Origin of the sequence: Robertkochia aurantiaca (assembly GCF_020166495.1) — a bacterium.
Lineage (GTDB): Bacteria > Bacteroidota > Bacteroidia > Flavobacteriales > Flavobacteriaceae > Robertkochia > Robertkochia aurantiaca.
On record NZ_JAINZS010000004.1, the window covers coordinates 56,681 to 172,023 of the forward strand.

98 protein-coding genes and 2 tRNA genes (2 of these 100 running past the window's edge) are annotated in these 115,343 nt (G+C 45.2%); 32 read left to right on the top strand and 68 right to left on the bottom strand.

Annotated elements, in window-relative coordinates; translation table 11 throughout:
* The 4 genes in view from rpsJ to rpsL are tightly spaced (at most 23 nt apart) and all read right to left on the bottom strand, a layout consistent with a single transcriptional unit that may run on beyond the window.
* Positions 1-146, bottom strand: partial view of a 30S ribosomal protein S10 gene (gene rpsJ, locus K7R10_RS06020; protein ID WP_013073266.1) — the 5' portion only. Its footprint begins 160 nt before the window's first position; only the first 146 of its 306 coding nucleotides appear in the window; its start codon is at positions 144-146; its stop codon lies beyond the left edge, outside the window.
* An 11-nt stretch (positions 147-157) separates the two neighbouring features.
* The gene (gene fusA / locus K7R10_RS06025; RefSeq protein WP_224483785.1) at positions 158-2,287 is read right to left on the bottom strand and encodes an elongation factor G; all 2,130 of its coding nucleotides are present in this window, start codon (positions 2,285-2,287) and stop codon (positions 158-160) included.
* Positions 2,288-2,310: 23 nt separating this feature from the next.
* Complete coding sequence (gene rpsG, locus K7R10_RS06030; RefSeq protein WP_224483786.1) at positions 2,311-2,787, bottom strand: 30S ribosomal protein S7; 477 nt, start codon at positions 2,785-2,787, stop codon at positions 2,311-2,313.
* A 21-nt stretch (positions 2,788-2,808) separates the two neighbouring features.
* Positions 2,809-3,183: a 30S ribosomal protein S12 gene (gene rpsL, locus K7R10_RS06035; RefSeq protein WP_143954394.1), complete on the bottom strand. Its 375-nt coding sequence runs from the start codon at positions 3,181-3,183 to the stop codon at positions 2,809-2,811.
* A gap of 1,071 nt (positions 3,184-4,254) precedes the next feature.
* Here rpsL and K7R10_RS06040 point away from each other — a divergent pair.
* The 6 genes from K7R10_RS06040 to rlmB all read left to right on the top strand — a co-directional run bounded on the left by K7R10_RS06040 (position 4,255) and on the right by rlmB (position 15,179).
* Entirely contained in the window at positions 4,255-7,476 is a 3,222-nt protein-coding gene (locus tag K7R10_RS06040) for a SusC/RagA family TonB-linked outer membrane protein (RefSeq protein WP_224483787.1), read from the top strand.
* Between the two features lie 24 nt (positions 7,477-7,500).
* Positions 7,501-9,171: a SusD/RagB family nutrient-binding outer membrane lipoprotein gene (locus K7R10_RS06045; protein ID WP_224483788.1), complete on the top strand. Its 1,671-nt coding sequence runs from the start codon at positions 7,501-7,503 to the stop codon at positions 9,169-9,171.
* Between the two features lie 57 nt (positions 9,172-9,228).
* Entirely contained in the window at positions 9,229-10,101 is an 873-nt protein-coding gene (locus tag K7R10_RS06050) for a hypothetical protein (RefSeq protein ID WP_224483789.1), read from the top strand.
* 176 nt (positions 10,102-10,277) lie between these two features.
* Complete coding sequence (locus K7R10_RS06055; RefSeq protein WP_224483790.1) at positions 10,278-13,586, top strand: VCBS repeat-containing protein; 3,309 nt, start codon at positions 10,278-10,280, stop codon at positions 13,584-13,586.
* A 28-nt stretch (positions 13,587-13,614) separates the two neighbouring features.
* A complete protein-coding gene (locus K7R10_RS06060; RefSeq protein ID WP_224483791.1) occupies positions 13,615-14,367 on the top strand; it encodes a hypothetical protein in 753 nt (250 codons plus the stop codon).
* Between the two features lie 65 nt (positions 14,368-14,432).
* On the top strand, positions 14,433-15,179 hold the full coding sequence (gene rlmB / locus K7R10_RS06065) for a 23S rRNA (guanosine(2251)-2'-O)-methyltransferase RlmB (protein WP_224483792.1): 747 nt from the start codon (positions 14,433-14,435) through the stop codon (positions 15,177-15,179).
* Between the two features lie 22 nt (positions 15,180-15,201).
* Here the strand turns inward: rlmB and K7R10_RS06070 are convergent, their stop codons facing one another.
* The gene (locus K7R10_RS06070) at positions 15,202-15,951 is read right to left on the bottom strand and encodes a rhomboid family intramembrane serine protease (RefSeq protein ID WP_224483793.1); all 750 of its coding nucleotides are present in this window, start codon (positions 15,949-15,951) and stop codon (positions 15,202-15,204) included.
* A 104-nt stretch (positions 15,952-16,055) separates the two neighbouring features.
* Between K7R10_RS06070 and K7R10_RS06075 the strand changes: the two genes are divergently transcribed.
* Positions 16,056-17,333, top strand: coding sequence for a replication-associated recombination protein A (locus tag K7R10_RS06075; RefSeq protein ID WP_224483794.1), 1,278 nt, complete (start codon positions 16,056-16,058; stop codon positions 17,331-17,333).
* On the opposite strand, the gene K7R10_RS06080 is transcribed toward K7R10_RS06075, so the two are convergent.
* The 6 genes from K7R10_RS06080 to radC are packed head-to-tail and all read right to left on the bottom strand — an operon-like array spanning position 17,330 to position 22,825.
* Positions 17,330-18,130 carry a hypothetical protein gene (locus K7R10_RS06080; protein WP_224483795.1) on the bottom strand — a complete coding sequence of 267 codons (801 nt, stop codon included), beginning with the start codon at positions 18,128-18,130 and terminating at the stop codon, positions 17,330-17,332. The two genes, K7R10_RS06075 and K7R10_RS06080, sit on opposite strands and share 4 nt — an antisense overlap.
* Before the next feature lie 4 nt (positions 18,131-18,134).
* A complete protein-coding gene (locus tag K7R10_RS06085) occupies positions 18,135-19,550 on the bottom strand; it encodes a DUF5723 family protein (protein WP_224483796.1) in 1,416 nt (471 codons plus the stop codon).
* Positions 19,543-20,097 (bottom strand): hypothetical protein, encoded by a 555-nt coding sequence (locus tag K7R10_RS06090; RefSeq protein ID WP_224483797.1) that lies wholly within the window; start codon positions 20,095-20,097, stop codon positions 19,543-19,545. Before K7R10_RS06090 ends, K7R10_RS06085 begins: the two co-directional genes overlap by 8 nt.
* A gap of 43 nt (positions 20,098-20,140) precedes the next feature.
* The gene (locus K7R10_RS06095; RefSeq protein ID WP_224483798.1) at positions 20,141-20,836 is read right to left on the bottom strand and encodes a YjjG family noncanonical pyrimidine nucleotidase; all 696 of its coding nucleotides are present in this window, start codon (positions 20,834-20,836) and stop codon (positions 20,141-20,143) included.
* Positions 20,833-22,125: a DUF7033 domain-containing protein gene (locus tag K7R10_RS06100; RefSeq protein ID WP_224483799.1), complete on the bottom strand. Its 1,293-nt coding sequence runs from the start codon at positions 22,123-22,125 to the stop codon at positions 20,833-20,835. Before K7R10_RS06100 ends, K7R10_RS06095 begins: the two co-directional genes overlap by 4 nt.
* A gap of 1 nt (position 22,126) precedes the next feature.
* Positions 22,127-22,825, bottom strand: coding sequence for a RadC family protein (gene radC / locus K7R10_RS06105; RefSeq protein WP_224483800.1), 699 nt, complete (start codon positions 22,823-22,825; stop codon positions 22,127-22,129).
* Between the two features lie 62 nt (positions 22,826-22,887).
* On the opposite strand from radC, the gene K7R10_RS06110 reads away from it, so the two are divergent.
* Complete coding sequence (locus K7R10_RS06110) at positions 22,888-23,337, top strand: DUF1569 domain-containing protein (protein ID WP_224483801.1); 450 nt, start codon at positions 22,888-22,890, stop codon at positions 23,335-23,337.
* A gap of 12 nt (positions 23,338-23,349) precedes the next feature.
* Here K7R10_RS06110 and K7R10_RS06115 read toward each other — a convergent pair whose 3' ends face one another.
* The 5 genes from K7R10_RS06115 to K7R10_RS06135 form a co-directional block, all read right to left on the bottom strand.
* Positions 23,350-24,705 (bottom strand): UDP-N-acetylmuramate--L-alanine ligase, encoded by a 1,356-nt coding sequence (locus K7R10_RS06115; protein WP_224483802.1) that lies wholly within the window; start codon positions 24,703-24,705, stop codon positions 23,350-23,352.
* Positions 24,706-24,747: 42 nt separating this feature from the next.
* Positions 24,748-25,635, bottom strand: coding sequence for a tetratricopeptide repeat protein (locus tag K7R10_RS06120; RefSeq protein ID WP_224483803.1), 888 nt, complete (start codon positions 25,633-25,635; stop codon positions 24,748-24,750).
* A gap of 83 nt (positions 25,636-25,718) precedes the next feature.
* On the bottom strand, positions 25,719-26,243 hold the full coding sequence (locus K7R10_RS06125) for a DUF4136 domain-containing protein (RefSeq protein ID WP_224483804.1): 525 nt from the start codon (positions 26,241-26,243) through the stop codon (positions 25,719-25,721).
* Between the two features lie 43 nt (positions 26,244-26,286).
* Positions 26,287-27,327 carry a GTPase ObgE gene (obgE, locus tag K7R10_RS06130; RefSeq protein WP_224483805.1) on the bottom strand — a complete coding sequence of 347 codons (1,041 nt, stop codon included), beginning with the start codon at positions 27,325-27,327 and terminating at the stop codon, positions 26,287-26,289.
* Between the two features lie 36 nt (positions 27,328-27,363).
* Positions 27,364-28,488 (bottom strand): adenylate kinase, encoded by a 1,125-nt coding sequence (locus tag K7R10_RS06135; protein ID WP_224483806.1) that lies wholly within the window; start codon positions 28,486-28,488, stop codon positions 27,364-27,366.
* 145 nt (positions 28,489-28,633) lie between these two features.
* Here K7R10_RS06135 and K7R10_RS06140 point away from each other — a divergent pair, with 145 nt between their 5' ends.
* From K7R10_RS06140 to K7R10_RS06150, 3 genes are all read left to right on the top strand, one after another.
* On the top strand, positions 28,634-29,803 hold the full coding sequence (locus K7R10_RS06140; protein ID WP_224483807.1) for a 5-(carboxyamino)imidazole ribonucleotide synthase: 1,170 nt from the start codon (positions 28,634-28,636) through the stop codon (positions 29,801-29,803).
* Between the two features lie 4 nt (positions 29,804-29,807).
* Positions 29,808-30,296: a 5-(carboxyamino)imidazole ribonucleotide mutase gene (gene purE / locus K7R10_RS06145; RefSeq protein ID WP_224483808.1), complete on the top strand. Its 489-nt coding sequence runs from the start codon at positions 29,808-29,810 to the stop codon at positions 30,294-30,296.
* A 65-nt stretch (positions 30,297-30,361) separates the two neighbouring features.
* The gene (locus K7R10_RS06150; RefSeq protein ID WP_224483809.1) at positions 30,362-32,395 is read left to right on the top strand and encodes a M3 family metallopeptidase; all 2,034 of its coding nucleotides are present in this window, start codon (positions 30,362-30,364) and stop codon (positions 32,393-32,395) included.
* A gap of 50 nt (positions 32,396-32,445) precedes the next feature.
* Here K7R10_RS06150 and K7R10_RS06155 read toward each other — a convergent pair whose 3' ends face one another.
* Positions 32,446-32,823 (bottom strand): rhodanese-like domain-containing protein, encoded by a 378-nt coding sequence (locus K7R10_RS06155; RefSeq protein ID WP_224483810.1) that lies wholly within the window; start codon positions 32,821-32,823, stop codon positions 32,446-32,448.
* A gap of 77 nt (positions 32,824-32,900) precedes the next feature.
* On the opposite strand from K7R10_RS06155, the gene K7R10_RS06160 reads away from it, so the two are divergent.
* Together K7R10_RS06160 and K7R10_RS06165 are read left to right on the top strand one after the other, a co-directional pair.
* Positions 32,901-33,458 (top strand): sigma-70 family RNA polymerase sigma factor, encoded by a 558-nt coding sequence (locus K7R10_RS06160; RefSeq protein ID WP_224483811.1) that lies wholly within the window; start codon positions 32,901-32,903, stop codon positions 33,456-33,458.
* Positions 33,459-33,471: 13 nt separating this feature from the next.
* Entirely contained in the window at positions 33,472-33,723 is a 252-nt protein-coding gene (locus K7R10_RS06165) for a hypothetical protein (protein WP_224483812.1), read from the top strand.
* On the opposite strand, the gene K7R10_RS06170 is transcribed toward K7R10_RS06165, so the two are convergent.
* Positions 33,700-34,515: a hypothetical protein gene (locus K7R10_RS06170; protein ID WP_224483813.1), complete on the bottom strand. Its 816-nt coding sequence runs from the start codon at positions 34,513-34,515 to the stop codon at positions 33,700-33,702. The two genes, K7R10_RS06165 and K7R10_RS06170, sit on opposite strands and share 24 nt — an antisense overlap.
* A 147-nt stretch (positions 34,516-34,662) precedes the next feature.
* Here K7R10_RS06170 and gcvP point away from each other — a divergent pair, with 147 nt between their 5' ends.
* The 4 genes from gcvP to K7R10_RS06190 all read left to right on the top strand — a co-directional run bounded on the left by gcvP (position 34,663) and on the right by K7R10_RS06190 (position 40,193).
* Positions 34,663-37,512, top strand: coding sequence for an aminomethyl-transferring glycine dehydrogenase (gene gcvP / locus K7R10_RS06175; protein ID WP_224483814.1), 2,850 nt, complete (start codon positions 34,663-34,665; stop codon positions 37,510-37,512).
* A 160-nt stretch (positions 37,513-37,672) separates the two neighbouring features.
* Positions 37,673-38,737, top strand: coding sequence for a 3-oxoacyl-ACP synthase III family protein (locus tag K7R10_RS06180; protein ID WP_224483815.1), 1,065 nt, complete (start codon positions 37,673-37,675; stop codon positions 38,735-38,737).
* Between the two features lie 63 nt (positions 38,738-38,800).
* Positions 38,801-39,322, top strand: coding sequence for a class I SAM-dependent methyltransferase (locus K7R10_RS06185; RefSeq protein WP_224483816.1), 522 nt, complete (start codon positions 38,801-38,803; stop codon positions 39,320-39,322).
* Complete coding sequence (locus K7R10_RS06190) at positions 39,306-40,193, top strand: glycosyltransferase family 2 protein (RefSeq protein WP_370631299.1); 888 nt, start codon at positions 39,306-39,308, stop codon at positions 40,191-40,193. The genes K7R10_RS06185 and K7R10_RS06190 overlap by 17 nt, the downstream gene beginning before the upstream one ends.
* Here the strand turns inward: K7R10_RS06190 and pafA are convergent.
* The gene (pafA, locus tag K7R10_RS06195) at positions 40,183-41,841 is read right to left on the bottom strand and encodes an alkaline phosphatase PafA (protein WP_224483817.1); all 1,659 of its coding nucleotides are present in this window, start codon (positions 41,839-41,841) and stop codon (positions 40,183-40,185) included. The genes K7R10_RS06190 and pafA overlap by 11 nt on opposite strands.
* Before the next feature lie 112 nt (positions 41,842-41,953).
* Between pafA and K7R10_RS06200 the strand changes: the two genes are divergently transcribed.
* Together K7R10_RS06200 and K7R10_RS06205 are read left to right on the top strand one after the other, a co-directional pair.
* On the top strand, positions 41,954-42,691 hold the full coding sequence (locus K7R10_RS06200; RefSeq protein WP_224483818.1) for an MlaE family ABC transporter permease: 738 nt from the start codon (positions 41,954-41,956) through the stop codon (positions 42,689-42,691).
* A complete protein-coding gene (locus K7R10_RS06205; protein WP_224483819.1) occupies positions 42,691-43,458 on the top strand; it encodes an ABC transporter ATP-binding protein in 768 nt (255 codons plus the stop codon). The genes K7R10_RS06200 and K7R10_RS06205 overlap by 1 nt, the downstream gene beginning before the upstream one ends.
* A 2-nt stretch (positions 43,459-43,460) precedes the next feature.
* Here the strand turns inward: K7R10_RS06205 and K7R10_RS06210 are convergent, their stop codons facing one another.
* From K7R10_RS06210 to porV, 9 genes are all read right to left on the bottom strand, one after another.
* Positions 43,461-44,942: a DUF389 domain-containing protein gene (locus K7R10_RS06210; RefSeq protein ID WP_224483820.1), complete on the bottom strand. Its 1,482-nt coding sequence runs from the start codon at positions 44,940-44,942 to the stop codon at positions 43,461-43,463.
* 9 nt (positions 44,943-44,951) lie between these two features.
* The gene (locus K7R10_RS06215) at positions 44,952-46,019 is read right to left on the bottom strand and encodes a mannose-1-phosphate guanylyltransferase (RefSeq protein ID WP_224483821.1); all 1,068 of its coding nucleotides are present in this window, start codon (positions 46,017-46,019) and stop codon (positions 44,952-44,954) included.
* Between the two features lie 11 nt (positions 46,020-46,030).
* On the bottom strand, positions 46,031-46,630 hold the full coding sequence (locus K7R10_RS06220; RefSeq protein WP_224483822.1) for a SprT-like domain-containing protein: 600 nt from the start codon (positions 46,628-46,630) through the stop codon (positions 46,031-46,033).
* Positions 46,631-46,642: 12 nt separating this feature from the next.
* Positions 46,643-47,323, bottom strand: coding sequence for an SDR family NAD(P)-dependent oxidoreductase (locus K7R10_RS06225; RefSeq protein WP_224483823.1), 681 nt, complete (start codon positions 47,321-47,323; stop codon positions 46,643-46,645).
* A 27-nt stretch (positions 47,324-47,350) separates the two neighbouring features.
* Positions 47,351-48,346, bottom strand: coding sequence for a M28 family peptidase (locus tag K7R10_RS06230; RefSeq protein WP_224483824.1), 996 nt, complete (start codon positions 48,344-48,346; stop codon positions 47,351-47,353).
* 73 nt (positions 48,347-48,419) lie between these two features.
* Positions 48,420-50,099, bottom strand: a complete 1,680-nt coding sequence (locus K7R10_RS06235) for a pyruvate dehydrogenase complex dihydrolipoamide acetyltransferase (protein WP_224483825.1) — start codon at positions 50,097-50,099, stop codon at positions 48,420-48,422.
* Positions 50,100-50,105: 6 nt separating this feature from the next.
* Positions 50,106-51,104: a pyruvate dehydrogenase (acetyl-transferring) E1 component subunit alpha gene (pdhA, locus tag K7R10_RS06240; protein ID WP_224483826.1), complete on the bottom strand. Its 999-nt coding sequence runs from the start codon at positions 51,102-51,104 to the stop codon at positions 50,106-50,108.
* A gap of 156 nt (positions 51,105-51,260) precedes the next feature.
* On the bottom strand, positions 51,261-51,752 hold the full coding sequence (locus K7R10_RS06245) for a cytidine deaminase (protein WP_224483827.1): 492 nt from the start codon (positions 51,750-51,752) through the stop codon (positions 51,261-51,263).
* Positions 51,753-51,855: 103 nt separating this feature from the next.
* Positions 51,856-53,010, bottom strand: coding sequence for a type IX secretion system outer membrane channel protein PorV (gene porV, locus K7R10_RS06250; RefSeq protein ID WP_224483828.1), 1,155 nt, complete (start codon positions 53,008-53,010; stop codon positions 51,856-51,858).
* Positions 53,011-53,413: 403 nt separating this feature from the next.
* Between porV and gldJ the strand changes: the two genes are divergently transcribed.
* Both gldJ and K7R10_RS06260 read left to right on the top strand, forming a co-directional pair.
* Positions 53,414-55,063: a gliding motility lipoprotein GldJ gene (gldJ, locus tag K7R10_RS06255; RefSeq protein ID WP_224483829.1), complete on the top strand. Its 1,650-nt coding sequence runs from the start codon at positions 53,414-53,416 to the stop codon at positions 55,061-55,063.
* Between the two features lie 64 nt (positions 55,064-55,127).
* Positions 55,128-56,405: a UDP-N-acetylmuramoyl-tripeptide--D-alanyl-D-alanine ligase gene (locus tag K7R10_RS06260; protein ID WP_224483830.1), complete on the top strand. Its 1,278-nt coding sequence runs from the start codon at positions 55,128-55,130 to the stop codon at positions 56,403-56,405.
* A gap of 74 nt (positions 56,406-56,479) precedes the next feature.
* Here K7R10_RS06260 and K7R10_RS06265 read toward each other — a convergent pair whose 3' ends face one another.
* Genes K7R10_RS06265 through K7R10_RS06275 form a run of 3 tightly spaced genes read right to left on the bottom strand, consistent with a single transcriptional unit; the run spans position 56,480 to position 58,154 of the window.
* Positions 56,480-57,082: an OmpW family outer membrane protein gene (locus K7R10_RS06265; protein ID WP_224483831.1), complete on the bottom strand. Its 603-nt coding sequence runs from the start codon at positions 57,080-57,082 to the stop codon at positions 56,480-56,482.
* The gene (locus K7R10_RS06270; protein WP_224483832.1) at positions 57,079-57,717 is read right to left on the bottom strand and encodes a DUF4136 domain-containing protein; all 639 of its coding nucleotides are present in this window, start codon (positions 57,715-57,717) and stop codon (positions 57,079-57,081) included. The genes K7R10_RS06265 and K7R10_RS06270 overlap by 4 nt, the downstream gene beginning before the upstream one ends.
* A gap of 20 nt (positions 57,718-57,737) precedes the next feature.
* The gene (locus K7R10_RS06275) at positions 57,738-58,154 is read right to left on the bottom strand and encodes a hypothetical protein (protein ID WP_224483833.1); all 417 of its coding nucleotides are present in this window, start codon (positions 58,152-58,154) and stop codon (positions 57,738-57,740) included.
* A 260-nt stretch (positions 58,155-58,414) separates the two neighbouring features.
* On the opposite strand from K7R10_RS06275, the gene K7R10_RS06280 reads away from it, so the two are divergent.
* On the top strand, positions 58,415-59,614 hold the full coding sequence (locus tag K7R10_RS06280) for a glycoside hydrolase family 53 protein (RefSeq protein WP_224483834.1): 1,200 nt from the start codon (positions 58,415-58,417) through the stop codon (positions 59,612-59,614).
* Here the strand turns inward: K7R10_RS06280 and K7R10_RS06285 are convergent.
* Together K7R10_RS06285 and K7R10_RS06290 are read right to left on the bottom strand one after the other, a co-directional pair.
* Positions 59,611-60,378: a LytR/AlgR family response regulator transcription factor gene (locus K7R10_RS06285; RefSeq protein WP_224483835.1), complete on the bottom strand. Its 768-nt coding sequence runs from the start codon at positions 60,376-60,378 to the stop codon at positions 59,611-59,613. The two genes, K7R10_RS06280 and K7R10_RS06285, sit on opposite strands and share 4 nt — an antisense overlap.
* A gap of 2 nt (positions 60,379-60,380) precedes the next feature.
* On the bottom strand, positions 60,381-61,463 hold the full coding sequence (locus tag K7R10_RS06290; RefSeq protein WP_224483836.1) for a sensor histidine kinase: 1,083 nt from the start codon (positions 61,461-61,463) through the stop codon (positions 60,381-60,383).
* Between the two features lie 219 nt (positions 61,464-61,682).
* On the opposite strand from K7R10_RS06290, the gene K7R10_RS06295 reads away from it, so the two are divergent.
* Positions 61,683-64,109: a TonB-dependent receptor domain-containing protein gene (locus tag K7R10_RS06295; protein ID WP_224483837.1), complete on the top strand. Its 2,427-nt coding sequence runs from the start codon at positions 61,683-61,685 to the stop codon at positions 64,107-64,109.
* An 89-nt stretch (positions 64,110-64,198) separates the two neighbouring features.
* Here K7R10_RS06295 and K7R10_RS06300 read toward each other — a convergent pair whose 3' ends face one another.
* From K7R10_RS06300 to K7R10_RS06310, 3 genes are all read right to left on the bottom strand, one after another.
* Positions 64,199-65,404, bottom strand: coding sequence for an OprO/OprP family phosphate-selective porin (locus K7R10_RS06300; RefSeq protein WP_224484310.1), 1,206 nt, complete (start codon positions 65,402-65,404; stop codon positions 64,199-64,201).
* 62 nt (positions 65,405-65,466) lie between these two features.
* Entirely contained in the window at positions 65,467-66,291 is an 825-nt protein-coding gene (locus K7R10_RS06305; protein WP_224483838.1) for a formate/nitrite transporter family protein, read from the bottom strand.
* A gap of 226 nt (positions 66,292-66,517) precedes the next feature.
* Positions 66,518-68,260 carry an amidohydrolase gene (locus K7R10_RS06310; protein ID WP_224483839.1) on the bottom strand — a complete coding sequence of 581 codons (1,743 nt, stop codon included), beginning with the start codon at positions 68,258-68,260 and terminating at the stop codon, positions 66,518-66,520.
* A 382-nt stretch (positions 68,261-68,642) separates the two neighbouring features.
* On the opposite strand from K7R10_RS06310, the gene K7R10_RS06315 reads away from it, so the two are divergent.
* Positions 68,643-69,977: an aminotransferase class V-fold PLP-dependent enzyme gene (locus tag K7R10_RS06315; RefSeq protein WP_224483840.1), complete on the top strand. Its 1,335-nt coding sequence runs from the start codon at positions 68,643-68,645 to the stop codon at positions 69,975-69,977.
* Between the two features lie 715 nt (positions 69,978-70,692).
* Here the strand turns inward: K7R10_RS06315 and K7R10_RS06320 are convergent.
* From K7R10_RS06320 to K7R10_RS06355, 8 genes are all read right to left on the bottom strand, one after another.
* Positions 70,693-70,770 (bottom strand) — tRNA-Val (locus K7R10_RS06320).
* 82 nt (positions 70,771-70,852) lie between these two features.
* Positions 70,853-72,061: a bifunctional folylpolyglutamate synthase/dihydrofolate synthase gene (locus K7R10_RS06325; RefSeq protein ID WP_224483841.1), complete on the bottom strand. Its 1,209-nt coding sequence runs from the start codon at positions 72,059-72,061 to the stop codon at positions 70,853-70,855.
* Positions 72,062-72,066: 5 nt separating this feature from the next.
* Positions 72,067-72,987, bottom strand: coding sequence for an energy transducer TonB family protein (locus K7R10_RS06330; protein ID WP_224483842.1), 921 nt, complete (start codon positions 72,985-72,987; stop codon positions 72,067-72,069).
* A 3-nt stretch (positions 72,988-72,990) separates the two neighbouring features.
* On the bottom strand, positions 72,991-73,377 hold the full coding sequence (locus tag K7R10_RS06335; RefSeq protein ID WP_224483843.1) for an ExbD/TolR family protein: 387 nt from the start codon (positions 73,375-73,377) through the stop codon (positions 72,991-72,993).
* Position 73,378: 1 nt separating this feature from the next.
* Positions 73,379-74,068 carry a MotA/TolQ/ExbB proton channel family protein gene (locus K7R10_RS06340; protein ID WP_224483844.1) on the bottom strand — a complete coding sequence of 230 codons (690 nt, stop codon included), beginning with the start codon at positions 74,066-74,068 and terminating at the stop codon, positions 73,379-73,381.
* A 46-nt stretch (positions 74,069-74,114) separates the two neighbouring features.
* On the bottom strand, positions 74,115-75,488 hold the full coding sequence (gene nhaD, locus K7R10_RS06345) for a sodium:proton antiporter NhaD (RefSeq protein ID WP_224483845.1): 1,374 nt from the start codon (positions 75,486-75,488) through the stop codon (positions 74,115-74,117).
* Between the two features lie 22 nt (positions 75,489-75,510).
* Positions 75,511-76,737, bottom strand: coding sequence for a Glu/Leu/Phe/Val dehydrogenase dimerization domain-containing protein (locus tag K7R10_RS06350; RefSeq protein WP_224483846.1), 1,227 nt, complete (start codon positions 76,735-76,737; stop codon positions 75,511-75,513).
* 240 nt (positions 76,738-76,977) lie between these two features.
* On the bottom strand, positions 76,978-78,042 hold the full coding sequence (locus K7R10_RS06355; protein WP_224483847.1) for an anhydro-N-acetylmuramic acid kinase: 1,065 nt from the start codon (positions 78,040-78,042) through the stop codon (positions 76,978-76,980).
* A gap of 83 nt (positions 78,043-78,125) precedes the next feature.
* Between K7R10_RS06355 and K7R10_RS06360 the strand changes: the two genes are divergently transcribed.
* Entirely contained in the window at positions 78,126-79,268 is a 1,143-nt protein-coding gene (locus tag K7R10_RS06360) for an acyl-CoA dehydrogenase (protein ID WP_224483848.1), read from the top strand.
* A 43-nt stretch (positions 79,269-79,311) separates the two neighbouring features.
* Here the strand turns inward: K7R10_RS06360 and K7R10_RS06365 are convergent, their stop codons facing one another.
* The 3 genes from K7R10_RS06365 to K7R10_RS06375 are packed head-to-tail and all read right to left on the bottom strand — an operon-like array spanning position 79,312 to position 82,610.
* Complete coding sequence (locus K7R10_RS06365) at positions 79,312-80,178, bottom strand: sugar phosphate nucleotidyltransferase (protein WP_224483849.1); 867 nt, start codon at positions 80,176-80,178, stop codon at positions 79,312-79,314.
* Positions 80,165-81,244, bottom strand: a complete 1,080-nt coding sequence (locus K7R10_RS06370) for a mevalonate kinase family protein (RefSeq protein WP_224483850.1) — start codon at positions 81,242-81,244, stop codon at positions 80,165-80,167. The genes K7R10_RS06365 and K7R10_RS06370 overlap by 14 nt, the downstream gene beginning before the upstream one ends.
* A gap of 4 nt (positions 81,245-81,248) precedes the next feature.
* Positions 81,249-82,610 (bottom strand): Gfo/Idh/MocA family protein, encoded by a 1,362-nt coding sequence (locus K7R10_RS06375; protein WP_224483851.1) that lies wholly within the window; start codon positions 82,608-82,610, stop codon positions 81,249-81,251.
* A 313-nt stretch (positions 82,611-82,923) separates the two neighbouring features.
* Here K7R10_RS06375 and gltB point away from each other — a divergent pair, with 313 nt between their 5' ends.
* The 7 genes from gltB to K7R10_RS06410 all read left to right on the top strand — a co-directional run bounded on the left by gltB (position 82,924) and on the right by K7R10_RS06410 (position 92,971).
* A complete protein-coding gene (gene gltB, locus K7R10_RS06380) occupies positions 82,924-87,432 on the top strand; it encodes a glutamate synthase large subunit (protein WP_502587498.1) in 4,509 nt (1,502 codons plus the stop codon).
* Positions 87,433-87,434: 2 nt separating this feature from the next.
* The gene (locus K7R10_RS06385; protein WP_224483853.1) at positions 87,435-88,892 is read left to right on the top strand and encodes a glutamate synthase subunit beta; all 1,458 of its coding nucleotides are present in this window, start codon (positions 87,435-87,437) and stop codon (positions 88,890-88,892) included.
* Positions 88,893-88,945: 53 nt separating this feature from the next.
* Positions 88,946-89,434 carry an OsmC family protein gene (locus K7R10_RS06390; RefSeq protein WP_224483854.1) on the top strand — a complete coding sequence of 163 codons (489 nt, stop codon included), beginning with the start codon at positions 88,946-88,948 and terminating at the stop codon, positions 89,432-89,434.
* 85 nt (positions 89,435-89,519) lie between these two features.
* Positions 89,520-90,089: a PepSY domain-containing protein gene (locus K7R10_RS06395; RefSeq protein ID WP_224483855.1), complete on the top strand. Its 570-nt coding sequence runs from the start codon at positions 89,520-89,522 to the stop codon at positions 90,087-90,089.
* Between the two features lie 135 nt (positions 90,090-90,224).
* Positions 90,225-91,088, top strand: coding sequence for a sigma-70 family RNA polymerase sigma factor (locus K7R10_RS06400; RefSeq protein ID WP_224483856.1), 864 nt, complete (start codon positions 90,225-90,227; stop codon positions 91,086-91,088).
* A gap of 234 nt (positions 91,089-91,322) precedes the next feature.
* Entirely contained in the window at positions 91,323-91,982 is a 660-nt protein-coding gene (gene rpe, locus K7R10_RS06405; RefSeq protein WP_224483857.1) for a ribulose-phosphate 3-epimerase, read from the top strand.
* Positions 91,982-92,971, top strand: a complete 990-nt coding sequence (locus K7R10_RS06410; protein WP_224484311.1) for a YpdA family putative bacillithiol disulfide reductase — start codon at positions 91,982-91,984, stop codon at positions 92,969-92,971. The genes rpe and K7R10_RS06410 overlap by 1 nt, the downstream gene beginning before the upstream one ends.
* On the opposite strand, the gene K7R10_RS06415 is transcribed toward K7R10_RS06410, so the two are convergent.
* The 21 genes from K7R10_RS06415 to rsmH form a co-directional block, all read right to left on the bottom strand.
* Positions 92,962-93,387: a CBS domain-containing protein gene (locus K7R10_RS06415; protein ID WP_224483858.1), complete on the bottom strand. Its 426-nt coding sequence runs from the start codon at positions 93,385-93,387 to the stop codon at positions 92,962-92,964. The genes K7R10_RS06410 and K7R10_RS06415 overlap by 10 nt on opposite strands.
* Positions 93,388-93,405: 18 nt before the next feature.
* Entirely contained in the window at positions 93,406-93,828 is a 423-nt protein-coding gene (locus K7R10_RS06420) for a hypothetical protein (protein WP_224483859.1), read from the bottom strand.
* Positions 93,829-93,911: 83 nt separating this feature from the next.
* Positions 93,912-95,492 (bottom strand): beta-N-acetylhexosaminidase, encoded by a 1,581-nt coding sequence (locus tag K7R10_RS06425; RefSeq protein ID WP_224483860.1) that lies wholly within the window; start codon positions 95,490-95,492, stop codon positions 93,912-93,914.
* Positions 95,493-95,583: 91 nt separating this feature from the next.
* Complete coding sequence (locus tag K7R10_RS06430) at positions 95,584-96,567, bottom strand: DUF6624 domain-containing protein (RefSeq protein ID WP_224483861.1); 984 nt, start codon at positions 96,565-96,567, stop codon at positions 95,584-95,586.
* A 273-nt stretch (positions 96,568-96,840) separates the two neighbouring features.
* Complete coding sequence (locus K7R10_RS06435) at positions 96,841-97,512, bottom strand: M23 family metallopeptidase (RefSeq protein WP_224483862.1); 672 nt, start codon at positions 97,510-97,512, stop codon at positions 96,841-96,843.
* A gap of 76 nt (positions 97,513-97,588) precedes the next feature.
* On the bottom strand, positions 97,589-98,566 hold the full coding sequence (locus K7R10_RS06440; RefSeq protein WP_224483863.1) for a WD40 repeat domain-containing protein: 978 nt from the start codon (positions 98,564-98,566) through the stop codon (positions 97,589-97,591).
* A gap of 17 nt (positions 98,567-98,583) precedes the next feature.
* Positions 98,584-99,075 carry a hypothetical protein gene (locus tag K7R10_RS06445; protein ID WP_224483864.1) on the bottom strand — a complete coding sequence of 164 codons (492 nt, stop codon included), beginning with the start codon at positions 99,073-99,075 and terminating at the stop codon, positions 98,584-98,586.
* Positions 99,076-99,982: 907 nt separating this feature from the next.
* Positions 99,983-100,056, bottom strand: a tRNA-Arg gene (locus K7R10_RS06450).
* Between the two features lie 22 nt (positions 100,057-100,078).
* Positions 100,079-100,528, bottom strand: coding sequence for a GatB/YqeY domain-containing protein (locus K7R10_RS06455; RefSeq protein WP_224483865.1), 450 nt, complete (start codon positions 100,526-100,528; stop codon positions 100,079-100,081).
* A gap of 115 nt (positions 100,529-100,643) precedes the next feature.
* A complete protein-coding gene (gene ftsZ, locus K7R10_RS06460; RefSeq protein WP_224483866.1) occupies positions 100,644-102,581 on the bottom strand; it encodes a cell division protein FtsZ in 1,938 nt (645 codons plus the stop codon).
* Positions 102,582-102,618: 37 nt separating this feature from the next.
* The gene (gene ftsA / locus K7R10_RS06465) at positions 102,619-103,956 is read right to left on the bottom strand and encodes a cell division protein FtsA (RefSeq protein ID WP_224483867.1); all 1,338 of its coding nucleotides are present in this window, start codon (positions 103,954-103,956) and stop codon (positions 102,619-102,621) included.
* Between the two features lie 3 nt (positions 103,957-103,959).
* On the bottom strand, positions 103,960-104,679 hold the full coding sequence (locus K7R10_RS06470) for a cell division protein FtsQ/DivIB (RefSeq protein ID WP_224483868.1): 720 nt from the start codon (positions 104,677-104,679) through the stop codon (positions 103,960-103,962).
* Complete coding sequence (gene murC, locus K7R10_RS06475) at positions 104,676-106,028, bottom strand: UDP-N-acetylmuramate--L-alanine ligase (RefSeq protein ID WP_224483869.1); 1,353 nt, start codon at positions 106,026-106,028, stop codon at positions 104,676-104,678. Before murC ends, K7R10_RS06470 begins: the two co-directional genes overlap by 4 nt.
* A complete protein-coding gene (gene murG / locus K7R10_RS06480; protein WP_224483870.1) occupies positions 106,021-107,124 on the bottom strand; it encodes an undecaprenyldiphospho-muramoylpentapeptide beta-N-acetylglucosaminyltransferase in 1,104 nt (367 codons plus the stop codon). The genes murC and murG overlap by 8 nt, the downstream gene beginning before the upstream one ends.
* The gene (locus K7R10_RS06485; RefSeq protein WP_224483871.1) at positions 107,111-108,313 is read right to left on the bottom strand and encodes an FtsW/RodA/SpoVE family cell cycle protein; all 1,203 of its coding nucleotides are present in this window, start codon (positions 108,311-108,313) and stop codon (positions 107,111-107,113) included. Before K7R10_RS06485 ends, murG begins: the two co-directional genes overlap by 14 nt.
* Positions 108,314-108,334: 21 nt before the next feature.
* Complete coding sequence (murD, locus tag K7R10_RS06490; RefSeq protein WP_224483872.1) at positions 108,335-109,669, bottom strand: UDP-N-acetylmuramoyl-L-alanine--D-glutamate ligase; 1,335 nt, start codon at positions 109,667-109,669, stop codon at positions 108,335-108,337.
* Positions 109,669-110,898: a phospho-N-acetylmuramoyl-pentapeptide-transferase gene (gene mraY, locus K7R10_RS06495; protein ID WP_224483873.1), complete on the bottom strand. Its 1,230-nt coding sequence runs from the start codon at positions 110,896-110,898 to the stop codon at positions 109,669-109,671. The genes murD and mraY overlap by 1 nt, the downstream gene beginning before the upstream one ends.
* Positions 110,899-110,937: 39 nt before the next feature.
* The gene (locus K7R10_RS06500) at positions 110,938-112,401 is read right to left on the bottom strand and encodes a UDP-N-acetylmuramoyl-L-alanyl-D-glutamate--2,6-diaminopimelate ligase (protein WP_224483874.1); all 1,464 of its coding nucleotides are present in this window, start codon (positions 112,399-112,401) and stop codon (positions 110,938-110,940) included.
* Positions 112,398-114,401 (bottom strand): PASTA domain-containing penicillin-binding protein, encoded by a 2,004-nt coding sequence (locus tag K7R10_RS06505; RefSeq protein ID WP_224483875.1) that lies wholly within the window; start codon positions 114,399-114,401, stop codon positions 112,398-112,400. Before K7R10_RS06505 ends, K7R10_RS06500 begins: the two co-directional genes overlap by 4 nt.
* A gap of 14 nt (positions 114,402-114,415) precedes the next feature.
* Positions 114,416-114,733: an FtsL-like putative cell division protein gene (locus K7R10_RS06510; RefSeq protein WP_255610466.1), complete on the bottom strand. Its 318-nt coding sequence runs from the start codon at positions 114,731-114,733 to the stop codon at positions 114,416-114,418.
* Between the two features lie 33 nt (positions 114,734-114,766).
* Positions 114,767-115,343 carry the 3' portion of a 16S rRNA (cytosine(1402)-N(4))-methyltransferase RsmH gene (gene rsmH / locus K7R10_RS06515; RefSeq protein WP_224483876.1) on the bottom strand. 320 nt of this gene lie beyond the right edge of the window, so the window shows 577 of its 897 coding nt (coding positions 321-897); its start codon lies beyond the right edge, outside the window; its stop codon occupies positions 114,767-114,769.

The following is a 115,343-nucleotide window of genomic DNA, read 5'->3' on the forward strand; positions in this document are numbered from 1 at the left end:
GTAAAAATCTTCTTGTGCGTGGGAAGCGGAATTGGTCCGGTCACCACTGCACCGGTAGTCTTTACAGTTTTTACGATCTTCTCAGCCGACTTATCTACCAGATTATGATCGTATGACTTAAGCTTTATTCTGATCTTTTGACTCATTTCCTTTAAATTTAAGCGTTAACTCCTTTAGCTGCCTTAATTACCTCTTCAGCGATGTTCGAAGGAGTTTCTGCATAGTGAGAGAATTCCATAGTTGATGTAGCACGACCTGAAGAAAGCGTTCTCAGAGAGGTTACATATCCAAACATTTCTGAAAGCGGCACCTCTGCCTTGATCACTTTCGAACCGGCACGGTCACCCATGCTGTTCACCTGACCACGACGACGGTTAAGGTCACCTACGATATCACCCATGTTTTCTTCAGGAGTCAATACCTCCAGCTTCATGATGGGCTCCATAATAACAGCCTTGGCTTTCTTGGCCGCTTCTTTATATCCAAGCTTGGCAGCCAGTTCAAAAGACAGCTGATCTGAATCCACAGGGTGGAATGAACCGTCTTTCAGGGTAACTTTCATGGCATCCATTTCGAATCCGGCCATCGGCCCGTTCTTCATGGCTTCCCTGAATCCTTTCTCTACTGAAGGAACAAATTCCTTAGGAATGTTACCACCTTTGATCTCATTGACGAACTCAAGTCCAGTCTTACCTTCTTCAGCAGGCTGCAGGGTAAACACGATATCCGCGAATTTACCACGACCACCTGTCTGCTTCTTGTACACCTCACGGTGATCAGCAGAAGCCGTAATAGCTTCCTTGTACTCAACCTGAGGCTGACCCTGGGTAACATCTACTTTAAATTCACGCTTCAGACGGTCACAGATAATATCAAGGTGAAGCTCTCCCATTCCAGAGATGATCGTTTGCCCTGAGGCTTCATCAGTCTTAACCTGGAAGGTTGGATCTTCTTCAGCCAGCTTGGCAAGAGCCATACCCAGCTTATCAACATCTGCCTTGGTCTTAGGCTCAACTGCGATACCGATTACCGGATCAGGGAAGTCCATACTTTCCAGCACAATCGGGTTTTTCTCATCACAGAGAGTATCACCGGTCTTGATATCTTTGAAACCTACTGCAGCTCCGATATCTCCGGCTTCGATATATTCAATAGCATTCTGCTTGTTAGAGTGCATTTGGTAAATACGGGAAATACGCTCTTTCTTACCAGAACGGGTATTCAACACATATGAACCTGCATCAAGTCTACCTGAATAAGCGCGGAAGAATGCCAGACGACCTACAAACGGGTCGGTGGCAATTTTAAATGCCAGCGCTGAGAAAGGTGCATCTACAAGTGGTTTTCTTGAGATCTCCTCTCCACTGTCAGGATCTGTCCCTATGATAGCCTCCTTATCTATAGGAGAAGGAAGGTAACGACAAACACAGTCAAGCAGGAATTGAACTCCTTTGTTCTTGAAAGACGAACCACAAACCATTGGCACGAAGCTCAGGTCCATTACAGCCGCACGAAGGGCCGCATGAATCTCATCTTCAGTAATAGAATCCTCATCTTCGAAGAATTTTTCCATAAGTTCTTCATCGTACTCAGCTACAGCCTCGATCAGCTGCGCACGGTACATATCAACTTCCTCCTGCATCTCTTCCGGAATATCCACTTCATCAAAAGTAGAACCGAAATTCTCTTCATGCCAGATGATCGCTCTGTTCTTAACCAGGTCAACGATGCCTTTAAAGTCTGCCTCATCACCTATAGGAAGTACAATCGGAACTGCTTTAGACCCTAACATCTCCTTTACCTGCTTACATACAGCCAGGAAGTTAGAACCTTGTCTGTCCATCTTGTTCACGAACCCGATACGGGGAACGCTGTAGTTATCAGCCAGACGCCAGTTGGTCTCCGACTGAGGCTCAACCCCGTCAACTGCACTGAAAAGGAAAACCAATCCGTCGAGAACTCGAAGCGAACGGTTCACCTCTACGGTAAAGTCAACGTGCCCGGGAGTATCGATAATATTGAAGTGATAATCCTTGGCATCAGGAAGGGGCTGACCTTTTTCCATCGGGAATTTCCAGGTACAGGTGGTAGCTGCTGAAGTAATGGTAATACCACGCTCCTGCTCTTGCTCCATCCAGTCCATGGTTGCTGCACCATCGTGTACCTCACCGATCTTGTGACTCATACCGGTATAAAAGAGGATACGCTCGGTAGTCGTTGTTTTACCGGCGTCGATGTGCGCTGCAATTCCTATGTTTCTTGTATATTTTAAATCTCTTTGTGCCATTTTTAAACTGTGTCTTTTATAGGTTAAAATCTAAAATGAGAGAATGCTTTATTAGCCTCAGCCATCTTATGTGTATCCACTCGTTTTTTAACGGCAGCACCTTCTTCTTTGGCAGCAGCAAGTACTTCAGCAGCCAAACGTTGTGCCATTGATTTTTCGTTACGCTTACGAGCGAATCCTATTAACCATTTCATAGCCATAGACACCTTTCTGTCAGGGCGAATCTGCATAGGAATTTGAAAAGTAGCTCCTCCAACACGACGGCTTCTCACTTCTACGTGAGGCATCACATTTGAAAGGGCATCTTTCCATATTTCCAAAGCGGTCTTCTCTTCGTCCTGCTTTTTCTCATCTACGATGTCAATCGCATCGTAAAAAACCTTAAAAGCGACCGATTTCTTACCATCCCACATCATCATGTTTACGAAGCGGGTCACCAACTGATCGTTAAACCGTGGATCTGGTAAAAGAGGTCTTTTTTTAGCCTGTCTTTTTCTCATGTCTTCTCTTTAAAGTTTTAATTACTTTTTAGGGCGTTTTGCTCCGTACTTAGATCGTCGCTGTGTTCTTCCCTGAACACCCGCTGTATCCAGCGCACCGCGAACGATGTGGTACCTAACACCAGGCAAGTCTTTTACCCTTCCGCCTCTTACCAATACTATCGAGTGCTCTTGAAGGTTGTGCCCCTCTCCGGGAATGTAAGCGTTCACCTCTTTACCGTTTGTAAGACGAACCCTGGCTACTTTACGCATAGCCGAGTTAGGCTTCTTAGGTGTTGTGGTGTAAACACGCGTACAAACTCCTCGACGTTGAGGGCACGAATCCAAAGCAGCCGATTTACTCTTCTTGGTAATCGTGGCTCTTCCTTTTCGTACTAACTGTGAAATTGTTGGCATAATTTACTTAACAATAAAAATTTCTGTTTTTATATAATCCTCAGCCGATATTATACGGCAGCATAAACCCCTTATAAATGAGACACATGCCTTTTTGAGGTCGGCAAAGGTAGAAATAATTAATTATAATTCAAACGGTAAGAGATTAATTTTCATGCAAATGGGAAACATCAGGAATAACAGCGATTGCCTCTCCTAACAATAATGAGTAGGAATTCAAGTAAGACATGATGAATTCAACCTACAAAACAAAAAGAGCAAAAAGCCACCTTCAAGCAATTTTTCTTTCGAAAAAAGCAAATACACCATACACCTATATAATTTTCATACAACCCATTTCATGCCCAGCTTGGCACATTTGTTTTAAACAGGCAGCAACTTCATTTTTATAGAGGTACCCGGGAAAATTATTACTGACTACACAATACGTCAGAGACCCTTATCAATACTTCTGCCATCTTCTGTCTCCTTCAGACAAATACATGGTCCGACTTCTTTGCGAAGAATAACAACAGGAACCACCACATAAGTCAACAGCTACAAACTTGAAAAGCGTCTGACCCTGAGAGCATCATTAATAAGGAAAGAAACATGCAAAGAGAATTATCACATCTCATGACTTTGCACCGAAATCGAAGTCTCCGGCAGAAACCTATTCCCGAAATTCAACTGACAAATAGCCGCCCTTTTTTGGAGAAAGTGCAAACTGAAACACCTACAGGATTAAAAACACCCCGGAAAGACCCCGTTTTTAAAATAAAGTTGTTAACACTCCAAAATTAGAACTTATTTTCTATAAAACCCGGGTCGAACTGATAAACAGGAGCTTATTCCAAGACCCTCTAAAACTTCACAACTCCTGTATTAACAAGGCTTCCTGTTAATTTTTAGTTAAGCATTATTAAAACTTTAATAAAGAAACTTTTAAATACGCTTTTGATCAAAACACAAGCGATTTATTAAAAATTTAGCATTTGTGATGTCCAATACCATTATTGTTAGGATTTTGTTTTGTGTTTTTAACAAATTTTTATCAAATTGCAAGCCGCTAATTCAAATTAATTAAACAGTATGAAGACAAAATCTTATGGATTTTTAACACTGTTAATGGTGTTAATTGCGCAACTATCGTTTGCGCAAGAAAAGACGATCACCGGGGTGGTGACCGACCAGAACGGTCTCCCGCTCCCTGGGGCAAACGTCGTCGTTAAGGGTACCGCAACGGGTACACAAACAGATTTTGATGGTAATTACTCTATTCAAGCTGAGGTTGGAGATATTCTGGTTTACTCCTTTATCGGTCAAAAATCTGAAGAAAGAGAAGTTGGTCAGTCAAATGTGATCAACGTACAATTAGTAGAAGATGCCCAGGCTCTTGAAGAAGTAGTTGTTACGGCTCAGGGTATCCGAAGAGAAAAGAAGGCACTGGGTTATGCGGTTTCTTCTGTAGATTCTGATCAGCTGGAATCACGTACTGAAGGTGATGTGGCTCGTGTTCTTACCGGAAAGGCTTCCGGGGTGAACATTACCGCTGCCGGTGGTATGTCAGGTTCTGGTACAAACGTGGTGATTCGTGGTTTGAGTTCCTTCAGTGGAAGTAACCAGGCTCTTTTCATCGTTGATGGTGTTCCATTCTCGAATGACACCAACGCCGCCGGTAACTTCCTTGACGGAAACACCGGTTCTTCGCGTTTCCTGGATCTGGATCCAAACAACATTGCAAAAGTAGAAGTATTAAAAGGTCTTGCAGCTGCCACACTATATGGTACTCAAGGTAAGAACGGGGTAATCCTGATTACTACCAAGTCACGTGCCCAGGAAGGTGCTGTTAAGAAGACCGAGATCACCGTTAACCAATCGTACTTTGTGAACCAAATGGCTTCAATGCCTGACTATCAGGATCAGTACGGTAACGGTTTCGACCAGTCTTTCGGATGGTTCTTCTCTAACTGGGGACCAAGTTTCGACAGAGAAGGGGTTTCAGGATGGGGTAACCAGCCTGCCATCGATGACAACGGAACTCTTGAGCACCCTTACTCAACTACCGCGGTAGCTTCTACCAGAGAAGCATTCCCGGAACTACAGGGAGCCCGTTATGACTGGAGACCTTATGATTCTGTAGAGAATTTCTTCTCTGATGGATCTGTAACCAATACATCGGTTAACGTAACCGGATCTTCAGAAGACGGAAGAACCAATTACAACGTAAACTTCGGTTACCTGAACGACGATAGTTTCGTTCCCGGTAACTCACTCACAAGAACTAACATCTCTATCGGTGGTAGCTCGAGATTATCGAACAAGTTTACAGTAAGCGGTTCCATGAACTACTCAAGAACTGACTACCGCACACCTCCGGTTGCTGCTTCACGTGGTAACGGTACCTTAGGTCTGTCATTGTTCGCGAACGTATTCTTTACTCCGCGTTCAGTTGACCTGATGGGTCTTCCTTTCCAGAACCCGATCGATGGTTCATCTGTTTACTATCGTAATGGTAACGACATTATCAACCCACGCTGGATTGCTGAAAACGTTACTTATTCACAGTTGACAAACCGTGTATTCTGGAACGCAGCCATGACTTACGAGTTCAATGATAATCTGAACATCACCTATCGAGGTGGTTTAGACTTCTATAACGAGCGTAATGAGAACGGTTCAAACAAAGGTGGAGTTGAGTTTTCACAGGCGATCTTCGGTTTTTACGAAACCTATGACAACAACAACACTATCTGGGATCACTACCTTGCCTTAAATGGTGATTATGATCTTTCTGAAAAGATTGGTATGACCTTTAACGTTGGTGCTACCTCAAGATCAACTATCTATGATCGTCAGGGTGCCAGAAGTAATGGTCAGATCGTTTTTGGTGTGAAAAGACACTTCAACTATGAGAACCAGTTACCAATCCAATTCACGCAAAAGCAAAATATTGCGGGTCTTTTAGGACAGGTAACCGTTGATTTCGACAACATGTTATTCCTTACAGCTTCGACCCGTACAGACTGGGTTTCGAACCTGACCACTGAGAACAACAGTAGAACCTATCCTTCAGTGAGTGCGTCTTTCCTTCCTACTGAGGCCTTCAAAGGCATTCAGTCTCAGGGTGGTCTGAACTACCTGAAGTTAAGAGCCGGTCTTGGATCTTCTGCATCATTCCCTACTGGTTATCCAACTGTAGCCATTGTTGAGCAGAACACCCAGGTATATGGAGATGGAGGTCAATACACAACCAACCAGGTTGCCGGTTTCCGTCCGAATCCTAACCTGAAGCCTGAGCTTCTTACTGAGTACGAATTAGGTTTCGAATCAAGATTCCTGAACAACAGGGTGTCACTTGATTTCACGTATTTCGACAGAACGACTACTGACCTGATCGTAAATGAGCCTTTATCTCCTTCAACCGGATTTACTTTTACACAAAGTAACGTTGGTAAGATCGAAGGTGACGGGGTTGAGATTGATATGGGAATTGACTGGTTCCGCAGTGACTCTAACGGGTTTGCATGGAACACCAGAGCTAACTTCTCTACTTACCGACCTGTAGTTACTGAGCAAGAGCAGGATATCATTATCTATGCCGGTAGTTCAACCCTATTCGTAGGTGGTAACGCCGCTATCGAGGGACAACCTCTTGGTGCAATGGTAGGTACTGCTTTCGGACGTGATGAGAATGGAAACCTGTTGGTTAACGACGGAGGTGACTACGTTATCGTTGAGCAGGATCTTGACGGAAATGTTCCGGTAATTGGTAATCCGAACCCTGACTACACTATGAACTTCATCAACACGATGTCGTTCAAGAACTTCAACTTCGGTTTCCAGATCAACCATATCAAAGGTGGTGACATCATGTCAAGTACAGTTGCTACGCTACTTGGTCGTGGTCTGATCGTTGAAACCTTGAACCGTGAGGATACTTACATCCTTCCTGGTGTAAGACAATCTACCGGTGAACCAAACAACCTGCAGATCAACAACTCTACGTATTACTTTAACAACATTTTGTTCGGTCCTGCAGAGGCCAAAGTATACGATGCGTCTGTAATTCGTTTACAAGAGATCTCATTGGGGTACAATGTTCCTAAGAAGTGGCTTGACAATACACCTTTCGGAGCCTTGTCTTTTACCGCTCAAGGGTTTAACTTGTGGTACGATGCCTATAACACTCCTGAAGGTGCTAATTTCGACCCTAACGTACAGGGTGCCGGTATTGGTAACGCACAAGGATTTGACTTCCTGAACGGACCTAGTTCAAGAAGATTTGGATTGAGTGTAAAAGCGTCGTTTTAATCGAAAAAATATATCATATATATTATGAAGAAACTATATAAATATTTAACCGTTGTTTTAGCAGCAGGCGGCCTTTTGACAGCCTGTGAAACAACAGAAATGGAGCTCCTTGTGAGTCCGAATGACCTGGCAGCAGATCAGGCAGACCCCAACCTCCTGCTGAACTCGATTCAGCTGGCATACGTCTCGAATCTCGAAGAGATCAGTGACATAGGTGCAGAGGTTACCCGTATCGATTATATGTTCGGTCGGAACTACTTTAACAACTATCCCGGCCAGACGTTCAGCAACTCCTGGGCGAGAACATACAGTAGTGAGTTCAACATTCCGGGTTCAGGTGTTGATGTCGGAATCTATTCGAACGTTTCGGCTCTTGAAGCCATTAACGAAGAGTCTGATGTGGATTATTCCTTCCACATTGCAGTAGGTGAAACCCTGAAGGCGCATATGCTGTTGCTTTTGGTAGATTACCTTGGTGAGGCGGTTTTCACCCAGGCCAACATGGCAGATGAATTCCCAGCCCCAATGCTCGACGACGGAGCCACCGTTTACGAAGGTGCTCTTGGGCTTCTTGACAAAGCAGAAGCGCTGTTTGCAGCTTCTCCTGCTACTCAGGGTGCTGAAGACTTTTTCTACGGCGGAGATACCGATAAGTGGATCAAACTGGTGAACACCATCAGACTGAAAGCTTACGTTACCACCGGTAATTCAGCAGCTTTCAACTCTATTATAGCCGGCGGAGAGTACATTGACACTGCTGCAGATGATTTCCAGTTCAACTACGGAAGCAGTGCGTTACAGCCTGATACCCGTCACCCTGACTATGCAGATGATTACACTCCTTCAGGAGCGAACATCTATCAGTCAAACTGGTTGATGGAGACCATGCTGGAGAAAGATGATCCAAGACGTCGTTATTATTTCTACCGTCAGGTGTCAGCTACGCCAGGTGCAGATGCTGAGCCGAACGAAGAGACCCTTGCCTGTTCACTGGCAACGCCACCTCAACACTATATTGATGGCAACTTCACTTACTGTGCTGTTGGTGAAGGTTACTGGGGTCGTTCACATGGAAACAACGAAGGAACACCTCCTGATAACTTCCTGAGAACTGCCGTTGGGGTTTATCCCGCTGCCGGTAAGTTTGATGACAGTGACTTCGGTACTGTTGGACTTGGAGAAGGTGGCGGTGGTGCCGGAATTCATCCGATCATCCTTTCATCTTACGTAGAGTTCTGGAAAGGCCGTATGGCAGGTTCAGATGCTGAAAAAGCCGGATTCCTGAGAGCAGGTCTGGAAGAGTCTATTGCGAAAGTTCAGACATTCGGGTCATTAGATCCAGATGCAGATCTTTCTGTTGCTCCTACCGAGGCTGATGTAACTGCATACATTGATGGTGTTGTTGCTGATTATACCGCTGCTGCCGGGGATGCTAAAATGAACATCTTCGCAGAGCAGTATTTCATCACCCTCTACGGTGGTGCGCAGGATGCCTACAACTATTACAGGCAAACGGGATTCCCGACTACCTTGTTACCTAACTGGGAGGCTAATCCGGGACCATTCCCAAGATCGTTCCTGTACCCACAAAACGAGGTGATCACCAACCCGAACCTTACACAGAAGCAAGACCTTACGCAACAGGTATTCTGGGACAACAACCCGGCCAGCCCGGCTTTCCCTCCTGCTAACTAAGGAAGAACGAGAATGCAAATGCATCTAAGTAAGAATTAAAACTCTAAAAAATAGTACATGAGAACAAAATATAAAATTTTAGCAGCACTGGCCGGTCTTCCGTTGTTGTTCACCAGTTGTGATGACGGGGATGCTGTGGTAGATTTCGTTACCGAAAATACCACCCGGGGAGCTGTTTTAAGAACCATTGAGATCACTGAAAATGTGATCCTGACCGACAATCCTGACGGGGCGTTTTCTGCCACTTTCGAAGTTCAGGATCAACAAGACGGAGACCTCGTTGAAGAGGTTGAAGTTTATGCTCGCTATGTAGACCAAACATCATCTGATGGTCCTGGCAACAGCGAAGAAGCCTTCGTTGAAACCATTTCCAGTGATTCGTTTGAAACAGGACCCTTTGGCTTGCCAAGGTTCAGCTACGATATTACTCTTGGACAGATGTTATCGGCAACCGGAGTATCTCAGGATGCTATTAACGGTACCGACGAATTCAGAATCCGCTTTGAATTGGTATTGTCTGACGGAAGAAGATTCTCTTTTGAAGATAACACCAATACCATCACAGGATCTTTCTTTAGTTCTCCTTTCCAGTACACCGCACTGTTGGCTTGCCCTCCAAGCACACCAACTCCCGGAACCTGGACTATCGAACTTCAGGATTCATACGGAGACGGATGGAACGGAGCTTCACTTGATGTAACCATCGATGGTGAAACGACCTCTTACACCCTTGCCGACGGAGATGCTGCCACAGAAACCTTTACCGTTCCTGACGGAGCTGCAGTTATCGCTATCGTTTACCGTTCAGGTGCATGGGATTCAGAGGTAACCTTCCAGGTGATCTCTGCCAATGGAAATGAAGTACTTGATCTCGGACCTAATCCGCCAGCAGATATACAGCTTCTGGACTACTGTCCTGACAACTTGTAATCTCAATTTGATTAAGCTTGGAAAGGCCCGGTCTATGACCGGGCTTTTCTTTTATAATCCTGTTTCGATTTTGCATTTTAAGCTTTCAACTCAGGCCTATCTTTTTTATATTGAAGCCGTTTAAGAACCCTACATTCTTCACTATGTATAAAACGCTTAAATCAACTTTACCGCTGTTGGCAATTCTCTTGATTTCCTGCAATAACAAGGAAGCCGCTACCGTAAATAAACCTGAATACGATCCGGTAATTACCGATGAAAAAATATATGACCGTTTAACACCCGAAGAGACCGGTATCGATTTCTCCAATGAAATCACTGCCAATCTTTCCACCCTTGAAAACCTGTTTAACTACGACTATTTTTATAACGGTGCAGGCGTGGGGATGGCAGATATCAATAATGACGGCTTACCAGACCTTTTCTTCGCAGGCAACCAGGTTAAAAACCGCCTTTATTTGAATAAAGGCAATATGGTTTTTGAAGACATCACTGAAAAAGCAGGTATAAATACCGGAAAGATATGGTCAAACGGGGTCACCTTTGCCGATATCAACCAGGACGGCTATATCGACATCTATGTAACTCAGGGTGGCCCTCACAAACGTCTGCAGCGTAAAAACCTGCTCTTCATCAATAACAAAGACAACACTTTTACAGAAATGGCCGAATCCTACGGTCTTGCAGATATGGGAATCAGCACCCAGGCAGTCTTCTTTGATCACGACAAAGACGGCGATCTCGACTGTTTCATTCTAAACGAAAATGAATTATACGGACTCGATCCCCTCGGCCTCTACAGTGTCCTGAAAGAACAGCCGGAAGCACTTCAATTTAACACCTGCCGCTTCTATGTAAATAACAACGGCAAGTTTGTGGATTCTACAGAAGAAGCCGGATTATTGCGGCCATTTTTCGGTCTTGGCCTTACCGTTTCAGACATCAATAATGACAGCTGGCCCGATATCTATGCCGCCAGTGACTATTACCTGCCGGATGCCTTATACATCAACAACCAGAAAGGAGGCTTTACCGATGAAATAAAGAACTATACCAATCAGATTTCCTTTTATGGCATGGGTATCGATATCGCAGACATCAATAACGATGCCCGGGAAGACATCTATGTACTTGATATGGCGGCCAACGACCATGTAAGATCAAAAACCCTGATGGCTTCGATGAGCACCGACCGCTTTGACTTTCTGGTTAATACAGCAGATTTTCAGTATCAGTACATGTACAATTCCCTCCAGCTGAACCAGGGCAATAACCGGTTTGATAATATAGCCCAGGTGACCAAGACCGCAAGTACTGACTGGAGCTGGTCTGTATTGATGTCTGACCTCGATAACAATACCCTCAAAGATATATTCGTCACTAATGGTTACCGTCGTTATGCCCTCGATAACGATACCCAGCGCCGGGTATTTGAAACCCAGAAAAAGTACAATGGCAATGTGCCCCTGGAGGTAAAACAGCAACTTTATGAAAGTATCCCCTCTGAGAAACTGCCGAATTTGATTTTCAGAAATGAAAAAGACCTGCATTTCGAAAACGTGAACGAGGTATGGGGACTGGAAGAAGCCACCTTCAGTAACGGAGCCGTGGTAGGTGACCTCGATAATGATGGTGACCTTGACATTGTCATTAACAATATGGACGAAGAAGCCTTTGTCTACCGCAATAATACATCGGAAAAGAAAAGGGCCAATTTCATTCGCGTCAAGCCGGAAGGCAAAATATCTGAATCTTTCCCAAAGGTCAGTCTCTATGCCGGCGGCCAACATCAGTATAATGAGGTAAAACGGGTAAGAGGCTACCGTTCTGCCCAGGAACCGGTTGCCCACTTTGGCTTGGGAAATATCTCCCAAATAGATTCTATCGTTGTAGAATGGCCATCGGGTATGAAAAACCTGATTTCAGAACCCCAAATCAATACGGTGGTGAATGTCTCTGAAAAAGATGCAACTAAGCCCGCAGCTCCTGAATTAACAGAAGAAGCCTATTTTGAAAACATTCCGGCTACATCGTTGGGCCTGGTATATACCCATAAGGAAAACGATTATGACGATTTCGAACAAGAAATTCTACTTCCTTACAAACAGTCCAATATCGGACCTGTCATCAGCCGACATGACGTCGATGGAGACGGAGACGAAGACCTGTTTATAGGAGGTGCCTCAGGACAGGCAGCAAGTCTTTTTATCAGGGAAGATGACACCTATATTAAAACAGATCAGCCCGCCTTTGATGATGACCGGAATTACGAAGACATGGAAGCTGCATTTTTTGACCTTGAAGGAGACGGAGATCTCGATATCTACATAGTCTCAGGAGGAAATGAATTTGAAGAAAATTCTGAATGGTACGCAGATCGTATATACCTGAATGACGGCAACCAAAAATACACCCGTTGGGTCAGCCAGGAATTGAACGAACGCAGACACAGCGGAAAAGCTGTACTGGCTACAGATATTGACAACGACGGAGACAGCGACCTGATAGTGGGTAATCGCATCAGGCCAAGACATTATCCGCAGCCCTCCCCTGCCATCGTATATCAAAATAACAACGGTGTTCTGGAGGAGGTTACAGAAAGCATTGCTCCCGAATTGTTGAATTTTGGTATTATCAACGATCTTCAATTGACCGATTTCAACAATGATGGAACAACCGACTTTATTGCCGTTGGTGAATGGACTGAAATAGGCTTCTTTGAAAACCGGGGAGGTACCTTTAAAAAAGTTCAGAAAGAAGGAATTCCAAAAGAACGAGGCTGGTGGTACTCGGTTCAGGAAACCGATGTTAATAATGACGGAATGCCCGATTACCTGGTTGGTAATGTGGGAATGAATATCAAATTCAAGGCATCTGAAGAAAAGCCTTTCAAAGTTTTTGCAACAGATTTTGATGATAACGGAAGTAATGACATCGTATTGAGCAAAAAATACAAAGATGAGTATGTCCCGGTCAGGGGCAGAGAGTGTTCTTCGCAACAAATGCCTTTTATCAAAGAAAAATTTGAGACCTATAACGAATTTGCCAATGCGAAGCTTATCGATATCTACGGTGATAAACTGGAGTCTTCCTACAAGGCCGAGGTAACAGAATTCCATTCGGTATTATTGCTGAACAATGGGGATGGAACATTTAAAAAAGTGGAACTACCGGTCGAGGCGCAATTAATACCCATTATGGCAGCTGTATTCACAGATCTCAACGGCGATGGCTTTGAAGATGCTATCCTGGGAGGTAATATTTATGAAACCGAAGTGGAAACCCCCCGACTGGATGCCTTATCAGGAATTGTACTGTTATCGAATGGAAAAGATGGGTACCAGGCGATATCACATGCGGAGTCGGGATTGTACCTCAACGGAAATATAAAATCAATGACCCTGTTTTCGGTCAATAACGACGACTACCTGCTGGCGGCCCAGAATAACGGCCCGATATTTGCCCATAAAATAAAAAAACCTTAATATTTGTAAATCAAAAACATAGCAATCAATGAGAACATTTTTAACAACCTTATTTATAACCCTTTTAACAGGAGGAGTCGCCAACGCACAATACGCCGGTCAGGCACTTGCAACCGGAGGTTCCGGTGCCGGGGGACAGTCTAATGCCAGTGCTGCAGCCATAGCCACCCTCGTGAGAGATTCAGATCCTACAGCTAAAAAGTTTGATTATAAGTCTGACGATTTTGCAGGCTCACCCTATACCAACAATAATTTCATACCTACCGAGATTTATTACGAAGATGAGAAAATGGGAGATTTCTTCTACAGATATAACGCCCTTAACCAGGAAGTGGAATTAAAAAAGACCGGGAGCGAAGAAGAGCCTGTTCAGGCACTTCAGACCGACAAGAAGATCACTATCAAAGTTGAGGGAAAGGATATGTCTTTTAAAACCTTCACAGATCAAAAAGACAATACCCTAAACGGATATCTAATCAAGCTTTATGACGGAGATACCTATGATCTGTATAAGAGAATCAAGGTAAAGTTTTCTGAAGGTTCGCCTGCCCAGAACTCTTTTGTAGCAGCCACACCCAACCGATTCACGCATTTCACAGAATATTATTTTCAGAAAGACGGCGTAAATCGTATTGATGAGATCCCTTCCAGAGACAGAAAGTTTCTGAAAATGCTAAGCGAAGAAGAAAAACAGGAGGTAAAAACCATCCTGAAAGAAAAAGGATATAGCTTAAAAGAAGAGCAAGAACTGATCGGATTGTTCCGAAACATGAACATGTAACCGATAAGTTCATATTGATTACAAGACCACCTCTTCCAGAGGTGGTTTTTTTATACTTTTGTCATATGAAAGATACCACTCAGATATTCGGCATCAGAACCGTTATAGAAGCCATCGATGCAGGCAAAACCATTGATAAGATCTTTATTCAAAAAGGGCTCCAGGGAAATCTGATCGATGAATTGAGAGACAAGATCAGAGAAAATGAAATCCAGGCAGCTGTGGTTCCCGTGGAAAAGTTAAACCGTTTCACCAAGAAGAATCACCAGGGCGTCATTGCCTCATTATCTCCGGTAGACTTTCATTCTCTTGAAGATCTGGTGCTTTCGGTGACCGAATCGGGTGAAACACCCTTGTTCCTATTGCTCGATCAACTCTCTGATGTCAGAAACCTGGGCGCTATTATCCGTACTGCGGCTTGTACAGGGGTACATGGAATTATTATTCCAAAGAAAGGCAGCGCTCCCATTACAGCAGATACCGTCAAGACTTCAGCCGGAGCGATCTTCAAGGTTCCAATCGTGAAGGTCGATCACATCAAAGATGCTATGTTCTATTTACAGGGTTCCGGTATACAGGTGGTGGCTGCTACAGAAAAGACAGAGAAGACGCTGTATGAATGCGATCTCAGCATCCCCACAGCCATAATCATGGGCTCTGAAGAGAAAGGTGTTTCTGCTTCAGTATTGAAACTTGTTGATCAGAAATTGCAACTACCCATGAGCGGAAGTATCGGCTCATTGAATGTATCTGTTGCCTGTGGGGCATTTCTCTATGAATGTATCAGACAACGGAGGTACAGCGACTCATAACAGACACTTATAATACCGGAATTCAATCCTCTTTTTCCCGGTAATGATATTTGATGCGTAAATGGCCTTTGGGTTTGGCAATATTGTCATCGTCTGACTTTTCTCCTTCACCGGTTCCTATGAAATTCCCGTCTTCATCGAATTGCTGCAGAAAGGGATCTGATTCTTCGTTATAATCTTCCCGTTCCCATTGGTATCTGTAAGGTTGAAGCACCTGCGTGCGGTAAACAAAGGCCAGAAATAAGCCGGCAAGGGCTCCGCTTAAATGCCCCTCCCAGGATATCTCATCATTGACTGGAATTACGTACCAAATCATACTTCCGTATAAGAACACTACCAGTAAGGAAAGTGCTATAAGGCGATAATTCCCCGCCATGATACCCTTAAAGAAAATAAAACTCACCAGGGTGTAGATCATTCCACTTGCTCCAATATGATAGGCCTGCCTCCCGATAAGCCAGGTTAACATCCCGCTTATAAGCAACCCATAGATCAGCACCTTCCAGCTGATTTTGCGATAAAAATAAAAAAGCGCGCTGCTCAAAATGATAAGTGGCAGCGTATTATTCCATAAATGCTCGAGGGAACTATGAATAAAAGGGCTCAATATAATCCCCGGGACACCCGATAGCTTTCGCGGCATGATTCCCAAACGTGTAAGATCTTCTCCGGTCAGCAATTCCATCCAGTATACCGACCATATGATTATGGCGAAAAACAGTGGATAAATAACCACCAGCAGGCTGAATTCCAACTCCCTTTCCTGTTTCATCTCCCGGATATTGATAATCAATTCCTAAAATAACCGTTTTCCTGATCCCTGCAAAACACCCGGGATATAAAAACGTATTCGCTGAGAGTTCGTATTTTTGAATCATGAGCAAACCTTTAGCAGAGCGTGTACGCCCTAAAATACTCGAAGACTATCTAAGTCAGCAACACCTGGTCGGACCGGAAGGCAGTCTGACCCGGCAGATCAAGAAAGGAATAATTCCTTCTCTGATCCTATGGGGCCCACCGGGAACAGGAAAAACCACCCTGGCACAGATCATCGCCGAAGAAAGCGGAAGACCATTTTTCGTGCTAAGCGCTATTAACAGTGGAGTTAAAGATGTGCGAGAGGTCATCGAAAAAGCCAAAAAAAGCGAGGGACTTTTTACCACCAAAAATCCTATTTTATTTATAGACGAGATTCATCGTTTCAGTAAATCACAACAAGACTCTCTTTTAGGTGCCGTAGAAAAAGGGTGGGTCACCCTTATTGGAGCGACGACTGAAAACCCCAGTTTTGAGGTCATCCCTGCTTTACTCTCCCGATGCCAGGTCTACACGCTGGAGCCTTTCGGCAAGGAAGAACTGCTCCAATTACTGGAACGCGCCATAAAGGTCGACCCCGAACTTGCTAAAAAACAGATCGTACTAAAGGAAACAGAAGCCCTCATGCGATTTTCAGGAGGAGATGCCCGCAAACTCCTTAATATATTTGAATTACTGGTTAACGCCTCAGAGACCGAGAATATAGAGATTACCAATGCCATGGTAATGTCGCAGGTACAGGAATTCACTACACGTTATGATAAAACCGGCGAACAACACTACGATATCATTTCGGCTTTTATAAAATCGATCAGGGGCAGTGATCCCAATGCAGCGGTGTATTGGCTGGCCAGAATGATCGAAGGTGGTGAAGATGTGAAATTTATCGCCCGCAGGATGTTGATACTGGCATCTGAAGATATCGGTAATGCTAATCCTACCGCCCTGGTAATCGCCAATAATGCCTTTCAGGCGGTAACAACAATTGGTTATCCGGAAGCCCGCATCATTCTCAGCCAGTGTGCAGTGTATCTCGCAACATCACCCAAAAGCAATGCCAGTTACATGGCCATCAACAAAGCGATCAGTATGGTCAGGCAGCAAGGTGACCTTCCGGTTCCCTTACACCTGAGAAATGCTCCTACAAAATTGATGAAAGACCTTGGGTACGGAGACTCTTACAAGTACTCCCATGATTACGAGATGAATTTTGCAGATCAGGAGTACCTTCCCGAATCCATTTCAGGAACACGCTTTTTTGATCCGGGCGCCAACAGCAGAGAACAGTCACAGCGGGAATTTCTGAAAAAAAGGTGGAAGGACAAGTACGGGTATTAAAACTCCACCTTCCATGTTTCTTTGACTAATTGTCCATCTTTATAATATTCAGCCACCCAGTATTCACCTTCCTTATAAAACATCCCACTGTAATTGGTAATAATAAAACGTTCGGGATCTGAGGTCTTCCTGAGCTTGAATACCAATTTCGGTCTGGTATCTACCAATTGATACCCGTCGGCTAATTTCTGGGCATACAAGATATCCGGATCGGGCAACTCAGTATCTTTCATGATCTGTTCACCGGTTTTCGTTGACATGATCTCTACAGTAGCCTGTTCCTTCATGATCTCTGCCGACCCTTGTGGGGTAGACAATTCTTCTCCCCTTTTCTGACCGGAACTCAATTCGAGTGCCAAATCAGGATCATATTGGTAGTTAAGCTTTTTTATATCTTTAAAAGCCTTATCGAAAGCCTCCCGGTATGCCGGTTCATATTCTTTTATCTTGGTGCTGCCTTCCTCAGAGATAAAAACCATTTGATTTTTACAATTGATAAGACGCAATAAAAGCTTGGTGGTCAACATCCCTGAAACATTTTCAACCTCAGCACGCAGACCCATACAAGGGTTTTCTATCAGTTCGTCAGGCCGCGTATCACTGTAGTAAACATCAAATCCTGCATTTTCAAACTTATACTTCACATAGGTATTAAAGCGGTATTGGTTCGCGTCTTTCTGCCATTCGTACTTTACGGGCACAACGACATAACGATAAGCGTTCAGTGGCTTAGTTTCCTGGGCGTTTATAAGATTGACAAACAAGAATAAAAGAAGTAAATGCGTATATTTTTTCATAACATTATCGATAAGACCGGTCAGGTAAAATGAAATTTAGTCCCAATTGAACCGAAGCGTAATTGGCGTCTGAAATATTTCCATACTCCAAGAAATTATCGGCCAGCAAGTAGAAGTTAAAATTAGAAAAATGTGTGGAAACCCCAAGGCCTAAATTCGTCTTTGTATACTTATCGGCTGTATAACTCAGTTTCATTCTCAAAAAATCGAAAACCCGTCTGTAATAAAAAGCCGTAAGGGCCGTATTGATACCTCTTGGTCTCTTTATCGCATATAATTGTACTCCAACTGAATTCTCATAACCCGTATCCTCTATTTTACAGCCGCATTTCTTCTTTCGATAGAGCATATTGCCGAAATTATGCATCATGGCAGCATTAAATTTAACAGGTCTCCAGCTGACATAGTTTTGTGATATGGTGTCTAATGGCAATTGTTCCTCCAGGTCCTCTTTGATCTGCTCCCAATAATCATCCAGAAAATCATCGTCTGTCGCTTCACCGAACTCGAATTCGATTCCCTCTAACTGATAGGCACCGTTCAATCGGTAAGATTCAATATCTGTTGTGTGCAAAATCATCCCGATATCCTGTATACTGGCTGTATAGGTCCAGGCCTCTGTTGGCGTATAGGTCAAACCCAGATCAAGTCCAAGTCCGTAATTCCCGCTGAAAAGAGCCCTGGAAAGCAACCGCCCGGTACCGGGAGAATCATCTCTGATTGAGGCATAGCCCGAGGTTCTTAGCGCCATGTCGGCAACCACATTATGCGAATAAATATTGTTTTCACCCGGTACACTCACAAAATCACCCTTGTTGTTTGCAGTAGAGAAATTGATCATGCTCGAATAGAATTTACCCCGGAAACCCCAGCTAAAATCTTCGCTTTCCTTAAAATTAATACCAAAATGAAAAGTGGTAAGTACTTCCCCCTGGGCATTAAGATGGCCCAGGTCATATACCCGGTTCACATTCCCGGCATTACCTTCATAAGCCAACAAGGCGATATCCTGTGGAAAATAATTATAGGCATTCAATTCCTGGTAGATCCCCATAGAGTAAAAGCGGTTCGACCGGTAATCTTCGGGGCGAAACCCAAGGTAGATCAATTCCAGTTGCTGATTTACTTCTATGACATCACTGCTGTTCAGGCGATAGATAACCTCTTCTACCTTTTGCGTAAAATCCCTTCCGTCATCAGCGAAAATATCATACACTGTAAAACCACTTGTGCCTGACTGCACATATACCCCCGATAAAAGGGGAAAGCCCAGAAAACCCTTCTGTAGCACTTTACCACCGGGATTAACGAGCAAGCTTTGTGGAATTTCACGAAAATTATACAGGAGCTGCTTGTTCTGTGCATAGGATCCTACCCACAGAAAGAGACTGGTAAGCGTAATGGCGCAACTCTTAATCATTAAATCTCATATAATAGGTACCACTGGACTCAAAGAGCAGGCTTCCTTCAGACTGGGGGGTCAGTACCGGGCTTCCCGCCTCCAGAACTATTTCTGCCGTCACCAGGTTTGTTTCTTTAAGCAGGTAGATATTCGATTCATCAAAATATGCCGTTGCGGTTACCACCACCGGAGTTCCGTTATAAGGGGGAATGCTCACCGGAATGGTGTAGACCACTTCGTTATTCGAGTTATAAAAATCGATTTGGGTGGTAAAGCTTCTGGGTATTGTATTGGTGTATCTGAGAAAAAACTCTGCTTCTTTCAGGTTATCATCAAAAAATTCCTGGGAGAACAGGTCTGCAGTTGTCGAATCGACATACACCGTTCTGCCTCCCAAATCATCTTCTCCGAAATCAGCTGCCAGGTAATCATAATAAGCCAAACTTAGCTCAATTACAGGCTCGTATCTAAAATCATCAACCTGGTCGAAGTCTAACTCCTCTGTGCATGAACCACAAATAAGAGCCAATACAAAACACCCCAAAAACACCCTCAACATACTCATTTTCATTATATTAATTAAACGCAAATATGATTCCCCTATTGCTTCAGAGGATGGTTTTAATGTCGGTCAGGCGTTTAATTTCTATAATTCCGTCCGGGGCTGTTTCATTTTTTGAATTGTAGTAAACTGCTTGCATTCCGACCGATAAGGCGCCGAGAACATCAGCTTCGAGACTGTCCCCGATCATCACGGCACTTTCGGGCCTTACAGCTGCCTTTTTGAGCGCGAGATGAAAGATGTAGGGATTCGGTTTTTTAACTCCGGCCATCTCAGAATTCACCACTATATCAAAGAAATGATCGATTCCTGAATTGATCAGTTTACCTTTCTGTACGGCGGCAAAACCATTGGTTATTATATGCAGCCGATAGGTTTCTTTAAGATAATTTAAAATCTCTTCAGCATCTGAAAAAAGATGATTAAAAGTCGGTAAATACGTTAAGTAGTCGTTGGCAATTTTTTTGATCTTCCGGTTATCGATCTTATAATTAAGTTTATCAAATACGGTCTTCAGTCTTATATGACGCAGTTCATCCTTGGTGATACGATCCTCGCGAAACATTCTCCAGAACTTCAGATTAGCAGGAACATATTCCCTGAGAAAAATCTCTAATTCCAGCTCAATCGCGTTCTCAGGAAGAATACGGGCAAAGGTCAGTGCCGAATTCCGTTCGAAATCCCACAAGGTGTGGTCAAGATCGAAAAACACATCGGTTACCTTTCCCCTTTCTTTGATCATACTTCCTCTGAAATAAGTTTTTTATAAAGGTCTGTCCATTTATTGGGCTCATCAAAATGCAGCACTTCATTCGAGAACACCATATTAAAATGCCCATTCACCTTTTGAACTTCGGCTTTGCATTTTTCGATGGTGCCAAGTGCCTTTTTAAAATTAACGAACTTGTAGAGGGCAGTATATTGTACACAAAAAGGATTCACTCTTATGGGCAATAACTCTTCAAAACTGATATCATAAAAGTAGAATGGCGTACAGGTTCCCGCCCTGAAACCCGCCTCATAAGAATACCCCATCGTGTAATCTTCATTGAACTCTGCCTCCACTGATTTGCGGTAAGTGTCTGGTATATTAATCCTGTTAAAACGATGGCGAATACGCTTTACAGGCCTGTTGATAAAATTTATAAGACGCTTTCGCTCCATCTTCAGCCGCCTGGTATCTTTAAAAGACTGGTAGGAGGCCATAAGTGAAACAATGCTGTAATCAGCCACCTCTTTTACCTTAGCTCTGAAATTCTTGTTATGATAGGAAATGCTTTTATCATATGTGGCATAATCTCCGATAAGGAAGAAGAATATGGCCGGAACCTTGCTGTTACGGTGTAAGCTCGTTAATTCGTCGAATACATCAAAAGGGTCCTGCCTGAAACCCGTCAGCGTAAGAAATCGACGTAACAGATTTCTGAACTTCAGACCGGTCAGATCGACGGCACTGCCTCCCAGCGTTCTGATGATACCTCTTTTTTTATATCGATAAATAACAGGTATATCTATGATCATAGTCTGCTGAAATTCACGGTTCCCGAAAGTGATATCAGGAAACTTTTCCTGCAGCGCCTCCTTAAGCTTCTGCACCCAGATATCAACTACCGGCTTTTGAAGGAACTCATTTTTAAAAGCCAGACTTTCCTTTACCGGAAAGCGACCGTGTTCGTCTTTTACATGGGGCAGGTATTCTTCATAACGGCTTATTAAATAAAACGAAGCGGCAAACACATCAAAGGGAATGGCACTTTTCTCTGAGGTGGCAAAAAAAGCCGGAACGTCATCCCATATCTGAATACCGATCTCATGATCAGAGATGCCTTGTTCAAATAGTAACTCATGGCTTTTTATAAAGAATTCATTTTGTAAAGGCTGTTTGGTATAGGTGATCTTGGGGCCCTCATGTGCTATGAAGTCTTCAACCTTGGTGGTTAGCTCAACCTCGATCTGCAGCATCGTATTGAATACGTGCTTCATGATATAGGTCAGTCTGGGAGTTATTTTATAGGTGTAAACTAATAGCATATCAAATCAATCCTTCATCTGCAAAGCTAAAGTAGTTTTTTTCAGTCACAATAAGATGATCTAATAATTTGATATCTATGCTTTCAGCTGCCCGTTTCATCTTGCTGGTCAATTGCTTATCGGTCTCACTTGGCACCAAGGTACCCGAAGGATGATTATGACCGAGTATCATGGCCGTGGCATTTATCTCAAGGGCCTTCTTCAAAGCCAGACGTACATCTACCAGCGTACCGGTGATACCTCCCTTGCTGAGCTGAGTAAGGGTTATAACCTTATTCGAATTATTGAGATACATGATCCAGAACTCTTCATGAGCGAGATCTGCCATACCAGGAAGAAAACAGAGGTAAGCCGATTCGCTGTTTACGATACGATGCCTCTCAAGTTCAACTCCGTTCCCTCTTCTTCGCCCCAGTTCCAGGGCAGCCGTAATGGCAACCGCCTTCGCTTCTCCCACACCATGAAACTGCATCAGTTGAGCAATGCTCAAACGACCGAGTTCCTGTAAATTATTGCTGGCAGATGCGAGTATACGTTTTGATAATTGCACCGCACTCTCCGATCGACTTCCGCTGCTTAAGAGAATAGCGATCAATTCAGCATCACTGAGAGCTGCTTTCCCTTTCTGAAGGAGCTTCTCACGAGGCCGATCATCTATATTCCAGTTTTTAATCGAAAAAGATGAGGGTTTTTCTTTCATAGACTAAATATAGTAAACATTCGAAATAATGTTGTATTTTGAATGCTAATAAAGCCAGACACGTGAAATCTCTTTTCAATAATACCCATTACCAGGAAATTCTTGATCGCATCGAAAAATTATCCCCTGACACCGAAGCAAAGTGGGGGAAAATGAGCGTTTCGCAAATGCTGCATCATTGTCAGGCGCCTCTGAAGATCGCTCTGGAAAAACAGGAGGTCGAACCGCCCGGATGGATACAAAAAACAGTAGCGAAGTTATTTAAATCAAAACTTTACAATGATTCGCCCTGGCAAAAAAGCCTGCCTACTCTTCCCGAATTCAAGGTAAGAGAGGAAAAGGACTTCGAGCACGAAAAATTCCTGCTACTACAGAACATCACTGATTTTCACCACCGAAAGGATAAAGAGGAATGGCCACCTCATCCGGTGTTTGGTCATTTCAACAAGGAACAGTGGGGCAAGATGCAATACAAACATCTTGACCACCATCTCACCCAGTTCGGCGTTTAGCTATATCTACCTTCAGGCGATAGCATTCTCAAGCCTATTGAAATCAAGCCCCCCATAATCTCCGCTGCTCATCAACAACAGGGAGCTGTTTTGAAAATCAAGGCCGTACAGGTAGGAACGAAGTTTTTCCGGATCGGTAAACACCTTCAGGTCTTTGCGTCGAAAAGCCTTGCTGATCTGTTCTTCGGTTAGTTTTTCCAGTTTTTTAATCTTCAGTGCCTCCGGTGAAAAGAATACAAGGGCTTCATCTGCACTATCAAGCGAACCGGCGTATTGGTCTATAAATTCAGCGTTCAGACTACTATAGGTATGGAGCTCCAGACACGCGATCAATTTTCTTTCCGGATACTGCTCTTTTACTGCTGTAGTAGTAGCCTTAACCTTACTGGGAGCATGCGCAAAATCTTTGAAAACAGCTGCGTCATCTGATTCTGCAAGAACTTCCAGTCTTTTTGAAGCTCCTTTAAATGAAGCGATCGCCTCATAGAAATCTTCCTCATCAACGCCCATATGCTGACAAATCCATTTTGCTCCTGAAAGATTATTCAGGTTATGCCTTCCAAAAACCTCGACAGGCATTTCCCCTTCGGGTGTCTCTATTAAAGTAACGCCGTCTTCAACGGTAAATTCATGGGTGTAATAAGGTATTTTTCGAATTGGATTCTCTACATCATTTACCAGGTCTTTCAAGACCTCATCTTCTGCATTATAGGTCAGGCTTCCCCCTTCTACTATGGTATCTGCGAAAAGTCTGAATTGTTCCACATAATTTTCAAAGGTCGGGAACACGTTTATATGATCCCAGGCGATACCACTAAGGAGCGCGATATTTGGTTTATAAAGATGAAATTTTGGTCGTCTGTCAACAGGAGATGACAGGTATTCGTCACCCTCAAGAACAATAAAATCATTTTCATCGGTAAGGCGTACCATGGTATCAAAACCCTCCAGTTGAGCTCCTACCATATAATCGACCGAAATATCATGATATTTCAAAACGTGAAGTATCATTGAGGTAATGGTGGTTTTCCCATGACTTCCACCGATCACCACGCGGGTTTTATCTTTAGATTGCTCATAAATAAACTCCGGGTAGGAATATATCTTCAGGCCTAACTGCTGGGCCTTTTGTAATTCAGGATTATCTGGTTTGGCATGCATACCCAGTATCACGGCGTCAAGATCTTCAGTGATCTTTTCGGGAAACCACCCGAACTCATCGGGCAACAGACCTTTCGCTTCCAACCGGGTTTTTGAAGGTTCAAAAATAACATCGTCGCTCCCGCTTATGCTGTACCCTTTCTCCGAGAGGGCAATGGCAAGATTATGCATGGCACTTCCGCCTATTGCGATAAAATGGATATTCACGAAAATAACTTTAAGATTACTGAGGTCAAAGGTAAGAAATATTCAACGCGCCAACAGCTCCTTTTCGGCAGTAGCTTCAGCAAAATCAGGGTCTTCGGCAAGGGCCATGTCAATATATTTTGCCGCGATACCTTCCTGTCCTTTATGCCGGTATATCCGGGCCAGGTGATAGTAAACCCATTTGAGCTTAACCCGACTTCCCGGTTCATATCTGTCTTTGAAAGCATTCAAATGCCAGATCCCTGCATCCAGCTCCGTCTGATATCTCGATGCGATCTTCCCAAGCTGATAATGCACATTGACTCTGGGATAGTTCTCCCCTACCGTCTCCCTATACTCCATGGCCGTCTTATATAACTCTTCTGCCTTCTGTTCATTATTGCGGTATTCTTCTATATATCCCCTGGCAAGCCATTCTTCAATTTCTGAAATATCACCGAGACCATCTGCCACCTCGTATGCCTTATTATAGCTACCGCCCAATACTCCCGGTACTTTCAGGTAATATTCTATCAAGGCCCACCTGCTGTCTCTGTGCTTTGGATCCAGAGCTGCAGCCCTTTTGAACCGGTCTTCGATCCTGCTTATTAGGGGAAGCGCCTTTAGCTTATTCTGCATGGCAATCATGGCCATTATACCCCCCAACCGATATTGATATTCTGCATTCAGGGGGTGCTCTTCAACCAGTATTTCATAATATTCCTGAGATTTTTCCCATTGGTCAATGGTGGCATAGAAGTCTCCCAATTCCCTCATGGTAAACTCCGTGCTGTCATTTTTATGCCATTGAAGAAGTTTCTGCCTTGCGCGGTCGTAATCCTGACTGAGAAGTAAAGAGTCGATTTCCGGCCTACGGTCTGCCTGGGCCCATAAACCCGAACAAAGTGCAGAGTAACAAAGAATAAAGCAAAAGATTCGGTGCAGGTTCATCACGGTATTACATTTTAATGAATATACAAAAAGCACATCAGAAAAAGGACAGACCGCAGCGTAGTCATGGCCGGTATTTTCAGCTACTTCCTTTCAGGAGGGAAGTTGGAAAACACCTGATCTACCACTTTCTGGAGTTTCTCTTCCCGCTTTAAGGGAGTAGTACTCTCTTTATAGGCCGTTTCAGATACCGCCTGCCAGATAAGTTCATCTTTTTTCACATCGACAACATCGAAAACGATCTCTCTCCTTTCTGAATAGTCACCTCCTACAGGAACGGCCATTCCAAGACCTCCTCCCACATTACCCCCTGTACCTCCCATGCCGATGGAAATACTGCTGCTCTGTGGCTTGGCATAAATACGGGAATAAATATTGACATACAGATCTGGAGTCTCACTTCTATTAAAACCTTTAGACTCCATTTTTTCAGCAAGAATATTTAGTAGCCGCTTCTCATTTAGCGGACTCAAACCGGTAACCATCTGTGGAAAGTACCCAAAGGACGAATACGCTGCATAATCAGCATCCCTGTCGTAATCATAATTCACCTTTACCGAACTACATGCCGCTAAAAGCAGAATACCAATAACCCACATCTTTCTCATACATTTAAATGTAGGGAATTAAAACCGGTTTTAAAAGGGTATGTCAGGAGTCGGTCGACCCGGTAGAAACAGGATCAGGTTCCTGCCTGTCAATGATCTTCCAGAGCCTGTCTTTCAGCTCTTGAATATTCATTTGAGCTACCGAAGAAATAAACATATACTCTGTATCACCAAATGCTTTATCCAGTTCAATACGCATTTCAGCCTTCAGTTCTTCATCCAGCATATCGGCTTTCGAAATGGCTATAAGGCGATCTTTATCCAGTAATTCCGGATTATATTTTCGAAGTTCATTAAGTAAAACTTCGTACTCTTCAGCAATATCCTTACTATCGGCAGGTATGAGAAATAACAGGGTCGCATTTCGCTCTATATGCCTCAGAAAGTAATGCCCAAGGCCTTTTCCTTCTGCAGCACCCTCAATGATCCCCGGAATATCAGCCATGACAAATGACTGAAAATCACGGTATTGAACAATACCCAGATTCGGTTTCAGAGTAGTGAATTCGTAATCAGCTATCTTAGGCTTGGCAGAAGTTATGACAGACAGAAGTGTGGATTTTCCGGCGTTGGGAAAGCCAACCAGACCTACGTCGGCCAGCACTTTCAGTTCGAGCGTGATATCGCGCTCCTGTCCGGGAATACCCGGTTGTGCATATCGGGGAGTCTGATTGGTCGAAGACTTAAAATGCCAGTTTCCTCTTCCTCCCATTCCTCCTTCAAGCACCACCTTTTCCTGCCCGTCTTCTGTAATCTCAAAGAGGACCTCACCGGTATCGGTATCTTTTACAACGGTACCCAACGGCACTTCCATTACAGCATCAGTGCCATCGGCTCCTGTACTGCGGTTGCTTCCGCCGTGCTCTCCGTGTCCGGCCTTAAAATGCTTCTTAAATTTGAAGTGGAAAAGAGTCCACAGGTTCTTATTCCCCCTGATGATCACGTGACCTCCACGACCGCCGTCTCCACCGTCAGGACCGCCTTTCGCGACATATTTTTCCCTGTGCAGGTGAGACGAGCCTTTACCGCCATTACCTGAGGATATATGAAGTTTCACATAATCTACAAAATTCCCTTCCGTCATTACTTCTTATTTAAGATTTATGGTCAGAGCGCTGTCTCAGACACTCTGATTCTGATGTATGGAGTCGATCACCCCTGTAAGGCGTTTCGTAATATCTTCGATCTCTCCAACCCCGTTTACGCGGTGCAGTTTTCCCTGCTCTTCGTAGTAAGAAAGAACAGGAGCTGTTTTCTCGTTGTATTCAGCAAAACGCTTCTTGATCTTTTCCTTGTCCTGATCATCGCTTCTTCCGCTTACTTTCCCGCGCTCAAGCAGTCGTTCGATAAGCACTTCGTCATCGGCTTCAAGAGCGATGGTAGCGTGAATCTTCATTCCTTTAGACTCCATCAGGTCATCAAGGGCTTTGGCCTGAGCTTTGGTTCGTGGGAAACCGTCAAAGATAAAGCCTTCTGCCTCTGTTGAATTCTCAACCTCAGCATTAAGCATTTTAATAGTCACCTCATCGGGAACGAGCTCTCCCTTATCGATGTATGATTTCGCCAATGTACCCAGTTCGGTTCCGTTTTTAATATTGTAACGAAAAACATCTCCGGTTGAAATATGCTTAAGATTATACTTCTCCTTGAGAAAGTTAGCCTGTGTTCCTTTTCCTGCACCCGGCTTCCCGAACAGTACTAAATTGATCATATCCTTTTCTTTTATTTGATAAACTTCTGGTAAATTTCTTCCCAATTCATCATAATCCAGACCATAACCTACGATAAACCGATTCGGTATCTTGATCCCCACATAATCGATATTATATTCCCCACTATAAACATCGGGTTTATAAAACATCGAAGCGATCTTAAACTGCTTCACCTTAAACTCAGAAAACATGGCTACCAACTCCTTCACCGTGTTACCGGTATCGATTATATCTTCGAGTATGATCACGCTTTTCCCTTCGATATCTTCGGGTGGATCAAGCAAGGTTTCCACTATTCCGGTGGAAGAAAACCCACGGTAAGAACTGAGCTTCACAAAGCTGACCTCGCAAGGCTGATCGTATCGCTTGAGAAAATCGGAAGCGAACATAAAAGCCCCGTTCAGCACACAGATAAATATGGGAGTCTCATCTTTAAAATCGGCCTTAACCTCTTCAACCATGCGCCCGACGGCCTCTTCGATCTCAGAAGCGGCTATAAACGGCTCAAACAGTTTGTCGTGAAGTCTGATCAAGGTTTTTGAATTATAGAAAAGCAAAGATAATATAATGAAAATTCTTTTGCGGGGAAATAGCCTGATTTCCGACCTCATTTAAGAATTAACTGTATTTTTGTGCTGCTACCGGAAACGTTTTATCTATCTATTAAATGATCATTTTATGAACTACTTTTCCTCTGGATTTAAGCTCGGTATACTTGGTGGCGGACAATTGGGAAAAATGCTGTTGTATGAAACCCGAAAGTTCGACATACACACACTGGTGATGGATCCCAGCGAAGATGCACCCTGCCGAATGAGCTGCAATGAGTTCTTCACGGGCGATCTGATGAATTTCGACCAGGTCTATGAATTTGGCAAAAAAGCAGACCTGCTTACAATCGAGATCGAGAATGTCAATGTTGATGCCCTCGAAAAACTGGAGAAAGAAGGCACTCCCGTATACCCTTCTTCGAAAACTCTGCGAACCATTCAAAACAAAGCGAAACAAAAACTTTTCTATACCGACCACAACATCCCGACGGCTCCTTACTCACGATTCGCATATCCTGAAGAACTTTTAAGTGCAGTTAAAAACAACAGCCTTGAATTTCCATTCGTATGGAAAAGTGCCCGATTCGGATATGACGGTCAGGGAGTGAAGATCATTCGCACGTATTCTGACCTCGAAGGCCTTCCGGATCAGGAATGTATAGCTGAAAAACTCATTCCTTTTAAGAATGAACTGGCAGTAATCGTAGCACGAAACGTATCTGGAGAGGTAAAAACCTACCCCGTGGTGGAAATGGAATTTCACCCTGAGGCTAATCAGGTGGAATACGTACTCTGCCCCGCCCGGATCCCCGATTCGGTGGCGAAGAAAGCGCAATACGTAGCACTTAAGGTTTCTCAGGCTTTTGAACATGTGGGACTACTCGCAGTTGAAATGTTCCAGACCAAAGACGACGAGATTCTGGTAAACGAGGTAGCGCCCAGACCTCACAACAGCGGACATTACAGTATCGAAGCCAGTTACACCAATCAATTTGAACAACATATCAGAGCTATCTTAGATCTTCCCCTAGGAAGAACCGATAGCAAAGTTGCAGGTATTATGGTCAATCTGGTTGGCGAAGAAGGCTACAAAGGCCCCGTAAACTACGAGAACATTGATGCCATTATGAAAATGGATGGAGTGACGCCTCATATCTACGGAAAGAAGGAAACCCGCCCCTTCAGAAAAATGGGTCATGTCACCATAGTCGACCCCGATATCGATAAAGCCAGAACAGTAGCCGGACTCGTAAAAAAGACCATTAAAGTAACCAGCAACCAACATATAAAAGAATAATATCATGGGAAAAGTTGCCATTATCATGGGAAGCACCAGCGATCTGCCTGTTATGCAGGAAGCTGTTGACATTCTTCGTTCATTTGGGATAGAAACAGAAGTCGATATCGTATCGGCTCACAGAACCCCGGAAAAACTTTATGACTTCAGCAAGAATGCTCATAAACGCGGCATCAGTGTCATCATTGCAGGAGCCGGCGGAGCCGCTCACCTGCCCGGCATGGTGGCCTCCATGTCTCCGCTTCCGGTGATCGGAGTGCCGGTGAAGAGCAGAAATTCTATAGACGGCTGGGATTCTGTATTATCTATCCTCCAGATGCCCGGAGGAGTACCTGTAGCCACAGTAGCCCTTGATGGTGCAAAAAACGCAGGTATTCTTGCAGCTCAGATTCTGGGTAGCAGTGATCACAGCATTCTGGAAAAGATTGAAGCATACAAAGAAAGTTTAAAGGAAAAGGTGATCAAAGGTGCCCAGGAGGTAAAGAACCACTAGAGATTCTGAAAAGGAAATCACTCAGAGCAGATGTAAAAATGATAATTTGAAAAATTGAAATGCATATGGAAAACATCCTGAATAAACCCTTTCATACCAAACACCATACTGTGCCGTTCTCACAGATCGGAAACGATCACTTCTTACCGGCTATCAAGGAGGCTATCGAAGATACACGGAAAGAGATCAGTGCGATCACTGAAAATCCGGAACCGCCGACCTTCTCCAATACTATCGAGGCACTTGAATTTGCAGGAGAGCAACTGGACAGGATCACTTCGGTGTTCTTCAATCTGAACAGCGCCGAGACCAATGAAACCATTCAAAAAACAGCCCAGGAGGTATCTCCCCTTTTATCTGAATTCGCCAACGACATCACCCTGAACGAAAAGCTTTTTGAACGGGTTAAGAAGGTGTATGAAGAAAGAGAACAATTACAACTCAACAGAGAACAGGAACAGCTGCTCGACAAAAAATATAAAAGTTTTGCCCGCAACGGCGCAAACCTTCCGGAAAACAAAAAGGAAGAGCTTAGAAAGATAGACAAAGAGCTATCTACCCTGAGCCTTAGATTTGGCGAAAACGTACTTGCAGAAACCAATCGCTACGAACTTCACTTAACCGATCAAAATGACCTTAAGGGACTTCCTGAAGGAGTTGTCGAAGCAGCCAAAGAAGAGGCGGAGAATCGCGATAAAGAAGGCTGGGTCTTCACCTTAAACTACCCTAGCTACATACCATTCATGACCTATGCAGAAAACCGCGAGAAAAGAAGGGAACTGCATTTGGCTTTTGGCAGCAAATGCATCAAGGGAGATGAATACGACAACCGCGAAACCATAAAGCGCATCATAAGCCTGAGACACCAAAGGGCGAAGCTCCTGGGGTATCCTTCTCATGCTGCCTTCATACTTGAAGAGCGAATGGCAGAAGCCCCTGAGAAGGTGATGGATTTCCTGCAGGAGCTATTGCAAAAGGCAAAACCTGCCGCTAAGAGAGAATTCGATCAACTTTCAAGTTTCGCTGGAGAAAAAGATGACCTCCCCCAACTGCAAAAGTGGGATGGCGCTTATTACACCGAGAAACTCAAACAGGAACTATTCGATCTTGACGATGAAAAACTAAAGCCCTATTTTAAGCTGGATAACGTTGTGTCGGGTGTGTTCACCATCGCCGAAAGACTTTACGGCCTGCACTTTAACGAAACAACAGAGATCGACCGATACCACAAAGAGGTCAAAACCTATGAAGTGCTTAACGAGAAGGGCGAACTGGTGGCTGTATTCTATGCCGATTTTCATCCGCGTCCCGGAAAAAGAAACGGAGCCTGGATGACGGTTTATAAGCCTCAGTATGTCAAAAACGGTCAGGATTCCCGACCGCATATATCGATCGTATGCAATTTCACCAGGCCAACAGCGACCAAGCCATCTTTATTAACCTTTAATGAAGTAACCACCCTTTTTCATGAATTCGGCCACGCTCTTCACGGCATGCTGGCTCAAACCACCTATCCGAGTCTGAGCGGAACAAGTGTATACTGGGATTTTGTAGAACTACCGAGCCAGGTTATGGAAAACTGGTGCTATGAAAAGGAGGCTCTCGAACTGTTTGCAAAACACTACCAGACGGGAGAGACCCTTCCTATGTCTTATATCGAAAAGATTAAAGAATCAGCCACGTTTATGGAAGGGATGCAAACCCTGCGTCAACTGAGTTTTGGCCTGCTTGACATGAGCTACCACTCCGGTAACCCTACAGAGATTGAAGACATTAAAAAGCATGAACAATCGGTTTTTTCTCAAACAGATCTCTACCCTGATGTGAACCAAACCTGCATGAGCACCTCTTTTTCTCATATTTTCCAGGGAGGTTATTCAGCGGGTTACTACAGCTATAAATGGGCCGAAGTGCTCGACGCAGACGCTTTCGAACTTTTTAAAGAAAAAGGCATTTTTAACCGCGAGGTATCTGAACTGTTCAGGGAACACATATTATCTAAGGGTGGCACAGAAAACCCTATGGACCTTTACATTAAATTCAGAGGAAAAAAGCCCGCACCGGAGGCCCTGCTCAGAAGAGCCGGATTGTTAAAATAATGCATCAGACGATAATTAGATCCCGACAGGCCCGTATATCACATACGGGCTTATTGTTTTTTATTCTTCTCGCTCCAGGCCGCGTAGCCTCCGTCAAGATTATAGATTTTCCTAAAACCAAGAGAATCGAGTTTTGCCGACGCCTGAGCACTACGGTTACCCGATCGGCAGTACAACAGAACCGGGTCTCCTGCATTATCTCTGATTACCTCCATCACCTCTTTCAGGAAGGCATCACTGTACCAATCGATGTTTATCGCCTCAGGAAGGTGACCTTCCTGATATTCCTCAGGGGTTCTAACATCGATCAACACCCCTTTCTCTTTCAAATCATCAGGAACCTTATTAATATCTAAAGTATTCACCTGAGCTGTGAGTGAAACCAATCCGGTAAAGATCAGCATCACAATTAAATAAATGGTTTTCATACGTATTGGTCTTTAACCATAAAATTACAAAAAGATTAATTCAACTTTTAACCTTAACTTTATACTAAAATTCTAACATGCCTGAACGCAAACTTGACCCGGCACAATGGGTAGACCGCTACGCAGACTACCTCTTTAACTATACCATAGTGAGGGTTAACGATCGGATCATCGCAGAAGACCTGGTTCAGGAGACTTTTTTAGCTGCTCTGAAATCTGCCAAAAGTTTTAAGGGAAAGGCCAGCGAACGAACCTGGCTCATTTCGATCTTAAAAAGGAAGATCATCGATTACTATCGCAAGAACAATTCTGCCAAAGGCAAAGCCGAGGTCAAAATCAATTATAACGATACAGATGAGCAAAATGGTGAATGGCTGGAAGAACAGGTTGCCGATGCCTTCGATATTAATGCCGAAGACGCTATGCAAAACGAAGAGCTGGGCCTGGCTATTCAGCAGTGCATTTCCCGGCTTCCTGAAAAGCAAGCCGAGGTCTTCACCAAAAAGACGATCGAAGGAATGGAAACAGAAGATATTTGTAAAGAATTGAATATCACTCCGTCTAATCTTTGGGTAATCATCCACAGAGCACGGACCTCACTGATCGAATGTCTGGAAAAAAACTGGTTTAAATAACAACTATCCCGATATGCTGATAATTAACTGTAAAGAAGCTGCCAATATCTGTGATAAGGCTCAATATAATGAGGCTAAATCTCTGGAAAAGCTACAACTAAGACTTCACATTCTTTATTGCGGAATTTGCCGAAGCCACAGCAGAAAAAATGCCGAACTCACTAAATTATGTTCTAAGGCTAAACTGGAAGTGATGAACAAAGAGTCAAAAGATCGTCTGAAGAAGGAGATCGACACTTATTCAAAGATCGAACAGCAACAATAACAGCCACCAGAACAGGGGAACACTTTCTACCAGCAGCGACTCGTAATAAGGAACTTGGTTCTTCTTGCTGCCTAACAACAAAATCGCCATTACCACCGCTACCACACCTTCAACCCTCAGGCTCATTTCACTCCCCTCAAAACCCTGTTTAACAAATGTCATCGAAAGAAAGATCAACAATAGCATAAGCCCGATCTTTTTGGCTCCTTTGAGTCCGAATTGCTGGGGTAAGGTAGCAAGTCGCGGATCGTCTTTCTGCAGATCACGAATCTCAAAAGGAATGGTCAGAATCACCACCATCATAAATCTTTGAACAGACTCGGTCAGCATAAGCACTATTTCACCTTCCTTTGCTATGGACCAGGGCAAAACCACAGTACATAAAGTCCAGGCCAGAGCTACCAGGTATATTTTGATACCTTTGAAATTTCGCAAATTGGTTTGAAAACTTCTGAGAGGCACACTATATAACAACACCAGCAAAAGCACCGCAATAAACCAGCCGTAAGGCATCTGATCTATTTTAAAAAAGAACCACAGGCCGGCAGCGAAGCATAAGAAACTGAACACCTGTATCGCCCTTACATAACTCCCCCTAACATAAATATACTTTTCAGCCTCGGTAGCGTACTTGATGAAATTATAACTGACTATGGTTCCGAAAAACAATGCCCAACTGTAATTCGGGTCTGCCTCAAACCCCAAATTCAACCCGGTCACCTGCACCAGGGCAAACACTGCAAAGGCAACATGAATGCTGGCATCGAGATAGAAGTTTACTATTTTCCGCAAGAAGAACACAGATTGAAATTACACAATTTTTAATTCACTCGGCCAGGGAGTTTCCGATTTGTTAAAGGCTATGGAAAAACGCTTTCTAATCACAAGATTATACGTATTTTTGCGCCAAAATCAAGTCACACAGATTAGTACAGTGCTATGAGAACAGACGCTTTTGTCAACAGACATTTGGGGCCCAGAAAAAAAGACCTCAATAAAATGCTTAACACGGTTGGAGTTTCTGACATCGAAGAGCTGATATACGAGACCTTTCCTGATGGAATTCGACTCAAATCAGAACTCGAACTCCCTGAAGCCTTGTCTGAGTATGAATTTTTAAGACATATCGAAGAGCTGGCAGATAAAAACCAGGTATTCAGATCATTTATTGGTTTAGGGTACCACGAATCTGTAACTCCTTCGGTGATCAAAAGAAATATTTTTGAAAACCCGGGATGGTATACAGCCTACACCCCTTACCAGGCAGAGATAGCTCAGGGGCGACTGGAAGCCTTACTCAACTTTCAGACCATGGTATGTGACCTTACCGGAATGGAGATTGCCAATGCTTCCCTATTAGATGAGAGCACAGCTGCAGCAGAAGCCATGACCATGCTATTCGCTGTACGTACCCGTGAACAAAAAAAGAACAACAGCGTCAAATTCTTTGTGTCTGAAGAAATTTTACCACAAACACTTGCCGTGCTGAAAACCCGTGCTCTGCCATTGGAGATCGAACTGGTGATCGGTGATCACAGGGAATTTAATTTTGGTGATGATTTCTACGGAGCCCTGCTTCAATACCCCGCAAAGCATGGTGAGGTTTTCGATTACCGTGACTTCACAGCCAAGGCCAATGAAAAGGACATCAAGGTTGCCGTTGCGGCAGATATACTTAGCCTGGTAAGCCTCACTCCTCCCGGAGAATTTGGAGCCGAGGTCGTGGTGGGAACCACGCAACGTTTTGGTATTCCTATGGGATACGGTGGGCCTCACGCTGCATTTTTCGCTACCAAAGAAGCACATAAACGAAATCTTCCAGGCCGTATCATCGGCGTATCGAAAGATATGGATGGTAATTATGCGCTGCGTATGGCTCTTCAAACCCGGGAACAGCATATCAAACGCGATAAGGCTACCTCCAATATTTGTACGGCACAGGTTCTGCTGGCTGTAATGGCCGGTATGTATTCCGTATATCACGGTCCGGAAGGACTCAAATACATCGCCAACAAGGTCCATCAATCAGCCGTTACCCTGGCCGATGCCGTTGAAAAAATGGGGCTTGAACAACTGAACGCACATTATTTCGACACCCTGAAGATCAAGGTCAATGCCAAAGCCGTCAAGACCGTGGCAGAGAAAAATAATATGAACTTCCTTTATATCGATGATGAAACCATCGGTATTTCTCTGAACGAAACCGTCTCGGCAGCCGACCTGAACACCATAGTTAAAATCCTGGCAGAGGCTACCGGTAAAGAAATCCCTGAAGGCCTTCAGATGATTGCCGGACGCAACGCTCTAAACGGACTTTCACGTACCTCTGAGTTTTTACAGAACGAGGTGTTCAACAGCTATCATTCAGAAACCGAGCTAATGCGTTATATCAAAAAGCTCGAAAGAAAAGACCTTTCATTAAATCACTCGATGATCTCACTCGGTTCCTGCACCATGAAGCTCAATGCTGCTTCTGAAATGCTGCCGCTGAGTTCAGCAAAGTGGGGAAATATTCACCCCTTCGTTCCAACCGAGCAAGCTGCCGGCTACCAGGAGGTGCTTAGGGAACTTGAGCATCAACTTAATGTGATCACCGGGTTTGCAGGGACTTCATTGCAACCTAATTCAGGAGCACAAGGAGAATACGCCGGACTGATGGTTATTCGCTCCTATCACGAATCAAAAGGCGAATCGCACAGAAACATCTGTCTGATCCCTGCCTCGGCACACGGTACCAACCCTGCCTCGGCAGTAATGGCCGGTATGAAGGTGGTGGTCACCAAAACAGATGATAAGGGAAATATCGACATGGAAGACCTGAAGAATAAGGCCGAAAAACACAGCAGTGAATTGGCCGCTCTAATGGTAACTTACCCTTCCACCCATGGAGTTTTCGAATCTTCTATCAAAGAAATCACAGCCATCATTCACGAACACGGCGGACAGGTATATATGGACGGCGCCAATATGAATGCCCAGGTTGGATTGACCAATCCTGCAACCATCGGGGCCGATGTATGCCACCTGAACCTGCATAAAACCTTTGCCATTCCTCATGGAGGCGGAGGACCCGGAGTAGGACCTATCTGTGTTGCTGAACATCTTGTGCCATTCCTGCCTTCAAATCCTGTGATCCATACAGGAGGGGCAGATGCCATCGATGCCATCTCAGCTGCACCGTGGGGAAGCGCCTCAGTATGCCTGATCTCATACGCCTATATCAAAATGCTTGGCAGCCGCGGATTGCGAATGGCTACAGAAACAGCCATACTCAATGCAAACTATATCAAGGAAAGGTTAAGCGGCCACTATGAAGTCTTATATACAGGAGAAAGAGGAAGAGCCGCACACGAAATGATTCTTGACTGCAGACCTTTTAAAAACAAAGGCATCGAAGTATCTGATATTGCAAAACGTCTTATCGACTATGGTTTTCACGCGCCGACCGTTTCGTTCCCTGTTGCCGGAACAGTGATGATCGAGCCGACCGAAAGTGAGAGCCTTGCCGAACTGGACCGATTCTGTGATACCCTAATTTCGATCAGAAAAGAAATAGAAGAGCTGGAACCAGGAGACACCAATAATGTACTGAAAAACGCTCCTCACACTCAACAAATGCTTACAGCCTCAGAGTGGAACCTGCCTTACAGCAGGGAAAAAGCAGCATACCCGCTGGAGCACCTTTATGAGAACAAATTCTGGCCATCGGTCAGAAGGGTTGACGACGCCTATGGTGATCGTAATCTCATGTGCACCTGCGCACCCATAGAAGAGTACGCAGAGGCCTGATTAGACTAGTATTTAATATAAAAGCCTCCCTCCTGTTAAAGGTTGGGAGGCTTTTTCAGTTCAGAACCTGCTGTAATTCATATTTTGGGCATCGTAATTATTAGCTCAATCGCTTTTGCGGTTACGTCCTATTTATTAGTTTAACGACAAAAAAGGAATTATGTCGATACACATCACAGGCACAGGAAGCTATATCCCTTCAGTGGTAGAAAAGAATGTACAGTTCGAACATCACAACTTTCTTAACACAGACGGAACTTCTATTGAACATCCCAATCAAGTGATCATTGAAAAATTCAAGTCTATCACGGGAATAGAAGAAAGAAGATATGCTGCCGAACATATCAGCACTTCCGACATGGCCTTTTATGCCGCCGAAAAAGCTCTGGAAAATGCCGGCACTGATCCGGAAACTCTTGATTATATCATCGTGGCGCACAACTTTGGAGACATTAAATCAGGTACTAATCAAAGCGACATGCTTCCCAGTCTGGCGGCCAGAGTAAAACACAACCTGCGTATAAAGAACACTTCCTGTGTTGCCTACGATCTGATATTCGGGTGTCCCGGCTGGCTTGAGGGAATGATACAAGGCTATGCCTTTATTCAGGCAGGACTTGCGAAAAAGTGTCTCGTTATAGGAGCAGAAACACTTTCAAGAGTGGTTGATCCGCATGACCGCGACAGCATGATCTATGCAGACGGGGCAGGCGCCACTGTTATCGAAGCCCTGGAGAATCAGGAAAGCAAAGGTATCATCACCTCTGAATCAGCAAGTTTTACCCTTGACGAAGCACAGCTGCTTTTCTATGGAAAATCAAACAACCCTGAAGATGTCACCGCAGCCAGATACATTAAAATGTACGGACGTAAAATATACGAGTTTGCGGTCACCCATGTACCCCAGGCCATGAAATCATGCCTTGACAAGAGTGGGTATCCGATCGAGAAGCTTCGGAAGGTATTTATACACCAGGCGAATGAAAAAATGGATGAAGCCATCATAAAAAGATTTTACCGTCTTTACAACATGAAGGTTCCCGCCGACGTTATGCCGATGAACATCAACAAAATGGGCAACAGCTCAGTGGCCACTATCCCCACCCTGTTCGATATGGTTAAAAAAGGAGACCTGAAAGGCCATGAGGTCAAAAAAGGAGATCTCATCATGTTTGCCAGCGTCGGGGCCGGAATGAATATCAATGCCATGATCTATGAGGTCTGATCTTCACGAGCAGCAATCCACATAAATGACAGAACTTTATATATTTGCCGGGTAAACTTATCTATGTACGAGAACAGTTACCCTCAGAAAAGGTTTGAAAAAACCATGAATTTCCTCAAAGATGTTGTAGAACCGGGCACTTCGATCCTTGATCTTGGCGTTGCAAATCCTTTGTCTGAAATCATGCAAGCCGAAGGCTATCAGGTGGAGAACACCAAAGGAGAAGACCTCGATCACGATTTCAGCAGTGTCGTTCAATCAAAAGTCGAAGTCGTTACTGCTTTCGAGATCTTTGAACATCTTCTGGCACCCTACAATGTATTGAGGGAAATCACAGCCAACCGCCTGGTTGCATCAGTACCTCTGAAATTATGGTTCGCCCCTGCTTATCGCAGTAAAACCGACATGTGGGACCGTCACTACCATGAGTTCGAGCCCTGGCAGTTTGACTGGCTGCTTGAAAAAAGTGGCTGGGAAATCAAAAAATCCGCTAAATGGACCCATCCGGTGAACCGGCTTGGCCTGCGCCCCATTCTGAGACGTTTTACACCCCGATACTACATCATTTATGCAGAACGAAAGTGACGGTGATATGCGCTACTATGTGATCATACCGGCTCATAATGAAGAAAAACACCTCTCAGAGACTCTCGATTCTCTGACAAAACAAACACTACCACCGGCCATGGTGGTTATCGTCAATGATCATTCGACCGACCGAACTGAGGAGATCATCGACAGCTACTGCGGTTCTCACTCTTTCTTTAAAAAGGTCAATAAAACTTCAGACAGCGCTCACTTACCGGGAGGCAAGGTAGTAGCCACTTTTAATAAGGGACTCGAACTACTCGATGATACTTATGATTTCCTGGTAAAGCTCGATGCTGACCTGATACTGCCTGATCATTATTTCGAAAAGATCGCTGAAACATTTTCAGAGAATCCTCATTGCGGTATTGCCGGAGGATTCGCATACGAATTGGAAAATGACACCTGGACTCTCAACCACCCCATGAAGAAAGACCATGTGAGAGGAGCTTTTAAAGCCTATCGTAAAAATTGTTTTACAGACATCGGCGGACTGCGAGTTTCCATAGGATGGGATACCGCAGACGAATTACTTGCCCGCTACTACGGTTATTCGATCATCACCGATCCGCATCTCAGAGTAAAACATCTTCGCCCTACCGGGAAGGGATACAACAAAAAAGCCCGGCTTATGCAGGGGGAAGCCATGTACCGCATGCGATATGGCTTCCCGATAACACTCATAGCGTCCATTAAAATGGCTCTGAAACAAAAAAGAACTTCAGTGGTCGCAGACAATCTACGGGGTTATTTTCATGCCATGCAGGAGCGAAAGTCCAAAATAGTCACCTCCAAACAAGGAAGGTTTATACGGCGTTTCCGCTGGAAAGGTATTACCAATCAGTTGTTTTCGTCAGCTAAGGATTAACGACCTCATTAAGAATATTTCCGGTGGTACCATTGGGAAATGGAATACCCAGCAATGCACTTATTGTAGGGGCAATGTCAGGTATAACTGTTTTCCTGCTGCTCGAGCCATGTGATATTCCCTTTCCGTAGAAGATCAATGGCACATGGGTATCATAGATGAAGGGGGTACCATGAGAGGTTCCACCATTTTTATATCCGCTGCTCAGATAGGCCGGCTTGAAGACCACGAACAGATCTCCTGACCCCTTATGATTAAAACCATTTTGAATGGCATGCGCCATTCCTGCCCGGTATTCATTTCTCGCCAATTGGTCTGAGGTAAATACACGCTCCACACCATCCAGTGTCATGGCAAAGGAAGCTAATCGCTCCCTGACCTCAGAAACCACCCATCCGTTCTCCCGGATAAGGGCATGATCAAGAAATATCTGACCATAAGCATTACTCAGCACCAAGGCATCACTGCCATAGGTTTCACTTAAAAACACGTTGACCGCTTCCCGAAATTCATCTCCCTCAAGATAACCGGCAGGGATCTTATGATCGTGTAAGTATGCCGGAACATAGGCTGCACCGTGATCTGCTGTTAAAAATACCGTGTAATTCCCCTTACCCACCTTCTCATCAAGGGTGGTTAACAGGCGCTTCAATTCGCTGTCCAGCCTGAGGTAGGTATCTTCAGTCTCCACAGCTTTGACCCCAAAACGGTGACCCACATAATCTGTACTCGAATAGCTCACCGCCAAAAAATCGGTATGAGCATCCCTCCCAAGTGCCTCTCCTTCTATAGCTGCCAGAGCAAAGTCGGTAGTGAGGGCGTTTCCGAAAGGAGTGGCCTTGATCATATCAAAACCTCCGTTTTTCTTCCACAGCTTCTTCAGGTCGTATGGAAATACCGCTTTCTTTTTTCCTTCGAAAAGGGCTTCATAAGGCGTATCATCAGGATTGCTTTCCACATAGGTAGATAATTCATACAATGGCTCCCATGTGCGTTTATAGCTTTCGGCTGTACCCGATTCATTAAAATCTTCTACCCAGCCGGGCAGACTTTCCATATAGTAGGTGCTGCTCACCCATTTACCTTCGTCTTTTCCGTGAAACCAATAGGCTGTTCCTGTAAAGCCCGCCGGCAGGACCGCTCCGCGATCTTTCATAGCTAAGGCGATACTTTTCCCCTTATAATTACCGGCCACCCGCAATTCATCTGTAATGGTCGTATTCAATAAACGATGAGGTGACATCTGCCCTGCTTCGTCTTTCGTACCAACCCCCTCAAAACGTTCATCCTCGACACAGTAGACCACAGCATCCCGGTATTTATCATACCAGCTGTTTCCCAGAATTCCATGATTGGCAGGTGTGGTCCCCGTATATACTGAAGCATGCCCGGGAGCGGTAGCTGTCGGCACATAATTGAAGTGATTGTTCTTAAACAAATATCCTTCGTTGACCAGTCTCTTGAAGCCTCCTTCCTGATAGCGATCCCAAAACCTGGTGAGGTAGTCATAGCGCATCTGATCGACGACGATGCCCACTACCAGTTTCGGACGCGAGAATGGTTCGTCTCCGGTTGTCATGTTCTGAGCCCGGGCTTCCAGATTAAAAGCAAAACTTATAAGAAGTGTAAAAGCAAAATAATGTTTCATTTGATTTAAGTAATTGAGGGATAAAATTAATATTATTAAGGCATTTATTATAAAGTAAACGTTAAACCGGAGTATTTAATTTTTCATACTTTAGCTACTCGATTCACTATTTATGCTATATCTTGAAAATATTGGTAGATATTTTTTGATGATAAAAGAGGTATTTCGTAAGCCGACCAAATGGGGCATTATGAAAAACCTTATTCTAAAGGAGATCGATGATCTGATCTACGGATCACTGGGGATCATCATCTTTATCTCATTCTTTATCGGTGGAGTTGTTGCCATTCAAACAGCTTTGAATATCGACAACCCGCTTATTCCTAAATATCTGATCGGTTTTACCACCAGACAATCTGTTATCCTGGAGTTCGCACCCACTTTTTGCTCCATTATAATGGCCGGAAAAGTCGGTTCCTATATCACTTCAAGCATCGGAACCATGAGAGTAACCGAGCAGATAGATGCCTTAGAGGTAATGGGTGTCAATTCGTTAAATTACCTCGTATTCCCAAAGATCATCGCCTTGCTGCTATACCCTTTTGTTATTGCCATTTCAATGTATCTGGGAATACTCGGAGGTTGGATCGCAGCAGTATTCGGCGATTATACCACCAACGCAGAATTCATCAAGGGACTACAGATCGACTTCAATCCGTTTCATGTATTCTACGCCTTTTTTAAAACGTTCGTTTTTGCTTTTATCCTGGCGACCATTCCTTCCTTTTATGGCTATTACATGAAAGGAGGTGCCCTGGAAGTAGGTAAGGCCAGTACTACCTCATTTGTTTGGACCAGCGTGGTGATTATTATCGTAAATTATCTTATAACTCAAATGCTTTTAGGTTAATGATCACAGTTGAAAACATACATAAATCATTTGGAGAAACTCATGTTCTAAAGGGCATTTCAACTGTTTTTGACAAAGGAAAGACCAACCTGATCATCGGGCAGAGCGGTTCGGGAAAGACTGTTTTCATAAAAACACTGCTGGGACTACACAAGCCGGACTCAGGGAGAATCATTTACAACGACCGTGTGTATTCTGAACTATCTGAAGACCAGAAGAGGCTACTGAGACAGGAGATGGGAATGGTATTTCAGGGGAGTGCACTTTTCGATTCCATGACGGTCGAACAAAATGTAATGTTCCCTCTTAAGATGTTCTCAAGTATGCCGCAGGAAGAAATGCAGGAACGGGTTGATTTTGTATTGCAACGGGTAAACCTGGTCAATGCCCACCAGAAATTACCGGCAGAACTATCAGGCGGAATGCAGAAAAGAGTGGCTATTGCTAGAGCTATTGTTAACAGGCCTAAATACCTGTTTTGCGACGAACCTAATTCAGGACTGGATCCAAAAACGGCTATCCTGATCGATAATCTCATTCAGGAGATCACACAGGAATATGATATCACTACAGTGATCAACACCCACGACATGAACTCAGTTATGGAGATTGGCGAAAAGATCGTCTTCCTGAAGAATGGGTTGAAAGAATGGGAAGGAACCAATAAAGAAATATTCAAAACCGATAACGAAGCTGTCACCAATTTCGTTTACTCTTCGGACCTCTTTAAAAAGGTTCGCCAAATGTATATTGAAGAGCGAAATTAAGGTCAGTTAAACGCCCTTGTACGTATACTGTCATTCTTGGTACGCACTTTAAGCCAGGCCGCCAGTTTTTCCATATCAGCCTTTTTTTGCTTGTTACTCACGTTACCTTTCCACTTGACGAAAAATACCGGTATGGTATCGGTTTTGGCAAAGTTGGTAACGATCTCATTGGCAAACCCCAGTTCAGAGATCCGATCGAAATTGATCTTGATCTCTTGGCTTATATCTTCGAAAGGCACGTCATTATAAGCATATCTGCGCAAACGCTCGACTTCCTGCTCAAGCACAGCGATCTGCTGTTCCTTATTGGCAATCTCCTGCTTCTTCGTTTCATAGAGCTCGTTGACATACTGAAATTTGTCTTCGGTATCTCCGTCATCACCGCCCTTAATGATCAGGTCAGTATTCTTGAGAGCGGGATAATTCTCCATTTGAGACCGCCATGTTTCAACGACATTATCAGGAATCTGTTCTCCCATATATACCAATTCCAACCTGGGATCAACTCCTTTATTGTAATCAATGGTCACATAGTTTTCCAGAAAAAAACCATTACCTGAAAATTTATAGGGTCGCACATTTTCAGTCAAAAAGTCCTTGGCCTGTTTTTGAAAAACCGACTCCTGCCATACGTTAAAAAAAGTATAGGTTGCCGGAATCATTACAAGTATGGCAACCACAGACGCGATCTGGCCTATACGCTTTCTTTTCTTCGAGTTGGCATAACGCACCATTGGAAAGCGCAATATCTTTATAATAACGAAGGTCGCAAGGGCTATGAATATCGCATTGATGATGAAAAGGTACATGGCTCCTCCCGCATATTCAAAATTAGCAATCGCCAGACCGAAACCTACCGTACACAAAGGTGGCATCAGGGCTGTGGCAATCGCCACACCAAATATAACACTGGCAATGGTACCTTTTCTTGCTCGGGCGATCACCAATGCCATTCCGCCGAAAAAGGCAATGAGAACATCCCTGATATCGGGAGCGGTTCTTGCCAGCAATTCAGATGATTCATCCTGAATGGGGAATATGGCGAAAAACACATAGGCGGTGAGAATACTCAAAACCACCATGACAGCAAAGTTTTTAAGCGACCTCCTCAACAAGTCCACGTCATTAATAGCCACCGACATCCCCACACCGAGAATCGGTCCCATCAAGGGGGATATAAGCATCGCACCGATCACAACGGCCGTAGAGTTCGCGTTAAGACCTATCGAACAGATAAAGATAGAACAGATGAGAATCCATGACGTATGCCCTTTGAAAGGAATATCATTTACGATACTCTGCTTGGTATTCTCTTCGTCTGTATTTTCACGTATATCGAGCAATTCCACCAGGAAAGCCCTGAAACTTCCCATAAAGCCGGAAAAGTCTCTTTTCGCTTTAGCGCCCTTATCATCAGATGATGGCTCAGGTTTTTGGGTTGGGGTAATATTATCCTGGTTTAATTTATTTTTTTCTTCTTCCATAACTAATAATTATTCGCCAAACCTGGATTTGACTTCGGCCGCGACAGCCTTGATCTGTTGCTCTTCAGCTTTGGGGTAAATTAATAACACATCTTTGCGGTCGACAACGATATAATCGTTCAGACCTTCGATCACCACCAGCTTTCCCTTCTCGGTACTTACCATATTTCCTTTCCCGTTCCTGATAAGGGCACGGGCATTGATCACTGCATTACCTGCCTCATCCTTGGCGACCTCGTTATAAAGAGACCCCCAGGTACCCAGATCGTTCCAGTCAAAATGAGCAGGCAGGACAAATATGTTCGATGCGGGTTCCATAATGGCATAATCGACAGAAATATTTTCAGCCTCCGGGTATTTTTCTTTGAGAAAAGCATCCTCATTTTCAGTATTCAGTTGATCCATTCCCTGTTTAAAATGATCGTAATGGGAAGGACTATACTTTTCAAAGGCTTTCAGGACAGATTCCACACTCCAGATAAATATACCCGCATTCCATAGAAAATTACCCTTTTCAAGGAACTTCCTGGCCGTTTGATAATCGGGTTTTTCCCTGAACTGTATAACTTTTCGAACAGGCTCATCTCCCGGTTCATATTCAATATACCCGTAGCCTGTATTGGGAAAATCTGGTTTAATTCCGAGGGTCATCAGGATATCTTCCCCGGCACAGCGCTCGAGGCAGATCGAAATATCGTTCTGAAAGGCAGCCTCATCTTCGATCCAATGATCACTGGGAGCAACTACCATCACCGCATCAGGATCCATTTTACTGATCTTCAGGGATGACAGCAAGATACAAGGAGCCGTATTGCGCATGGCCGGCTCAGGTATGACCTGTTCCCGTGCTATCTGTGGCAACTGTTCAAGCACCAGATCCGTATACCGCTCATTGGTAAGAATATAAATATTTCGTACAGGTATGGTTTGAGCAAACCGTTGAAACGTCTTCTGAAGCAACGAAACACCTGCACCCAGCATATCGTGAAATTGTTTCGGATATTCCGGGGTACTTTGGGGCCAGAAACGGGATCCAACTCCTCCGGCCATGATGAGAACATAATGATGTTTATTCATAGGAAGGAGTATTAGGTGGAAAGGAGTTCCACTTCAGCATTGGGCTGAAAAAGATATATTTTCCCCGTATCAACTTCGATACATTCATAGCGTTTGACGCGTTTGTTTCCTTTTTTAAAAACCTTTCCATTATAAATTCTGAAAAGGGCCCCGTAAGGCAGCTCAAAGATATAATTTTTATCGTTTTGAGGATCAAATTGTTTGAGCGCCAGTGACAGGTTAGCATCGGTATCACTACTTGCCCGGGGATTTCTGAAGTGAGCTGCTATAACAGGTAACAAAGAAGACGGAAAGACAGCCGGGTTGATGAACGGCAGCATAAGAGTCTGAAAGGTCCTCTTCCACTCAACACCGTGAGGCTTGATCCGGAAGCCATATTTTGTAAAGGCTACCAGATGAGCTATTTCATGAACAAGGGTTATAAGAAACCGGTATTTGTTAAGGTTCGCATTGACAGTGATCTGGTGACTTCCATCGGGCAACCTCCGGTAATCCCCGTGCCTGGTGACCCTTTCATTGACCACCTTTAAATGAACATGGTGCGCCCGAATCATTTCAAAACAAGGCGTGACAGCCTGTTCAGGAAGATATTTCCGCAAAACCTCACTCATAGATCACTGCAGCTAGGGGGTGGTACTGCTTACCTGCAGCAATTTACCGTTGTAATAGCGATTTCCTTTTAAGGCAAAATCTGCAATATATTCTGCCATTTCAGCCGCACTTACAGGAGCTTTCATTCCAGGAAAGGCCGCTTCCAGCATTTCAGTCTGCACGGCCCCAAGTGCCAGCACATTAAATGCGATACCCGACTCTTTATATTCTTCAGCCAGCAGTTCGGTCAAAGTGATGAGAGCACCCTTAGACGAGCTGTAAGCCGAAAGCCCCGGGAACTTCACGCTACCCTGAACGCCACCCATACTACTGATGTTTATCACATGAGCACCTTCCTGCATAAAAGGAAGAATGCGCTGGGTGATCGCGGCAACTCCTATCACATTAACTTCAAACACCTTTCTGAATTCCTCAGAGGTGATTTGCTCAAAGGATTTATGAAGAAAACTGCCGGCGTTATTTATAAGAATGTCAGCAGCTCCCCATTGATTTGTAAGGAAACCGTCGAGTTCTTCCAGGTCTGACTGACTTGAAAGATCGAATGAAAAAGCAGTCACTTCGGGCAAGTTCAACTCTTTAACCGGCTTATCATTTCTTGAAAGCGCAAGGATCTGATGGCCTTGAGAAGCTAAATGCTTTACCAGTTCAAAACCAATCCCACGGCTGGTACCTGTAATTATAATCTTCTTCATCGTTCAGCTTTTATTAATAAATTCCATTCACTCTGCCTCCGTTTCGCTCCATTGTAACTCCCGCGAAGCACTGTTTGAAAATCCTTCAACAACGGGTACCAGTTTTTTTATGAATGAGGTCATGTGAGGAACATCCATAAGCTGCGCCTCATCACCTACCTTATGATAAAATTCAAAATTGGTAAAATCGAAGGTGGAAAGAGTTTGAGCAGGAACCCCCATGATCTCGTAAAAGGCATAATTATCTGAACGCCTGAAAAGATTATATTCTCTAGCCTGGGGTAAAAAACCGGTCAATTCACTTCCGGCATAATTATTTATGAGTTCACCCATGTTCGATCTCTCAAAACCTGTCAGGTAACTGGTGCATTCCCTTTGCATGGGTACGCCGATCATCTCCAGATTCAGAACCATATAAATATCTGTTCCCTGCTGCTTTAATTTTTCAGCCAGATGCTTCGCCCCTTTAAGACCATTCTCTTCAGCAGCGAACAAGGCAAAAATGACACTCCTTTTATTCCCGGCTCTGGAGCCGAAATACTTGGCCAGTTCCATTACCGCCACTGAACCTGAGGCATTATCATTGGCTCCATTGGCAATACTATCACCTGCCTGAGGTTCAATGACACCAATGTGATCATAATGTGCCCCCACCAAAACGTATTCATCCTTCAATTCGGGATGGATTCCGGGCACCACACCCACCACATTGTATGCTACCTGATCGAAATTGTTAAGGGTGTCCAGGTATGATTCAAAAAAAGGCTTCACGCCGTGCTTTTCAAAAGCCTGTACTGCATATTCAGCCGCCATTCCCAGTCCGGGTTCGCCCGAGGCCCTTCCTTTCAGCTCATCACTGGCCAGATAAGAAAGAGAAGCGCGCACCTCTTCAGAAGCTATTTCGTATTTATTTCCCGTAGCCGAACGACTTGCTGTATTTTCAGTGGAATTATTATCGCCTCCGGCACTTTTACAAGCAAAAACCGTAAAGGCCAGGATGGATAAAAAGAAGATCTTGTTCATAGGTTTCAATTTGATTTTAAATATATTAAAAAATCCCGCCGTTGGCGGGATTTGTTCGTATCTCATTTCAGGCTTAAGCCAGCATGGTTACAGGATTTTCGAGATAAGCCTTAAGTGTCTGTAAGAACTGAGCCCCTGTCGCTCCATCGACCGTTCTGTGATCACAGGCGAGGGTTACCTTCATCGTATTACCCACAACGATTTCGCCGTTTCTTACCACCGGCTTCTCCACAATCGCCCCTACAGAAAGAATGGCAGAATTCGGTTGATTGATGATGGAGGTAAATTCCTGAATTCCAAACATCCCCAGGTTAGAAACGGTAAAGGTACTACCTTCCATTTCCTGCGGAGTAAGCTTCTTATTTCTTGCTTTACCGGCCAGTTCCTTAACCTTACCACCTATTTGTGTCAGGCTCATCTGATCGGTAAATTCCAGAACAGGCACCACCAGGCCTTCGTCAACGGCTACAGCCACCCCTATATGAACATGATGATTATAAACAGTTACATCATCTTTCCAGCTGGTATTCACCTGAGGGTGTTTTTTAAGAGCCATGGCACAGGCTTTCACCACCATATCATTGAAAGAAACCTTGGTGTCGGGTAACTCATTAATATGAGCACGCGACTGCATGGCATTCTTCATATCCACCTCAATAGTCAGATAGTAATGTGGTGCGCTAAACTTGGATTCTGCAAGGCGTCGGGCAATGGTTTTGCGCATCTGAGAATTTTTAACCTCCTCTGTGCGTTCTTCACCTGCCGGAACGAATGCCAGCGCTTCAGGAGCACCTTCCTGCTTACCGGCCGCCTGAGGAACTGTTTTTTCTTCAGCGGCTTTAGCAGAAGCTTTTGGCTTGAAGTTCTCTATATCTTTCTTAACGATTCGTCCGTTTTCACCGGAGCCTTCCACCTGAGCAAGGTCAATACCCTTCTCTTCAGCCATTCGTCTGGCCAATGGGGATGCAAAAACGCGTCCTCCGGATGCTGTTTCAGGAGCCTCAGTAGCTTCAGCCACTTCCTGAGAAGCCTTATCCTGGCTTGCAGAGGAGGCCTCTTTTTGTTTTTCATCTGAAGCAGAGGAAGAACTGCCCCCCGATGAAAGCGCCTTCAGAACCTGATCAACATCGGTACCTTCCGGCCCGATTATGGCCAATACGTCATCTACCGGAGCACTCTTTCCTTCTTCAATACCGATATGCAACAAAGTTCCTTCATGAAAGGATTCAAATTCCATAGTTGCCTTATCGGTTTCAATTTCGGCCAGTATGTCTCCTTCCTCCACTTTATCACCAACGTTTTTAAGCCAGGTAGCAACGGTTCCCTCTTCCATGGTATCGCTTAGTCGCGGCATGGTAACAACCTCAACGCCTTCAGGCATTTCAGCTCCTGAATCTTTCTGATCTGAATCGGTTTCACCGGAAGCCGATTTATCTTCATCCTGTGATTTTTCAGAACTCTTATCGTCTGAACCTGATTCAGACTCACCATTGAGTAGCGAAGAAATATCTTCTCCCTCTTCACCGATTATGGCAAGTAAAGAATCTACCGGAGCACCTTCTCCTTCTTCGATACCTATATGCAATAAGGTCCCTTCATGGAAAGATTCAAACTCCATAGTGGCCTTATCTGTTTCGATTTCGGCCAGTATATCGCCTTCTTCAACTTTATCACCTACCTGTTTCAGCCACTTTGCGACGGTCCCTTCTTCCATGGTGTCACTCAGACGAGGCATTTTAATTACTTCAGCCATGCTTAATTATAATTTATGTGGTAAAAAAGGATAATCCTCTTGTTCATATACCGAGTCGTACATCACATTTTTCTCAGGGAAATCTGACTCTTCAGCAAATTTCTCACACTCCTTCACCATCTGCTTCACTTTCTTATCGATCTCCTCCAGCTGGCTTTCGTCAGCATATTTCTTTTCAAGTATTATTTCGCGTACCTGAGAGATCGGATCTATCTTCTTATACTCTTCCACTTCTTCTTTGGTTCGGTAGTGCTGAGCATCAGACATGGAGTGACCGCGGTAACGATAGGTTTTCATTTCAAGGAAAGTAGGACCTCCACCTTTTCTGGCTCTCTCCACGGCTTCACTTACCGCCTCGGCCACTTTCACGGGATTCATTCCGTCAACAGGACCGCAAGGCATGTCATAACCAAGCCCGAGTTTCCAGATCTCCTGTTCTCTTGAAGTTCTGGCAACTGAGGTACCCATAGCGTAACCATTGTTCTCACAAATGAACACTACCGGAAGATCCCACAACATAGCCAGGTTAAAAGATTCGTGTAAAGAACCCTGACGTACCGCTCCGTCACCCATATAACAAAGGGTTACAGAGTCACGCTTGAAATATTTATCTGCAAATGCAAGCCCGGCACCCAAGGGGATCTGACCTCCCACGATACCATGACCACCATAGAAATTATGTTCTTTTGAAAAGATGTGCATCGAACCACCCAATCCCTGAGAAGTTCCGGTGCCCTTTCCGTAAAGTTCAGCCATAACCCTTTTAGGATCCACTCCCATACCGATGGGCTGCACATGGTTACGATAGGCGGTGATCAATCGGTCTTTTTCAATGTCGATGGCATGTAAAGACCCGGCTAGTACCGCTTCCTGACCGTTATACAGGTGAAGGAAACCCCGCACCTTCTGTTGAATATAAACGGCCGCCAGTTTATCTTCGAACTTCCTCCAAAACAGCATGTCTTCATACCATTTCAGATATACTTTCTTAGTAACTTTCTTCATGTAAATTTATTTAATGCTAAAACCTGCAGGGAGCGATGCTGATTGTACCGCTATCAATTCCTTACATTTCTGTTCCATTTGCAAAAAGCAATACAAAAGTAGCACTTTAAAGAAAAGTGGAAAAATGAAAAACGGTCTTTTATGCCACATTTTCGCTCACAGCTCATCAAGCGATTTCCTGTTAAAAACCAGGGGCAGGATTGATTGCAGATCCGGGGTCATCATCACCTCTCCGGTTTCACCGGTAAAATAGATACGAATGGGTGATCCCTGCTTAGATTCATATTCGGCTATAGCCTGGCGACAGGCACCGCATGGAGGAACGGGCTGAGACACGATTCTCAGTTCAGACCTGGCAGCTATGGCTATGGCCTCTATCGGATCATCGGGATATTGCGCTCCGGCCTGGTAAACAGCGACCCTTTCAGCGCACAGACCGGAAGGATACGATGCATTTTCCTGGTTGCTCCCTACAACGACCGCTCCTGAAGCTGTTCGAAGGGCAGCTCCAACCTTAAAGCGAGAATAAGGAGCATAGGCACTGTCTCTGACCGTCATGGCCCTGACAATAAGTTCCCGGTCTTGCTGAGGAACTTCTTCAACTGACCCAAAAACGGTCAGTTCGGATGTAATAGTAATTTTTTTCAATTCCCTGATTTCTCCTGTTAGGATGAAGTTACTAAAAAAATACCAGCCTCCACGGTAGAATAAACAGCCGAGTTCACTAACGAGCTTCAGAAGCTATGTCTGATCAGAGGTTATTATACTCACCTCCCAAATTAAAGGTAAGGGAAAAACGAAGTGTATTTTCAAGTGGGTTTCTCACCCTGGAAGTGGAAAAAAGATAGGAAAGGTCTATGGTCGTCGATTTGAAACCAAAACCTGCGCCCAGGGTAAAAAACTGCCGGGCCCCCTTCTCTTCATTTTCGTGAAAATAACCCGTTCTTACGGCAAAGGCTTCTCTGAACATATATTCAGCTCCCAGCGCATAGGTGATTTCCTTCAATTCTTCACTAAAGCCATCTGGGGCATCGCTGAAAGAAGAAAACATCCCGCTGAAAAACGATTCGTTGTAATAGTCATCTTGCGAGTCTATACGTCCATCACCATTCGAATCGCTAGGTGTGGGTACCAGCAATTTATTGAATTCAAGATTAACACCCAACCTATTATCCTGGTCAAAAATAAAATCAAACCCTCCTCCCAGCTTCAGATTGGTCGGCAAAAATGTCTCCCGACCTTCTTCATCGTATTTTATTTTTGGCCCCACGTTGGAGATATTAAAACCGCCTTTCCATCTTCCGTTAAAGCTACTGTATGCAATTTCAGCAGATTGAAAATAACCTGCTACGTCTACAGCAAAAGAGCTTGCAGCACTGGCATCGATACCCTCTTCAGGAATCTTAAGGTTCGAACGAAGGTATCTCCCGGCTACAGCCATTGAGAAAGTCTCACTAAGCTTCAACGAATAGGAAGCATCGACAGCCAACTCGTTAGGGCGCTGAATAATGGGAGTAAGACCTTGCAAAGCCTCGTCTTCAGTAATAAACTCAATATCTCCCAAACTGAAATATTTAAAACTGGCCGCCCATGCACTTCGCTCATTAATACGATTATACACGGTACCATTGAGCAAGGCTATATCATTGACCAATTGACTCAGGTAAGGCGTATAACTGATCCCGATGCCGATCTGCCTGGATGCAAAAGCATATTTAGCCGGATTCCACTGCTGAGAATAGGCATCGGGGGTCGTACTGGCCCCTAACTCACCCATTCCGCCGGCCCTTGCATCTGCGGTTATCAAAAGAAACGGAACTCCCGTTGTAATCACCCTGGACTCTTCCTGAGCCCTGAGTCCACACCCCAAAAAAAGTATGATCAGAAATACGTAATAGTTCTTCATGTCAGGGATTATTTTCAACAAATATAAAGTATTATGTACGTGCGGCAAGCTTTACCGATTTACAGCACGTTCATAGGATTAACGAATATAGAACTCATTTCATATGTAGTACCTCATATTTTTAAGGGATATACCCCCCTATTCGATAAAACCAAAACTATCTTCGCTCAAGCACAGGCCCTCTGATTAAAGCTGCCTCAATTCAGAGCCTTCCAAGGGCTGAAAACTTCATTTTCAGCAGGGAAAAAAGAATCAGGCACATAATAAAAAAACGTTTTTTTCGTTTTGACAACAACATGGAAACGTTTGACAACATTAACGGCCTTATTTCAATGAAAAAAATTGAATTGAAACACTTAATTGCTATATTGCAAGCCTATTTAAGACAACTCAAATCTTAATTATGAGAAAGTATCTATTTAACGCATGCCTACTGTGCGCAGTGGCCTTGACGGGTTTTACCAGCTGTAAGAACAGCGGGTCTAAAAACGTCTCCAGAGCTACCGGGTGGCAGATCAATTCCAAAGAAGGAGGCTTTCAGTACAATACAAGCTTTAAGGAGCAGGAAACAGCACCAGGGCTCGTATTTCTCGAAGGTGGGACCTTCACCCGCGGAAGGGTGCAAGATGACATCATGCACGACTGGAACAACAGCCCAAGCCAACAACACGTTCAGTCATTCTATATGGATGAAACCGAGGTAACCAACAAAATGTACATGGAATACCTCGATTACCTGAAAAGTGTATATCCACCTGACAATCCTGCATATGCCGATATCTATAAAGGCGCCCTGCCAGATACCCTGGTATGGAGAAACAGGTTGGGATACAACGAGGTGATGACCAATAATTACCTCAGACACCCGGCTTATGCCGAGTATCCTGTAGTCGGTGTTAACTGGGTACAGGCGGTACAGTTTTCTGAATGGAGAACAGACCGTGTAAACGAACACATACTAGAAAGAGAAGGGTACCTTGCCCGAAACACAAAATATGCCGTTACCCAGGGAGATGTAAACGGGACCTTCAGCACTGAAACCTACCTGAACAGTCCTTCAAACATCTATGGTGGTGAGATCGACTCACTGCAGGGAAAGGCACAAAGAGATTCTACAAACGTATTTGCCAAGCGTTCAAGCGGAGTAATCATGCCCGCTTACAGACTGCCTACAGAGACAGAATGGGAGTATGCCGCTCAGGCTATCGTAAGTACCCGGGAGTATAACAACTACCGCGGACGTAAAAAATATCCTTGGGAAGGTCAGTACACCCGATCTGGAAAAAGAAGAACCCGTGGTGATCAATTGGCCAACTTCAAACAAGGAAAAGGGGATTACGGTGGAATCGCCGGATGGTCTGATGACAGTGCTGATATCACGGCCCAGGTAAAATCATATCCTCCAAACGACTGGGGACTTTATGACATGGCCGGAAACGTGGCCGAGTGGGTAGCTGATGTATACCGCCCTATTGTAGACGATGAAGCGAACGACTTCAATTATTATCGTGGAAACGTCTACATGAAAACAGCCATCGATAATCAGGGGAAAGTTGAGATCGTTACACAGGAGAACATGCGCTATGATACGCTTCCGAATGGAAAGGTCGTGGCAAGAGATCTCCCCGGAGAAATCGCCATGGTTCCTGTGGATGAAAACGACACTTATCTCAGAACCAATTTCGACAAGAGTGACAATCGTGATTACCGCGATGGTGACCCGGGCTCTACCCGTTACTTTGATATGTTTAACGGTGAGGAAGACGAAAATGATCCCAAAAAGAGAATGTACAATGCACCTACGCATACCATTAAAAGAGACTCTGCCGGAAACATTATTAAACAATACGACACCTCCAACAGCCGTACTACCCTGATCAACGACGAAGTAAGGGTGTACAAAGGAGGTTCATGGAGAGATCGCGCCTACTGGCTCGACCCGGCCCAAAGAAGGTACCTGCCTCAGTATATGGCAACCGACTATATCGGCTTCCGTTGCGCCATGTCAAGAGTAGGTTCAAAAGCCAAAGAGAAAAAGACTCCAAGACATTAAATAGATTGTTTTCTTTATAGAGAGCCCTGAAGAAATTCAGGGCTTTTTTATTTACATTTACCCTATGAAAATTGAAGCTATACACGAACTTTTTCTGAATTCTGCAGGCATCACCACAGATACCCGCAGCATTAAACCGAATACCATATTTGTCGCTCTGAAAGGAGAGCGCTTCAACGGAAATGATTTTGCACTTGAGTCTCTGAAACAGGGCGCTTCCTATGCTATAGTCGACGAAAACATCGACCATGCAAATGTTCGGCTGATCAGAGTTGAAAACACCCTGAAGACCCTTCAGGATCTCGCCACCTTTCATCGCCAAACTTTAAAACTGCCGGTCATCGCTCTTACCGGTAGCAACGGAAAAACCACAACCAAGGAACTGATACATGCGATACTTGCAAAAAGGTACCGCACCGTTGCCACCCGTGGTAACCTGAATAACCACATAGGAGTTCCCCTCACCCTCCTCTCCTTTGACGAGGACACGGAGATCGGAATAGTTGAAATGGGAGCCAACCACCAGAAAGAGATCGAAATGCTTTGCAACATTGCTTATCCTGATTTCGGCTGTATCACTAATTACGGAAAGGCCCACCTTGAAGGTTTTGGCGGGGTCGAAGGAGTGATCAAGGGAAAATCTGAAATGTATGAGCATCTTATGGCTCATGATAAGGTGATCTTCTTCAATTATCACGACCCGGTCCAACAGAAAAAACTGAAGGGGTATGACAAAACCTATAGTTTTGGTGATGCTGAAGAAACCAACCTCTATTGCAGAATGATCGGAAGCAAACCATTTGTGAAACTCATCATCAATCACACCGAGATCGATTCGCAGCTTATCGGAGCCTATAACTATAACAATATAGCCCTGGCATCGGCCATTGGCCAGTATTTCGGTGTTTCAGATGAACAGATCAAAGAAGCCGTTGAGGCCTATGTACCTCAGAACAATCGTTCGCAAATAATCGAAAAGAACGGCAAACGGATCGTACTGGACGCCTATAACGCCAATCCAAGCTCTATGCTTGCAGCCCTGGAAAACTTTGCCGATACTGCGGTTAATTCTGACCGGCTCGCTATTTTAGGTGACATGTTTGAATTAGGTGAGAGCGCCAGAGAAGAACACCAGATGATCGCAGACCGTTGCAGAGAGCTCGAAATGGAAAAGGTCTACCTGGTGGGTATGAACTTCTTTGGTATCAACACCAGCTACCAACAGTTCAGAACCTATGAGGACCTGCAGATATATCTGCAGCAACACCCACCATCAGAATCTTCACTTCTCATAAAAGGATCCCGGGGCATGGCTCTGGAAAGAATATTGAACACTTTATAATCTTATTAAAAATTAACTTACGTTAATCAAAAGAAACAGAAAATCAATTCTTTTTAAAATCTCATCTCATTCTATCAGAAGAAGAACACCCAGCCTAAATCAAGAGTGGCATACGACAACGCATCCAGAACATCTGTATCAAAGGTTTTTAAGTATCTCCCGGTAAACTTAATTCCATTGTGATCATTAACCATGAAGATAAGCCCTAGTTCCGGTTTAATTACGAAGAACCAAACGTCATCTGAAGCTACAAACAAGCCAAATTCAGTCTCCCGATCAGTATACATAGTCCCCACACCAAGACCGGCAAATGCTTTGAATTTATCGCTAAAATCAAAATAGTAATCGGCCGTAAGCGTAATCGGCAAACTGAAAATCTTGCGATTCTGGAGTCCCGTTATAGAAACGGTTCCCTCGGTGTAGGTATCATAAGGAAGCTCTTCGTAAAAATTATTAAACCCAATATCAAATCCGAGAGCAAGATGTGACGCGATTTCTCTACGAAATTCAAAGGAAGCTCCTCCCCATCCTGTTTCAGACAGGTAATCGCTCATCCCGTCTGCGGGAATACCCACAGAGTAGTTGAAACCATAATATCCCTCCTGTGCCCTGAGATGGGAAAGAGTCATTAAGATCAAAAAGACCGGGATCACAATTATTTTAATTATACTTTTCATTGTACCAAATATGGTGATTGAACAAAACTCTGATCGACCGTATTCCTCAATCGTTCAGCAATGGATTCACTACTTCCTTCAAGCAACCCGTTAATAACCGCAGTCCATAACACGGGAATGTTCTCATTTACACCGATACCATCAGGCCAGGTCATCTGAATCAGTACACTGCCTGATCTGTAACCAGTGACTACGGGAGGGAAATACCCGGGGTACCACCAGCCCCATCCAGGCCCGTAACCGGGATAGCCCCACCAATTCCAATACCCCCAATCATAATAATAGAAAAGATTCGTAGTGGTAGTTGCCGATACCAGTAAAACAAGATCAGGATCATTTTCTTTATCGACTTCTGTATAACCATAATCGTTCATGTTTTGACGAATCTGGGCCAATATAGCCTCGGAATACTCATCATCTATAAATTCCGGATCTTCTCCATCAAAGTCACTGTCGTCGACCTCAATAACTCTTTCAGGCAACGTGTAAGTTCCAACCGTTGCGAAGTCAAAGTCAGGAGAATAATTGGTATATACAATATCCAGTTCGTCAGCATAACGTACCGACTCGCTATAACATGAAGTCAGCAATATCAGTAGCAAAAAGCCGGAAATTCTGAAAGCATTTATTTTCATGTGAATAATTTTTACCCCGATCAATTCATTTTTGAGAATTCACCTATAAAAGGAATATTACTCTGGAGGTCTGTACGAAGCACTGACTCTATATACTTTTCACCTTGAAAGAACTGACTTGCAAGCAACGGAGAAAGCTCCTTACGCATCTTTTTGTAATGCTTGAGCTGAAGTTTCTCGATCTCCATGTTATTTTTAAATAATCTTATGGTCAGATCATCTGCCTGCTCATCTGAAATGTCAGGATAGTTCTCTGCATAATCTTTCAGAATTCCAAAACGCTCAGCACTCAACTTCTGCTTATCCGACATGTAGGTTTCATACAAAGGCCAAAAGACCTCGCTATCCTGGTCAGAGAGATCCATGAATTCGGCTATCATCTGTTTTTTTTCCAGACCCCAGGCATCTTTGATCAGCTCAAGTTCAGATGTGCTCATTTGGGCTGAGATTAAAGAGGGCAAAAGAAATATAAAAATCAAGACCAGGGTGCCGTAAAACTTTTTGAAAGATTTCATACAATTTTCTTTTTACAAGGTAAGCCAGAGTTTGTTTTGGGATCATTCAAATCTAAAAAAGAATTCCCACTATAAACCATCTAATTATTTGAATTTCTACTAATTACACAAATCTCAGTTCAAACGCCATAAAAACACCATCAATTACACTTTTCTTTATATTTATCTTAAAAACCAGCCATATGTCTTTACTTCTTAAAAGAGAATTCATCCTGATCTCAGCTACAGCCTTAACGGTTTTCCATATCCTTACAGGTTGTGGAAGACAGGCTGAGAACACACCTGAAAGTTCCTTTACAGAGAGGGGCTCCGGCAAATATTACCCAGAAAAAACCAACACCTCCTTTTATTTTGGCGCAGATCTGTCGTATGTAAATGAAATGGAAGATTGCGGAGCAATCTATTACGATCACGGAGGTAACCGAACAGACCCCTACCAATTGTTTTCAGAATCAGGTGCCAATCTGGTAAGGCTCAGGCTATGGCACTCTCCCCTGTGGACTGATTACAGCACCTTAACAGATGTCAAAAAAAGTATAAGACGGGCAAAGAAAAACGGCATGAGGGTCATACTGGATTTTCATTATTCAGATGACTGGGCCGACCCCAAAAAGCAGGAAATTCCTGCAGCATGGAAGAATCAACTCAACAACACAGAATCACTGGGATACCTGTTATATCAATACACCTTTGACACTCTTGAAGATCTGAAAAAAGACCGGCTTTTACCAGATATAGTACAGATAGGAAATGAAATTAACGGCCCAATTTTAAGAGAGGGCGAGGCATATGACTCAATCAATTGGACAAGAAACAGTTTTTTATTGAACAGAGGTATTCAGGCCGTCAGAGACTTTAAAAAAAAATCCGGCAGGAACATCGAGATCATGCTGCATATCGCCCAGCCCGAGAATGCCTTAAATTGGTTTGCAAAAGCTCATCAAAACAAGGTGACAGATTATGACTGGATTGGGGTTTCTTACTATCCGATATGGTCTGAATATTCACTTGACAATCTGAATAAACCTTTGGAGGAGCTCCGCTCCAAGTACCGTAAAAAATTAATGATCGTTGAAACCGCCTATCCCTTTACTTTAGAAAACGCAGATCAGGCCGATAACATTCTTGGTAAAAAGGCCCTGATCGAGAAATACCCGGCCACACAGGAAGGTCAGTTAAACTATCTGTTGAGGCTTACAGAGATCATCCGAAAATCAGGAGGCAGCGGACTGGTCTACTGGGAGCCCGCATGGGTCTCAACGGCTTGTAAAACACGCTGGGGAACAGGATCTCACTGGGATAACGCCACCCTTTTTGATCACGAGAACAAACCCACCCTTGGATTAAGTTTCTATTATAATTCCCTGAACAATCAACACTAAAAATCCATCCAGGATTTAAAATCACCCGCATTTTTATTGCTTACCAATACATCTTCTCCCGGCTCAGGGTTAAGGGATACCTTTAGTCTTCCTTTAAAATAAGGCCGCACCTCGCTGACCGAGTTTATATGTACCAGAAACTGACGGTTCGCCCTGAAAAAGTCTGAAACATATAATTCATCACTCAAGGCATCAAGGGTCTTATCGATCAAAAATCTTTTCCCCTGTCGGGTCACCAGAAACACCTCTCCCCTTGCTGCCATAAAATAAGCTACCTCGTCATAATTGACAGTTTTAAATGCATGTCCTTCTTTCACCATAAAACGACTCCTGCGCCCCTGACCAACCTCAACTGTTTGCTGCTGTAACATGGTTTTCATGTTGTTCAGGTAATCTTTAAGTTGATTGTTTTGCAAATTTTCGTACTGCTTAATGGCAACCTCCAGCTTGGTATTATCAACAGGCTTCAGCAGGTAATCAATACTATTTAGCTTAAAAGCCTTCAGGGCATATTCATCATAAGCGGTAAGAAAAATAACAGGAGTCAACACCTCTACAGCATCGAAAATCTCAAAGCTGTTGCCATCGGCAAGGTGAATGTCTGAAATGATAAGATCAGGAGCCTCATTGGACCGCAGCCAATCAATGCCCTCTTCTACCGTTTCGATGCTTTCAAGAATTTCTGTCTGAGGCCGTATTTTAGTTATAGCTTCTGCCAATGCCTCTGCAGCATATGCTTCGTCTTCAATGATCAGAATCTTCATATTCATGATGGATCTAATAGCGGGAGTTCAACACCAAACTCCTCATCATTACTGTAAATCTTAATTTCTTTATCTGCCAAATGCTGATAGCGAGAACTGATATTTGATAATCCGGTCCTGGTAGAGACTACCTTTTCCTTTCTCAGCTGCAGATTATTAAGCACTTTCAGGTTTTCTGAATCTGCAGTAATACTAACTTCTAAGGGCCTCTTTTTGGTCGCTATGTTATGCTTTAAGGCGTTTTCCACTAAAAGCTGAAGGGAACCCGCAGGAATCTTCCTGTTCATCGCAGATTCGGGAATATCAAAAGAAAAATGCACTGTGTTCCCAAACCGGGTTTCCAGGAGAAATATATAATCTTTCACCAGTTTGAGCTCCTCTTTTACGGTAATCAATGGATTTCTATCAAAAGTCAAAAAAGATCGATACAGCTCCGAAAGCTTGTTGACAAATAACTCAGCCTTATCTGAGTCACGTTTGATCAAGGTTGACAATACATTGAGACTATTAAAGAGAAAATGTGGCTTCACATTGTTTTTAAGATTCTGTAATTCGGTACGAATCTGCTCTCTTTGCAACCGGGCATTTCGCAATAATTCCTTCTCCAGTAATTTCTGCTGTCTTTGCTTTTCTATGAAATAATAAAAGAATAATGAAAGTGCAGAACAGGACACATAGGCAATTCTTATGTTGATATCCGGAAATTCAAAACCGGGTAAAAGCAAGGCCGCCGGCAGAACCATCGTGAGCCAACTCAGAAATAAGGTCCCGGTAAAAAGCAATAAAAATTCAAGTGTAATTCGAATCCATGACTTTAACAGCTGAAACGTTTTACTATGAACGAATCGGGTGAGTGCCGCCTGATATAAAAAGAGAGCCAGAACAAAGATCATGCTCATCGACATATCTTTATAGATCAGAACATTATCCAGATTCGAAACAAATCTTACAAAACCTTCCACCCCATGATTCAGGTAAATGAGTATCGAGTAAAGCAATAGACCTGTAGCCAGAGCAAAGCCGATCCGTTTCAAAATTTCCTTTACCGTTATGTTTTCAGGTTTATAATTTCTTTGAGTCTCCATTCATCACAGCTTAAGCAGGCAATTTTCAAACGAATATAACGATTAATCACAATCTGCAACTCTTTGATCTTTTCCCTCTAAAAACTTCATCAGTCTGAAATCCTATTTCATTCCTCTCTGATCCCATTTCACCTCAAACGCATTGCCGGGGCAGGCAATATCAGGCAGTTTTGTCCTGTCAGCTGATCAAAAAACATTTTTAAAATTAAAAACAACGTGATGGAAACTTTAATGAAAACAGCCTTATTAATACTCCTGCTATTGCTTGCCCAATTGGGTCTCGCACAAAGCAACGAACTCAACGGCCTGGTGGTCGATGATCAACAACAGTCTATTCCCTTTGCTAACATTTCGGTGTTGCAAGCCAGCGACTCTACCATGGTTACTGGCGGAACCACCGACATGGACGGAAAGTTCCGCATTCCTCTCAAGACAGAAGGAAAATTCATTTTACAATGCAGTACCATAGGTTTCAGCACGGCCTATTCCCAGGCATTCATTCTGGATCAGCATTCAGGGCCCAAAGATTTCGGGGTTATTGCTCTGAAACCTGAATCTTATCAGCTTGATGAGGTCACCCTTACCGGGTCAAGACCCAATGTGGTTATGAAAGCCGATAAAATGGTCGTAAGGGTCGAAGGAACAGCCATGGCTGCCGGAACCTCTGCCTTAGAAGTAGTGGCCAAATCACCAGGCGTATGGATCGACCAGGAAGGGAATTTTCAAATAAACGGACGGAAAGGTGCAGAAGTTATGATCGACGGTCGCCTTACCTATCTTTCTGCACAGGAACTTACCACCTTATTAGAGGGGATGCCTGCTGAAAACATCGAAGATATCGAGATCATCGCTAATCCTTCTGCTAAATATGATGCTGAAGGTACTGCCGGAATTCTCAATATTAACCTGAAAGAGAACACCCTCAGTGGTTTCAACGGAAGCGCCTATGCGGGATACCAGTATAATGGGATCAACGTGTACAATACGGGAGTCACTCTGAACCATAAAAAAGGTAAATGGAATTCCTTTTTAAGTGCTGATATGGCCGGCAGAAATCGCTACAGAACAAACGAAACCTTCCGCAGCTTTAACGAAAACGGCGAAACAGCCATCATCAATCAGGACGGACGGGAAGACCGCAAACGCTTTGTTCCATCGATCAGAATCGGTACAGACTACAGCGTTAACGACAAGCATACCATCGGCGTGATGGCCAATATACTTTATCAAAACGGACATACCGATTGGAACAGCGACCTGACACTTGATGATTTTGACGGAAGCACCACCCAGATCGAAGCCAGAAACAGAATGGATGATGAATTCGACAATTCAACGGTTAACCTTCACTACGAAGGAAAGCTGGATACCCTGGGAACGACCCTCTCTTCGGAGTTCGATTACGTAAGACTCAATAAACAGGTAGACTCCAGATTTACCAACACCTATACTTTCCCCGACAATTCCACAGATCAGGAAATCTTTGTTTCAGACAATGCTTCTGCATATGATATCCTGGCCGGACGTGCTGATCTTAGCCTGCCGTTAAGAAAAGGAGGGCTAATAGAAACAGGGGTGAAATTCAGCCGGGTGGAATCGGGCAGTGACCTCTATTTCTTCGAGCGCATAGGAGACAATAATGTAATCGATCCGGAACGAAGCAATGAATTTTTATATGTCGAAGACATATTTGCAGCTTATGCGAGTTACAGCATGCGATTCAACGAGACGTGGAATCTTAAGGCAGGGCTGAGAGCTGAAAAAACCAAGGCACAAGGAACCTCACTGACCCTGGAGCAGGTTACAGACAGAGACTATCTGAATCTTTTCCCCAGTTTATTTCTGCAGCAGAATGTCTCTGAAAATTACTCGATCACCTATAATTACAGTCGCAGGATCATAAGACCGGATTATGACAGATTAAATCCTTTCATATTCTATATCGACCCTTTTACATACATCGAGGGAGATCCGAACCTGAGACCACAGTATTCTCACTCGTTCCAGCTAACACAGACACTGTTCAAGAAGTATAATATTATACTGGGAGCAGAGAAAGCCACCGATTATATTCTTGAGGTACCTGTACAGATGGAGGAAAGCAAGCAAACCGCCTATGCCGTAAGAAATATGGATAACTTCTATAATTACAGTGCAACCCTTGTATTTCCCGTGAAGGTCACCTCCTTCTGGTCGATGAACAACAACGTGGTCGCTGCACAGCAGGAATATAATACCCAGACAGAAAACGGTTATCTTGAAAACAAACAATTCTTTTTCATGGCCCAATCGAACAATGTCATGAACCTGCCGGGAAATACCAGGTTCGAGGTGAACGCCGCCTACCAGGGTCCCATGGCCTACGGAGTATATGAAGTCGGCAGTCAATGGTGGATCGATGCCGGAATAAAAAAGAGTTTTATGAACGATAAACTGGATCTGAGCCTGAGCGTCACCGATATTTTCAGAACAGCGGTATTAGATGTGACCACCACCATAAACAACAATGTGGCAGCCATGAGTCAGTATTTCGGTAACCGGTCTCTACGGGTTAATTTGAGGTACAACTTCAGTAAAGGGAAAGATTTTAAGAGCAGCGAACGAAAATCTGACCTGGAGGAGTTGAAGCGAGCAGGAGGCAAATAAGCTGTTTTTATGTCTCCCATCACGCCCCCGGCTATGCCGGGGGTTTTGGTATTTACTAAAAGTGAGGTACTTGCTAACCCCCTTCTCACTCAGAAAGAAATATCCCATTGAACACGCACCCGCACTTCATCTGTAACCGGAAAGGTAGGGCCCTCCAGTTCAAACCAGGTAACTTCGGCGGTAAGCTTATTGCGATGACCGGCAAAGAACCAATTTAAACCGAAACCAAGTTCCTTATGAAGATTATCTATTATACGTTCTTCAGGAGTATACCATGCATAACGGGCCGCTATCTCAAGAGGCTCAGGGATAAACCCCCAGGCCTGATGCAAAAAATACCCAGCCTGCAAATAACTTCCCTCTAATACCGTGGTCTGACCAAGCACCCGATCCTGAATTTCTTTATAGTGGGACTCATGCTGCCAGGAAAAGCCACGGTACATAAAAGCAGTTTCAAGCATTAGCTGGTTCACCCTGTACTGACCTTCGACCCCATCTTCAAATCCGACTAATTGTCCGCCTCCTGACGTGGAGAACCGAGTATAAGGACTTCGGTTGGTCACCCCTGCAAAAGCTATGATACCTTCCGGCTTTTTTGTAATGGATAGATCAGATCCTGTAAAACCCAACTCCCTGCCAAAAACATTCCACTGCAACCTTCCCACGTACATAAGGTGCTCATCGTCATTAGAAGAATTCCCCCTTCCCGTCCCGGTAAGAACTGAGATATTATAACTCAGGTCAAACAAGCGCTCCGGAAAGATTCTGCCATAAACCTCCACCCCCTGCTGCCGGTCAACCGTAAAGGGTCTGTTGATAATCGATCGGTCAACCAGCTGTTGTTTCCCCGAAGAGATCACACGTTCTCTTGTGAAGTATGTCTTCCACTGCCCTACCTTAAATTTTAAGAAATCCCATTTCTCGATCATCACCCGAAAATCGAGCAGATTTCCTCCCACCACATCATATTCCCAGTAGTATTTCAACCAGGGTTTGTAGGCGTGTCCGCCGATCTTCAAACGGGCCCTGTTCACTTCAAAAACATGGGTTTGAGTGTCCTGAAAATCTTCAAAGGTGATCGGATCCTGATCCTGGGGGTAAGCATATCTGAATTGTAATCGCGATTCGATTTGCAGCAGAAACCGGTCATCAGCAGACCTGAATTGAAATCCCTTATTGGTATATTGAAACTGCCGGTCGGCTGATTCCTGTGCTGACAAGTGACAATCCAGGAGCCCTAAGGCAAAGACCAGGCAGAAACAAAAAGACTGTTGTATGGCAAGCCTGAAAATCATTTTCAAGTTATATCAATTAAATATTTCCATGGGTTTTGAGATATGGGGGCCGGAAACCGGCATTAAAACCTTGGAGCAGACACGTCTCTCTTATTAGCTACAAAGGTGCCGTATTTCAATATGCCAACAAAAACCACTCCTCCCACTGCGTTTCCTGTTAGAGCCACGGCAAGAAAGACCAGATAGTTTAAGAAACTGATCCCGGGCACTTTTAAAAAGCCGACAAACATTTCAATATTCCCTACTATACTGTGATGCAGCCCGGCAATACTGATAATGAATGTGATGATATAAATCACCATGATCTTACCGAAAATATTGGAAGTAGAGGTCGTGATCCAGGACAATAATCCCATTAGCCAACCTGCCAGCACGGCACTACCCAGGATCACCCAATAACTGTAATGCGAAACATGCAGGACCAACCCCTTTATACCTTCGTGTGAAATTACACCCAGTGAAATGCCAAGGTTAGACAACGCCCATCCTATAAAGCATCCGCCGACTATGTTCCCTGATATGACTATACCCCACAATTTGGCAAGTTCAGAAAGCGGTCTCTTTCCACTTAAAACAGGCAATGATAAAATAGAGGTCTGTTCGGTAAAAAGAAGGGATTTAGCGAGAATCACCAGTATAAACCCAAAAGGGTATAAAAAGGCTGTTAAATAAGGTACGATCTCCTCCGGAAAGTATTTATGGAAGATCGTAAAGCCAATGACGACCATAAAAAAGGTAAAGCCAATTTCCAGACCTGCCATTAAAGCACTCAGAAAAGATGATACATTGTTTTTCCTGAAAGTTTCAAGGCCTTCGTATAACTGCCCGAGAAAAATATCATCATGATCCGGCTCTTCTTTCTCCTTTGGTTTTGACTCTTCACTCATCGGTTCAGGCAAGGTTTTAATTTTTATAAGTTAGGAGAATAAATGCGTTTCATCTAAATATGTCGATAATAATCGTCAAAATACACGATCACTACTAACCTCTCCTTTCGGCAAAATCCTTCAATGAAAATGCCTGAAAGAAAAAAGGGACTAACCTTTTCACCCTCAGGGTTTCACAAAAGAATGACGTTCTCCGGAAAAGCAGAATCATTTTATTCAGCCTCTGCTACGGAATCATCGCTATTCGCCCATCTCTTCGGTAAACCGTTTCCCCTTCCTTGATCGTCTCTATCACCTTAATATCTTTGAGGGCCATAGGCTCTACCTTAAGCGGGTTATTATCGAGTATGACGAGGTCAGCAAGCTTCCCTTTCGTAAGCGTACCTTTACGTTCTTCTTCAAAATGTTGCCAGGCACTCCATGCAGTGATCGCTTTCAGGGCCTGATAAGGTGTAAGACTTTCGTCAGCACCGATTACATCTCCGCTTCTTGAGACCCTGTTCACTGTGGTGTGCATGACCATCATAAGGTTTGGCAAGGCAACCGGAGCATCGGTATGACTGGTGACAGGCACCCCTTTCTCGATGGCTGATCTAATCGGACTGATCTGCTGAGCCTTTTCCGGGCCGATAATCTCCTTGTACCAGTCACCCCAGTAAAAAGTATGCATAGGGAAGAAAGAGGCTACCATATCGTATTTCTTCAAACTGTCTAACTGATCCATCCGCACCAACTGCCCGTGTATCATGACCGTTCTGCGATCATCATTGCCATACTTTCCACCGGAGGCTCGTACGGCACGGATTAATTGATCGAGAGCCGCATCACCGTTGGTATGAGCCAGTAATTGCCAGTTATTGGCAAAGGCCGAATCAACAATGGCCTGCACCTTTTCGTCTTCCGGTATGGCGGGATATCCTTTATAACCCTGTTGCTGCCCGTCTGGCGGGAGGATGTAGGGTTCGGTTCTCCAGGCCGTTCGCCCTTGTGGTGAACCATCAAGGGTAAGTTTGACACCCCCTATTCGGTAATGATTTTTATACTTGTCACTATTCCATTCTGATCGCATGTACTGCGGAAAAGCGTAATCGATATAAGAGACCACATCCAGTTTAAGTTTACCCCGATCTGCATAATCTGCCAGTTGCTCATGATTTTGCATAGACCTCCCATCCTGAGCGGTGGTATATCCATAACTGAACGCCATTTCCTGTCCTTTATCAAGGTAGTAATCCACCCAATTTTGCTCTTTCGGACTCAATGCCACTATCATGGCAGGTATGGCGGCTAGTTCTTCCAATACACCATTCGGCTCTTCTGATTGTGCCATCCTTCTGATAACCCCTCCTTCCGGGTTCTTACTGGAAGCATCATAACCGATGATTTCCAGACCTTTTGAATTGACCGCACAAAAATGACCGCTTATATGAGTGGCCATCACCGGTATTTCGCCTGAAACCTTATCGAGGTCTTCCCTGGTGGGATGGCGACCCTCTTTAAGAACAGCATCGTCATAACCCATTCCTATGATCCAGCCATTGGTTTTATCAGTTCCATTTTCTTCGTGCCATTTTTTCAGCGTAGTGATCAGATCGTCTATGGTGTTTACACTCCCGTCGGGCTCGGCCAGTAAGTTAGCCACCACGGCCTGAGTGCCAAAATTTGAAAAATGCGCATGCCCGTCAATAAAACCAGGTAACAATGTCTGGCCTTGCAGGTCGACCCGGGTGGCATTTTCAAATTCATCCGGCACACTCTCCTCTGAACCTACATAAGCAATCGTATCCCTGTATGTGATAAGCACCTCTGCATATTGAGGTTCTTCTCCCTCCATGGTAATGATATCACCCCCGTGGTACAAAGTAGCTGTACCGGCCCCTGAACCATTGTTTGCAGAGGTCGACATAGCCTTTTTACAGGAATAGGAAACCAGTAGTAATCCGATAAAAAAACTCCAGAATAATTTCATATTTACAATTTATGCTTTATTCATCTTACCTGCAGCCAATTCGCCGAGGCAGAAACTAATTTACTTATAATCATAACTTTAAAACTCCGGCATCGATAAAAGCATGCTGTTTTACGTTCAGAGGAGATAATGGGTTAGGGGATTAGTTATTGGAGATTAGTTATTGGGGGTTGTTATTATTCCCCTAAAGTCGACTTCCCATAACCGAAAGCTTCATTTTCAAAGTTTCCATATTTCATCCCGCCATACCCTTATACCCTCATCACCTCATCACCTCATCACCTCATAACTTGCCCGAAAGGATCATAGATTCTTTTTAAAATATTGATATTCAATTATTTACTACCTTTATCAGATCAGCAACCGCTTAACCACAAAAACGATGGACCGACGAAAATTTATCAACGCCTCAGGATTAACCCTGGGAGCAGCAACAATTCTTCCTTCCCTCCTGACGGGAAAAGAAACAGCCTACGCTAAGAATCCTGGCAACCCTTCACAGCTCTCTGAATCCGCTACCTGGTCCTGGGTACGGGAGCAATTTGAGCTGGATCACAGCCAAATTCAGATGGCCCAGATGTTACTGGCCTCACATCCGAAGCCGGTAAACGACGCCATAGAGAAGCATCGAAAGGCTTATAATCGGAGTCCGGCCATGTACTGGGAAGAACATTTTATGACCGCAGAAAAGGTAGTGACTAAGGCTGCAGGAGCCTATATGAATGTTGATCCGGAAGAGATCGCGTTGACCGATAGCACCACCATGGGAACCTCCCTTCTTTTTAACGGGATGAAGCTAAAGCCCGGAGACGAGGTCATACAGACCACACACGACCATTATGTCACCGATAAATCGGTGGAATTCGCTTGCGAAAAAAGCGGAGCCAGCTTTAAGCGTGTCGAGGAATATACCGATCCCCGCACGGTATCAGCCGAAGAGGTGACAGAAAAGCTCAGGTCAGCCATAACAGATAATACCAGGGTGGTTATGGTTACCTGGGTTCACAGCTGTACAGGAGTCAAGCTGCCTATAAGAGATATCGCTGAGATGATCGCTGAAGTGAATCAAACCCGCAGCCCGGATGATCGTATCTATTTTGCAGTTGACGGGGTACATGGATTTGGAAACCAGGATGAGGATATCAGTTCACTGGGTTGTGACTTCTTTTCTGCCGGAACCCATAAATGGATCTTCGGCCCGAGAGGTACCGGGATACTCTACGGAAAAAAATCTGCCTGGGATTTTGTACGACCCACCATTCCCGCATTCTCGCAATATGCCTACGAAACATGGTTGGGATTTGACAGTACGGCAGAACCCACCTTTAATGAGATCATGAGTCCGGGTGGTTTCCACGCCTTTGATCATCGATGGGCACTGAATACCGCCTTTGACTTTCAAATGGAACTGGGCCGCGACAGGGTGCATCAAAGAACGACAGAACTGAGCAGCCGTTTAAAAGACGGACTGAAGGAGATCAGCAAAGCAGATTTAATCACCCCAACAGATCCCGAACTTTCTGCAGGGATTAATTGTTTCACCATCAAAGGTATGTCGCCTTCAGAACTCGTTAAAAAATTGCATGAACACCAGGTCATCGCCAGTGAATCTCCCTACCGGGTAAGTTATACCCGACTAACCCCCTGCGTGATTAATACCGAGGAAGAGGTAGATATCTCTATCGAGAAGATAGCAGAAATTGCCCGTAAGGTCTGAGGCGGCTGTACATTTCAAAATACCTGCATTAATTCAAAGCATCACGAGAAGAAAAGCTACAGTCGAAAACGACTCAAGGATCCCTCTGATTGCTATCGCAGTCCCTCGGGATGACTCGTATTTTAATATAAATACTGTTCCCCGGCAAATGAGTGGATTATCTCCCCTTCCTGCGTCAGGGTCGGTGATCCAAAGAGGGGGGGGCCATTCCAAAATCCCTGTGTTAATCCAAAACTTTGCCTGAAAAAGGGCTGCAGTCGAAAACGACGGAAAGATCCCTCTGGCTGCTATCGCAGCACCTCGAGATGACTCGTGTTTTAATATAAGTACCGTTACCGTGAAAATAGGCGGATTACCTCCCCTCCCTGTGTCAGGGTCGGTGATCCAAAGAGGGGGTGGTCCATTCCAAAATCCCTGAATTAATCCAAAGCATCACCTGAAGAAGGGCTGCAGTCGAAAACGACTGAAAGATCCCTCTGGCTGCTATCGCAGCACCTCGGGATGACTCGTTTTTTAATAAAAATACTGTTCCCCGGCAAATGAGCGGATTACCACCCCTTCCTGCGTCAGGGTCGGTGATCCATGGAGGGTCCATTCCAAAATCCCGGCGCAGGATGCGCCGTGGTTTTTTTATGCCCTTACGCTTCGCTCAAGCAAGCTTGGCTCGCTAAAGGGCATAAAAAAAATCCCGACAGTTTCCTGTCGGGATTTTGGGTGGTGGGCGATACTGGATTCGAACCAGTGACCCCCTGCTTGTAAGGCAGGTGCTCTGAACCAACTGAGCTAATCGCCCTTTGTGCTGTAGGCTTGTTGCCTGATTGCGGATGCAAATATAGAACAGTTTTTTAATCCCGCAAAAGAAAAATAAAAAATTATCAAACTATTTCAGCGACCGTAAATGTACTGCCTCCAACATAGATCAGATCGTTTGTAGCCGCTTGCTTACGCGCCGATTCGAGAGCTTCTGAAACAGAAGCAAATACCTCGCCCTTCAAACCATAATCATGGGCTTTTTCCTGTAAAATTTGAGCTTCCAAGCCTCGGGGCACATCGGGTTTACAGAAATAAAAAAATGCATCTTCAGGGAGTAGCGGTAAAATTTTCGAGAGATCTTTTTCCTTCACCACCCCAAAAACCATATGTAATTTCCTGAAAGATTCCCGTGACAGCTGCTCCATCACCAAAGCCAGACCCTCTGCATTATGTGCGGTATCGCATATGATACGCGGATGATCATCCAGCTGTTGCCAGCGTCCTAATAACCCCGTATTTCTGACAACATTCAATAACCCTCTCTCGATAGCGTCCTCCCCTACCTCAATACCCGGTAAAGCCCTCACTGCAGCCACCGCTCCCGGAATATTAAGATCCTGGTATCCGCCTTTCAGATCTGAGACATAACGCATCTCCTTTTCCCAGGCTCTAATTACCGGAGCTTCCATTTCCGCGGCTATTTTCAAAAATACCGGAAAAGTTTCATCCTGGTATTCGCTGATCACCACCGGCACCTTTGGCTTAATAATACCCCCTTTTTCAGCAGCGATCTTTTCAAGAGTATCACCTAATATCTCCGCATGATCAAAGCCGATATTCGTGATCACAGACACTTCAGGCGTAATCACATTGGTAGAATCCAGCCTGCCTCCCAAGCCGACCTCAATAACGGCTATATCGGTCTCTTCCCTGGCAAAATAATCGAAGGCCATCCCCACGGTCATCTCGAAGAATGAACAGGAATGCTCCCTGAAGAAAGCCTGGTGATTTTCTACGAAAGACACAACGTCCTCTTCAGGAATCAGCTCTCCATTGATTTTTATACGTTCTCTGAAATCGCGTAAATGCGGAGAAGTGTAAAGACCGACCCTGAGCCCGCTTTCCTGCAGTATGGAAGCGATCATATGGGAGACCGATCCTTTCCCGTTGGTTCCTGCAACATGAATAGTGGGGAATTTATGATGCGGGTAGCCAAGGTGTTTTACCAGGGCTTGTGTATTTTCAAGTTTGGGTTTTAAAGCAGTGGCACCCTGTCTCTGATACATAGGCAGCTGCGTAAACAGCCACTGCAAGGTTTCCTCGTATGTCATAATTGTTATTCCCCTAATTTGAAGTTGACAACAACAAATCCGATCTGACGCTGGGGCGCATTCTGATCGGCATTCCACCTGTATGACCGGGCTGTTTTTAAAGCGGCATCGAGCAGACATTGAGCGGTGTTGGTGGAGCCCTTTACTCCCGGGGTAGCCCTTATTACACGGCCTGAACGGTCAACCTCGATCTTTACGACCACCCGGCCTGACTCATTACAATCCTGCACGTACTTATCTCCTGACACCAAACTTCTGCCATTAAGCCCATAACCGACCCCTCCGGAACCGCTTCCTGAAGCACCAAAATAGGAATTAGCATAAGGATCGCCGTCCAATTGCCCCTTATCTCCCGGAAGATCATCATCACCCTCGTTGCCGGATGCAGTGCCATCTGAATTGTTGAGGCCTCCCATCAATTCATCCAACTGACGTTTCTTGGCTTCCTGCTCCTTTCTGATGCGTTCTTCTTCGGCTTTTCGTTCCCGTTCCAGGCGGGCGGCCTCTTCCTGCCGTTCACGCTCCAGACGTTCAGCTTCTGCCTTCTTTCTTTCTGCCTCAGCCAACTGTCGCTTGCGCTCCTCTTCGGCCTTTTTGATCTTTACCGTTTCCTCCTCTTCACTGGTGAGCACCTTTTCCCCTTCAGGTTCGGCAGGAGCCGCTTCAGGCTCGCTTTTAGCCGGTTCCGGCTCCGGTTGCTGCTCCTCCTTCTTAGGTTCGGGTTGCTTTTCAGCCTTTATCTTTTCTTTGGGCTGTATTCTCCCGCTGCCCGTATCCATGGAACCGAAATTAACGGTGATCCCGTTCTCTATGGGCGGATCGAGATATGATAGCCCGACATAGAACATCAATAATATCAGCGCACTCAGCAGTAAAGTTGTGAGTGTAAATGATTTTCGCTTATGTCGGGTATCGAATAAAGACATATGTTATTTGGGCCTTACGGCCAGTATCACCTTATAATTATTCTGGTTTGCGATATCCATCACATTGACGGCATTATCGATGGGCACGCTTTTTTCGGCTCTCAGAATAATGGTAGGTTCATCGACATTCTTGAGTCGTCGCTTGAGTTCGGTTTCCAAAAACTCCTGTTTCACCTTTACGTTGTCGACAAAAATGTCCAGGTTGCTGTTAATACTTACCGCAACATTCTGGGTATTGGTCGATTTGCCTTTTGCCTTGGGGAGCAGCAGGTCCAGAGCATTGGGGGCGTTAGAGGTCAGCATGAAGAAGACCAGTAACAGAAAAACTATATCGGTCATCGAGCTCATGCTGAACTCAGGAGATACTTTATTTCGTCCTTTTAGTTTCATCTTATACCGGTTCGTTTAACAGGTCAAGGAATTCCACAGCATTTGACTCCATGGTGTGTACCACCTTTTCAGTACGAACCACCAGGTGGTTATATCCGATATAAGCGATAATACCCACTACCAGCCCTGCTACGGTGGTAGTCATAGCTGTGTAAATCCCGCTGGCCAACTGCCCCATTTCTGCCTGTCCGCCGCTGGTCGCCATCTGATGAAAGGCGATGATCATCCCGATCACCGTTCCGAGGAAGCCGATCATGGGTGCAGCACCGGCTACGGTAGCCAGGATACTTACATTTTTTTCCAGCTTATACACCTCAAGAGTACCGGCGTTCTCAATTGCCTTATTGATATCTTCAAGAGGCTTTCCTATTCGGGAAATACCTTTTTCGGTGAGTCTGGCAACAGGCGAGTCGGTCTGTGCACAGAGAATACGGGCTGAATCCAGCTTACCGTTGGAAACGTGATCCCGAATCTGATTCATGAAATTCTTATCGATCTTCGAGGCAGCCTTAATGGCAAAAATACGCTCAAAGTAGATATAGAGGGCCACAAACAGCAATACAAACAGTATTGCGATAATTATGATGCTTCCGGTACCCCCGTTAGCGATAAGATCGATGACCGAGAGGGTCTTTTCCTCAGAAAGTGCTTCTTCAGCTATTTCCTGAGAAGCTTCTTGAAATAATAACATAAGTCTTCAGATAGGTTAATCATATAACGATCCAATTGATCGAAAATTATGCGTTCAAAATAAAATTACGGATCAGCACGAAAACCGCAGCTCCCGATAAAAAGCCGATCAGGGCATACAATCCGATCTTCTTCAGATACCAGAAAAAGTCGATCTTTTCCATTCCCATGGCCACTACCCCGGCGGCAGAACCAATGATAAGCATACTACCACCCGTACCGGCCGAATAAGCGATAAAGTGCCAAACAGGGTCATCAATCGGAACAGAGAACATTCCCATACTGGCGGCAACCAACGGTACGTTATCAATGATGGCAGAACCAGCTCCCAAGATCAGGACCACCAGGTCAGATACTTTCCCTCCGGCAGCCTCTGTTCCCAGGTATGGCATAGTGGCATCCAGATATTCAGCAAAATTGAAAAGCATTCCCAGTGATTCCAGGGCAGCAACAGCCATCAAAATTCCCAGGAAGAAAAGTATGCTCGGCATCTCTATACGGGAAAGCGAATGGTGTACCGGACTGTGATGCCCTTCGTGATTATCTTCTTCAGGATCCTGCCCCGGTAACTCTGTAAGGGTGAATTTCGAACTGCTGTAGATCTCGGCAAAGGTAGCTACAACAGCCAGTGACAACATCATTCCCACATAGGGAGGCAAGTGTGTTATAGTCTTAAAGACCGGTACGAATACGATCATTCCAAGACCCAGGTATAGCATGGTTGAACCATGTCTGCTGTCAGGTACTCCGTCGCCAAAATCTCCTTCAATATTACCTTTAAAAACTTCGAGTCTCGATGCGATCAGGGTAGGTACGGCCATACAGAATACAGACGGCACCAGTACGTGTTCGATCAGTTGCAGGGTAGAAACCTTGTTTCCGATCCAGAGCATGGTAGTGGTTACATCACCGATCGGAGACCAGGCCCCACCGGCATTGGCAGCGATCACGATCATACCTGCAAACCAAAGTCGCAGGTTTCGATCCTGAATCACCTTCTGTAATATCGTGATCAGCACGATGGTCGCTGTAAGGTTATCTATGATAGCAGACAGAATGAAGCCCAGTATACAGAAGATCCATAACAGACTGCGTTTGCGTTTGGTAGTGATATATCCTTTTATGGTCGCAAATCCATCGAAATAGTCTATGATCTCAACGATGGTCATGGCGCCCAGCAGGAAGACGAGAATTTCAGCTGTCTTACCCAAATGGTGCAGCAATATTTCTTCTACATGAGAGGGCTCGAGCTCCTTCAGCTCTGCATTAACCTCGAAAACAGGCATATGCGCCAGAGCGATTACAGCCCATAATAAAGCCATCATACCGATGGCGGGAATAAGCTTATCTATTTTGAGATTATGTTCAAGGGTTATGGCCAGATAGCCTACTACAAAGAGAATAACAATTATTGTTTCCATATATGCTAGTTAGAGTATTTGTCTAAATTAATTGTTTTAGTGCTATTTCAAAAGCTGTGCTACTGATATTTGTTTTTGAGGCATTATGCCCATGGGTATTTGTGAGCGCTTTTCGTATTGTCTCAGAGGTATCTTCGAAGATCGCTTCATCGGTCATCTCCACCCTTCTTTCCATAAAGTAGGCAAAAACACGAGCCATACCGCAATTTGAAATAAAATCAGGAATCAGACTGACCTGCTTATCGGTATGTTCCATGATCTCTCCAAAGAAGATCTCCTTATCTGCAAATGGCACATTGGCACCACATGAAACCACTTCCAGGCGGTTGTCGATCAGTGAATCGATCTGCTTCCTCGTTATCAGCCTGGAGGCAGCACAAGGTGCAAAGATCTCAGCAGGTAATTCCCATACGCGCCTGTTCATCTCCTCAAACGGAATCAGATTGGCGGCGGCAAGGGTATTACCTTTTTTATTCAGGAAGAAATCGGTGATCTCCTCAAAGGTAAAGCCTTCTTCCTTGATCACGCCACCGGCAATATCGATGATACCGATCACATTGGCTCCCATCTGTGCCAGGTAATACGCGGCAGCAGAACCTACGTTACCAAATCCCTGAACAATTGCTTTCTTACCCTTGATATCACCTCCGTAAATATCATAATAGTGCTTTACCGCCACAGCAACGCCGTAACCGGTAATCATATCTGCCACGGTATATTTTCTCCTGATATCAGGAGAGTAGTCTTTGCTTTCTATCACTTTGATCACTCCCTGACGCAACTGTCCGATACGGTTGATCTTGTCAGCTTCCGAAGGTTTAAAGTGACCATTAAAAACACCTTCCTGAGGATGCCATACCCCACAGTCTTCGGTAATGGGTATGACTTCGTGGATCTCATCTACATTAAGATCTCCTCCGGTACCGTAATAACTTTTCAGCAAGGGAGAAACAGCCTTATACCATCTTTCCAGCACGCCTTTCTTCCGGGGATCCCTGGGGTTAAAATTAATACCCGACTTGGCGCCTCCGATTGCAGGACCAGAGACGGTAAATTTCACCTCCATGGTCTTGGCGAGCGATAACACTTCATTCATATCAAGCCCTTCCCTCATGCGGGTTCCACCTCCGGCAGCTCCCCCACGAAGCGAATTAATCACCGTCCACCCTTCAGCTTCTGTTTCGGGGTCATTCCAGTGGAAGACGATCTCAGGCGCTTTATCTTCATATTGTTTAAGCAGTTCCTTCATGGTCATTTTTAAAATTTCACAAATATAAAAAACTTAGGCTGCCTTCCTAAAAGCTACTTCCGGAGGCAACTAACATTTAACCTTACAGCCAAAGAAATCAGGATTTACCAATGATAGAAAACAGGCCGGCTTTAAACAAGATATCGCCACCTTTGATTTCCAACAAGGCCATTTAGTACATCATCTCTCTTCTGAATGTTGCGTGCTGTGCTGCCCTGAACCTGATAAACCTATCCTGTCTTAAGACCTATCAGGAAGATAGATCATCCCGCTGCTGTGATCCTTTTCCGCCCCCGTAACCGAGCTCAGGCAATTGACCTCATTTCTTAATCGAAGCACTCCCAGTAAGGCGAATATCAGGGCTTCCTTGTATTCCACCAGTAGCGGCTCGGGAACGACCAGAGAATTTTCACTGTAATAATGCATGCGTTTCAGCAGGTAACTGTTATAGGCACCCCCGCCGGTAACAAGCGTTTTTCCCTGTTGCAGCAGGTTCTTACCAATTTGTTTGGCGATATGTTCAACATAGGTACGTAGAATAACCTCTTCCGGCAGGTCAAACCCATCGATGAGCGGAAACACCTTTTCCTCTACCCATTCAATTCCCAATGATTTGGGATACGACATCGAATAGAACTCCAGATTATCAAGCGCTCCCATCAGTTCTTTATCAACGCTTCCCCTGGCTGCGAATTTCCCTCCCTCATCGTATGGTTTTCCGAGCCTGAGGGCATAATGATTCATCACGGTATTGACAGCGCAGATATCCCAGGCGATTCGCGTACCCTTGTCAACGGTAGAAATATTGGCAAAACCGCCCAGATTCAGACAGTTGTCGTAGTCAGCAAAAAGCATCTCATCACCAATCGGAACTAATGGAGCTCCTTGTCCGCCAAGCGCCACATCCTGCACCCTGAAATCACACACTACCGGCACCGACAGATTTGAAGCAAGCTCCGGTCTGTTCCCTATTTGCAGGGTGACCCCTTTTTCGGGTTTATGCAATATGGTATGCCCATGGGAGCATACAGCGTCGGGCGTTTTTTGGGTGCCTTTTAAAAAACCGGCGATCACAGCCGTAAGATAATCGGTATAGTCCCGGTCGAGCTCTTCCAGTTGTTGTTCGTTGAAATTGACAGCGGCCCGCAGCTTGTTCTCCCAATCTGCAGGATATGGTACGGTCGTGGCACGATGAATCTCAAAGTCCCAACCTCCGTTGTGGTAGAGACTGATCTCAGCCAGATCGATCCCATCCAGCGAGGTTCCCGACATCACGCCGATAACGTTGTAGTATGATTTTTCCATATGGGTAAAAATAACCAAGTTCCATTGAAAAAATTGCAATTTAAAGCTATCTTTGAGCCCCTTTTAAAAAAAATTGACAAGAAATGGATTTTAAACTTTCCGAAGAACATTTAATGATTCAACAGGCAGCCAGGGATTTTGCACAGACTGAATTACTCCCCGGTGTGATAGAAAGAGATGAAAAACAAGAGTTTCCCGCTGAACAGGTTAAAAAAATGGGAGAGCTCGGTTTTATGGGAATGATGGTATCTCCGGAGTACGGAGGGAGCGGCATGGACACCGTTTCTTACGTTCTGGTCATGGAAGAATTGTCAAAAATAGATGCCTCGGCTTCGGTGATCGTTTCGGTTAACAATTCACTGGTTTGCTGGGGTCTCGAAACCTTCGGAACAGAAGAACAAAAACAAAAATACCTGCCTCGCCTGGCTTCAGGAGAGATCATCGGAGCCTTCTGCCTCTCAGAGCCGGAAGCCGGAAGTGATGCAACAAGCCAGAAAACAACCGCTATCGATAAAGGTGATCACTACCTATTGAACGGCACCAAGAACTGGATCACCAACGGAGGTTCAGCCGACGTTTACCTGGTGATCGCACAGACCTATCCTGAAAAAGGACATAAAGGAATCAACGCCCTTATCGTTGAAAAAGGTATGGACGGATTTGAGATCGGACCGAAAGAACAAAAAATGGGAATTCGCGGAAGCGACACCCACTCGCTGATGTTCACCGATGTAAAAGTACCCAAGGAAAACCGCATAGGGGAAGACGGTTTCGGGTTTAAATTCGCTATGAAAACCCTTTCAGGAGGAAGAATTGGTATTGCTGCTCAGGCCCTTGGTATCGCCTCGGGGGCTTATGAAATGTCTAAAAAATACTCTAAGGAGCGTAAGGCCTTCGGGAAAGAAATCTACAAACACCAGGCCATCGCATTTAAACTGGCCGATATGCATACCAAGATAGAAGCCGCCAGACACCTGGTCATGAAAGCCGCCTGGGATAAAGACAACGGAGGCAATTACGATCTGTCAAGTGCCATGGCGAAACTCTATGCTTCTGAAGTTGCCATGGAAACCGCAGTGGAAGCCGTACAGGTTCACGGAGGAAATGGTTACGTAAAAGAATACCATGTGGAGCGACTCATGCGTGACGCCAAGATCACACAGATATATGAGGGTACCTCAGAAATTCAAAAGATTGTAATCTCACGCAGCATTCTGCAAGACTAATCGGCTAAGACCGATATTTAGATAAAATTCTAAGCACGAACACCTAAAGGTCTTCGTGCTTTTTTTTGTTTAAATACGCCCGCATCTGCTCCAGGTCTTCTTTGGAAGTAAGGTCGGGTACGTGTTCTGAAACCGGGATACCATACACCGATCCGGGCTTCGCAGCCACAAGATTCAACAGGGCAGTCGGAATCTCCTTCTCATCACGCACGGGGTGTAGCGGACAAGCCTTAAGAAAAGGCCAAATCTGCTCCCCGCTGAAGCGGAAGATGTTCATACTTACCCGTAATACCCCTTCTGAATCACGATATCGATCCATAGAGTCCGGGTTCGGCTTCTCGATAATGTCAGTAAGAAATCCCAGCTCATCAAAACGCATAAGGGCAAATCGTGCAATACGCTGGTTATCGAACCTGAGAGCGGCCCTGTCATATGCGATCAATGCATTTTCATGGGTATCGTGCTTCAACGCCTTCAAAACCTCCACACTATAAAGGTTATCACTATTGCAAACAGTGAAGGTAGCACCTTGTAATTCCTGGTGTTGTTCCATACACTGCAACAGAGCATCGGCAGTACCCATGGACTTGGACCTCCCGGGGGGCACCACCTGTCTGGCAAAGCGAACCTCCGGTTGCTCTTTTCCTTGAAAGGATGCGGAATGCCCGTAAAGCTTTCTGAATGCAGCATCGTTCTCCCCGGTGACCAGGTAAATGGTCTTATACCCCGCCTCTATCGCATGCTGAATAATAAAATCAAGCAGGGGTTTTCCTGTACCTCCCAGGGGAATAAGCCCTTTGCTAAGCGTATTTGCTGCCTGTTCATCCTGCTCTGAAAGGTTCCGGGCCTGTGACTTTTTCATTCTGGAAGAAGCCCCTCCGGCCAAAATGATCAATTTATCGTGACTCATGAAATCCTGTGTTTGCTCCTGTGATCTTTGCCTCAAATACCTCCCTGGGGTTACAGGCATCGATGGCTCTGATCACCTTTTCCTTATTCTCCTCCGGCAACAGGGCCACCATGCAGCCGCCGCCACCTGATCCTACGATCTTGGCACCACAGGCTCCTGCTTTCATAGAAGCTTCGATCATATTATCTATTTCAGGCACAGACACCCCGACAAGATCGCGTAAGATAGTATGATGCTCGTACATTAATCTTCCCAAAGACACTATATCCGGTTCCTCCCCGCGAAGAATTTCGCGTGCCTGCCGGGTAATGGAATGGTTCCTTACCGCCGCTTCAAAAAGGGGTATTTCTTTCTTCTTTAAAAGCGACCTGTACTCACCGATCGCTTCGCTTTTCACCTTCTTAATATCAAATGAGGGATCGGCCTCGGCCACCCGATCGATGGCACTGGTAACCAGTTTTCTTTTCTCACCAAGCATGTTCAGGGTTTCTTTGGAAATACCTGAATCTCCGACCACCAATATTCCACCCGGATCATTCAACCGCTCATAACTCGCCCTCAGGGGGTCGATTGCCAGCACACCACCCAGACTGATCGCATATTGATCCATCAAGCCTCCCGGACTGTCGAACTCGAGCACCTCAGCTTCATAGGCCATCTTTGCGAGCAGATCGGTTGTAAAATTCGTTACGCCTTCTGAAGCTTCCGCCAGAAATCGAATCCATGCCACCATTACAGCTGACGAACTGGAAAGACCGGCATTTACCGGGATATTTCCCGAGAGCCTGATACGGTAGCCTTTGCGCAGATTCCAGCCATATCTCCTTGCAACGCGAAGACCGGCTATGAAATAACGAGCCTCTCCTTTCAGCTCCTCCTCATCTAACCGAAAACTCACTGATTTATTTATATCGGGCATGTCGATCTGTATGATATTCATATCAGCCGGAGTCGACTCTAATCTGATGTATCTGTTTATAGTTGCTGCTATGACGGGCAAGCCCAGGTAATCCTGGTGATCTCCATACAGGCATACACGTGCGGGAACTATTATTTCTGCAACCATAATATCAGTAAGTTTCCTTGATCCAGTTATAAGGCTCTCTGCGCATCCAGTCTCCCCGGGTAAAATCAGGAAATGCCTGCGGCTCGCCATTATTAGCAATAGAAATTTCACTCAATGGGGTAATGGCACTCCAGGCAGCAGCGTCATAGGCGTCAATAGGCGGTGCCACCCCGGCCCTTGCCGATTCAACAAAAGCATTCAGCACAAAAAAATCCATCCCCCCATGTCCTGCATCCCTTGCGTAATCACCATAACGCCTCCAGAGTGGATGATCATATTTCTCCAGCCAGGGTGTGGCCTCATCCCACTGATGAGGCTCAGATACTCCTTCTATATATATTCGGGATCCGTCAACCTCCCATAATCCATTCGCTCCCTGTACCCGGAATCCCAGCGAGTACGGCCGTGGTAAATTACAATCATGAGTCACGATGATGGTTTCCCCTCTGGCTGTTTCTAGGGTGGTAGTGATCACATCCCCTTGCTTAAATTTCACCGATGCGTTCGGGTGTTCAGGCCCGCCGGTCTGTACGACATAATTATGCAGCCCGATACCTTTAGAAGCATGAGAGCTCAGTGAAACAAACCGGTTACCTCTGTTGATATCACTCATTACAGCAATGGGCCCTATACCATGTGTAGGGTACACATCGGCATTACGCCTAACCGAATGCCAGGTACGCCAATGGGCTTCAGAAACCCCTTTCTCACCAAATTCTGCTCCTTTACCATAGGGGGTCTTTCCGTCATTGAACTTCACCCCTCTTAAATCATGCTGGTAGCCACACCTGAAATGCACCAACTCTCCAAAAACGCCCTCCCGCACCATTCGAAGTATGGCCATCACATCCCTGCGGTAATTAACATTTTCCAGCAACATCAGATGGGTACCTGTCTCCTCATGGGTATTGACAAGGTCCCAGCATTCTTCCAGGGTATTGGCGGCAGACACTTCGAGCCCGGTGTATTTACCCGCCTTCATGGAATCTTTCGCCATTTTGGTATGCCAGAGCCATGGGGTAGCGATAACTACTGCATCCAGGGTGTCCTGCTGCAATAAATTGCGGTAATCCCATTCATCTTTCCCGTAATAAGCAGGCTGTTTCAGGTTTCTCTCCCGGAAAATCTCACGACAGATCGAAATACGCTCCGGATCGATATCACAAATTGCTGTTATCTCTACATCATTCCGCAAAAGCAGGTTCTTAAGATGTGAGGTACCCCGCAACCCTGCACCGATCAAGCCTACCCGTAAAACAGCATCCTTACTGTTACCTGAAAAGGCGATCGAGGGAGCTAGGCCAATTGCGGCTCCGGCCAGGGAGCTTTGCTTAATGAATCTTCTTCTCTCATTCGTGTAATTCATAGGGACGGTTTTTTGATTTCATGTAATCAAGTACTGATATAAAAATAGTACAGTTGTGGTTCGCAACCTGATAACGGCGGCTATTGTTCACCAAAAAAAAGAACCCGCCGGCCTCCTTCAAAAGCTAAATTGCTGATTTCTAAAATTAAAGCCTGTGAATTGTACATTTCGCAAAATACCATCCGTCAAATTACACACCTAATAAAAATTCAACTTTTTAGCTCATTTTTTAAACTTAATTCACCTTTTTGAATTATACTTTAAATTAAAATCAGAGTTTTCTACAGCTCTGTGAAAATAATTGAAAAAGATGATGAAAGCACAAGGATTATACGATCCGCGATTCGAACACGATAATTGCGGGGCGGGATTTATATGCAACCTCAACGGAACAAAATCAAACGACATTATACATAAGGCACTCGATATTCTGGTTCGTCTGGAACATCGCGGAGCCGTCAGCGCAGACGGAAAAACAGGAGATGGTGCCGGTATCCTGATCGAAATTCCCCACCAGTTCTTTTTAAGGAATTGTGATTTTGTGCTTCCCGAGCCCGGGGATTATGCGGTGGGTATGGTTTTTTTGCCCCGATCTGAAAACCAGGCCGCCATCTGCATGTCTGCTCTCGAAAAGGAATTATCAGCCAAAAAACTCAGTGTTCTGGGCTGGAGAACAGTGCCGGTAGACAGTCAATGCCTGGGTAAAACGGCCGCAGAAACCGAGCCTGTTATCAAGCAGGTGTTCATCGGAAAAACCTATACAGACATGAAAGAGGGTGATTTTTCGGCCCGGCTATTTGCAGCCCGGAAAAAAGCCGAGCATCTGATCGAAACCTCCGGTCTTTCAGAAGCCTCTTATTTTTACCTGCCCAGCTTATCGACCACCACCATAATCTATAAGGGACTTCTGATGCCTGAAGATATCAGTGCTTACTACACCGACCTGCAGGACTCAGAACTGGTGACCAAACTGGCGCTGGTACACCAACGGTTTTCAACCAATACCTTCCCCACCTGGGATCTTGCACAACCGTTTCGCTATATGTGTCATAATGGGGAGATCAATACCTTAAAAGGTAACCTGAGCCGCATGAAGGCAAGAGAAGAATTGTTCGCAAGCGATCTTTTCGGCTCATCGATAGATGATATCAGGCCGGTGGTAAAAGAAGGAAAGTCAGATTCTGCTTCGATGGATATGGTTTTGGAATTGCTGCTGCACACAGGCAGAAGCCTTCCGGAGGCCATGATGATGCTGGTACCCGAAGCCTGGGAAAAACACCAGTCGATGCGGGACGATAAAAAAGCTTTCTATGAATACCATTCCTGTATCATGGAGCCATGGGACGGGCCTGCTTCCATCCCTTTTACAGACGGAAAGTATATAGGTGCCCTGCTGGACCGAAACGGCCTTCGTCCATCGCGATATACCGTAACCAAAGACGGACTCGTGATCATGTCATCTGAAACAGGTGTGATCGACCTTGATCCTGAAAACATAGCCTCTCACGGGCGTCTCGAACCCGGAAAAATGTTCCTGGTAGACATGGAGGCAGGGCGTATTATCAATGATGAAGAGATCAAGGTTAAAATCGTCAACAGAAATCCGTACCGGGAATGGATCGATAAGAATCTTCTCCCCTTGTCGCGTATTCCCTATACCGGCAATCGCTCACCCGAAGAACCCCTGCCCGGAATACTGAGAAAACGTGTTTTTGGCTATACCAGTGAAGACATCACCTCCCTGATAATGCCCATGGCCTCGGGAGGCAAAGAGCCGATAGGCTCGATGGGCACCGACACCCCCCTGGCGGTGCTTTCAGACCGACCTCAATTGCTTTATAATTACTTTAAACAACTCTTTGCACAGGTGACCAACCCTCCTCTTGACGGGATAAGGGAAGAGATCGTTACAGACACCTCATTGCTGGTTGGCGGAGATCATAATATTTTCGATATCGTACCCGAACAGGCCAAAAAATTAAAGATCAATAACCCGGTCATCTCGAATGAAGACCTTGATAAGATCAAATTCCTGGAAAACGATGACTTCAAAGCTGTTTCCATACCCATGCTTTATCCCGCAGACAAGGGGCTGAACGGTCTGGAATCACGTCTTGATGCGATCGTTGAAGAAAGTATCGAAGCGATTGACAAGGGTGCTAATATCATCATATTATCAGACAGAAATGTTTCAAAGGAACAGGCACCGATTCCTGCCCTTCTGGCCTGCTCCAACCTTCATCATTCCCTGAAGCGGCATAAGAAACGATCTGCCATCGGCATCATTATCGAATCGGCAGAACCACGTGAGCCGCATCATTTCGCCATGCTGTTCGGTTACGGTGCCAGTGCGGTCAACCCCTATCTGGTCAATGAGATCCTTGAGGACCTTGTCAAAACTGACAAACTGAAGACCTCTTTTGAAACAGCTGTCAGAAATTATAATGCAGCCATTGCGAAGGGGCTGGTCAAGATCATGAATAAGATCGGGATCTCTACATTGCATTCGTACCGGGGCGCACAGATATTCGAAGCCCTGGGTCTGAATAAAAAGTTCGTGAACCGTTATTTCTGCAACACCCCTTCAAGGATCGAGGGAATCGGTCTCTATGAAATAGAAAAGGAATTGCAGAATCGCTTCAATAAGGCCTTTCTTGAAAAATCAGCACATGAACCCGACCTGGAGATAGGCGGAGATTACAGGTGGCGAAGAAATGGTGAGCGACACATGTTCAATCCGACTACTGTAGCAAAACTCCAACAGGCTGTACGGCAGAACAAACCCGAAAGCTATGCTGAATTTGCCAAAATGATCAACGAACAAAGTCGGAATCTAATGACGATAAGAGGAATGTTCCGCTTTAAAGACCTGAACCCCATCCCCCTGGAAGAGGTAGAACCGTGGACCGATATCGTGAAGCGATTCAAAACCGGCGCCATGTCATTCGGATCAATCAGTAAGGAAGCCCACGAAAACCTGGCGATAGCCATGAATCGCATCGGGGGGCGCAGCAATTCAGGAGAAGGAGGTGAGAACCCGGATCGCTTTCAAAAAGATCTCAATGGGAACTGGCGTAACAGCGCCATCAAGCAGGTGGCCTCGGGCCGCTTCGGCGTATCGATCAATTACCTGAGCAACGCCAGGGAAATTCAGATAAAGATGGCCCAGGGAGCCAAGCCCGGCGAAGGCGGACAGCTACCCGGACCGAAGGTGAATCCCGATATCGCCAAGACCCGGAATTCCACTCCTTACGTAGGCCTTATTTCTCCCCCGCCTCATCACGACATTTATTCAATAGAAGACCTTGCCCAACTGATATTCGACCTCAAGAATGCCAACAGGGAAGCACGTATCAATGTGAAGCTTGTTTCAGAGGTAGGCGTGGGAACCATTGCTGCGGGAGTAGCGAAAGCCAAGGCCGATGTGGTACTGATCTCAGGATATGACGGAGGTACCGGAGCCTCACCCCTCACCTCCCTGAGACATGCAGGACTACCCTGGGAGCTCGGAATCGCTGAGGCACAACAGACCCTGGTACTCAATGATCTGAGAAGTCGTATTACCGTAGAGTGTGACGGACAGTTAAAAACCGGAAGAGATGTGGCTATTGCATGCTTGCTGGGAGCTGAAGAGTTTGGATTTGCCACCGCTCCGCTCGTGGCTTCCGGCTGTATCATGATGCGTGCCTGCCACCTGAATACCTGCCCGGTAGGGATCGCCACTCAGGACCCTGAATTGCGCAAAAACTTCAAGGGAACGCCGGAACACGTGATCAATTATATGTACTTCGTCGCCCAGGAGGTTCGGAAGATTATGGCTGAGCTCGGTTTCCGAAGCATCGATGAAATGGTGGGACAAAGCCAGAAGCTCGACATGAACAGAGCCATAGAGCATTACAAGGCCCTGGGTATCGATCTCACGAACATCCTTTATAAGCCGAAGCTTCCTGAAGGGGTAGCCATACGAAAAACCTTTCCGCAGGAGCACCAACTGGAGGGAGTACTCGATTTTGAGATTCTGAAAAAAGCCCATCCGGCCATCTACCGAAAAGAAAAGATCGAACTGGAATACCCGATAAGCAACATCAACAGAACCACCGGGGCGATCATCAGCAATGAGATCGCAAAGATACACGGGGAAAAAGGCTTGCCCGAAGACACCCTAAAACTACGGTTTAAGGGTTCTGCAGGTCAAAGTTTCGGAGCTTTTGCCATCTCAGGACTAACGATGGAGATCGAGGGGAACTCAAACGACTACTTCGGAAAGGGACTGTCGGGAGCTAAACTCATTTGCAAAAAACCTTCAAAGGCCACCTTCAGGTCTGAAGAAAACGTGATCATCGGTAATGTAGCCATGTATGGTGCTATAACCGGGGAGGCTTACATCAACGGGATAGCCGGAGAACGATTTCTGGTGAGAAATTCAGGCGCCAGAGCCGTTGTTGAAGGGATTGGAGATCATGGCTGTGAATATATGACGGGGGGAGTAGCAGTGATACTCGGAAAGATCGGCCGGAACTTCGCCGCCGGAATGAGCGGTGGAATGGCTTTTATTTATAGTGAAACCGCCCATTTTGACAGTGAGAACTTCAACACTGAACTCATCGAACTGGAAAACCCCGATAAGGAAGACCTGCTAACTCTTGAAACTCTGATCTCAAAACATCACAAGTACACCGGGAGCCAGGTAGCTGATCAAATTCTTAAAAACTGGGAAGAGAGTCAACACAAATTCATAAAGGTAATGCCAACGGAATACAAAAAAGCGCTGGCAGTACTGGCTGAAGAAGAAAATAATAATGACCACATTTCAAAAGTATAACCATGGGAGAGATAAGAGGATTTTTAACATATGACAGAAAGGAAGAGCCCGAGAGCCCTGTAACCCAAAGAACGAAAGACTATAAAGAATTCACCAAGCCGCTTTCTGAAGAGGAAATGCAAGCGCAGGGGGCCCGGTGTATGGATTGCGGCATCCCGTTTTGTCACAGCGGGTGTCCCTTGGGGAATCTCATTCCCGACTTCAACGATGCCGTATACCGGAATGACTGGGAAGAAGCCCTGCGATTACTGCATGCCACCAATAATTTCCCTGAATTCACCGGAAGGCTTTGTCCGGCGCCCTGCGAATCGGCCTGCGTCTTAGGTATCGTTAAACCACCGGTAGCAATAGAGCTGATCGAAAAAACAATTGTTGAAAGAGGTTTTAAGGAAGGTTGGATACAACCCCAACCACCGAAAGAAAGAACCGGCAAGACCGTTGCAGTGATCGGTTCAGGACCCGCCGGACTGGCGGCCGCCCAGCAGCTCAACCGTGCCGGGCACGAGGTAACCGTTTTTGAGAGGGATGCCAAACCCGGTGGTCTGCTGCGATATGGCATTCCGGATTTTAAACTGGAAAAACATATCATCGACCGCAGAATAGCCATCCTTGAGGCAGAAGGCATCATATTCAGGGTGAATGCAGAAGTAGGAAAGAACGTCGCCGCAGAGGAGCTGGCTGATTTTGATGCCGTAGTGCTTTGCATCGGGTCTACCACCCGAAGAAAGCTGCCCGTCAAAGGAAGTGATGCGACCGGAATCATTCAGGCCATGGAATTTTTAAAACACAACAACCTGGTGGTCGACGGCCTTGCAAAACAAGAGCCCGGGTTGAATGCCAAAGACAAACACGTGATTGTGATCGGTGGCGGTGATACAGGGTCAGACTGCATAGGAACCTCCAACCGTCATGGCGCAAAATCTGTAACCAATTTTGAGATCATGCCACGCCCGGCTTCAGAAAGAACGACAGATCACCCCTGGCCATACTGGCCCTTCACCCTCAAGACTAGCTCATCTCACGAAGAAGGGTGTGACCGGAACTGGAGCGTTATGACCAAGGAATTCATCAAAGACGACAATGGAAAACTGACCGGACTGAAAACCGTTTCGGTTTCCTGGAAAGAGATACCCGGAGAGAGACCTCAGCTGGTGGAGATTCCCGAAACCGAGAAAGTCTGGCCCTGTGATATGGTTTTACTGGCCCTGGGCTTTACCGGTCCGGAGCAACAGATAACAGACCTTTTACAGCTGAATACTGACAGCAGGGGAAATATCTCCGGCGAAAATTACCAAACCAATCTGAAGCATGTATTCGCTGCCGGCGACGCCAGGAGAGGACAGTCACTCATCGTATGGGCCATATCTGAAGGAAGGGAGGCTGCCAGGGCAGTAGACACCTATCTTATGGGAAGCTCCCAACTGCCATCAAAAGGTCATGGGGATCTTCCTGCTGCATAAAGAAACCTTTTATAAAAAGAAAGATTCAGTCGGGGGAATCGTACCTTCATGTTATGAAAGAACATTTATACACCCTCGCCGTGGAGTGGACAGGAAATAACGGACAAGGAACCACCGCCTATGAATCTTATGAGCGGGAACATGTGATACGGGTACCGGGAAAAGAGCCTCTAAAGGGCTCTTCTGACCCCTCATTCAGAGGAGACATTCAACTGTACAATCCGGAGGAGCTCTTTATCGCCTCGCTTTCAGCCTGTCATATGTTATGGTATCTGCACCTCTGTGCCACAGACGGGGTGGTTGTCACTGAATATGAAGACAGGGCTGAGGGGGTGCTCACTCTTCATACCGACGGCTCCGGCCGGATTACTTCAGTACAGTTAAACCCGCTCATCAGTGTTACAGAAGGACATATGATCGAAAAGGCTATCAGGCTGCATAAAAACGCCTCAGAAATGTGCTTTCTGGCCAGTTCCTGTAATTTCGAAGTTAAACACAAACCCACGGTCAAGATCGCAGGCGGAGAGAAAAGATCGCAGTAGAAGTTAAATTACTCTTAAACAAATCTCCTTCCCTTCAGAGTTTACGAGAATGTATATAAGTTTAGGGCCCTTATTATATCATTTTATGACCCCTGATCAGAAAAGAAAGAAACAAGCCCGAACCCTCCGCCTATTCAGAAAAGCCCATCGCCTGACGGGTGCTTTTCTATTCGTATTCTTTTTTTTCATCTCCATATCAGGAATCATGCTGGGATTAAAAAAGCATGTCAATCACAGCCTGTTACCCAAAACCGAAACCGGAACCTCTTCTGAACTAAGCGAATGGCTGCCACTGGAGGAGCTCCACAAAAAGGCTGTTATCACACTGCATGAACGGGTTTCGCCCCATGCCTCTGCCGAGCTTGACAAGATAGACGTAAGAAAGGACAAGGGTATTGCGAAGTTTGTATTTGCTGAAGGAAACTGGGGCATACAGTTGGATGGAGCTACCGGAGAGGTGCTTAATGTAGGTCGCCGTCACTCTGACTTTTTGGAAGATCTGCATGACGGCTCTGTTCTGGATGACCTGCTGGGAACCAGCAACGAACAGATCAAGGTCACTTACACCACAGTGACAGGGCTTGCCCTTCTGCTTTTCACCATCACCGGGTTCTGGTTGTGGTACGGCCCAAAACGCATGAAAAGAAACCGCTGATACTTGCGAGATAAGGCGCAAAATGCCCGTCTGAAAAGAATTTCCATTTTTTTCATCTTTTTTGTAACATTTTTTGAGGCAACTACGTATAATTACCTACACGCAGTTATTCATAAAACAATCAGGAGAGATTAGATGAGACAACTTAAAATTACGAAGCAGGTAACGAATCGTGAGACTGCTTCGCTGGACAAGTATCTTCAAGAAATAGGGAAAGTTGACCTGATCACGGCCGATGAGGAAGTGGAATTGGCACAACGCATCAAAAAAGGTGATCGCCTGGCTCTGGAGAAACTTACCAAAGCAAACCTTCGTTTCGTGGTATCGGTTGCAAAACAATACCAGAATCAAGGTTTGACACTGCCCGACCTTATCAACGAAGGTAACCTCGGTCTTATTAAAGCCGCTCAGCGTTTCGATGAAACCAGAGGATTTAAATTTATCTCCTATGCCGTATGGTGGATCAGACAATCGATTCTTCAGGCATTGGCAGAACAATCCCGAATTGTAAGACTTCCGCTCAATAAGATCGGATCGATCAATAAGATCAATAAAACCTATGCTTTTCTTGAGCAGGCTCATGAACGTGTTCCTTCGGCCGAAGAGATCGCGAAAGAGCTCGACATGTCTGTAAACGACGTAAAGGAGTCTATGAAGAATTCAGGGCGCCACGTATCGATGGATGCTCCCCTGGTGGAAGGTGAAGATTCTAACCTGTACGATGTACTTCGAAGCGGGGAATCACCTAACCCCGATAAGGACCTGCTTCACGAATCCCTACGCACTGAGATCGAAAGAGCTCTTGAAACCCTTACTCCGCGTGAGGCAGATGTGATTCGCCTGTATTTCGGACTGGGAGATCAGCATCCCATGACCCTGGAAGAGATCGGTGAAACCTTCGACCTGACGCGCGAACGTGTAAGACAGATCAAAGAAAAGGCGATCAGAAGACTGAAGCATACTTCAAGAAGCAAAATTCTCAAAACGTACCTGGGTTAGGGATTTTGGAATTTTTTTCGTATTTTTCACTCGAAAATTGCTATAAATAATCACAATATACACGATTACAACAGTTTATCATAACTGTTCGTTTTTTGATTGATGAATGAACTCCGGCTGATTACCGGAGTTTTTCAATTTATATACCCTTACTTCCTCAATCGTTAACAGCTTGTAAAAGCCACCCGTTAAAAGATTTATTTCTGTTACTTTTGCAACAACAATACACCTGATATGAGCGCTACAATTATTGCACCTTCTTTACTGGCAGCCGATTTTGCCAACCTTCAAAGAGATATTGAAATGGTTAACAACAGTGAAGCAGACTGGTTTCACATCGACGTGATGGACGGAGTTTTCGTTCCGAACATCTCGTATGGGATGCCGGTGGTAAAGGCGATCGGAAAACATGCCAAAAAACCACTTGACGTACACCTGATGATCGTTGACCCAGACCGATATATCAAAGACTTCGCCGAGTTGGGAGCAGCTGTGCTAACCGTTCACTATGAGGCGTGCACCCATCTGCACCGTACCCTGCAGGCCATCAAGGCTGAAGGTATGAAAGCAGGGGTTGCCATCAATCCGCATACCCCGGTATCACTTCTTGAAGAGGTGATCAAAGATATCGACGTGGTACTGATCATGAGTGTCAATCCCGGATTTGGCGGACAAAAATTTATCGAAAACACCTATAAAAAGATTCAGCAGCTGAAGGAGATGATTCTCAACAACAATGCAGAAACGCTGATCGAGGTTGATGGCGGAGTGAATGCCGGAAATGCCCCTTCACTTGTGGAAGCCGGTGCAGACGCCCTGGTAGCGGGGAATTTTGTCTTCAGTAGTGAGGACCCCATACAAACCATAGGAAATCTAAAAGAAGTAACCGTTTGATGACCCGAACCGAGATCGTTATTATAGGAGGAGGTCCCATTGGAATTGCCTGTGGGCTGGAAGCCAAGAAGAGAGGTTTTGATTACGTGATCCTGGAAAAAGGCACTATCGTCAATTCCCTGTTCAACTATCCGGTGAACATGCAGTTCTTTTCTTCTTCAGAAAAACTGGAGATAGGTGGCGTACCTTTTATAAGTAAGGAGGCCAAGCCAAAACGAAACGAAGCGCTCGAATATTACAGGCGTATCGTCACATCCAACGATCTCAACATAAAACTTTTCGAGAGAGTAGAATCGGTAGAAAGGCCCGGAGAACGCTTTATTGTGAAAAGCAGTAAAGAAACCTATGATGCGCGGTTTGTGATCGTAGCCACCGGATTCTACGACATTCCCAATTACATCGATGTTCCGGGAGAAGATCTTCCCAAAGTAAATCATTACTACAACGACCCCCACTTTTACGCCATGCAGAAGCTGGCCGTGATAGGGGCCAGTAACTCTGCTGTCGATGCCGCACTGGAGTGCTACCGAAAAGGTGCCCAGGTGACCATGGTCGTTCGCGGGCCGGAGATAGGGCCAAGAGTAAAATACTGGGTAAAACCCGATATTGAAAACCGCATCGAGGAAGGAAGCGTTAAGGCCTACTTTAATTCTGAAGTAAAAGAGATCACCGAAAATTCACTGATCATCGACACTCCCGAGGGGGAGGTCGTTCTGGAAAATGATTACGTACTGGCTTTGACCGGCTACCGTCCGAACTTTGCATTTCTTAAAAAATTAGGGGTAAGCCTTTCTGATGACCAGAAACGTTACCCCCAATATGATACCGAAAGCATGGAGACCAATGTACCTAACCTCTATCTCGCCGGAGTGATCTGTGGTGGCATGGACACCCATTTATGGTTCATTGAAAATTCACGCGTTCATGCCGGGATGATTCTCGATACCATCTCACAAAAAATGGAACCGAGCAGGGTCGATCAGGAATAGCATTCCTCTACATAATACCTGATGATATCTGTGGTGGTCACGATTCCCACCAGGTGACCTTCGTCTACCACAGGCAAAGCATGAAATTCTTTTTTGGTAAAGATCTTTGCAGCTTCCCTGATGGTGGTGTCAGAACTAACGGTCTCTGGTATTCGGGTCATCACTTGTGAGAGCGAGAACATATCATAAACCACGCTTTCAACCGTATCGTCATCTTCATCCAGCACATCAGCATAACTGATACGCATAAGATCTGTATGACTGATTATACCTGCGATCTTTTTACCCTCTACTACGGGGATATGCCTTATATGATGTTTTTTAAAAAGTTTTTCGGCCTTATAAAGATCATCGGTGGTGTTAAGCTGGACCAACTCCCTGGTCATAATTTTTGCTACGGTATCTTTTTCGTACATCTCTCTGAAATTTTAGGGTTATGGATTTCTCCTTTCTAATATCTGGTCACCATACGACAATAGCCGGTCTTTTAGCGATCTGAACTCAAGGCAGAGATCGATATAGTACTTACGCAATTGCCGGTGTTCTTCGATATAATCTTCATCACAAACACCTTCACGGGATTCATAGAATCCTGATAACCGCTGTCTGTGTTGCCGGGTTGTTTCAAGCAGCTCGGCAGTTCGGGGAAGCAGAACGTTCAGACGCTGCTTCATGCGTTCCCATTTCTTAAACAGCTGTTCTGTTTCGGGAACGAATTTGTAATCATCTAAGAGGTTTTTAAAAAACCTGCTTTCTACGAGAAAAAAATGCAGCTGGGAGTCCCAGTGTCTGTTTTCATCGTGGAGGTCATTGAGGGGCACACGGGGCAATGTCTTTTGGCGTGTTGCATCATTCATCGTTCCTCCTTTTACATGTTAGTCAGACTAAGATAGCCTGAACAAGGAGAAAAAAACATGACAATTATCAACCCGGAGAGAAGTCACTCTTCTTTTAGCAGTGGAGAATGGTAATAGTTGATACCCATGCTGTCAAGTCTCGGCAGGTGGGCTATAAGCCGCTCACGATAATCGTTCCAGTTGCGATCGGAAGGTTTACTCCAGCCGATTTCGGCCAGCCCCATTAGCCTCGGATATACCATGTATTCAATATCTTTTACAGAGGTAACAGTCTCTGTCCACAACGGAGCTTCGACCCCTAATATCTGGTCTGCGGAAACCCCAGGCAGGATTTGTGCCGGAAACCAGTTATAAGCCTGATCGACTTCGATATACCCCGCCCAGTTAAGACCTAAGGGTGTTATGGAATCGTATTTCATATCGAGATAGATATGCTTGGAAGGAGACATGATCAGTTTATGCTCTTTATTAACCGCCTTTACCGCATTCTCTTCACTGGCCCAGAATTGCACGACGGCCTCGCGGTTCAAGGTGGCATTAGCGATCTCATCCCAACCGATCATGGTCTTATTGTATTTTGATAAGATAGCATTCAGGCGTTCGATAAAATAAATGTAGTCATCCTCATTGGTCGCATGAGACTCATCTCCTCCGATATGAAGATAGCGTCCGGGGCTCATGGCAGCTATCTCATTTACCACATCATCGATAAATACATAGGTCTGCTCTTTGCGCACACACAAACTGCTGAAGCCGACTTCTGTACCCGTATAGAGTTCCGGCGATTCACCGCTGCAGTTAAGCTCCGGATATGAGGCCAGGGCCGCATTGGTATGACCGGGCATGTCGATCTCAGGCACGATGGTCAGAAAATGCTTCTGGCCATAGGCTACGATCTCTCTGAAGTCTTCCTTGGTATAGAAGCCTCCATCACCTCCCCCCACTTCAGAACTACCGCCTTTATTGGTCAGTTCCGGCCAGGAATCGATCTCGATACGCCAACCCTGGTCATCGGTAAGATGCAGATGCAGGTAATTGATCTTATACATAGCGATCTGGTCTATGAATCTTTTTAAGGTCTCCACCGGAAAGAAATGACGGGATACATCCAGCATAACACCCCGATAGGCGTACTGAGGCTTATCAATTATCTCAAAGGCCGGTATGTTAAAAGAAGTGATATTTGCAGACTGGTTTACCTTATGAACCGGAAAGGCCTGCCGAAGGGTTTGCATGCCACGAAAAAGTCCTTCGTGGGTTGCTGCCGTAATAAGAATACTGCCGGGCACTACAACGAGCTCATACCCCTCCTTCCCCAGCTCATTAGCCAGGTAGGTGGTTAGCTGTAACCTGATATAGTTATTTTCATCACTTTGTCCTTCGGTGATCAGAGGCAGGACCAGGCCGGTCTGATCTTTAATGATCTCCTGCATTTGAGAGGCAATGCGTTTTACCTCAGGGTTACGGTCAATATAAACGATGCGGGTATCAGGTCCTAACCTGAAAAAACCCTTTAGATGTTCCAGCTCCTGTGGCTTCGGAATAAAAACAGGCTTACTGACCTCCTGTATTTCAGACTGAGAAACAGCCCGGTTACAGCTGCTGATCAAAAATACGGTGAGAAGCAGCAGGGAAAAGGTCAGAAAAGGTAATTTTCTCTTCATTCGGTCTTTTAGAATAAAGATACGTAATAAAAGTCTCTGACTTTCTTGATTAAATCTTAAGAGTTCGTGAAAATAATTTAAAAATCACGCCTCAATTCTCCTTCTCTTCAGATTCCAGTGCCCTCGTTCTTTCCTTGTGCTTTTCGACATCCCAGTTGATATTCCATCGGGAAACATACTCTTCGATGGGGCCCAGTCCGACAGCTGCCCTTCTTTCATTGACTTTTTCCGGTTCCAGGAGTGGAGATACATAGAATTCACCTGATTCATCTCTCGCAATCTGACTGCCGTAAACCTGCTTTTCTCCGGACTTCATGGCCACCCTGTCTTGGAGCAGGGCCAGCATCCCTCCCTGGGCATTCCCGAGCTCAACCGCCTCCCTCAGCATAGGCAGGTATTTTTTCTGAGTTTCCAGGTCTGCATGCTGTATCACGAGAAAAAGCGCATTGCTTCCATTTTTTCCGATCACATCAGGCCCCAGCCACCCACGTTCGTCCAATATTTTAGTTACCTCTATAACGTTCAATGAATCAGTTACCCAGGTAGTCCTGTATTGTTTCAGATATTCTTCAGATTCCCGGCCGTATTCTTTCTCCATCTCACGCAATTTTCGCCGGCTTCCCTGGTCAGAGGCCAGGATGGTATCCAATTTGGCGACCAATGGTTTATCCAGATCCTTTTCATACTCATCTTTATTGGCCTTTACCGTTGCGATCAGCTTTTCCCAGCGTTCGTCGTCGTGGAGTGCCGTAAGATCTGAATCCGTAGTGATGTGTCTCAGGTTCTTATACTTTACATGTGGATTATCTGCCAGGCGAAACAAGTGAAAAAATGATCGCTCGGTATCGCCTGAAAGAGCATGGGAACAGGCAGCATTGTAACGGTGATTCGTATAGGCTCTCCCTTCAAGGGCCTGAAAGGCTGTTTCGTAAGCCTCCGCTGAATCATCGTATACTCCGGCGTCATATAAAGAATCAGCTTTCTTAACGTATTTAGTATATTTTTCCTGATCCTGGGCAAATGAAATTGCAACTATTAATATACCGAATAGTGTCAAGGTAGTTCTAAGTGTCATTTTGTTATTGATTGATTTGATGGTTACAGGAAACTACTTTCCCTTAATACTTCAGAGCTTAAGATATGATTATTTTCTATAAAAATGAGAAATGGAAAGTGCATACTGAACTTCTGATATCATTTGTACAGCAGATCAATATTCACTTTTTTACCCTGTATTTTTTACCTTGTTCTAACTTCTCTCCCTTGTAACCCTTAAAGTAAACCGGAATCGAAAGATCATTTTCTTTCCTGACCACAAAGTGTAGATGAGGCCCCCGGGTGTATCCGGTTAAACCGGAAACCCTATCTTTTCTCCTTCTTCAACCCAATCACCTTCTTTAACGAAACTGCCCCTGTAATCCAGATGCACATACGATGCCATGGTGCCATCGTCATGTCTGATCACGATCTTATTGGCAGCATACTTTAATTCTTCACCACCTTGTTTGGTGAACCAATCGATCACCTTAAAAACCATTCCGCTTCTTGCAGCATACACCGGTTCACCCACATCCAACTGAAAATCAACCGCATATTTTGACTTTTCACTGAAATGAGAAGACTTACCATTAAAACTCTGACTAACCTCGTATTTCTTCCCCCTTTTGAAAGGCAATCTGTAGAGGTGATCGAGATCGGGATCTATGAGCGACCGGTGCCCGAAATAATAAGATACACGAACACTGTCACGAAACCTCTTTTTAAAAATCGTGTCAGACTTTACGGCTGGCACAGCCAGTAAACGAAGACTATCTCCGGGCATTAACAGAAATGAATTCAATTGGTTTCCGTTGATTCTTCCGTGAAAATAAATTTGCACAGGGATCAGTGATCTGCTGGCGGCCCGGAGCAATAAGGTATCAGCGACATTCTGCCATTCAAGTTCAAGATCATCTGTATAGCTCAAAGGCTCATCTGCTTTTCTTTGAGCCTGAAGGCTGGTAAGGCTACAGATGAACATACCTATAAGTGTAAAAAAAGCCGATTTATGTATGCCGGGGTTATGAGGTATTAGTTTCATTATTGAATTCCCGAATTTACCGATTACTGTCAAGATTCCAGAATCTGATCCCACCTTTCAGATCAACCGAGACCAACTGATCTTCTCCCGCTGAAACATCCATTGCACTGACGGTTGCGCGGTGACCCAAAAACTCATCGATCATTTCACCGGTATCTTTATTCCAGACCCGTATGGATCGATCTATACCTGATGTCAGTACCAGGTTCTTGGCAAAAGCACCGGCGGTCAGAGACAGGCTTACGGGAGCACGAAAGACCGTATCTCTCGAAGCTACATATATGGGCCAGTCAGGATGCCTTTTCTGAATTACTATGCTGTCTGAAGCTGTATCGTAAAGCCTGAACTGATCGCCATGGAGAAATAAAACCAATCCCTTTTGATCAAGAGCTGTTATATTTCCGACGGCATCTACCTTTTCAATCTGATTGTTGTCATACAGATTCCAGATGCCCATTTGCCGGTTCCCGTCAAAGTACAACTTCATATCACCTGAAAATCCCTTGGGAGACATCCCGGCCAGGTCATCGGGAACAGGCATTTCATTAAAGCCTTCAGAAACTTTCCAAACATATATATTGTTACCATAATCAGCCGTCATCAAAATTTGATGCTCTTCATTATAGCTCAGGTAAGGAGCCCATTTATTTTTTACTTCCAGACTGCTTAATACCTCGCCCCTCTGGGCATCAATCACAAGAATTCCTGAATGTAGAGTCGTGGCATATATCTGTTGTTGCTCCCTATTGTAAGCAAGAGAATATATCTCATCATCGATTCGGGTGATTACTCTAACCTTTTCCCCATCAGTATGGTTGATAATTTCAGAGATACGACCGTCGAAAGTGGACGCCAATACGGTATCAACCGAACCCATATAGATTACATCGGTATAAGACAAGGGATTTATGGCGGTCTGCTTCGCCTCTTTTAATTTGATTTGTTGCTCACAACCGATCATTAAAAATGCTAAAAGACACAGATTAGTTAACATTGATATTTTCATGGGCATCATTTATTTAACAGGTTAAAATCTTCACCGTTTTTCCTTGCCCGTATCCAGGAACCCTCATCACCCGATCCTATTTCAACCTGGTTCCCGTTCTTACCCCACATTCGTAGTGTGGCAGTACCCTGGGGCTCAGCCACGAACAGCACCCGTTGAGAAGTTTTGGAGTCCAGGGTAAAGAATACATTTCCGTAGTCATTGTCAGTAACATAACCGCTTCTTTCCTGTCCTTCGGAGTCATAGAGCATCACCCCTGACACCTCGGAGTTTTCGCCCCGGTCGAAACGATATCCATGCATTTGCGGGGGTGGTAAAGGAGCGCCTAAAATGACTCTTTCCACACCAAGGGAGTCCACCACTACCAGGCCTCTGACCTTCAGAATATCATCGGAAAAGTCAACTTCGAGGGTGTTGTTCTGATACAGGTATAACCCGATAAGGGCAGTGAAAATCAAGTTCAGGAAAAGCAGAATGGTTAATGTCTTATTCTTCATTGGTTGTGTTTTTTACGTGATAATAAAATTATTACACCTTGAACTTTAATAAGTTACTAAATTCTAAGGGAAGACAAGAAATGCTGTCAGCGGCTCATCAAGAAAGGGCAACAGATGAGTGAGTCAGCGAAAAAGGCTGCTCTCAGAGAACTCAAGTATTACCTTTAAAAGATCGGCCATTATCCTTCCCTTTTTAAGGAGGGCCGAGCGTTTAAAAATGGTTCGGTGAACCATTTTAGCGATGGAGCAAGCCGGCGCGCTGAAAGCGCGCAGGGCTGACGGAAGGGTTTTGCTTAAACCAATTGCATGATTACCTGACCTCGGGATTACTCCCTGACGCTCGTGATCATCAGTAAATTCCCCTTTGCAAATAGAAAACCCTCGCCTTGCTCCCGCAAGGCTGGTTTTTTTACCCCATTTCGCTTACAAGTGCGGGAGGATTTCAGATCCTCAGTAAATTCCCCTTTGCAAATAGAAAACCCTCGCCTTGCTCCCGCAAGGCTGGTTTTTTTATACCCCATTTCGCTTACAAGTGCGGGAGGATTTCAGATCCTCAGTAAATTCCCCTTTGCAAATAGAAAACCCACGCCTTGCTCCCGCAAGGCTGGTTTTTTTATACCCCATTTCGCTTACAAGTGCGGGAGGATTTCAGATCCTCAGTAAATTCCCCTTTGCAAATAGAAAACCCTCGCCTTGCTCCCGCAAGGCTGGTTTTTTTACCCCATTTCGCTTACAAGTGCGGGAGGATTTCAGATCCTCAGTAAATTCCCCTTTGCAAATAGAAAACCCTCGCCTTGCTCCCGCAAGGCTGGTTTTTTTATACCCCATTTCGCTTACAAGTGCAAGCACTTGACGCGAAGGGGTATAAAAAAACCCATCGCCTTCGCGATGGGTTTTCTGCTTGTAGTGACCCCGGGAGGATTCGAACCCCCAACCCTCAGAGCCGAAATCTGATATTCTATCCAGTTGAACTACGGGGCCCCGACTACAGTCTATTCTTAACTTAACTTAATTTCTTCTTTACGATATCCGATATGGTCTTACCGTCGGCTCTTCCGGCCAGCTTCTTCGAAGCCATCCCCATCACCTTACCCATATCTTTCATACTGTCTGCTCCGGTCTGCCCAATAATCTGCTCTACCTCAGCAGCGATCTCTTCTTCACTCATCTGTTCAGGAAGGAACTGCTCGATCACTTCAGCCTGCTTTAACTCTGGTTCTGCCAAATCTTCACGACCCTGCTCCTGGTAAACCAATGCACTTTCCTTTCGTTGCTTCACCAGTTTCTGAAGCAGTTTGATCTCCTGCTCCTCTGAAAGACCATCTTTGGTCTCAGCGTTAGATTTCGCCAGCAGGAGTTCAGATTTTACCGCGCGCAACGCTTCCAAAGCCAAGGTATTCTTCGACTTCATCGCGTTTTTCATCTCGGTCATAACTCTGTCCTGTAAACTCATCTTTCTGATCTTTTTGTATTCCGGTTTAGCGCTGCGAATATAAAAAAATAACCCGAAATCTTAACCAAAAGATCCCGGGTTTCTTTCTACCAACTAACAAGTTTAAAAATGGCTGTTAATCCACATTATCGTGTAAAAAGGAGTTATTACTCCTTAATTGAGTCTCATCATTACTATCGGTATTCACGCTCATACGGCTGCTTTCATTACCGGGCTTCCGCTCCTCGAGGTCTATCCCCATTCGCTTGTAAGCCGGTTGCTTCTCGATCTCGTCGATACGCGCCGAATTATTATGAAACTTATAATTGAAATCCTTTAGTTTTCGACGACGTTCCTCAGCGCGCTTTTTCAGGCTTTCCTCGATCGAACTGTTCATCGGGTCTATTTCTGCAGCTTCTTCTTTTTTCTCTGATGGCTTTTCTTCCACCACTTTCTTTTCGATCATCAGGTCTTTATCGACCTGCTCTGTCTGCTGCTTCTTCTTTTCGGGTCTGGCCTGGCTCAACTGATCTTCCATTTGCATGTAATCATCCAGGCTGTAACGGCGTTCTGCTTCGGGCTCTTCCTGTACAGGACGCACCTCTTCAGCATCTTTAACCTCGTAATTTCTGATGGTATCATTAAGGTCGAAAGTTACCGTATGGCCTTTCTCCTCTTCTTCCTCTTCCTGTTGATTCAACGGCATATCGAAAGAAAGCGTAAACTGATTCTCATCTTTAGGCTGCAGTACCTCAGGATCGGTCACATCGATATCTTTGATCTGAGCCGTGGTATCGATGATCACAAAATCATCTTCCTCAGCCATTACCCGGTCATACACCACATCTATATCTTTTATGAACTCGGTAGTGGGAATGATGTTCATTTCATCATTTCTGTCTTCCTTCAGTTCATGCTTGATCACCTGAGGTCTTTCCGTTGTCTTTTCTGCCTGTGGCTTTTGTTCCGGTTTGAAACGCAAAGGCTGCTGTGCTCCACCTTTAGGACTCAGGTCCTGTACGGCCCGTTGTTCGTCTTCCAGGGTATGAATGATCTTCTTGGCCTCGGTATTGACGATCTCATTCTGTTGTTCGGTATTAAAACCGGTTGCGATAATGGTCACCGAGATAGCATCTCCCAACCCTTCATCTTCACCCACACCCATGATGATGTTGGCGTTGTAACCCGCTTCATCCTGAATATGGTCGTTGATCTCACCGATTTCATCAAGAGTGATCTCTTCAGCACCTGAAACGATAAGTAGCAGTACGTTCTGGGCTCCGGAGATCTTATTGTCATTAAGCAGGGGCGAGTCAAGAGCCTTCATGATAGCTTCCTGGGCCCGGTTCGACCCGGTAGCCGTTGCAGATCCCATAATGGCGGTTCCGCTGTTGGATAACACGGTCTTGGCATCGCGAAGGTCAATGTTCTGGGTATAGTGATGAGTAATTACCTCTGCAATCCCGCGGGCTGCGGTAGCTAACACTTCATCAGCTTTGGAAAAACCTGCTTTGAAACCGAGGTTCCCGTAAACTTCTCTCAGCTTATTGTTGTTGATCACGATCAGGGAATCGGTATTGGAACGCAAGCGTTCCACCCCTTTTTGTGCCTGTTGGTTTCTCATTTTTCCTTCGAACTGGAAAGGAATGGTAACGATTCCCACTGTGAGAATGTCCATGTCTTTGGCTAGTTTCGCGATGATCGGAGCGGCTCCTGTACCCGTTCCACCACCCATTCCGGCCGTTACAAAGACCATTTTGGTGTTGGTGTCGAGCATCGACTGCAGCTCCTCCAGGCTTTCAATGGCGGCCTGTTCCCCTACTTCCGGGTTAGCACCGGCCCCGAGTCCTTCCGTAAGGGAAACCCCCAACTGCACCTTATTTGGAACCGGACTGTTTTGCAAGGCCTGGGCATCGGTATTACATACTACGAAGTCTACTCCGTTGATGCCCTGCTGGAACATGTAATTGATAGCATTGCTACCACCACCTCCAACGCCGATCACCTTGATGACATTGCTTTGGTTCTTTGGTAAATCAAATGAGATGTTTCCTAAATCTGTGTTGCTACTCATAAAACTTGTTTTATACCCTGTTAAATCGTTTTCTTGCTTATTCTGCGTTATCTAAAAAGTCTTTAAGCTTTTCAGACCATTTCTCCAGGAAGGAACGACGCTCCCTGGGCGGGATGGTTACCTGCGGCTCTTCACTTTCCGCCATACCATCTTCTATTTGTTCAGCCTGTCTTTCAGCCTGTTTTTCTTCTTCTTTGATGATCTTGTTCTTGCGCTGCTGATCCAGTGCATTCATCACGAGCCCCACTGCAGTGGCATATACAGGACTAGCAACCTCAGAATCTGAGTCACCTGCCAGATGTTCATTGGGATACCCGATACGGGTGTCCATACCAGTGATATATTCGACCAGCTGCTTGAGGTGCTTCAACTGGCTGCCACCCCCGGTCAGCACGATACCTGCGATCAGTTTTTTCTTTTGCTCTTCGTGACCGTAATTCTTGATCTCCATATAGGCCTGTTCGATGATCTCGACGACCCGGGCATGAATGATCTTTGATAAATTCTTAAGGGTGATCTCCTTGGGTTCACGTCCGCGCAACCCGGGAATCGAAACGATCTCGTTGTCTTTATTTTCTCCCGGCCAGGCTGAACCAAACTTTACCTTAAGCAGTTCTGCCTGTTTCTCTATGATCGAACAGCCTTCTTTGATATCTTCCGTAATCACATTACCCCCAAAAGGAATTACCGCCGTATGCCTGATAATACCATCTTTAAAAATGGCCAGGTCTGTGGTTCCCCCACCGATATCGATCAGGGCCACCCCGGCTTCCTTTTCCTCCTGGCTAAGCACTGCATTGGCCGAAGCCAGGGGCTCGAGGGTTATTCCTGCCAGGTCCAGGCCTGAGCTTTTGACACAACGCCCTATATTTCTGATGGAAGACACCTGCCCGACCACCACATGAAAATTGGCTTCCAGTCTTCCGCCATACATCCCTATAGGCTCTTTTATCTCTGCCTGTCCGTCTACCTTATATTCCTGAGGAAGCACATGAATGATCTCTTCGCCCGGAAGCATCACCAGCTTATACACCTGGTTGACCAGTTTATCAAGATCTTCTTCTCCGATCACTTCTTCTGAATCGGGTCGCGTGATATAATCGCTGTGTTGCAGGCTGCGAATATGCTGGCCGGCGATTCCCACGACACAATCATTGATCTTCATTCCCGATACGCTCTCTGCTTCCTGCACCGCCTGCTGTATGGATTGTATGGTCTGGGTAATATTATTGACCACCCCGCGGTGGACCCCAAGGCTACGGGAGCGCCCGATACCCAGTATCTCGATCTTACCGTAATCGTTTTCACGACCTACCATGGCCACGATCTTAGTGGTTCCGATATCTAATCCGACAGCGTATTTAGTACTCTCCATAACCTATTTTTTGGTGCATACCACCTGATTGTCATATTTTAAGTTCACTTCCTTGTATGCACTGAGTTTATTATCTTTCAGAGCCTTCTTGTAGAAGGCTTTAAAATTGTTGAATTTTTCTTCCAGCCTGGTTGTTGTTCCCAGGTCCAGTACGAAATCGTCATTCCTGAATCTTAATTCGTAGTCTTTCCCCTTTCGATGAATGCCGATCACATTCTTTTTCAGAAAATCATCTTCATCGATATAAGCCGCCAACGAAAAGATCTCTGAAATTTGATTTTCATCAAACTTTCCGGTAACCAACGGCACCCGGGCCGAATAAACCGGCGATAAGGGCATGGCCTTACCTTGTGAATCTATATAAAAGGAACGGTCTCCCGAAACCCTGGCTACCGGAATGCGTTGTGTTATTTTTACCCCCAGTCTGCCGTCTACGTCTATGTAAACATCTGCGTGTCTGATCATTTCGTGAGCGTTCAAGGCAGACTCCATCTCTTCCAAAACTAATTTTTCTTTGGCTACACCCGAACCGCCACCGGCTTTTTGTATTAACAATTTATTAACCATTGCAGGAGTGATGAACATAGGGCCACCATCTTCAAACCTGATCTCAGGTTCCAGATCGAGCTTACGCTCCATATTCCTGATATTGGTGAAGGAATAAAGGCCGGCAACCAAAAGAACCACCAGCGTCAAACGTATATGGATCCAATATTTCTTCATGCTGTAACCGCCATTTTAATCGTTTCTGTTTCCCTGCCTATATCCCCGGCTCCCAAAGAGAGATACACAGTAGCCTTATCGCTCTTGGCCTTTTCTGCCAATTCTTCTTTGCTGATCACCTGCACAGGTGTGTCACGGATCTTTTCCGCCAGCCAGGCCGAGGTAACTCCGGGTATAGGTTCTTCCCTTGCCGGGTAGATCTCTAATAACAAAATCTCATCGAACTGAGCAAGGCTACGGGCAAATTCATCGGCAAAATCTTTGGTACGGCTGAACAGGTGGGGCTGAAATATAACCCGGGTACGTCTGCCCGGATAAAAACTTCTCACTGCTTCGGCCACGGCATCGATCTCTGCCGGGTGATGCGCATAGTCATCGATATACACCACCTCGTCACTTCTGTGATGTGTCGTAAATCTTCTTTTCATTCCTTTGAATGTAGACAGCGCCTTTGCAAGGCGGCCAAGGGGGGCTCCCGATTCTGCCGCCATTGCCAGTGCTGCCAGAGCGTTCAGCAGATTATGCCTTCCAGGCATGCCGAACGAAACCTCATGAATCTCCCCATAGGGGGTGCCCATAGTAAATAGGTAGGTTGAGTCAGAAATCTTTATATCACTAATCGAATAATCATCATTTTTATCAAAACCAAATGTCATGCCCTTCAGAGGCAGACCACTTCTCACCAGCAGCTTTCCATCATTGCCGATCCTGGCGGCGAAATCCCGAAAGGCCTTTTCCAGTTGATACTTGTCTCCGTAAATATCCAGATGGTCAGCATCCATAGAGGTCACACAAGCAATATCGGGGTGTAATTGTAAAAAGGAACGATCGAACTCATCGGCCTCGACCACGGTATATTTCGTTCCGGTATGTACATAATTATTGTTTAAATTCACTGAAATACCCCCCAGGAATGCTGTAAAGGGCATCTCTGTTTCTTTCATTAGGTGCGCCAATATACCTGAAGTGGTGGTCTTCCCATGGGTTCCTGTAACGGCAAGACAGACAGAATTGCGGGTAACAGCACCTAGCACCACCGCTCTCTTCTGTATATCAAAACCGTGCTCTCTGAAATAACGCAGTTCAACATGATCTGCCCTGATCGCAGGGGTATAAATCACCAGGGTATCTTCTTTACTGCGGAAGGCTTCCGGAATATTTGAAACCGAGGCTTCGTAATGAATCTGAGCGCCGGCCTCTTCAAGCTCAAGGGTGATCTCACCCGGAGTCCTGTCAAAGCCTGCCACAGACTTCTTATTCTGCATAAAATAACGCGCAAGGGCAGACATCCCGATACCACCGATACCGATGAAATACATGCGTTGATATGTCTCCGGACTTCTATTCATTACTTTTTTTATGCAATAGGCGTTCTATCTCGTCTACTATTTTTTGTGTAGCATCTGGCAGGGCCAATGCTTTAAATCTTTCACCCAGGGTCTTTCTTTTTTCCTGATCCTCCAGCAACTCTTCAAACAAATCATCAAACTTATCATGCATCTCACCCTCGGAAAGCATCAGTGCCGCCTGCTTCTCTACCACTGCCAGGGCATTCTTGGTCTGGTGGTCTTCTGCCACGTTCGGAGAAGGGATGAAGATCACAGGTTTTCCGACGATGGCCAGTTCAGACACCGAACCCGCCCCCGCTCTGGAAACAATAATATCGGCGGCCGCATAGGCCAGTTCCATGTCGGTGATGAAATCCAGCACCTTTACCGCTTCATTTTCATGCCTGCGATACTGGTCGTAATACAATTTTCCGCATTGCCATAGCACCTGCACGTCAAGCGAACGAAAAAGATCGAGTCTTGAGGCGATCAGTTTATTGATCTCGCGCGCGCCTAAGCTTCCGCCCATCACAAATAGCACCGGTTTATCTGCTGAAAGTCCAAAATGTTTCAGAGCCTCCTGCTTCTTCTTTTCCAATGCTGAAAAACCACTTCTTACAGGATTCCCTGTCAAAATGATCTTTTCTTTTGGAAACACCTTTTCCAGTCCTTCGTAAGCTGTGAAAATGCGATCTACCTGAGGAGCAAGCCATTTATTGGTGATGCCTGCAAAAGAGTTCTGCTCCTGTATCACCGCCGGTATACCCAGGTCGGTTGCCGCCCTGAGCAAAGGGCCGCTGGCAAACCCCCCGGTACCAACAACCAGATCAGGTTTAAAAGAGCGTAATATCCTTCTTGACTTTATCAGACTGCTTAGCAACTTAAGCGGGAACAGCAGGTTCTTCAGGCTCAGTTTTCTTTGAATCCCGGAGATCCATAATCCCTTTATTTCATATCCCGCCTGGGGCACCTTTTCCATCTCCATACGATCACTGGCTCCCACGAACAGGAAATCAGCATCGGGGTGCCTGCGCTTCAGCTCATCGGCTATAGCCACAGCCGGGTAGATATGTCCACCGGTTCCTCCTCCTGATAATATGAATCTATATTTGCCCACTCAGTACGTCTAAGGGATTATCACTTGTTTCATTTTCATGTTTCTGTTCCAGCTCAGCCTCTCTCCTGGCACTCACACTGAGAATAATACCCAGAGCGAGACAGGTCATCCAGATAGAGGTTCCTCCACTGCTTATAAGCGGGAGGGTTTGTCCGGTAACCGGAAACAACTCTACCGCAACCGCCATATTGATAAAGGCCTGGAAAACGATCGGCAGCCCTGCCGCCGCTACCAGCAATTTCCCATAAATGGAGTCTGCCTTATGAGCTACGATTACAATACGAAAGAGCAACAGCAGGTACAGGAACACCAGTACCAGCCCGCCAAACAGACCATATTCTTCGATGATGATGGCGTAAATAAAATCTGATGAACTCTGCGGAAGAAAATTCTTCATCACGCTTTTCCCCGCACCGAGGCCAACCACCCCGCCTTTGGCAATGGCGATCTTGGCTTTTTCGATCTGGTAATCATCTTCAGTATCTGCATCATCAACAAAGTTTTCCACCCGGCTTATCCAGGTATCGACCCTGTTGGGAAAGAGCCCCGGGAAAGCCTTGGCCGTCAACACGAATAAAGCCAGGCATACGATCCCGACACCAACGATACTCAGTAAATATTTTATGGGGTACCCTCCCAGAAAACACAACACCATCACCATAAAAAAGAGTATGGCTGTGGTAGAAAAGTTAGCAGGAAGAATCAATATCAGTACGACGAATACAGGCAACCATAGTGGCAAAATGGTTTCCTTAAAGCTTATCTTCTCATCTTTGATCTTACTCAGATAACGCGCCACATTGACCAGCAGCACTATAGCCGCCAGGGTTGAAGTCTGGAAAGAGATACCCACAAAAGGCACCTGTATCCACCGGCTCGCATTGGCACCTCCGATAGTGGTACCCTGAGCCAGGGTATAGATCAGCAGCAGGATCACTACCGGCATAGCTATTATCGAGAGGCCTCTGAAATAGTGGAAGGGAATTTTATGCACCGCATAAATAATCACAAACCCGAGAACCAGCAACATGGCATGTTTGAGCAGGTGACCGAAGGTCGTTCCGTTACCCACCACATATACCAGATTGGTACTGGCACTGTATACCGGCAGGAATGAGAATAGGGCGAGAAGGGCAACCACCGCCCAGATCGTTCTGTCTCCTTTGATATTTTTAAAAATTTCCTGCAATTGATTTCTTATTTACTCGGTTTACAGATTACGAACTGCCTCTTTAAACTTGCGCCCGCGGTCTTCATAATTTTCGAAAAGATCGAACGAAGCACAGGCCGGCGACAACAACACAGTATCTCCCTTATCGGCCACTTTCCTGGCGATCTTTACAGCCTCTTCCATGTCGGTGGTCTCCACCAACACATCAACCACGTTACCAAAAGCTTCGACCAGCTTACGGTTATCGACACCCAGGCATACCACCGCCTTTACCTTTTCCCTGACAAGCGGCATAAGGGCCAGGTAATCATTACCCTTATCCACCCCGCCAACGATCCAGACCGTCGGAGCCTTCATGCTGTCAAGCGCATAATAGGTAGCGTTAACATTGGTAGCCTTAGAATCGTTGATATACTGCACATCTTTGATCTTCAACACCTTTTCCAGGCGGTGTTCCACCCCCTGAAAACTTTGCATACTCTCTCGTATGGTTGATTTTCTGATCTTCAGTAATTGAGCTACGGCAGAGGCGGCCATAGCATTCTTCTGATTGTGTTTCCCTTCTAAGGTTAAGCTTTCTGTTGTCATGGTATTCGTGTCGTTATTGATTTTTATTGTCATTGTCTGGTTTTCGATATAGGCTCCTTCATCAGGTTTTCGCATCAACGAAAAAGGAAGCAGCCCTGCGCGCGTTTTATGGCTCGCCAGCCATGTTGTTATTTCTTCATTATCGGCGTCGTAGATCAGCCAGTCATCATCATTTTGATTCATGGTGATACGAAACTTAGACGCGATATATTTACTGTAATCATTCTCGTACCGGTCTAAATGATCGGGTGAGATATTAGTGATTACCGCGATATGAGGCCTGAAATCAATAATGCCATCCAGTTGAAAGCTACTGATTTCAAGCACATAGTAATCGTAATCTTGAGAGGCGACCATAGCGGCAAAACTGTCACCGATATTCCCTGCCATTCCCACATGAAGTCCTGCCGATTTCAAAAGATGGTAGGTCAGCATGGTGGTTGTGGTCTTCCCGTTACTCCCGGTGATACCGATCAGGGTGGCATCGGTATAGCGCGATGCGAATTCGATCTCAGATATAACCGGGATCCCGGCCTCCTTCAGCTGCCTGATCACTGACACATGGTCCGGTATACCCGGACTTTTCATCACCAGGTCTGCTTTCAGAAGACGGGGAACGGTATGCCCGTTTTCCTCCCACTCGATCTCATTATGTTCAAGAACGTCTTTATACTTGTTTTTAAGTTTCCCGTTGTCACTTACAAAAACCTCATACCCTTGCTTTTTCCCGAGCAGGGCTGTTCCCACTCCGCTTTCTCCTCCGCCCAGTATGACCAGTTTTTTCATCACCTTACCTTCAGCGTTACTATGGTTATCACCGCAAGCATGATCCCGACGATCCAGAAACGGGTTACGATTTTACTCTCGTGGTATCCTCTTTTCTGATAATGGTGGTGCAATGGCGACATCAGGAAAATTCGCCGGCCTTCTCCATATTTCTTCTTGGTGTACTTGAAATAAGACACCTGCAGCATTACAGACAGATTTTCAGCCAGGAACACTCCACAGAGAATAGGGATAAGCAGTTCCTTACGCACCGCTATGGCGATCACAGCAATGATCCCTCCGATGGTAAGACTACCGGTATCTCCCATAAACACCTGAGCGGGATAGGTATTATACCAGAGGAAGCCCACCAATCCGCCGGTAAAGGCTGAGATAAAAATGGTGATCTCTCCTGCCCGAGGGATATACATAATGTTCAGGTAATCTGAAAAAATGATGTTACCCGATACCCAGGCAAAGATCCCCAGTGTCAGTACGATAATCGCAGAGCTTCCGGCTGCGAGTCCATCGATACCATCGGTCAGATTCGCACCGTTGGAAACGGCGGTTATGATAAAAATGACAATTGGAATGAAGATCAGCCAGGCATAGTCTTTGGCGCCTTCACCTGCCCATGCTATGAGTTCGGCGTAGTCGAATTCGTTGTTCTTTACAAAGGGAATAGTGGTTTTGGTTGACTTCTCTTCTTCCCCGGTTTCAAACTGGGTTACCTGGGTAATACTCGTGGTATTCTGAGGAACGTCGATCACTTCCTTCACGGTGACTTCAGGATGAAAATACAATGAGAACCCTACAATGATACCCAGGCCTACCTGGCCCAGCACCTTAAACCTTCCCTTAAGTCCCTCTTTATCCTTTTTAAATATTTTGATATAGTCATCTATAAAACCGATAGACCCCATCCACAGGGTAGTGGCGATCAATAGCAACACATAGATATTACCCAGATTGGCGAAGAGTAACACAGGAATGAGGGTGGCGATAATAATGATCAAACCACCCATGGTAGGCGTACCCGCTTTTTGTATTTGCCCCTCCAGCCCGAGCTCTCTGACACTCTCACCGATTTGTTCCCTTCTCAGGATATTGATCACCTTTTTACCGAATATCGTCGAGATAAGTAACGACAGAATAATGGCTGCTGCGGCACGGAAGGATATGAACTGGAATAATCCGGCCCCGGGCAGGTCGTAGTTTTTCTCGAGAAATTCAAATAAATAGTATAACATAGGTCTCTTTATCTGTAGGTTATCGGCTCTGGTTCGTTCTTATTTTTCCAATTCTTTTAACAGCTCTTTCACCACCTGAAGATCATCAAAGTCATATCGTTTGCCCTTGATCTCCTGGTAGGTTTCATGCCCTTTTCCCGCTATGAGAATAATATCACCGCGCTCTGCGAGCTGGCAGGCGGTTCTGATGGCCTGTCGACGGTCGGTGATCGACAACAACTTTTTTGTATGCTGGGGCTCCACCCCCTTTTCCATATCCTTGATTATTTCTTCCGGGTTTTCACTTCGCGGGTTATCAGAAGTGAACAAAACCCGGTCGCTCAAGGCTGTGGCAATATTTCCCATTACAGGCCTTTTGGTGGTATCGCGGTCTCCTCCGCATCCCACAACGGTTATAAGATTTTCATTGCCCGTACGGATGTCGTTGATAGTACCCAATACATTCTTCAGGGCGTCGGGAGTATGCGCATAATCCACTATGGCGGTAATTCCGCCTGAAGATTCCACATACTCGAAACGCCCGCCGACACTCTCAAGCTCACTGAGATATTTGAGCACCTCAATCTTTTCCAGCCCAAGTAAGGTCGCAGTTGCATAAACAGCCAGCAGGTTATAGGCATTGAAATCTCCGATAAGCCTGGTCCACACCTCGTGATCTTCGATCTTCAACAATAGTCCGCCCAGCTGATTCTCCAGTATCTGAGCCTTAAAATCGGCTACCGTACGAAGCGCATAACCGTGAATCTCAGCTTTGGTATTCTGCAGCATGACAGCTCCGTTCTTATCATCTTTATTGGTCAGGGCGAAAGCCGATTTCGGCAGATGGTCGAAAAAGGACTTTTTCACGTCCCTGTACTCGGCGAAAGTCTTATGGTAATCAAGGTGATCATGACTCAGATTGGTAAACACCCCACCTCTGAACTGCAAGCCTTCCGTGCGTTTTTGATGGATGCCATGGGAGCTAACCTCCATAAAGGCAAATTCAACCCCGGCTTCATTCATCATACTGAGGTAGCGATTGATCGCCATGGGATCAGGGGTGGTATGAGTGGCCGGATGTTCAGCCAGGTCGACCATCACCTTCACCGTTGAAAGCAGACCTACCTTATACCCTGCCTTTCTGAATAGCTGATACAGAAGGGTGGTAACGGTGGTCTTCCCATTGGTCCCGGTCACACCAACCAGCTTGAGGTTGGCCGATGGATTCCCGAAGAAATTTGAGGCCATGATCGCCAGAGCTGCTTTACTGTCTGCAACCCTGACATAGGTTACCCCGTTCACCAATTGCTCAGGCAGTTCTTCACACACCACGGCAATGGCACCCTGGTCAACCGCCTTATTCATAAACTGGTGGCCGTCTGCCTGTGTTCCTCTTACAGCGACAAACACATCATCAAGCGACACTTTTCTCGAATCAAAATGTACGGTGTTGACCGGTACAGCGGTATTTCCGTTGACCGATTCAATGCTTACCTTATATAAAAGATCTTTCAGTAGCTTCATGAAAGTATCAAAGTGATCTTTTTATGGTTATTGATCTTTTCTCCTTTTTTCACCGACTGCTCCCTCACCTTGCCGTTCCCCTTAACCTGCACGTGCAGCCCAAGGTTTTCAAGCAGGGAAACCGCGTCCATACCACTCATACCCCTTACATCGGGGATGGTCTGATGACCCTGGCGTAACTTGTCATAATAAGCCTGGTATTCCTTTTCTACCGCAGGTAGTTTCACTTTTAATTCCGGGAGCACATCGATCTCCGGGGAGGTCGAATAAATCTTCTGAGCGATCGATTTAAACACCGGACCCGACACATCAGCCCCGTAATATCCCACTCCTTTATCGGGTTCATGAATCACCACTATACAGGAATACTTCGGATCTTCAGCCGGAAAGTATCCTGCGAAGGTTGAGATATATTGCTTTTTGCTTTTATCGGCGTAATTCTTCTGAGCTGTACCGGTTTTTCCCGCCATGGAGAAATTAGGCGAATAGAGTTTATGCCCTGTTCCATGCTCCTTTTCAACCACATTTTTAAGCAGCACCTGCATCTTCCTGATGGTTTCTTCAGAACATATGGAAGGGTTTATCACTTCCTTATCAAATCGCTCAATGGTTTTATTCCATTCTTTTACTTCCCTGATCAGCCTGGGCTTCACCATTTCACCATTATTGGCAACCGCGTTGTAAAAGGTCAGAATCTGCAGCGGCGTCATCTGAACCCCGTAGCCGTAAGCCATCCACTGCAGGGCAATACCACTCCAGCGGGATTTATCATTGGGGTGCGGAATGATCGGCTCCCCTTCTCCCTTTATCGGAAGACCTAATTTTTGGTCGAGCCCCATATTGTAAAGGCGGTTCACAAACTTTTCCGGCTGCCGGCTGTAAAAACTGTCGATTATCTTAACGACCCCTGTATTTGAAGAAACCTCGAACACTTCCGAGGCTGGTATTTTACCATAACCGCCCCATTTGGAATCACGCACCTTTTTTCCGTAGAAAGTCAAAACCCCTTTTTCAGTATCGACAACCGTATTGGTATCGATCACTTTATCTTCCAAGGCGGCGATCATCGACATCAATTTAAAGGTAGAGCCGGGCTCATGCGATTCCCAGATAGCATAATTACGGTCTTCGTAATATTTACCCTCATCGGTGCGCCCCAGATTTGAAATGGCTTTAACCTCGCCTGTCGCGACCTCCATCACGACCACGCAACCGTGATCGGCATCATATTTTTCCAGTTGTGAAAGCAGTGCATGGTGAGCGATATCCTGTATATTGATATTGATAGTAGATATCACATCATACCCATCTACAGGCTCAACCTCATTGTAGTCGGTTATGGGTTTCCACTGACCTTTAGCAATCTTTTGCTTCAGACGTTTTCCCTCTGAACCCCGTAAAAAATCTCCGAAAGCACCTTCCAGGCCTACCCGGGTGATATATCCTTTATCGTCTATGCGCTCGTAACCTACACTGCGTTGTGCAATAGCGCCCAGCGGATATTCCCGCTTGGTCTCCTGCTCTACGATCAACCCACCTTTATACGGCCCCAGGTTGAACATGGGAAAGCTCTTCACCTTCACATATTCTGCATAGCCCAGATCACGCGCTACAAGCAAATAACGGTTCTTTGAGGCACGGGCCTTTCTGAACAGGTTCTGGTAATACGAAGAAGATCTTGTGAGTACTTTGGAAAGAGAGTCTGCCAGGGCAGCCACGTTATTTTCAAACACCTGTTGCGATGGTGTCACCGCATCAAATCGAATATCATACTTGGTCACCGAAGTGGCCAGGAGGCTGCCATTATCAGAATAGAGGTTCCCTCTTTTAGGCGCGATCGTAAACTTTCTGATCGTACTCTCCTGGGCTAGTTCTTTGTAATGATCACCTTCAACCATCTGAATGCTCACCAGCTTTACCACCACAGCGATGGCAAAGACCAGCATACAGCCGGCTATAAAGTACAAGCGGTTCGATATTTTTTTCTCGGTAACAGGCATTTAATCTCTTGCTTTTATTCAACAGCCACCTTTATAACCTTAGGCGGCACTTCAGAAGGTTTCAATCCGCTTTCCTTCACCCGGGAGACCACATTCGACTCCAGACGGGCCTGTTGTACCCGCGTGCGGGTATCAACGAATTCACTGCGCAATTCCAGCACCTCTTCACTGAGACGAGCCAGGTCATGAACCTTCTGGTCGGCCCTGTGAGCACTGGTGATCATCACCCCCGCCAAAAGGGAAGCAAAAATGATAAAGCGCCAATTCCTGAACGAATCCTCGCTTATCAAAAACTTCCCTTTTAACAGGTCCAACAACCTTCTCTTCACCATTTGCTATTAATCCTAATCTGTTATCCTTATATATTATATACGTTCCGCAACCCTCAGCCGTGCACTGCGAGCCCGGTTATTTGCTTCGATCTCTTCTTCTGAAGGCGTCACCAGCCCTCCCACCTTTTTAAAAGACACAAGCGGATTGCCGTAAAAATCCTTATCGGGGTCTCCCTCGAACTTTCCACTTCTGATAAAGCGTTTGACAAGCCGGTCTTCCAGCGAGTGATAACTGATGAGACTCAGACGCCCGCCGGCATCCATCACCTCAGGAGTCTGCAATAAAAACTCCTTGATCACCTCAAGCTCCTGGTTGACCTCGATGCGTATCGCCTGGTAAATAGGCGCCAATACCTTCTGCTCTTTAAAGGAAGGCAGGAAACGCTTCACCGCCTCTTTTAGCTGGTCGGTGGTTTCGATCGCGCTCTTTTCCCTGGCCTCAACGATAGCCTTAGCCACTGAAAAAGCGTTTTTCATCTCACCATATTGTCTGAAAATATCCGTGAGAGCCTGTAGCTCATAATCATTGACCACCTGATAGGCAGACAATTCATTTCGCTTGCTCATGCGCATATCCAGCTCAGCATTGAAACGGGTGGAAAACCCTCTT

What these genes read in the sequence shown, in the direction of transcription:
- fusA (WP_224483785.1), bottom strand. Translation starts at nt 2,287, where the DNA reads ATGGCACAAAGAGATTTAAAATATACAAGAAACATAGGAATTGCAGCG.
- rpsG (WP_224483786.1), bottom strand. Translation starts at nt 2,787, where the DNA reads ATGAGAAAAAGACAGGCTAAAAAAAGACCTCTTTTACCAGATCCACGG.
- rpsL (WP_143954394.1), bottom strand. Translation starts at nt 3,183, where the DNA reads ATGCCAACAATTTCACAGTTAGTACGAAAAGGAAGAGCCACGATTACC.
- K7R10_RS06040 (WP_224483787.1), top strand. Translation starts at nt 4,255, where the DNA reads ATGAAGACAAAATCTTATGGATTTTTAACACTGTTAATGGTGTTAATT.
- K7R10_RS06045 (WP_224483788.1), top strand. Translation starts at nt 7,501, where the DNA reads ATGAAGAAACTATATAAATATTTAACCGTTGTTTTAGCAGCAGGCGGC.
- K7R10_RS06050 (WP_224483789.1), top strand. Translation starts at nt 9,229, where the DNA reads ATGAGAACAAAATATAAAATTTTAGCAGCACTGGCCGGTCTTCCGTTG.
- K7R10_RS06060 (WP_224483791.1), top strand. Translation starts at nt 13,615, where the DNA reads ATGAGAACATTTTTAACAACCTTATTTATAACCCTTTTAACAGGAGGA.
- rlmB (WP_224483792.1), top strand. Translation starts at nt 14,433, where the DNA reads ATGAAAGATACCACTCAGATATTCGGCATCAGAACCGTTATAGAAGCC.
- K7R10_RS06070 (WP_224483793.1), bottom strand. Translation starts at nt 15,951, where the DNA reads ATGAAACAGGAAAGGGAGTTGGAATTCAGCCTGCTGGTGGTTATTTAT.
- K7R10_RS06075 (WP_224483794.1), top strand. Translation starts at nt 16,056, where the DNA reads ATGAGCAAACCTTTAGCAGAGCGTGTACGCCCTAAAATACTCGAAGAC.
- K7R10_RS06080 (WP_224483795.1), bottom strand. Translation starts at nt 18,130, where the DNA reads ATGAAAAAATATACGCATTTACTTCTTTTATTCTTGTTTGTCAATCTT.
- K7R10_RS06085 (WP_224483796.1), bottom strand. Translation starts at nt 19,550, where the DNA reads ATGATTAAGAGTTGCGCCATTACGCTTACCAGTCTCTTTCTGTGGGTA.
- K7R10_RS06090 (WP_224483797.1), bottom strand. Translation starts at nt 20,097, where the DNA reads ATGAGTATGTTGAGGGTGTTTTTGGGGTGTTTTGTATTGGCTCTTATT.
- K7R10_RS06095 (WP_224483798.1), bottom strand. Translation starts at nt 20,836, where the DNA reads ATGATCAAAGAAAGGGGAAAGGTAACCGATGTGTTTTTCGATCTTGAC.
- K7R10_RS06100 (WP_224483799.1), bottom strand. Translation starts at nt 22,125, where the DNA reads ATGCTATTAGTTTACACCTATAAAATAACTCCCAGACTGACCTATATC.
- radC (WP_224483800.1), bottom strand. Translation starts at nt 22,825, where the DNA reads ATGAAAGAAAAACCCTCATCTTTTTCGATTAAAAACTGGAATATAGAT.
- K7R10_RS06120 (WP_224483803.1), bottom strand. Translation starts at nt 25,635, where the DNA reads ATGAACCTGCACCGAATCTTTTGCTTTATTCTTTGTTACTCTGCACTT.
- K7R10_RS06125 (WP_224483804.1), bottom strand. Translation starts at nt 26,243, where the DNA reads ATGAGAAAGATGTGGGTTATTGGTATTCTGCTTTTAGCGGCATGTAGT.
- obgE (WP_224483805.1), bottom strand. Translation starts at nt 27,327, where the DNA reads ATGACGGAAGGGAATTTTGTAGATTATGTGAAACTTCATATATCCTCA.
- K7R10_RS06140 (WP_224483807.1), top strand. Translation starts at nt 28,634, where the DNA reads ATGAACTACTTTTCCTCTGGATTTAAGCTCGGTATACTTGGTGGCGGA.
- purE (WP_224483808.1), top strand. Translation starts at nt 29,808, where the DNA reads ATGGGAAAAGTTGCCATTATCATGGGAAGCACCAGCGATCTGCCTGTT.
- K7R10_RS06150 (WP_224483809.1), top strand. Translation starts at nt 30,362, where the DNA reads ATGGAAAACATCCTGAATAAACCCTTTCATACCAAACACCATACTGTG.
- K7R10_RS06155 (WP_224483810.1), bottom strand. Translation starts at nt 32,823, where the DNA reads ATGAAAACCATTTATTTAATTGTGATGCTGATCTTTACCGGATTGGTT.
- K7R10_RS06160 (WP_224483811.1), top strand. Translation starts at nt 32,901, where the DNA reads ATGCCTGAACGCAAACTTGACCCGGCACAATGGGTAGACCGCTACGCA.
- K7R10_RS06165 (WP_224483812.1), top strand. Translation starts at nt 33,472, where the DNA reads ATGCTGATAATTAACTGTAAAGAAGCTGCCAATATCTGTGATAAGGCT.
- gcvP (WP_224483814.1), top strand. Translation starts at nt 34,663, where the DNA reads ATGAGAACAGACGCTTTTGTCAACAGACATTTGGGGCCCAGAAAAAAA.
- K7R10_RS06180 (WP_224483815.1), top strand. Translation starts at nt 37,673, where the DNA reads ATGTCGATACACATCACAGGCACAGGAAGCTATATCCCTTCAGTGGTA.
- K7R10_RS06185 (WP_224483816.1), top strand. Translation starts at nt 38,801, where the DNA reads ATGTACGAGAACAGTTACCCTCAGAAAAGGTTTGAAAAAACCATGAAT.
- K7R10_RS06190 (WP_370631299.1), top strand. Translation starts at nt 39,306, where the DNA reads ATGCAGAACGAAAGTGACGGTGATATGCGCTACTATGTGATCATACCG.
- pafA (WP_224483817.1), bottom strand. Translation starts at nt 41,841, where the DNA reads ATGAAACATTATTTTGCTTTTACACTTCTTATAAGTTTTGCTTTTAAT.
- K7R10_RS06200 (WP_224483818.1), top strand. Translation starts at nt 41,954, where the DNA reads ATGCTATATCTTGAAAATATTGGTAGATATTTTTTGATGATAAAAGAG.
- K7R10_RS06205 (WP_224483819.1), top strand. Translation starts at nt 42,691, where the DNA reads ATGATCACAGTTGAAAACATACATAAATCATTTGGAGAAACTCATGTT.
- K7R10_RS06210 (WP_224483820.1), bottom strand. Translation starts at nt 44,942, where the DNA reads ATGGAAGAAGAAAAAAATAAATTAAACCAGGATAATATTACCCCAACC.
- K7R10_RS06215 (WP_224483821.1), bottom strand. Translation starts at nt 46,019, where the DNA reads ATGAATAAACATCATTATGTTCTCATCATGGCCGGAGGAGTTGGATCC.
- K7R10_RS06220 (WP_224483822.1), bottom strand. Translation starts at nt 46,630, where the DNA reads ATGAGTGAGGTTTTGCGGAAATATCTTCCTGAACAGGCTGTCACGCCT.
- K7R10_RS06225 (WP_224483823.1), bottom strand. Translation starts at nt 47,323, where the DNA reads ATGAAGAAGATTATAATTACAGGTACCAGCCGTGGGATTGGTTTTGAA.
- K7R10_RS06230 (WP_224483824.1), bottom strand. Translation starts at nt 48,346, where the DNA reads ATGAACAAGATCTTCTTTTTATCCATCCTGGCCTTTACGGTTTTTGCT.
- K7R10_RS06235 (WP_224483825.1), bottom strand. Translation starts at nt 50,099, where the DNA reads ATGGCTGAAGTAATTAAAATGCCTCGTCTGAGTGACACCATGGAAGAA.
- pdhA (WP_224483826.1), bottom strand. Translation starts at nt 51,104, where the DNA reads ATGAAGAAAGTTACTAAGAAAGTATATCTGAAATGGTATGAAGACATG.
- porV (WP_224483828.1), bottom strand. Translation starts at nt 53,010, where the DNA reads ATGAAGAACTATTACGTATTTCTGATCATACTTTTTTTGGGGTGTGGA.
- gldJ (WP_224483829.1), top strand. Translation starts at nt 53,414, where the DNA reads ATGAGAAAGTATCTATTTAACGCATGCCTACTGTGCGCAGTGGCCTTG.
- K7R10_RS06260 (WP_224483830.1), top strand. Translation starts at nt 55,128, where the DNA reads ATGAAAATTGAAGCTATACACGAACTTTTTCTGAATTCTGCAGGCATC.
- K7R10_RS06265 (WP_224483831.1), bottom strand. Translation starts at nt 57,082, where the DNA reads ATGAAAAGTATAATTAAAATAATTGTGATCCCGGTCTTTTTGATCTTA.
- K7R10_RS06270 (WP_224483832.1), bottom strand. Translation starts at nt 57,717, where the DNA reads ATGAAAATAAATGCTTTCAGAATTTCCGGCTTTTTGCTACTGATATTG.
- K7R10_RS06275 (WP_224483833.1), bottom strand. Translation starts at nt 58,154, where the DNA reads ATGAGCACATCTGAACTTGAGCTGATCAAAGATGCCTGGGGTCTGGAA.
- K7R10_RS06280 (WP_224483834.1), top strand. Translation starts at nt 58,415, where the DNA reads ATGTCTTTACTTCTTAAAAGAGAATTCATCCTGATCTCAGCTACAGCC.
- K7R10_RS06285 (WP_224483835.1), bottom strand. Translation starts at nt 60,378, where the DNA reads ATGAAGATTCTGATCATTGAAGACGAAGCATATGCTGCAGAGGCATTG.
- K7R10_RS06290 (WP_224483836.1), bottom strand. Translation starts at nt 61,463, where the DNA reads ATGGAGACTCAAAGAAATTATAAACCTGAAAACATAACGGTAAAGGAA.
- K7R10_RS06295 (WP_224483837.1), top strand. Translation starts at nt 61,683, where the DNA reads ATGGAAACTTTAATGAAAACAGCCTTATTAATACTCCTGCTATTGCTT.
- K7R10_RS06300 (WP_224484310.1), bottom strand. Translation starts at nt 65,404, where the DNA reads ATGATTTTCAGGCTTGCCATACAACAGTCTTTTTGTTTCTGCCTGGTC.
- K7R10_RS06305 (WP_224483838.1), bottom strand. Translation starts at nt 66,291, where the DNA reads ATGAGTGAAGAGTCAAAACCAAAGGAGAAAGAAGAGCCGGATCATGAT.
- K7R10_RS06310 (WP_224483839.1), bottom strand. Translation starts at nt 68,260, where the DNA reads ATGAAATTATTCTGGAGTTTTTTTATCGGATTACTACTGGTTTCCTAT.
- K7R10_RS06315 (WP_224483840.1), top strand. Translation starts at nt 68,643, where the DNA reads ATGGACCGACGAAAATTTATCAACGCCTCAGGATTAACCCTGGGAGCA.
- K7R10_RS06325 (WP_224483841.1), bottom strand. Translation starts at nt 72,061, where the DNA reads ATGACATACGAGGAAACCTTGCAGTGGCTGTTTACGCAGCTGCCTATG.
- K7R10_RS06330 (WP_224483842.1), bottom strand. Translation starts at nt 72,987, where the DNA reads ATGTCTTTATTCGATACCCGACATAAGCGAAAATCATTTACACTCACA.
- K7R10_RS06335 (WP_224483843.1), bottom strand. Translation starts at nt 73,377, where the DNA reads ATGAAACTAAAAGGACGAAATAAAGTATCTCCTGAGTTCAGCATGAGC.
- K7R10_RS06340 (WP_224483844.1), bottom strand. Translation starts at nt 74,068, where the DNA reads ATGTTATTATTTCAAGAAGCTTCTCAGGAAATAGCTGAAGAAGCACTT.
- nhaD (WP_224483845.1), bottom strand. Translation starts at nt 75,488, where the DNA reads ATGGAAACAATAATTGTTATTCTCTTTGTAGTAGGCTATCTGGCCATA.
- K7R10_RS06350 (WP_224483846.1), bottom strand. Translation starts at nt 76,737, where the DNA reads ATGAAGGAACTGCTTAAACAATATGAAGATAAAGCGCCTGAGATCGTC.
- K7R10_RS06355 (WP_224483847.1), bottom strand. Translation starts at nt 78,042, where the DNA reads ATGGAAAAATCATACTACAACGTTATCGGCGTGATGTCGGGAACCTCG.
- K7R10_RS06360 (WP_224483848.1), top strand. Translation starts at nt 78,126, where the DNA reads ATGGATTTTAAACTTTCCGAAGAACATTTAATGATTCAACAGGCAGCC.
- K7R10_RS06365 (WP_224483849.1), bottom strand. Translation starts at nt 80,178, where the DNA reads ATGAGTCACGATAAATTGATCATTTTGGCCGGAGGGGCTTCTTCCAGA.
- K7R10_RS06370 (WP_224483850.1), bottom strand. Translation starts at nt 81,244, where the DNA reads ATGGTTGCAGAAATAATAGTTCCCGCACGTGTATGCCTGTATGGAGAT.
- K7R10_RS06375 (WP_224483851.1), bottom strand. Translation starts at nt 82,610, where the DNA reads ATGAATTACACGAATGAGAGAAGAAGATTCATTAAGCAAAGCTCCCTG.
- gltB (WP_502587498.1), top strand. Translation starts at nt 82,924, where the DNA reads ATGAAAGCACAAGGATTATACGATCCGCGATTCGAACACGATAATTGC.
- K7R10_RS06385 (WP_224483853.1), top strand. Translation starts at nt 87,435, where the DNA reads ATGGGAGAGATAAGAGGATTTTTAACATATGACAGAAAGGAAGAGCCC.
- K7R10_RS06390 (WP_224483854.1), top strand. Translation starts at nt 88,946, where the DNA reads ATGAAAGAACATTTATACACCCTCGCCGTGGAGTGGACAGGAAATAAC.
- K7R10_RS06395 (WP_224483855.1), top strand. Translation starts at nt 89,520, where the DNA reads ATGACCCCTGATCAGAAAAGAAAGAAACAAGCCCGAACCCTCCGCCTA.
- K7R10_RS06400 (WP_224483856.1), top strand. Translation starts at nt 90,225, where the DNA reads ATGAGACAACTTAAAATTACGAAGCAGGTAACGAATCGTGAGACTGCT.
- rpe (WP_224483857.1), top strand. Translation starts at nt 91,323, where the DNA reads ATGAGCGCTACAATTATTGCACCTTCTTTACTGGCAGCCGATTTTGCC.
- K7R10_RS06410 (WP_224484311.1), top strand. Translation starts at nt 91,982, where the DNA reads ATGACCCGAACCGAGATCGTTATTATAGGAGGAGGTCCCATTGGAATT.
- K7R10_RS06415 (WP_224483858.1), bottom strand. Translation starts at nt 93,387, where the DNA reads ATGTACGAAAAAGATACCGTAGCAAAAATTATGACCAGGGAGTTGGTC.
- K7R10_RS06420 (WP_224483859.1), bottom strand. Translation starts at nt 93,828, where the DNA reads ATGAATGATGCAACACGCCAAAAGACATTGCCCCGTGTGCCCCTCAAT.
- K7R10_RS06425 (WP_224483860.1), bottom strand. Translation starts at nt 95,492, where the DNA reads ATGAAGAGAAAATTACCTTTTCTGACCTTTTCCCTGCTGCTTCTCACC.
- K7R10_RS06430 (WP_224483861.1), bottom strand. Translation starts at nt 96,567, where the DNA reads ATGACACTTAGAACTACCTTGACACTATTCGGTATATTAATAGTTGCA.
- K7R10_RS06435 (WP_224483862.1), bottom strand. Translation starts at nt 97,512, where the DNA reads ATGTTCATCTGTAGCCTTACCAGCCTTCAGGCTCAAAGAAAAGCAGAT.
- K7R10_RS06440 (WP_224483863.1), bottom strand. Translation starts at nt 98,566, where the DNA reads ATGTTAACTAATCTGTGTCTTTTAGCATTTTTAATGATCGGTTGTGAG.
- K7R10_RS06445 (WP_224483864.1), bottom strand. Translation starts at nt 99,075, where the DNA reads ATGAAGAATAAGACATTAACCATTCTGCTTTTCCTGAACTTGATTTTC.
- K7R10_RS06455 (WP_224483865.1), bottom strand. Translation starts at nt 100,528, where the DNA reads ATGAGTTTACAGGACAGAGTTATGACCGAGATGAAAAACGCGATGAAG.
- ftsZ (WP_224483866.1), bottom strand. Translation starts at nt 102,581, where the DNA reads ATGAGTAGCAACACAGATTTAGGAAACATCTCATTTGATTTACCAAAG.
- ftsA (WP_224483867.1), bottom strand. Translation starts at nt 103,956, where the DNA reads ATGGAGAGTACTAAATACGCTGTCGGATTAGATATCGGAACCACTAAG.
- K7R10_RS06470 (WP_224483868.1), bottom strand. Translation starts at nt 104,679, where the DNA reads ATGAAGAAATATTGGATCCATATACGTTTGACGCTGGTGGTTCTTTTG.
- murC (WP_224483869.1), bottom strand. Translation starts at nt 106,028, where the DNA reads ATGAATAGAAGTCCGGAGACATATCAACGCATGTATTTCATCGGTATC.
- murD (WP_224483872.1), bottom strand. Translation starts at nt 109,669, where the DNA reads ATGAAAAAACTGGTCATACTGGGCGGAGGAGAAAGCGGAGTGGGAACA.
- mraY (WP_224483873.1), bottom strand. Translation starts at nt 110,898, where the DNA reads ATGTTATACTATTTATTTGAATTTCTCGAGAAAAACTACGACCTGCCC.
- K7R10_RS06500 (WP_224483874.1), bottom strand. Translation starts at nt 112,401, where the DNA reads ATGAAGCTACTGAAAGATCTTTTATATAAGGTAAGCATTGAATCGGTC.
- K7R10_RS06505 (WP_224483875.1), bottom strand. Translation starts at nt 114,401, where the DNA reads ATGCCTGTTACCGAGAAAAAAATATCGAACCGCTTGTACTTTATAGCC.
- K7R10_RS06510 (WP_255610466.1), bottom strand. Translation starts at nt 114,733, where the DNA reads ATGGTGAAGAGAAGGTTGTTGGACCTGTTAAAAGGGAAGTTTTTGATA.